Annotated in this window: 86 protein-coding genes and 1 tRNA gene; 57 read left to right on the top strand and 30 right to left on the bottom strand. The window is 58.5% G+C overall.

The window, feature by feature from the left end:
• Positions 1–26: 26 nt before the first annotated feature.
• Positions 27–1,118 carry a redox-regulated ATPase YchF gene (gene ychF, locus Q1M54_RS10515; protein ID WP_300557022.1) on the top strand — a complete coding sequence of 364 codons (1,092 nt, stop codon included), beginning with the start codon at positions 27–29 and terminating at the stop codon, positions 1,116–1,118.
• Positions 1,119–1,190: 72 nt separating this feature from the next.
• Here ychF and Q1M54_RS10510 read toward each other — a convergent pair whose 3' ends face one another.
• Complete coding sequence (locus Q1M54_RS10510) at positions 1,191–1,871, bottom strand: FCD domain-containing protein (RefSeq protein WP_300557015.1); 681 nt, start codon at positions 1,869–1,871, stop codon at positions 1,191–1,193.
• 217 nt (positions 1,872–2,088) lie between these two features.
• On the opposite strand from Q1M54_RS10510, the gene Q1M54_RS10505 reads away from it, so the two are divergent.
• The 8 genes from Q1M54_RS10505 (at position 2,089) to Q1M54_RS10470 (ending at position 10,092) form a co-directional block, all read left to right on the top strand.
• The gene (locus Q1M54_RS10505) at positions 2,089–3,279 is read left to right on the top strand and encodes a CoA transferase (protein WP_300557013.1); all 1,191 of its coding nucleotides are present in this window, start codon (positions 2,089–2,091) and stop codon (positions 3,277–3,279) included.
• Positions 3,280–4,089, top strand: coding sequence for an enoyl-CoA hydratase (locus Q1M54_RS10500; protein WP_300557011.1), 810 nt, complete (start codon positions 3,280–3,282; stop codon positions 4,087–4,089). It abuts the gene before it with no gap.
• 7 nt (positions 4,090–4,096) lie between these two features.
• Complete coding sequence (locus Q1M54_RS10495; RefSeq protein ID WP_300557009.1) at positions 4,097–5,080, top strand: zinc-binding dehydrogenase; 984 nt, start codon at positions 4,097–4,099, stop codon at positions 5,078–5,080.
• A 48-nt stretch (positions 5,081–5,128) separates the two neighbouring features.
• Complete coding sequence (locus Q1M54_RS10490; RefSeq protein WP_300557007.1) at positions 5,129–6,100, top strand: tripartite tricarboxylate transporter substrate binding protein; 972 nt, start codon at positions 5,129–5,131, stop codon at positions 6,098–6,100.
• Positions 6,101–6,116: 16 nt separating this feature from the next.
• Complete coding sequence (locus Q1M54_RS10485) at positions 6,117–6,905, top strand: class II aldolase/adducin family protein (RefSeq protein WP_300557005.1); 789 nt, start codon at positions 6,117–6,119, stop codon at positions 6,903–6,905.
• A gap of 35 nt (positions 6,906–6,940) precedes the next feature.
• Positions 6,941–7,915 (top strand): tripartite tricarboxylate transporter substrate binding protein, encoded by a 975-nt coding sequence (locus tag Q1M54_RS10480; protein ID WP_300557003.1) that lies wholly within the window; start codon positions 6,941–6,943, stop codon positions 7,913–7,915.
• Positions 7,916–7,940: 25 nt separating this feature from the next.
• Complete coding sequence (locus tag Q1M54_RS10475) at positions 7,941–8,966, top strand: D-2-hydroxyacid dehydrogenase (RefSeq protein ID WP_300557001.1); 1,026 nt, start codon at positions 7,941–7,943, stop codon at positions 8,964–8,966.
• A 127-nt stretch (positions 8,967–9,093) separates the two neighbouring features.
• Positions 9,094–10,092 (top strand): tripartite tricarboxylate transporter substrate binding protein, encoded by a 999-nt coding sequence (locus Q1M54_RS10470; RefSeq protein WP_300556999.1) that lies wholly within the window; start codon positions 9,094–9,096, stop codon positions 10,090–10,092.
• Between the two features lie 33 nt (positions 10,093–10,125).
• Here Q1M54_RS10470 and Q1M54_RS10465 read toward each other — a convergent pair whose 3' ends face one another.
• Positions 10,126–10,602 carry a YqaA family protein gene (locus Q1M54_RS10465; protein WP_300556997.1) on the bottom strand — a complete coding sequence of 159 codons (477 nt, stop codon included), beginning with the start codon at positions 10,600–10,602 and terminating at the stop codon, positions 10,126–10,128.
• Positions 10,603–10,788: 186 nt separating this feature from the next.
• Here Q1M54_RS10465 and dusB point away from each other — a divergent pair, with 186 nt between their 5' ends.
• Genes dusB through Q1M54_RS10445 form a run of 4 tightly spaced genes read left to right on the top strand, consistent with a single transcriptional unit; the run spans position 10,789 to position 14,964 of the window.
• Complete coding sequence (gene dusB, locus Q1M54_RS10460) at positions 10,789–11,835, top strand: tRNA dihydrouridine synthase DusB (RefSeq protein ID WP_300556995.1); 1,047 nt, start codon at positions 10,789–10,791, stop codon at positions 11,833–11,835.
• Positions 11,832–12,071 carry a Fis family transcriptional regulator gene (locus tag Q1M54_RS10455; protein WP_300556993.1) on the top strand — a complete coding sequence of 80 codons (240 nt, stop codon included), beginning with the start codon at positions 11,832–11,834 and terminating at the stop codon, positions 12,069–12,071. Before dusB ends, Q1M54_RS10455 begins: the two co-directional genes overlap by 4 nt.
• A 20-nt stretch (positions 12,072–12,091) precedes the next feature.
• Positions 12,092–13,693, top strand: a complete 1,602-nt coding sequence (gene purH, locus Q1M54_RS10450; RefSeq protein ID WP_300556991.1) for a bifunctional phosphoribosylaminoimidazolecarboxamide formyltransferase/IMP cyclohydrolase — start codon at positions 12,092–12,094, stop codon at positions 13,691–13,693.
• 23 nt (positions 13,694–13,716) lie between these two features.
• The gene (locus Q1M54_RS10445) at positions 13,717–14,964 is read left to right on the top strand and encodes a DEAD/DEAH box helicase (RefSeq protein ID WP_300556989.1); all 1,248 of its coding nucleotides are present in this window, start codon (positions 13,717–13,719) and stop codon (positions 14,962–14,964) included.
• A 115-nt stretch (positions 14,965–15,079) separates the two neighbouring features.
• On the opposite strand, the gene Q1M54_RS10440 is transcribed toward Q1M54_RS10445, so the two are convergent.
• The 5 genes from Q1M54_RS10440 to Q1M54_RS10420 all read right to left on the bottom strand — a co-directional run bounded on the left by Q1M54_RS10440 (position 15,080) and on the right by Q1M54_RS10420 (position 21,700).
• Positions 15,080–16,399: a TRAP transporter large permease subunit gene (locus Q1M54_RS10440; protein WP_300556987.1), complete on the bottom strand. Its 1,320-nt coding sequence runs from the start codon at positions 16,397–16,399 to the stop codon at positions 15,080–15,082.
• Between the two features lie 43 nt (positions 16,400–16,442).
• Positions 16,443–16,973, bottom strand: a complete 531-nt coding sequence (locus Q1M54_RS10435) for a TRAP transporter small permease (RefSeq protein ID WP_300556985.1) — start codon at positions 16,971–16,973, stop codon at positions 16,443–16,445.
• Entirely contained in the window at positions 16,970–17,938 is a 969-nt protein-coding gene (gene dctP / locus Q1M54_RS10430) for a TRAP transporter substrate-binding protein DctP (protein WP_300556983.1), read from the bottom strand. Before dctP ends, Q1M54_RS10435 begins: the two co-directional genes overlap by 4 nt.
• 73 nt (positions 17,939–18,011) lie before the next feature.
• Positions 18,012–19,556: an indolepyruvate oxidoreductase subunit beta family protein gene (locus tag Q1M54_RS10425; protein ID WP_300556969.1), complete on the bottom strand. Its 1,545-nt coding sequence runs from the start codon at positions 19,554–19,556 to the stop codon at positions 18,012–18,014.
• Entirely contained in the window at positions 19,553–21,700 is a 2,148-nt protein-coding gene (locus tag Q1M54_RS10420) for an indolepyruvate ferredoxin oxidoreductase subunit alpha (RefSeq protein WP_300556967.1), read from the bottom strand. The genes Q1M54_RS10425 and Q1M54_RS10420 overlap by 4 nt, the downstream gene beginning before the upstream one ends.
• A 162-nt stretch (positions 21,701–21,862) precedes the next feature.
• Between Q1M54_RS10420 and Q1M54_RS10415 the strand changes: the two genes are divergently transcribed.
• The gene (locus Q1M54_RS10415) at positions 21,863–22,819 is read left to right on the top strand and encodes a LysR family transcriptional regulator (protein WP_300556965.1); all 957 of its coding nucleotides are present in this window, start codon (positions 21,863–21,865) and stop codon (positions 22,817–22,819) included.
• Between the two features lie 123 nt (positions 22,820–22,942).
• Here Q1M54_RS10415 and Q1M54_RS10410 read toward each other — a convergent pair whose 3' ends face one another.
• Together Q1M54_RS10410 and Q1M54_RS10405 are read right to left on the bottom strand one after the other, a co-directional pair.
• Complete coding sequence (locus tag Q1M54_RS10410; protein ID WP_300556964.1) at positions 22,943–24,346, bottom strand: type IIL restriction-modification enzyme MmeI; 1,404 nt, start codon at positions 24,344–24,346, stop codon at positions 22,943–22,945.
• A gap of 33 nt (positions 24,347–24,379) precedes the next feature.
• Complete coding sequence (locus Q1M54_RS10405; RefSeq protein ID WP_300556962.1) at positions 24,380–24,709, bottom strand: DUF6172 family protein; 330 nt, start codon at positions 24,707–24,709, stop codon at positions 24,380–24,382.
• A gap of 240 nt (positions 24,710–24,949) precedes the next feature.
• Here Q1M54_RS10405 and Q1M54_RS10400 point away from each other — a divergent pair, with 240 nt between their 5' ends.
• Positions 24,950–26,137, top strand: a complete 1,188-nt coding sequence (locus Q1M54_RS10400) for an FAD-dependent monooxygenase (RefSeq protein ID WP_300556960.1) — start codon at positions 24,950–24,952, stop codon at positions 26,135–26,137.
• A gap of 42 nt (positions 26,138–26,179) precedes the next feature.
• Here the strand turns inward: Q1M54_RS10400 and Q1M54_RS10395 are convergent, their stop codons facing one another.
• The gene (locus Q1M54_RS10395) at positions 26,180–27,112 is read right to left on the bottom strand and encodes a tripartite tricarboxylate transporter substrate binding protein (RefSeq protein ID WP_300557020.1); all 933 of its coding nucleotides are present in this window, start codon (positions 27,110–27,112) and stop codon (positions 26,180–26,182) included.
• 131 nt (positions 27,113–27,243) lie between these two features.
• Here Q1M54_RS10395 and Q1M54_RS10390 point away from each other — a divergent pair, with 131 nt between their 5' ends.
• A complete protein-coding gene (locus tag Q1M54_RS10390) occupies positions 27,244–27,723 on the top strand; it encodes a MarR family transcriptional regulator (protein WP_300556958.1) in 480 nt (159 codons plus the stop codon).
• 34 nt (positions 27,724–27,757) lie between these two features.
• Here Q1M54_RS10390 and Q1M54_RS10385 read toward each other — a convergent pair whose 3' ends face one another.
• From Q1M54_RS10385 to Q1M54_RS10375, 3 genes are read right to left on the bottom strand one after another with little or no spacing between them, the layout of a single operon-like run.
• Entirely contained in the window at positions 27,758–28,219 is a 462-nt protein-coding gene (locus Q1M54_RS10385) for a hypothetical protein (protein WP_300556956.1), read from the bottom strand.
• 19 nt (positions 28,220–28,238) lie between these two features.
• Entirely contained in the window at positions 28,239–29,534 is a 1,296-nt protein-coding gene (hemL, locus tag Q1M54_RS10380) for a glutamate-1-semialdehyde 2,1-aminomutase (RefSeq protein WP_300556954.1), read from the bottom strand.
• Between the two features lie 8 nt (positions 29,535–29,542).
• A complete protein-coding gene (locus tag Q1M54_RS10375; RefSeq protein WP_300556952.1) occupies positions 29,543–30,487 on the bottom strand; it encodes a bifunctional hydroxymethylpyrimidine kinase/phosphomethylpyrimidine kinase in 945 nt (314 codons plus the stop codon).
• Between the two features lie 104 nt (positions 30,488–30,591).
• On the opposite strand from Q1M54_RS10375, the gene Q1M54_RS10370 reads away from it, so the two are divergent.
• Positions 30,592–30,762, top strand: coding sequence for a rubredoxin (locus tag Q1M54_RS10370; protein ID WP_019427587.1), 171 nt, complete (start codon positions 30,592–30,594; stop codon positions 30,760–30,762).
• Here Q1M54_RS10370 and Q1M54_RS10365 read toward each other — a convergent pair whose 3' ends face one another.
• Entirely contained in the window at positions 30,763–32,238 is a 1,476-nt protein-coding gene (locus tag Q1M54_RS10365) for a deoxyribodipyrimidine photo-lyase (protein WP_300556950.1), read from the bottom strand.
• A gap of 74 nt (positions 32,239–32,312) precedes the next feature.
• Between Q1M54_RS10365 and Q1M54_RS10360 the strand changes: the two genes are divergently transcribed.
• From Q1M54_RS10360 to Q1M54_RS10335, 6 genes are read left to right on the top strand one after another with little or no spacing between them, the layout of a single operon-like run.
• The gene (locus Q1M54_RS10360; protein WP_300556948.1) at positions 32,313–32,915 is read left to right on the top strand and encodes a YqgE/AlgH family protein; all 603 of its coding nucleotides are present in this window, start codon (positions 32,313–32,315) and stop codon (positions 32,913–32,915) included.
• Positions 32,912–33,328: a Holliday junction resolvase RuvX gene (ruvX, locus tag Q1M54_RS10355; RefSeq protein ID WP_300556946.1), complete on the top strand. Its 417-nt coding sequence runs from the start codon at positions 32,912–32,914 to the stop codon at positions 33,326–33,328. Before Q1M54_RS10360 ends, ruvX begins: the two co-directional genes overlap by 4 nt.
• A complete protein-coding gene (gene pyrR / locus Q1M54_RS10350) occupies positions 33,325–33,825 on the top strand; it encodes a bifunctional pyr operon transcriptional regulator/uracil phosphoribosyltransferase PyrR (protein WP_300556944.1) in 501 nt (166 codons plus the stop codon). The genes ruvX and pyrR overlap by 4 nt, the downstream gene beginning before the upstream one ends.
• Positions 33,826–33,841: 16 nt before the next feature.
• Entirely contained in the window at positions 33,842–34,807 is a 966-nt protein-coding gene (locus Q1M54_RS10345; protein ID WP_300556942.1) for an aspartate carbamoyltransferase catalytic subunit, read from the top strand.
• A gap of 25 nt (positions 34,808–34,832) precedes the next feature.
• Positions 34,833–36,128: a dihydroorotase gene (locus Q1M54_RS10340; RefSeq protein ID WP_300556940.1), complete on the top strand. Its 1,296-nt coding sequence runs from the start codon at positions 34,833–34,835 to the stop codon at positions 36,126–36,128.
• A gap of 20 nt (positions 36,129–36,148) precedes the next feature.
• Positions 36,149–36,889: a lysophospholipid acyltransferase family protein gene (locus Q1M54_RS10335; protein WP_300556938.1), complete on the top strand. Its 741-nt coding sequence runs from the start codon at positions 36,149–36,151 to the stop codon at positions 36,887–36,889.
• A gap of 38 nt (positions 36,890–36,927) precedes the next feature.
• Here the strand turns inward: Q1M54_RS10335 and Q1M54_RS10330 are convergent, their stop codons facing one another.
• Entirely contained in the window at positions 36,928–38,088 is a 1,161-nt protein-coding gene (locus Q1M54_RS10330) for an ABC transporter ATP-binding protein (protein WP_300556936.1), read from the bottom strand.
• A 47-nt stretch (positions 38,089–38,135) separates the two neighbouring features.
• On the opposite strand from Q1M54_RS10330, the gene Q1M54_RS10325 reads away from it, so the two are divergent.
• Complete coding sequence (locus tag Q1M54_RS10325; protein WP_300556934.1) at positions 38,136–39,770, top strand: iron ABC transporter permease; 1,635 nt, start codon at positions 38,136–38,138, stop codon at positions 39,768–39,770.
• A gap of 38 nt (positions 39,771–39,808) precedes the next feature.
• Here Q1M54_RS10325 and Q1M54_RS10320 read toward each other — a convergent pair whose 3' ends face one another.
• Positions 39,809–40,744 carry an ion transporter gene (locus Q1M54_RS10320; protein WP_300556932.1) on the bottom strand — a complete coding sequence of 312 codons (936 nt, stop codon included), beginning with the start codon at positions 40,742–40,744 and terminating at the stop codon, positions 39,809–39,811.
• Positions 40,745–40,871: 127 nt separating this feature from the next.
• Between Q1M54_RS10320 and Q1M54_RS10315 the strand changes: the two genes are divergently transcribed.
• The 5 genes from Q1M54_RS10315 to Q1M54_RS10295 all read left to right on the top strand — a co-directional run bounded on the left by Q1M54_RS10315 (position 40,872) and on the right by Q1M54_RS10295 (position 44,425).
• Positions 40,872–41,756, top strand: coding sequence for an MBL fold metallo-hydrolase (locus Q1M54_RS10315; protein WP_300556930.1), 885 nt, complete (start codon positions 40,872–40,874; stop codon positions 41,754–41,756).
• 199 nt (positions 41,757–41,955) lie between these two features.
• Positions 41,956–42,285 (top strand): metalloregulator ArsR/SmtB family transcription factor, encoded by a 330-nt coding sequence (locus tag Q1M54_RS10310; RefSeq protein WP_300556928.1) that lies wholly within the window; start codon positions 41,956–41,958, stop codon positions 42,283–42,285.
• An 85-nt stretch (positions 42,286–42,370) separates the two neighbouring features.
• Positions 42,371–42,781 carry a DsrE family protein gene (locus Q1M54_RS10305; RefSeq protein WP_300556926.1) on the top strand — a complete coding sequence of 137 codons (411 nt, stop codon included), beginning with the start codon at positions 42,371–42,373 and terminating at the stop codon, positions 42,779–42,781.
• Positions 42,782–42,830: 49 nt separating this feature from the next.
• A complete protein-coding gene (locus tag Q1M54_RS10300) occupies positions 42,831–43,139 on the top strand; it encodes a c-type cytochrome (protein ID WP_300556924.1) in 309 nt (102 codons plus the stop codon).
• Positions 43,140–43,150: 11 nt separating this feature from the next.
• Positions 43,151–44,425, top strand: coding sequence for an FAD/NAD(P)-binding oxidoreductase (locus tag Q1M54_RS10295; protein WP_300556922.1), 1,275 nt, complete (start codon positions 43,151–43,153; stop codon positions 44,423–44,425).
• Positions 44,426–44,490: 65 nt separating this feature from the next.
• On the opposite strand, the gene Q1M54_RS10290 is transcribed toward Q1M54_RS10295, so the two are convergent.
• Positions 44,491–45,555, bottom strand: coding sequence for a YeeE/YedE family protein (locus Q1M54_RS10290; RefSeq protein WP_300556920.1), 1,065 nt, complete (start codon positions 45,553–45,555; stop codon positions 44,491–44,493).
• A gap of 101 nt (positions 45,556–45,656) precedes the next feature.
• Here Q1M54_RS10290 and Q1M54_RS10285 point away from each other — a divergent pair, with 101 nt between their 5' ends.
• From Q1M54_RS10285 to Q1M54_RS10260, 6 genes are all read left to right on the top strand, one after another.
• Entirely contained in the window at positions 45,657–46,160 is a 504-nt protein-coding gene (locus tag Q1M54_RS10285) for a thioredoxin fold domain-containing protein (protein WP_300556918.1), read from the top strand.
• Positions 46,161–46,170: 10 nt separating this feature from the next.
• On the top strand, positions 46,171–46,695 hold the full coding sequence (locus Q1M54_RS10280) for a Crp/Fnr family transcriptional regulator (protein WP_300557018.1): 525 nt from the start codon (positions 46,171–46,173) through the stop codon (positions 46,693–46,695).
• On the top strand, positions 46,695–47,669 hold the full coding sequence (locus Q1M54_RS10275; protein WP_300556916.1) for a tripartite tricarboxylate transporter substrate binding protein: 975 nt from the start codon (positions 46,695–46,697) through the stop codon (positions 47,667–47,669). The genes Q1M54_RS10280 and Q1M54_RS10275 overlap by 1 nt, the downstream gene beginning before the upstream one ends.
• A gap of 4 nt (positions 47,670–47,673) precedes the next feature.
• The gene (locus tag Q1M54_RS10270; RefSeq protein WP_300556914.1) at positions 47,674–49,383 is read left to right on the top strand and encodes an amidohydrolase family protein; all 1,710 of its coding nucleotides are present in this window, start codon (positions 47,674–47,676) and stop codon (positions 49,381–49,383) included.
• A gap of 421 nt (positions 49,384–49,804) precedes the next feature.
• Positions 49,805–51,148, top strand: coding sequence for an FAD/NAD(P)-binding oxidoreductase (locus Q1M54_RS10265; RefSeq protein ID WP_300556912.1), 1,344 nt, complete (start codon positions 49,805–49,807; stop codon positions 51,146–51,148).
• 28 nt (positions 51,149–51,176) lie between these two features.
• Positions 51,177–51,500, top strand: coding sequence for a hypothetical protein (locus tag Q1M54_RS10260; RefSeq protein WP_300556910.1), 324 nt, complete (start codon positions 51,177–51,179; stop codon positions 51,498–51,500).
• A gap of 50 nt (positions 51,501–51,550) precedes the next feature.
• Here Q1M54_RS10260 and Q1M54_RS10255 read toward each other — a convergent pair whose 3' ends face one another.
• Positions 51,551–52,045: an Rrf2 family transcriptional regulator gene (locus Q1M54_RS10255; protein WP_300556908.1), complete on the bottom strand. Its 495-nt coding sequence runs from the start codon at positions 52,043–52,045 to the stop codon at positions 51,551–51,553.
• Positions 52,046–52,190: 145 nt separating this feature from the next.
• On the opposite strand from Q1M54_RS10255, the gene Q1M54_RS10250 reads away from it, so the two are divergent.
• Positions 52,191–53,147 carry a MerR family transcriptional regulator gene (locus Q1M54_RS10250; RefSeq protein WP_300556906.1) on the top strand — a complete coding sequence of 319 codons (957 nt, stop codon included), beginning with the start codon at positions 52,191–52,193 and terminating at the stop codon, positions 53,145–53,147.
• A gap of 13 nt (positions 53,148–53,160) precedes the next feature.
• Here the strand turns inward: Q1M54_RS10250 and Q1M54_RS10245 are convergent, their stop codons facing one another.
• Positions 53,161–53,496 carry a metalloregulator ArsR/SmtB family transcription factor gene (locus tag Q1M54_RS10245; RefSeq protein ID WP_300556904.1) on the bottom strand — a complete coding sequence of 112 codons (336 nt, stop codon included), beginning with the start codon at positions 53,494–53,496 and terminating at the stop codon, positions 53,161–53,163.
• 134 nt (positions 53,497–53,630) lie between these two features.
• Between Q1M54_RS10245 and Q1M54_RS10240 the strand changes: the two genes are divergently transcribed.
• The 13 genes from Q1M54_RS10240 (at position 53,631) to Q1M54_RS10180 (ending at position 67,072) form a co-directional block, all read left to right on the top strand.
• Positions 53,631–54,722, top strand: coding sequence for an efflux RND transporter periplasmic adaptor subunit (locus Q1M54_RS10240; RefSeq protein WP_300556902.1), 1,092 nt, complete (start codon positions 53,631–53,633; stop codon positions 54,720–54,722).
• Complete coding sequence (locus Q1M54_RS10235) at positions 54,719–57,940, top strand: efflux RND transporter permease subunit (protein ID WP_300556900.1); 3,222 nt, start codon at positions 54,719–54,721, stop codon at positions 57,938–57,940. The genes Q1M54_RS10240 and Q1M54_RS10235 overlap by 4 nt, the downstream gene beginning before the upstream one ends.
• A 35-nt stretch (positions 57,941–57,975) precedes the next feature.
• Positions 57,976–58,185: a DUF2892 domain-containing protein gene (locus Q1M54_RS10230; protein WP_300556898.1), complete on the top strand. Its 210-nt coding sequence runs from the start codon at positions 57,976–57,978 to the stop codon at positions 58,183–58,185.
• A 222-nt stretch (positions 58,186–58,407) separates the two neighbouring features.
• Complete coding sequence (locus Q1M54_RS10225; protein WP_026039669.1) at positions 58,408–58,716, top strand: c-type cytochrome; 309 nt, start codon at positions 58,408–58,410, stop codon at positions 58,714–58,716.
• Positions 58,717–58,831: 115 nt separating this feature from the next.
• On the top strand, positions 58,832–59,155 hold the full coding sequence (locus Q1M54_RS10220; protein ID WP_300556895.1) for a hypothetical protein: 324 nt from the start codon (positions 58,832–58,834) through the stop codon (positions 59,153–59,155).
• A 211-nt stretch (positions 59,156–59,366) separates the two neighbouring features.
• Positions 59,367–60,731, top strand: coding sequence for a sulfite dehydrogenase (gene soxC, locus Q1M54_RS10215; RefSeq protein WP_300556893.1), 1,365 nt, complete (start codon positions 59,367–59,369; stop codon positions 60,729–60,731).
• On the top strand, positions 60,715–61,791 hold the full coding sequence (locus Q1M54_RS10210) for a c-type cytochrome (protein ID WP_300556891.1): 1,077 nt from the start codon (positions 60,715–60,717) through the stop codon (positions 61,789–61,791). The genes soxC and Q1M54_RS10210 overlap by 17 nt, the downstream gene beginning before the upstream one ends.
• Positions 61,792–61,861: 70 nt before the next feature.
• Complete coding sequence (soxY, locus tag Q1M54_RS10205; RefSeq protein WP_300556889.1) at positions 61,862–62,317, top strand: thiosulfate oxidation carrier protein SoxY; 456 nt, start codon at positions 61,862–61,864, stop codon at positions 62,315–62,317.
• 54 nt (positions 62,318–62,371) lie between these two features.
• Positions 62,372–62,683 carry a thiosulfate oxidation carrier complex protein SoxZ gene (soxZ, locus tag Q1M54_RS10200; RefSeq protein WP_026039671.1) on the top strand — a complete coding sequence of 104 codons (312 nt, stop codon included), beginning with the start codon at positions 62,372–62,374 and terminating at the stop codon, positions 62,681–62,683.
• A 75-nt stretch (positions 62,684–62,758) separates the two neighbouring features.
• Positions 62,759–63,562 carry a sulfur oxidation c-type cytochrome SoxA gene (gene soxA / locus Q1M54_RS10195; protein WP_300556887.1) on the top strand — a complete coding sequence of 268 codons (804 nt, stop codon included), beginning with the start codon at positions 62,759–62,761 and terminating at the stop codon, positions 63,560–63,562.
• 18 nt (positions 63,563–63,580) lie between these two features.
• A complete protein-coding gene (soxX, locus tag Q1M54_RS10190; RefSeq protein WP_300556885.1) occupies positions 63,581–64,237 on the top strand; it encodes a sulfur oxidation c-type cytochrome SoxX in 657 nt (218 codons plus the stop codon).
• Between the two features lie 58 nt (positions 64,238–64,295).
• Complete coding sequence (soxB, locus tag Q1M54_RS10185) at positions 64,296–66,029, top strand: thiosulfohydrolase SoxB (RefSeq protein ID WP_300556882.1); 1,734 nt, start codon at positions 64,296–64,298, stop codon at positions 66,027–66,029.
• Positions 66,030–66,073: 44 nt separating this feature from the next.
• Positions 66,074–67,072 carry an MBL fold metallo-hydrolase gene (locus Q1M54_RS10180; RefSeq protein ID WP_300556880.1) on the top strand — a complete coding sequence of 333 codons (999 nt, stop codon included), beginning with the start codon at positions 66,074–66,076 and terminating at the stop codon, positions 67,070–67,072.
• Positions 67,073–67,124: 52 nt separating this feature from the next.
• On the opposite strand, the gene Q1M54_RS10175 is transcribed toward Q1M54_RS10180, so the two are convergent.
• Together Q1M54_RS10175 and Q1M54_RS10170 are read right to left on the bottom strand one after the other, a co-directional pair.
• Positions 67,125–67,199: transfer RNA gene (locus Q1M54_RS10175), tRNA-Arg, on the bottom strand.
• A 90-nt stretch (positions 67,200–67,289) separates the two neighbouring features.
• Positions 67,290–68,234: a RodZ domain-containing protein gene (locus tag Q1M54_RS10170; RefSeq protein WP_300556878.1), complete on the bottom strand. Its 945-nt coding sequence runs from the start codon at positions 68,232–68,234 to the stop codon at positions 67,290–67,292.
• Positions 68,235–68,606: 372 nt separating this feature from the next.
• On the opposite strand from Q1M54_RS10170, the gene Q1M54_RS10165 reads away from it, so the two are divergent.
• Positions 68,607–69,005, top strand: coding sequence for a hypothetical protein (locus Q1M54_RS10165; protein ID WP_300556876.1), 399 nt, complete (start codon positions 68,607–68,609; stop codon positions 69,003–69,005).
• Between the two features lie 29 nt (positions 69,006–69,034).
• On the opposite strand, the gene Q1M54_RS10160 is transcribed toward Q1M54_RS10165, so the two are convergent.
• From Q1M54_RS10160 to Q1M54_RS10140, 5 genes are read right to left on the bottom strand one after another with little or no spacing between them, the layout of a single operon-like run.
• Positions 69,035–72,907: a translocation/assembly module TamB domain-containing protein gene (locus Q1M54_RS10160; RefSeq protein ID WP_300556874.1), complete on the bottom strand. Its 3,873-nt coding sequence runs from the start codon at positions 72,905–72,907 to the stop codon at positions 69,035–69,037.
• 24 nt (positions 72,908–72,931) lie between these two features.
• Positions 72,932–74,761, bottom strand: a complete 1,830-nt coding sequence (locus Q1M54_RS10155) for a BamA/TamA family outer membrane protein (RefSeq protein WP_300556872.1) — start codon at positions 74,759–74,761, stop codon at positions 72,932–72,934.
• On the bottom strand, positions 74,758–75,942 hold the full coding sequence (locus Q1M54_RS10150) for a VWA domain-containing protein (protein ID WP_300556870.1): 1,185 nt from the start codon (positions 75,940–75,942) through the stop codon (positions 74,758–74,760). Before Q1M54_RS10150 ends, Q1M54_RS10155 begins: the two co-directional genes overlap by 4 nt.
• Entirely contained in the window at positions 75,936–76,565 is a 630-nt protein-coding gene (locus Q1M54_RS10145) for a GNAT family protein (RefSeq protein WP_300556868.1), read from the bottom strand. Before Q1M54_RS10145 ends, Q1M54_RS10150 begins: the two co-directional genes overlap by 7 nt.
• 4 nt (positions 76,566–76,569) lie before the next feature.
• On the bottom strand, positions 76,570–77,412 hold the full coding sequence (locus Q1M54_RS10140; protein WP_300556866.1) for a MoxR family ATPase: 843 nt from the start codon (positions 77,410–77,412) through the stop codon (positions 76,570–76,572).
• Between the two features lie 106 nt (positions 77,413–77,518).
• Between Q1M54_RS10140 and Q1M54_RS10135 the strand changes: the two genes are divergently transcribed.
• Positions 77,519–78,178 (top strand): c-type cytochrome, encoded by a 660-nt coding sequence (locus Q1M54_RS10135; protein ID WP_300556864.1) that lies wholly within the window; start codon positions 77,519–77,521, stop codon positions 78,176–78,178.
• An 85-nt stretch (positions 78,179–78,263) separates the two neighbouring features.
• Here the strand turns inward: Q1M54_RS10135 and Q1M54_RS10130 are convergent, their stop codons facing one another.
• On the bottom strand, positions 78,264–78,698 hold the full coding sequence (locus tag Q1M54_RS10130; protein WP_300557016.1) for a DUF1841 family protein: 435 nt from the start codon (positions 78,696–78,698) through the stop codon (positions 78,264–78,266).
• A gap of 269 nt (positions 78,699–78,967) precedes the next feature.
• Between Q1M54_RS10130 and pcaF the strand changes: the two genes are divergently transcribed.
• Positions 78,968–80,170, top strand: a complete 1,203-nt coding sequence (pcaF, locus tag Q1M54_RS10125) for a 3-oxoadipyl-CoA thiolase (RefSeq protein ID WP_300556862.1) — start codon at positions 78,968–78,970, stop codon at positions 80,168–80,170.
• A 29-nt stretch (positions 80,171–80,199) separates the two neighbouring features.
• Here the strand turns inward: pcaF and Q1M54_RS10120 are convergent, their stop codons facing one another.
• Positions 80,200–81,090 carry a LysR substrate-binding domain-containing protein gene (locus Q1M54_RS10120; protein ID WP_300556860.1) on the bottom strand — a complete coding sequence of 297 codons (891 nt, stop codon included), beginning with the start codon at positions 81,088–81,090 and terminating at the stop codon, positions 80,200–80,202.
• Positions 81,091–81,199: 109 nt separating this feature from the next.
• Here Q1M54_RS10120 and Q1M54_RS10115 point away from each other — a divergent pair, with 109 nt between their 5' ends.
• The 4 genes from Q1M54_RS10115 (at position 81,200) to Q1M54_RS10100 (ending at position 84,534) form a co-directional block, all read left to right on the top strand.
• Positions 81,200–81,994 carry an SDR family oxidoreductase gene (locus Q1M54_RS10115; protein WP_300556858.1) on the top strand — a complete coding sequence of 265 codons (795 nt, stop codon included), beginning with the start codon at positions 81,200–81,202 and terminating at the stop codon, positions 81,992–81,994.
• Between the two features lie 31 nt (positions 81,995–82,025).
• On the top strand, positions 82,026–83,015 hold the full coding sequence (locus Q1M54_RS10110) for a tripartite tricarboxylate transporter substrate binding protein (RefSeq protein WP_300556856.1): 990 nt from the start codon (positions 82,026–82,028) through the stop codon (positions 83,013–83,015).
• 101 nt (positions 83,016–83,116) lie between these two features.
• Positions 83,117–83,650, top strand: coding sequence for a hypothetical protein (locus tag Q1M54_RS10105; RefSeq protein ID WP_300556854.1), 534 nt, complete (start codon positions 83,117–83,119; stop codon positions 83,648–83,650).
• Positions 83,647–84,534, top strand: coding sequence for an amidohydrolase family protein (locus Q1M54_RS10100; protein ID WP_300556852.1), 888 nt, complete (start codon positions 83,647–83,649; stop codon positions 84,532–84,534). The genes Q1M54_RS10105 and Q1M54_RS10100 overlap by 4 nt, the downstream gene beginning before the upstream one ends.
• A 24-nt stretch (positions 84,535–84,558) precedes the next feature.
• On the opposite strand, the gene Q1M54_RS10095 is transcribed toward Q1M54_RS10100, so the two are convergent.
• Together Q1M54_RS10095 and Q1M54_RS10090 are read right to left on the bottom strand one after the other, a co-directional pair.
• The gene (locus tag Q1M54_RS10095; RefSeq protein WP_300556850.1) at positions 84,559–84,939 is read right to left on the bottom strand and encodes a hypothetical protein; all 381 of its coding nucleotides are present in this window, start codon (positions 84,937–84,939) and stop codon (positions 84,559–84,561) included.
• Complete coding sequence (locus tag Q1M54_RS10090) at positions 84,936–86,327, bottom strand: acyclic terpene utilization AtuA family protein (RefSeq protein WP_300556848.1); 1,392 nt, start codon at positions 86,325–86,327, stop codon at positions 84,936–84,938. The genes Q1M54_RS10095 and Q1M54_RS10090 overlap by 4 nt, the downstream gene beginning before the upstream one ends.
• 172 nt (positions 86,328–86,499) lie before the next feature.
• On the opposite strand from Q1M54_RS10090, the gene Q1M54_RS10085 reads away from it, so the two are divergent.
• Positions 86,500–86,882 (top strand): branched-chain amino acid ABC transporter permease (locus Q1M54_RS10085; RefSeq protein WP_300556846.1); only part of this gene is annotated, 383 nt, incomplete at its 3' end.

Raw genomic sequence — 86,882 nt, 5'->3', positions numbered from 1 at the left:
TCTCCCCGAATCACCGAAAGCCTTCCATGAGCCTCAAATGCGGCATCGTGGGTCTGCCCAATGTGGGCAAATCCACCCTTTTCAACGCCCTCACCAAAGCTGGCATTGCCGCTGAGAACTACCCCTTTTGTACCATCGAGCCCAACACAGGTGTCGTTGAGGTGCCCGATCCGCGTCTTCAGCAGTTGTCCGCCATCGTCGAGCCCGAGCGCATCGTGCCTGCCATCGTCGAGTTTGTGGACATTGCTGGTTTGGTGGCCGGTGCCAGCACCGGCGAAGGCCTGGGCAACAAGTTTTTGGCCCATATTCGTGAGACCGACGCCATCGTCAATGTGGTGCGTTGCTTCGAAGACGACAACGTGATCCACGTCGCCAACAAGGTCGACCCGATCGCCGACATCGAGGTCATTCAGACCGAGTTGTGCCTGGCCGACTTGGCCGCAGTTGAAAAAGCCATCCACCGCGTGAGCAAAATCGCCCGCTCTGGCGACAAAGAAGCCGTCAAGCAAATGGCGATCTTGGAAAAGTGCCAAGCCGCGCTGAATGACACCCAGCCGGTGCGCACCATTGATTTCAGCAAAGAAGAGCGCGCCGAACTCAAGCAGTTCTTTTTCATCACGGCCAAGCCCGCCATGTTCGTGGCCAACGTGTCCGAAGACGGTTTTGAGAACAACCCCTTCCTAGACCGCCTCAAGGCCTTTGCCGCCAAACAAAACGCACCCGTAGTGGCCATTTGCGCCAAGATCGAAGCCGAGTTGTCCGAGATGGACGACGCGGACCGCCTGGAGTTCTTGAAGGAAATTGGCCAGGACGAGCCGGGCCTGAACCGCTTGATCCGATCGGCTTACGGTTTGCTGGGTCTGCAAACTTATTTCACCGCTGGCGTGAAAGAAGTGCGTGCCTGGACCATCCGCGTGGGCGATACCGGCCCACAAGCCGCAGGCGTGATCCACACCGATTTCGAAAAGGGCTATATCCGCGCCCAGACCATCGCGTTTGACGACTACATCACCTTCAAGGGCGAGCAAGGCGCCAAAGACGCAGGCAAGATGCGCGCCGAAGGCAAGGATTACGTCGTGAAAGACGGTGACGTGATGAATTTCTTGTTCAGCTCTTGAGTCTGGACTGGTCACCATCAAAAAACCGCTCCTCGGAGCGGTTTTTTGATGGTGAAGACCAATGGGTTGACTTCACAACCCCGCCAGCGGGGTGGTTCCGCCGATGTTGCTCAGCAGCCGCTCGCGCCCCTTGAGCACATGCCGCTCAGCGGTGGATTTGGCTTTGGCCTTAGAGCCCTTGACGATGGCTTCGTACAAGGTGCGGTGCTCGGCGTTGGACTGGCGCATATTGCCCGGTGCGTTGAAGTACTCGCGCCTGAACAGGTGCATCTCCTTGATGATGTCGTCGTACGCAGCTTGGGCCCGCTGGTTGTTGGCCAAGAGCAGCACCAGCGCATGGAACTTCAGGTTCAACTCGTAATAGAGGTTGGCGTTTTCGGTCTCGCAAGCCACATCCATGGCCTGCAGCAGTTGTTCAAACTGCGCTTTGTGGCTTTCTGCCACATGGTCGGTGGCGCGCTCTGCGGCAAAGCCAAACACCAAGGCCCGCAGGTCGTACAGCTCCAGCATTTCGCGCACCGACATCTGGCGCACAAACACGCCGCGGTTGAGCACGGCCGTCACCAAGCCCAAACCGGTGAGCATGCGGATCGCTTCGCGCACAGGGCCTCGGCTGGTGCCCATGCGCAGGGCCAGGGCCGCTTCGTTCAGCCGCTCACCGGGCTTGAGCTCGCCGCTGTAAATGAGTTGTTTGAGCTGGTCAGCCACAAAAACGGGCAAACCCTGCTCGGGCTTATCGGGGGCTGCGTTCATGGACAAAGCTTGGGCTGGTCAGGGGTGAGGATTGTTGAAAAAAAAGCAAACCCATGCTTCATCCTAACTGAAGATGGCCAAAATCAGGTCATTGACGTCGCGAATGTGTCAACAATTTGACCAAAGTGTTGACACTTCAGGGTCCGGCGTTCACACTTTGTGACCATCAGCAAGTGCATGCACTTGGCCCCTGTGAGTCTTTCGTTTGGAACTTCCCATGCCGCATCAACCCGCTTCCGCTGCGCTGTCGCGCTTTCGAGTGATCGACTTGACCCAAGTGCGCGCTGGCCCCACAGCCTGCCGCCAATTGGCCGACTGGGGCGCCGATGTGGTGCAGGTGCAAATGCCCGAACACATGCGCGGCGACGACACGTTGGGCGGGCAAGAGGGCTCGGATTACCAGTACACCCACCGCAACAAGCGCTCCATCACCCTCAACCTCAAAGAACCCGAAGGCATTGCCCTGCTCAAGCAGTTGATTGCCAAGGCCGATGTGGTGGTGGAAAACTTCCGTCCGGATGTGAAGTTCCGCTTGGGCATCGATTACGAGAACCTAAAGAAAGACAACCCAGGGCTGGTTTACGCCAGCATTTCGGGTTTTGGCCAGACAGGGCCCTTGGCCGCGCGGCCGGGTTTTGACCAGATCGCCCAGGGCATGGGTGGATTGATGTCGGTCACGGGCATGGCCGAGCAGGGGCCTATGCGCGTGGGCATCCCCATTGCCGACTTGTGCGCCGGCATTTTTGCGGCGCAAGGCATTTTGGTGGCCTTGTTGGAGCGTGAAAAGTCTGGCCAAGGCCAATGGCTGCACACCTCGCTGCTCGAATCCATGGTTTACATGATGGACTTCCAGACCTCGCGCTGGCTGATTGACGAAGAAGTGGCCACGCAGGCGGGCAACTTTCACCCCACCAGCATCCCCACCGGGGTTTACAAGGCGCGCGATGGCTACATGAACATCGCGGTGTTTGGCTCCAAAATCTGGGAGCGTTTTTGTAACATTTTGGAAGCACCGCAATGGGTCACCGACCCGCGTTACCACGACAAACCCAGCCGCTCGGTCAACCGCGATGCGCTGAACGCCGAGATCAACGAGCGCCTGTCGCACCGCGACCGGGCCTATTGGATTGAGCGCCTGAACGACGGCGGGGTGGCCTGTGGCCTGATCAACAGCATGGACGAAGTGTTCAACGAACCGCAAGTGCAGCACCTGAAGATGGTGAAAGACGTGGTGTCGGTGCACCAAGGTCCCCAGCGCTTGGTGGGGCAACCGGTGCAACTGGAGCGCACGCCCAGCACCATTGCCCGCGCCGCACCGCGTCGTGGCGAGCACAGCGAAGAAATTTTGGGAGAGTTGGGGCTCGATGCGCCTGCGCTCCAGCAACTCAAATCCAAAGGAGTGTTTTGAATGTCCGATATCGTCTACACCTCGCCCACCGAGCGGGTCAATACCTGGCTCGACGGCAGCACGCTGTTTATCCAGTTCAACAACGTGGCGCGGCACAACGCGCTGTCGGTCGACATGTGGGAAGCCGTGCCGGTGCTCTTGAACCAGGCCGAACACGATCCGCGTGTGCGCTTGGTGGTGTTCACCGGGGCGGGTGAAAAAGCCTTTGTTTCGGGCGCCGACATTTCGCAGTTTGAAGACATGCGTGCGGCGCGTGAGGCGGTGACACGCTACGAGCACATGGCAGAGACCGCGCTCATGGGCATTTTCAACTTTCCCAAACCCACCCTGGCTTGCATACGTGGCTTTTGCATCGGTGGCGGCATCAATGTGGCGATCAGTTGTGACATGCGCATCGCCGCCAGCGACGCGGTGTTCTCTGTACCAGCGGCCCGCTTGGGCTTGGGCTACCGTTATTCGGCCATGAAAAACTTGGTGGACCTGATCGGCCCTGGTGCGGCCAAGGATCTGTTCTTTACGGCCCGCAAAATCAACGCGCAAGAGGCGCAAAGCCTGGGCTTGGTCACGCGGGTTTGTGCTCCTGAGGCCTTGCCCGAATTGCTGGCCGAATACACCTCTGCACTGGCGGCCAACGCACCCCTGACCATTCAGGCGGCCAAGGCCATCACCCGCGAAATCCTCAAGCCCTCGCCCGAAATGGATCTGGACTTGTGCACCCAACTCATACGAGGTTGCTTTGACAGCGCCGACTACGCCGAAGGCCGCAAGGCCTTCATGGAAAAACGCAAACCCGTCTTCAAAGGCGAATGAGGTCCCCATGAAATCGTATTGGATGAACATCAGCGAAGGCCAAGGCAGCATGGTGCTGCGCGAGGTGGACATGCCTGTGCCCGGCCCAGGCCAAGTGCTGGTCAAGCTGCACGCGGCTGCTCTGAACCGGGGCGAATTGATCATTGGTCACGGCTTGCATGGCAAAGGCGGCAGCAAGCCCGCAGGCATGGAAGGGGCTGGGCAGATCGTTCAACTGGGCACCGAGACCGGTGCCTGGCAGTTGGGCGATCGCGTCATGGGCCGTTGCCCGGGCGCTTTTTCTGAGTACGCCTTGATGGATGTGCGCGAGATCATGCGCGTGCCGGACAACTTGTCGTTGGAGCAAGCCGCCTCCATCCCACTCACATTTTTGGTGACCTATGACCTTTTGGTCTTGCAAGGCCACTTGAAAGCCGATCAATGGCTGCTGATCAATGGCGTGTCTTCGGGCGTGGGCGTGGCCAGTTTGCAAATGGCCAAGGTGTTGGGTGCCCAAGTCATCGGCACTTCGGGTTCACAGGCCAAACTGGACCAATTGAAGCCGCTGGGGCTGGATGTGGGCCTGTGCACCCGCACGGCCGATTTCCACCCGGCCGTGCTGCAAGCCACCGACCAAAAAGGGGCCAACTTGGTGGTGAACACCGTGGGTGGCAGCGTCTTTGCCGAGAGCATGCGCTGCATGGCTTTTCAGGGGCGTTTGGGTTTTGTGGGCTATGTCGACAACACGCTCAATGCCACCATCGACTTGGAAGCCCTGCACGCCAAACGCCTGTGTTTGTATGGCGTGTCGAACAAAAACCGCACGCCGGCCCAACGCGCCGACGGCATCGCGCAATTCGTGGCGCAAATTTTGCCGGCGTTTGCCGATGGGCGCATCCAACCCCTGTTGGACCAGGTGTTTGACTTTGACCAACTGGACCAAGCCAAAACCCACATGGAGAGCAACCAACACACTGGCAAGATTGTGCTGCGCATTGCCAGCGCTGTTTGAGCCGATTTCACATCGCCCGAGACTTTTTAAAACGAAGGAGACACCACCATGAACAAAAGAAACCTGATTTCCGCTTTGGTCCTTTCTTGCTTCGGCCTGGGTGTGCAAGCCCAAGGCGCAGCCTATCCCAACAAACCCATTCGTCTGGTGGTCGGTTTTGCACCCGGCGGTGCAGCCGACTATGTGGCCCGCGCCATCAGCGACGCGATGGGCAAAGCCATTGGGCAGAGCATCATTGTGGAAAACCGTGCGGGTGCCGGCTCCAGCATTGCGGCCGAAAACGTGGCCAAGGCCGCGCCCGATGGCTACAGCATTTTGCTGGCCAGCCCCAGCAGCATCTCGGTCAATCCCGCCCTCAACCCCAAGCTGAATTACACGCCCAAAGACTTGGTGCCCATCACCAAGGTCACCACATCGCCTTTGGTGATTGCGGTCAACCCGAACATTGGCGTCAACTCGGTGCAAGACCTGATCGCGCGTGCCAAGCAGGCACCGGGAAAGATCAACTACGCCACCTCGGGCAACGGTTCTGCGCCCCATTTGGGCGCAGCTTTGTTCACCCAATTGACCGGTGTGGACATGGTGCACATTCCGTTTCGCGGTGGCGCGCCCGCCATCCAGTCGGTGATCGCGGGCGACACCCAAGTGACCTTCGGCACCCCACCTTCGGTCTTGCCCATGATCCAAGCGGGTCGCTTGAAAGGCCTGGCCGTCAGCACGCGCAACAGCTCGGCCTTGGTCCCCGGTTTGCCGGGCATGCAAGAGGCCCGGCTGCCCGAGTACGCGATCGAGTTTTGGTACGGTTTGTTTGTGCCCGTGGGCACACCGCCAGCGGTCATGAAACGCATCTTTGATGCCGCGCAATCGGCCATGGCCCAGCCCTCTGTGAAAGCCGCATTGGCCCGCGAAGGGACTGATGTGTCGGTTTCCACCACGCCCGATCAATTCGCGGCGTTTTTGACCGAAGATGCGAAGTTCTGGGTCAATTTGGTCAAGAGTGCTGACGTGAAACTCGACTGAGTCTCAAGGAGTTGTCATGGTTGAAAATGGATTTTTGAAAATCGAATCGATGCAATCGCGCTGCACCCCTGCAGAGTGGCAAGCTCGGGTGGATTTGGCCGCTTGCTACCGCTTGGTGGCCCTCTACGGCATGTCGGACATGATGGCCAACCACATCTCGGCGCGTGTGCCCGGCGAAGACGGTGCCTTTCTCATCAACGCCTACGGCATGATGTACGAAGAGATCACCGCCTCCAGCCTCATCAAAATTGACCATGACGGCAACATCCTCTCCAAGCCCGATTTTGGTGACCTGAATTACGGCATCAACAAAGCCGGTTACGTGATCCACAGCGCGGTGCATGAAGCGCGCCCCGAGGTGGACTGCGTCATCCACACCCACAGCTGGGCTTCCATGGCGGTGTCTTCGCTCGAATGCGGTTTGTTGCCCATCACCCAGACTTCGATGCGCTTTCTCAAGATCGGTTACCACGACTACCAAGGCGTGGTGCTCGATTTGGCCGAGCAGGCCTCGCTGGTGCAAGACCTGGGGCAGGGCGAGGCACTCATTTTGCGCAACCATGGCGCCCTGACCGTTGGGCGGAGTGTGGGCGAAGCCTTCAATTGGATGCACCGCCTGGAACTGTCGTGCCACGCCCAACTCGCGGCCATGGCCTGCAACACACCGTTTGTCAAAGTCGCGCCCGATGTGCTGGAAGAAACTTGGAACAACTACCAGCCCAGCACCCGCAGGCCTTACGGCTTGATGGAGTGGCCAGCCTTGCTGCGCAAACTCGATCGCACAGACCCCAGCTACAAAACCTGAACCCCTTGCTTGTTGAGCATCACCGAAAGACCCGCATGAAATCACCTTCTCTTTGGCTGGCTGCCAGCCTTTCTGCGCTCACCATGGCCATGCCCTCTTGGGCGCAAGCTCAGGCCTATCCGCAAAAACCGGTCAAAGTGGTGGTGGCCTTCACGGCTGGAGGCACCACCGACATCTTGGCGCGCACGGTGACGCAGCAGCTGTCCGAAAAACTCAAGCAGCCCTTTGTGATCGACAACAAACCCGGCGCGGGTGGCAATTTGGGTACCGAGTTGGTGGTCCGCTCTGCACCAGACGGGTACACCTTGATCGTCAATTCTGTGGGTCCCATTGCGGTCAACCCAACGCTGTACGGCAAGCTGCCCTACAACCCCTTGACCGATCTGGTGCCGATTGTTCAGATCGCAGATGTCCCCAATGTGTTGGTCATCCACCCCTCGGTACCCGCCAACACCATGGAAGAGCTGATCGCCTATGCCAAGGCCAATCCGGGCAAGCTCAATTACGGTTCAACCGGCATTGGGACCTCGTCCCACTTGTCCAGTTTCATGCTGTCCAAGCGGGTGGGTTTTGAGGCGACCCACATTCCCTACAAAGGAGCCGATGCGCTGAAAGACTTGTTGGCCGGTCGGATCCAGTTCATGTTTGTCACCATCCCGTCGGTCATGACGCACATCACGGCGGGCAAGCTCAAACCGATTGCCGTCAGTTCACTCAAGCGCTCGCGCTCCATGCCCGAGGTGCCCACGGTGGTCGAAAAAGGTTTCCCTCAGTTTGAAGCCGGTTCTTGGTTTGGCTTTTTTGCACCCAAGGGCACGCCAGAGGCCGTGATCAGCATGGTCAACAAAGCCGTCAATGAGATCTTGCAAGTGCCCGCCATCGAGCAACAAATGATCGCCCAGGGCGCAGACCCTGCTGGCGGTACGCCGGCCCAGTTTGGTCAATTTGTTCAGCGTGAACACGACAAGTGGCGCGTCATTGTTCGCGACTCGGGCGCCAAAGCCGAGTGACCCAGCGCACAATTGAGCTTCACCCATGAGCAAGCCCTTGCGCATCCTCATGTCCCAGCAGTCCATGGACCGCTTGGGCGCATCGGTTTCGGCAGCGATGGGTGAGCATCCCTATGCACTGATCACACTAGAAACCGCAGTGGGCGCTCAGCGCACCGATGCCGATGTGGCCTTCATCTCGCGCGAGGTCACAGGCACCTCGACCAAGCACGAAATCCATCCGGCTTTGCAACAGGTCTACACCTTGCTGCGCCAGTCGCCTGCTTTGCGATGGGTACACATCCATTCGGCGGGAGCAGACCGCCAGATTTACCTTGACCTGATGGCCAAGGGCATCCAAGTTTGCACCTCATCCGGGGCCAATGCGCAAGTGGTGGCCACCGTGGCTTTGGCGGGCATGTTGGCCTTGGCTCGGCGCTTTCCGCTGTTGTGGGCCGAGCAGCAACAGCGACAATGGATTCCCATGATGGGTGAGCGCATGCCACGCGACTTGCCGGGTCAAACGGCCACGATCGTCGGCTGGGGCCCTATTGGTCAAAAGCTGGGCAGCTTGCTCCAGGCCCTGGGGGTGAACGTGGTGGCCGTGCGTCAGCAAGCGCAGGCCAAGTCCTTAGCCCAGTCCACTGCCCAACCAGATGCCACAAGCCTTCAAATGGTCACGTTCGAGGAATGGCAGCAGGTGTTGCCCCAAACCGATTGGTTGGTCTTGGCCTGCCCCTTGACCTCCAAAACCCGCCAATTGGTCAACGCCCAAGCCTTGGCCTTGATGCCCCCTGGCGCACACTTGGTCAACGTGGCGCGTGGCGAGGTGGTGGACGAACCGGCTTTGGTGGCGGCATTGCAAAGCGGGCAATTGGGCGGTGCCTTTTTGGATGTATTTGCGCACGAACCCTTGCCGAAAGATTCCCCTTTGTGGGCCATGCCCCAAGTCATGGTCACCCCGCATGCTGCTGGCCACTCGGATGGCAATGAAACTCGGGTGGCAAAGATGTTTTTGGACAATTTGAGCCGCTGGGTCAAGGGGCAACCTCTGCGCAACGCGGTGGGCTGAACCCTATTAGACCGCCCGGTTTGGGGGGCAAGGTTTTCCCGGGTGGCGTGGCACTTGATTTCTTCCCATAATCGATTTGTTCGATTATTCAGCCTATTTGTCCATTCATAAACTCGGAGATTTCTGTATGACCCACCGTCACGACCCACGCCGCCGACAGCTTGGCCTTGCCGCCGTGTCGGGTCTTGCCCTTGGCGCCTTTGGCACCGCACAGGCGCAAACCCCTGCCTGGCCCGCTGCCAAACCCATTCGCATGATCGTGAATTTCCCGGCCGGCGGATCGCCCGATTTGGTGGCCCGTGCCGTGTCCAACACCGTGTCCCAAGCCTTGGGTCAACAAATTGTGGTGGACAACCGCGGTGGTGCCGGTGGCATCATTGGCTCCGATTTGGCTGCCAAGAGCGCGCCCGACGGTTACACCTTTTTGTGCAGCTCGGGCAGCGGCGCGGCCATCGTGCCTTATGTCACGCCCAAGATGCCTTTTGACCACGACAAGGACCTGATCCCGGTCGCTTCCGGTGCGCGTTTGCAGTTGTTCTTGGTGGTCCGCAGCGACGCCCCTTACAAGACTTATGCCGAATTCATCGCTTACGCCAAGCGCAACCCCGGTAAGATGAGCTACGGCTCGCCCGGCAACGGCACCAGCCCGCACATCGCGGGTGAAATGCTCAAGTCGCAAGCAGGTATTTTTACCCTGCACATCCCTTACCGCGGATCTGCCGCGGCCTTGCAAGACCTGCTGGGCGGCAATGTGGATTATTTGATGGACCCCGGCATCGCTTTCTCGCATGTGCGCTCAGGTCGTCTGCGTTTGTTGGCGGTCACATCGCCCCAGCGCTTGTCCATGTTCCCCGATGCACCGACCCTCAATGAGCTGGGTCTCAAGAATTTCGACGCTGGCACATCGCATGGTTTCTGGGCGCCTGCGGGCACGCCAGCGGCCATCGTTGAGCGCATGAACCGTGAAATCAACCGTGCCCTCATGGTGCCCAGTGCCGTTGAAGCCATCAAAGGCATTGGTGCCGAACCCACGCCGATGTCAGCTGCCGAGTTTGGCGCGCTCACCAAGGCCGACGCTCGCCGTTTTGCGCAGATCATCAAAGAGCGCAAGATCGTCCAAGACTGAGGGAGACCTGGGCTGCGGGGTTCTGGGCCAAGCTTAAAACTGGCCGGGAAACACCCACAGCAGCAAGGCTGTCATCACCAGGTAACGGAAAAATTTGCCAATGGCCATGTACAGCGTGCATGGCCAAAACGGCAGTTTCAGCCAACCGGCCACAGCGCACAAGGGGTCACCAACGCCAGGCAGCCAGCTCAGCAAGCAGGCTTTGGGCCCCAGTTTTTCCAACCAAACCAGTGCCCGGGCGTGACTGCTTGAGTCGCGCCAGCGGCTGACGGCGTGCCGTGTGCCCCAGCCCATCCACCAGCTGAGCATGCCGCCCAAGGTGTTGCCCACCGTGGCCACCAAAATGGCGGGCCAAAAAAGGTCGAGGTTGAGTTTGACCAAACCAAACACCGCGGGCTCAGAGCCCATGGGCAGCAAAGTGGCCGACACAAAAGCCACCACAAACACGGTGCTCAGACCGTGCTGGGGCAGGGCCAGCCATTGCATGATGTTGTTGAGCCAAATGTCCATGCAACGAGTGTAGCGGTGGCCCTCGCATCGGGCATTGCCCAACATCAATGTGGATTTTGGACGGGCTGAAGGCGGCCATGAACAGGTGCTTTGCTTAGCACATTTGATTGTCAGTTGCTGAAATATTAAGCAACTACAATCGTGCCTTCTTTTTAAGCAAACCCCATTTCACAGCTTTTACCCGTCATGCAGATTGGCCCTTACCTGTTGCCGAACAACGTGTTCGTTGCCCCCATGGCGGGGGTGACGGACCGGCCGTTTCGCCAACTGTGCAGGCAGTTTGGCGCGGGCTATGCCGTGAGCGAGATGGTGACCTCGCGGCCTGATTTGTGGGCCTCGCTCAAAACTTCGCGCCGCGCCAACCACGATGGCGAACCTGGCCCCATTGCAGTGCAAATTGCAGGCACCGAAGCGCAGATGATGGCCGACGCGGCCCGTTACAACATCGACCGGGGCGCGCAGATCATCGACATCAACATGGGTTGCCCAGCCAAAAAGGTCTGCAACAAATGGGCTGGATCGGCCCTGATGCAAGACGAGCCTTTGGCGCTGGAGATCATCAGCGCCGTGGTCGAGGCGGCTTTGCCCCATGGCGTGCCCGTCACGCTGAAAATGCGCACGGGATGGTGCGATGCCGAAAAAAATGCCCTGAATTTGGCCCGCGCCGCCGAAAGCGCTGGAGTGCAAATGGTCACCGTGCACGGCCGCACCCGCGAGCAGGGTTACAAAGGTTTGGCCGAATACGACACTGTGGCCAGCGTCAAAGCCGCTTTGCGCATCCCGGTGGTGGCCAATGGCGATGTGGATTCGCCCGAAAAAGCCCGCGATGTGCTGAAGTTCACCGGGGCTGATGCCGTGATGGTTGGCCGCGCCGCGCAAGGCAGTCCCTGGATCTTCCGCGAAATCAGCTACTTTTTGGCCACGGGCGAGCACCTGGCCTCCCCTTTGGTGGCCGAAGTGCGCCGTGCGCTGCTGGAGCACTTGCAAGACCACTATGGTCTGTATGGCGAATACACCGGCATGCGCTCGGCGCGCAAACACATCGGTTGGTATGTGCGCACGCTGCCCGGTGGCGACGCTTTTCGCGAACACATGAACACCCTGGAGAACGCAGCCGGGCAACTGGCCGCTGTGGCGGCTTATCTGGACGGCCTGGCCGAACAGATGGAGCGCCTGCCTATGCGCCAGACCCAGCGTCCTGAGGCCTGCACTGATTTAGAGACCACGCCATGAGCGAACCCCAATCCATTGAAAACTGCATCCGGGCCAATCTGGAAACCTATTTTCGCGACCTGGACGGCACCGACCCCACAGGCCTGTACGACATGCTGGTGAAGCTGGTTGAAAAGCCGCTGCTCGATGTGGTGATGAGCCAGTCGGGTCAAAACCAGTCCCGCGCGGCTGAATGGCTGGGCCTGAACCGCAATACCTTGCGCAAGAAATTGCTCGAACACGATTTGTTGAAATAAAAGTTGAAGAAAGTTTCCCCATGCGCGCCCTCATCTCTGTCTCTGACAAAACCGGCATCGTCGAACTGGCCAAAGAACTCCACGCCTTGGGCGTGGGCTTGATCTCTACCGGCGGCACCGCCAAACTGCTGGCCGACCAAGGCCTGCCTGTGACCGAAGTGGCCGAGGTCACTGGCTTCCCCGAAATGCTGGATGGCCGGGTCAAAACCCTGCATCCCAAAGTGCACGGCGGCTTGCTGGCGCGACGCGACACCCCCGAGCACATGGCTGCGTTGCAGGCGCATGGCATAGCCACCATCGATCTCTTGATCGTTAACCTCTACCCCTTTGAAGCCACCGTGGCCAAGCCCGGCTGCACATTGGCCGACGCGATCGAGAACATCGACATCGGTGGCCCCGCCATGGTGCGCTCTGCCGCCAAAAACTGGAAAGACGTGGGCATCGTGACCGACGCCAGCCAATACGCCGACGTGATCGCCGAATTGAAGGCCACACATGCTCAAGGTCAATGCAAACTCAGTGACAAGCTGCGCTTTGCCCTGTCGGTGGCCGCTTTCAACCGCATCAGCCAATACGACGGCGCGATCAGCAACTACTTGTCGAGCGTGAACTTTGAAGCCGAGAAGCTGAGCGAAACCTACGTGCCCGAGCGCGCTCAGTTCTCAGGCCAGTTCAACGAGCAATATGTCAAGGTGCAAGACTTGCGTTATGGCGAAAACAGCCACCAGCAAGCCGCTTGGTACCGCGACATCGCACCCGCTGCCGGTTCGTTGGCCACGGGCGTGCAACTGCAAGGCAAAGAGCTGAGCTACAACAACATTGCCGATGCCGATGCGGCGTGGGAGTGCGTCAAGAGCTTCGAGACCTCTGCGTGCGTCATCGTCAAACACGCCAACCCCTGCGGTGTGGCCGTGGGCGCTACGGCACTCGAGGCCTACAGCAAAGCTTTCCAAACCGACCCCACCAGCGCCTTTGGCGGCATCATCGCTTTCAACCGCCCGGTGGACAAAGCCGCGGCCGAAGCGGTGAGCAAACAGTTTGTAGAAGTGCTGATGGCTCCCGACTTCAGCGCCGAAGCCCTCGAAGTGTTCAAGAGCAAAGTCAATGTGCGTTTGATGAAAATCGCCTTGCCCGCTAACTACGGCCAAGTGCGCAACCTTTTAGAGACCAAGCGCGTCGGTTCAGGCCTGCTGCTGCAAAGCGCCGACAACCACGAGTTGGCGTTGGCCGACATGAAGATCGTCACCGTCAAACAACCCACGCCATCTGAGCTTCATGACCTGTTGTTCGCCTGGAAAGTGGCCAAGTTCGTCAAGTCCAATGCCATCGTGTTCTGTAAAGACGGCATGACCATGGGTGTGGGCGCGGGCCAAATGAGCCGCCTCGATTCAGCCCGCATCGCCAGCATCAAGGCCGAAGCCGCTAAGTTGAGCCTGCAAAATACCGTGGTCGCCAGCGACGCCTTCTTCCCCTTCCGCGATGGCCTCGACGTGGTCGTGGAGGCCGGCGCCACTTGCGTGGCCCAGCCCGGCGGCTCTATGCGTGACCAGGAAGTCATCGACGCAGCGAATGAGCACGGCGTGGCGATGGTATTCACGGGTGTGCGGCACTTTCGCCATTGATTCGCGTCATTCATAGGATTGTTTTGAACTTTGACCAACTCGGCCTGGCCCCTTCGCTCTTGCGCGCTGTGGGCGACATGGGCTTGTACGCCCCCACACCCATTCAAGCCGAGGCCATTCCAGCGGTCCTGAAATCTGCCGACGTGTGGGCCACCGCGCCCACCGGTTCGGGCAAAACACTGGCCTTTGCGCTGCCGCTCTTGCAGCATTTGCTGGCCGCACCGCGCCAGACCAATTTTCGTCGCCCGGTGCGAACGCTGGTGTTGGTGCCCACGCGCGAACTGGCGGTGCAAGTCGGTGATGTGCTGGCCCATCTGGTTGACAAGTTGCCGCAGTCGCTCAAAGTGAACACCGTGTTTGGCGGTGTGTCGGTCAACCCGCAAATGATGGCTTTGCGTGGTGGTGCCGACATCGTGGTGGCCACACCCGGACGCTTGCTCGATTTGATCGACCAGAATGCCGTGCGTTTGGCCGATGTTCAGCACCTTGTGCTGGACGAAGCCGACCGCCTGCTGGACTTGGGTTTTTCAGACGAGTTACAGCGCGTGCTGGCGCTGCTGCCTGCCAAGCGCCAAACGCTGCTGTTTTCGGCCACGTTTGCAACCGAGGTGGAAGCGCTGGCGGCCAAGCTGCTTCGCGAGCCGGTTCGCATCACCGTGGCAGCTTTTGAGGGTCACAAGCCCGACATCACCCAGCGGGCGATTGGGGTGGATGAGATAAGCCGTACCGCCTTGCTGCGCCACCTGATCACCGAAAACGGCTGGAAGCAGGTGCTGGTTTTTGTGGCCACGCGCTACGCCTGCGAGCATGTGGCGAACAAGCTCTACAAAGCCGGCGTGTTTGCCACGCCTTTCCATGGCGAGATGAGCCAAGGTGCGCGTCAAGAAGTCTTGAGCGAATTCAAAGCCGGCCGCTGGGACGTGGTGGTCACCACCGACCTGGCCTCACGCGGCATCGACATCGCCATGCTGCCCGTGGTGGTCAACTATGACCTGCCGCGCTCGGCCACCGATTACACACACCGCATCGGCCGCACGGGCAGGGCGGGTGCCCATGGCGACGCGGTGAGCTTTGTCACGGCCGCCGCGCTGGCGCACTGGCGGCTGATTCAGAAGCGAGAAAGCCTTGAACTCGCTTTGGAGCAAATTCCAGGCTTTGAGCAAACCGAAACCCCACCACCGCCTTCGCCCGGCAATGGGGGCATCAAAGGTTCACGCTTGAGCAAGAAAGACAAGTTGCGGGCGGCGGATCTGCTCAAATCGAACGATTGATCAGACAGTATGCTGTTGTCTTTATCTTTGTAGGAGCCCACCCCGTGGGCGATGGGCGTAGCACACTCCCTTGAAACCATCGCCCACGCGGGATGGGACTCCTACAAGAAGTCGATCAACCCATCCAGCCCGGCAACCAAGTGGCGATACCCGGCAACATGAAGACAGCAACCAGTAGCAACACGCTCATCGCCAAATAAGGCGTGACCGCCAAAAAAATGTGCGTCATGGTGACCGACGGTGGTGCCACACCTCGCATGGTCATGAGCAGCAGGCCATGGGGCGGCAAGAGCAGGCCCATTTGCATGCAGATGAGGAACAACACGCCAAACCACACTGGGTCGATTCCCAGGGCATTCACGATAGGCATGAAGATGGGCAGAGTGATCATCATCATGCTGACCTGGTCCACAAAAATGCCCAAAAAAATCAGAAACACCAACATGCCGATCAGGATCTGGTTGGCAGTCAATCCTTGGCCAGTGATCAACTGCACCAAACCTGAGCTGGCACCCGAAAAAGACAAAATTTGAGCGAAGGTGGTGGCCCCCAAAATGATGAACAAAATCATGCCGGAGATGCCTGCCGTGCCCTTGAGGGCTTTGAGCACCGATTCCCAACGCAGGACGCGGTAAAGCGCAGCCAGAAGCATGGTGGCAAATGCACCGAGCGCCGCGCACTCGGTGGGTGTGGCCCAACCCGCTGCCAGCGCGCCCACCACCACACCAAAAATCGACAAGGTGGGCAAAACGTAGGCAAACAGCGGTTGCCAGCGGTCCCAGCCCTGGTGTTCAACGGCATCCGTGTCGGATGGGGCCAGGTGGGGACTCAAGCGTACGCGCACAATGATCCAGGCCACAAACGCCACCGACAACAGAAGCCCGGGAACAACACCGCCGAGCAGCAGCTTGGAAATCGATATCCCCGAGAGCGAGCCCAGCAAGACCGTCAGGGCCGAAGGCGGAATCAGCATGTCGACCGCGCCAATGGCCATGATCGGACCTGTGGCCATGGTGGGGTGGTAGCCGCGTGCCAGCATCACGGGCAGCATCAGGGCCCCCAGCATGGCCGTGGTGGCAATCGTGGAGCCCGAGATGGCTGAAAACACCGTGCCCGCTACCACAGCGACTACCGCCAGCCGTCCGGGCACGCGAACGATCAAACGCTCCACCCCGTCGATCACCTTCACGGCCAAACCGGTGTGGAACAAAATTTCTCCCATCAGCACAAAAAGCGGAATGGGCGTGAGCGCAAAGGCCGTGACCGAACTCACACTGTTGCGCACCAGTTGCACCAGACCCGGCTCGCCACCCATGTAGAGCACGGCCCCGATGATGTTGACACCCAAGAAAGTAAGGGCCACGGGCATGCCCATGAACAGCAGCAAGGTGGAGCCGCCCAACATCAACCAGGCTGCGATTGGCCAACTGCTCATGCGCCGACTCCAGACGAGAAAAATAAAAACATTGGGAACCCGTTCAAGCTGCGCTTACGGCATCTTGGCGCGGACCTCGCTCGGCATGCAGCAGGCGGTGCATGCGAAACACCATCTCTATGGACAGCAGAACAAACACCACCGGCAAGGGCGCCAGTGACCACCACTCAGGCGTGACCAGGGTTTTGATGCTCAAAGACCCCGCCGCATAACTGGCCCAAGTGGCTTTCGCACCGTACCAGGCCAGCACCAAACAGCAGCTCAAGCCCAGCACATCGCCCACCCATTCCAGCGCCCAGGCGGCGCGCGGTGGAATGGCTTGCAAAAAAATGTCCACCCGGATGTGCTGTCCCTGACGCAGCAGCCAGGGGGCCACGCACATGGTGATCAGGTACAGCATGAGTTCGGACACCTCGTTGCTCCAGGACAGCCCCAGCGGCATGCCCGGGATGGCCAGGTTGCGCAGCGCCACATCGGCCACGATGATGAGCATCATGGCCAGTAGCAGCAGGCAGCCGAACAGGGCAAGACCCGACAGACACCGGCCAAACCGCTCAGACAGCGCTTGCATCATTTGGAGAACAGGGCCTTAAACCGTGCAGCCACTTCAGGGCTTTGCTTGGTGGCAGCGGCCCAGCCAATGTCGTAAGCCTTGTCCCGGAAGGCCTTGGTGGTGGCTGCATCGAACGAGATGGTTTGAATGCCCGCTTTGGTCTGGCGAGCGATTTCATCAGCTCCGTAACGTGCCCAGAAGGTGTTTTCTGCTTCCAGTGCCAGCAACTGTCTTTGCAGGAAGTTGCGTTGCGTCTCAGTGAGTTTTCTGTAGGCGGGCAAGTTCATGATCAATGAGACCTCGGCATCGTAAAAGCCAGGATCGACACGGAACTTGGTTTTTTCGTGCCAGTTGAAGTCAAAGATACCGCCAATCGGCCAGCCATAACCGTCCACCACACCGCGCTCCAGGGCGGTGTATACCTCCCCCGGTGGCGTCGTGATCACACTGGCGTTCAGAGCCTGAAAGAAGTCCCGGTAGACCGGCGTGATGCGGATTTTTTGACCTGTCAAATCGGGCTTGTCAATCTTCTTGTTGGTGTAAATGTGGAAGGGCTGGTTTTCCACCATGCGCGCCAGGTACTGCATATTGCCTTTTTCATTCCAGACCTTGTTGATGGCATCAAAAGCGCCGTTCTTGCGCTGCTCGGCCACTGGAATCTGGGTCAACTTCAGGAAGTCGGCCTCGGGCATCACGTTGGTATAAAAAGCGCCGGTGTTGAGCGCCATGTCGACCACGCCGGTTTTGACCGCGTTACCCAGCTCAAACGAAGGAATGGCGCGTGGCCCGCCGATGAAGTTGATCTGCAACACCCCTTTGCCCTCGGCGTTGACCTTGTTGATCCAGGGCTGTAGCCGCTGCACGTAGATGCCGTTTTCTGCAAAACCGCTGATCAGGCGCAGCGTGACTTCTTGCGCCAGCGAGGCTGAACTGGCGCCGAGCGCCAAAACCAATGCTGTGGCTTGTGTGAGTAAACGTCGTTTCATGGTGTTGTCTCCTTTTGTGGTTGCGGGTCGATGGGGAATTTGTAGGGTAGTCGTGTTGACCGATGTGCAGGCGTCACGCAGGTGCCAGTTGGTGCACGGCCTGATCGAGCGCTTGCCCACTGTCGTCGGCCAGGGCGGCTTTGCGCAAGGCGCTCAGACGGTTGGCCGCATCTGGCAATTGTTGAAGGCGTGGCAAAGTGGTCATGAGTTTTTCAAAATGCCGCCAGCCTCTTGCATGGGTATCGCCATAACCTTTGACAAGCTGCTGGCCGCGCAGCACCTCCAGGGCCAGGTCCGCGTGTCCAGGTAACAAGTTCATGGCGTTCGCCCACCAGGCTTCGATGCGTTGTTGCTCTGTTTGGTAACGCAAAGACACCGGCCTGATGCGGCGCAGGCTGGCCACACCGTAAAGCAGCAGAAAACCGCGCAAGGAGCTGGTTTGCACCACGCGGCCTTTTTGTGTGAAACGGCCGACCACGGCGCGGGCTGTCTTGGAGCCCAGCAACCAACGCCCCAGGCCCGCAGGCAGGGTGTCGGCAATTTCTTCCAGGCGCGGGTGCATGAATTCGTGGATGTCGATCAGCTGTTTCTCGTTCAGGCTCACTTCCTGGCTGACGCGTGCAAAGCGTGAGCGGCGGGTTTTCAAATCGGCCACACGCACCGTGTCTTCGTAAGACATCCAAAGGGCCAGGTGCCGAGCGCCCTCGCGCAAGATCTCTTCGGTCAGGCTTGTGGCCGTGTTTGACGAGGCCAGCGCACCAGCCATCTCTTGCAAACGCTGCGCATACAGGGTGGCATAAGCAACATCCTGGTAATCGGCTAGCCGCGTCAAACCCGAGGCGATGACCTCGTGCGCCGCGGGGGCAAACGCGCCTTCCAGACTTTGTGCAAGGCCCTGCAACTTGGGGCCGACTTGGCGGTGCAAAGGCAAAGCCACTGGGGTGGCATCGGCCACGCTGGACGTGCCCGGCTGTAGCGCCTGCATGGTCGCATCAAAGCCTGCGGCAAAAGCCTTGAGGCTGGTCTTGACACCCACGCCGCTGCGCTCAATGGTTGCTTCGAATTGCGCCCTGGAAAACGGCAGGCGCTGGCTGGCCGCCAGCGCACCATACAAAGCGGGCGCAATCAAGCTGCCCGTTTGCTCGGCCAGTTTGGCAAAGTCGGCGCTGATGAACTGCCGTGCGGCGGCCTGCGCTCCCGCCAACAGCTTGGCCTCGTCCACACGCCCGTCGCCCATGGCGGTGCGCTCGGTCATGGAATAGACGCGGTGCGATGACGCGATGAAGGTGGTTTTTTCTGCATCCACCAGCCCGCGTTGCAGCGCGCGACCGGCTTCCATCAATTCGGAGGCCAGCACGACGTCGACTTCACCCGGAAACGGGCTGAGCGCCATCACGGGCATTTGCCCCGAATGCGATGCCGACTGGGGGTACATCTCGATGTAATAGATGGTGGCCCCGGTGCGCTGGGCCACGCCGGGCACCGAGGTGGTCTGGGCCCAATGGCCGTTGTGTTCGGCCAGGTCGACCAGCCAGTCGGCCAGCACGCCGCCGCCTTCACCACCCATGGCCAAAATGGCCAAACTGATGATGCCTTGAGGTCGCTTTGTGTCGTTCATGCGGCGATGCCTTCCAATCGGCGCTCGATGCGGTTTTGCAGCCAGCCGATCACACGCTCACGTAGGCCTTGTTTAAAGCGGTCCCAGGCGCTGGGGTTGTTGATGATTTCGGCCCGGTAAAACGAAGGGCAGAGCACCGCAGCGTGCGCGACTTCGCCGCATAAGCCGCAGCCCACGCAACTGTCGGCCACAGCCGCCACCGGGTCTTGGCGCAGCGGGTCGGGGTTGGGTTTGATGCTGAGCGAGGGGCAGCCCGACAGGCGAATGCACGAGTGGTCGCCGGTGCAGGTGTCGGGGTCAATGCCAAAGCGTTCGCGTACCACGCGCTCGCCTTTTTGGATGCGCTGGCGAATCAGTGGCTTGACGCGACGTTGCCGGTTGAGCATGCACTCGCTTTGCGCCACGATGACCTTGGGGCCTTGCTGCTTCGTGGTCAGGGCGTCACGCAGGGCCTGGCGCATTTGGTCCAGGCTGTAAGTGTTGGTGACCGTCTTGACCCACTCCACACCCACGCCGCGCACGGCCTTTTCAATCGGGTTGTTGGTGTTGCGGATCGGGTTGATGGCCTTAGACGAGAGCACGTCTTGCCCGCCCGTGGCGGCCGAATAACCGTTGTCCACCACCAGCAATAAGTTGTCGGACTGGTTGAACACCGCGTTACCTACGCCGCTGGTCAGGCCGTTGTGCCAAAAGCCCCCGTCGCCCATGATCGAGACGGTGCGCTTGCTCGTCTCACTGGTGTTGAAAGCCGATGCGCCCGCCCAACCCAGGCCATAGCCCATGGTGGTGGCGCCGATGTTGAAGGGCGGCAGGATCGAAAACAGGTGGCAACCAATGTCGCAACTCACATGGTGCTGACCCAGCTCTTTCTCGATCATCTTGATGGCCGTGAAGATGGGCCGTTCGGGGCAACCGGTGCAAAACGAGGGTGGACGAGGGTGCACCTGGGCTACTGCTTCGCTGATTGCCAGTTGGTTGCTCGCCTGCACGGCGGGCACCGTTGCTGGCAGCAGGTGCGCCGCGTATTGCGCGATGAACGCCCGGATGCCTTTCAGCACAACCCCACCGGTGTATTCGCCGCCCATGGGCAGCACGTCTTTTCCGTGGATTTGCGTGTTCAAACCCGCTTTGTGCAAGATGCTGTGGATGTTTTGCTCAATGAAGTCGGGCTGGCCTTCTTCGACCACCAGCAAACCGCGCTTGCCTGTACAAAAGCGTTTGAATTCATCGTCGACCAGTGGGTAGGTGATGTTCAGCACATACAGCGGAATGTCGGTTTGCCCGAAGTCGTCGGCCAGGCCGAGCAGTTGAAGTGAACGCACCACACCGTTGTACAGGCCACCTTGAATGACGATGCCAAAGTCTTGCGCGTCTTCGGAGAAAAACTCGTTGAGCTGGTGTTCCTGAATGAACTTGACCGCAGCGGGCCAGCGCGTATGGGTTTTTTCCTGCTCGTGCAAATAGCTGGCAGGTGGCAGCACGATGCGGTTGACATCGCGCTTGGGGTTTTCAATGGCGTCTTTGAGGGTGAAGCTGGGCCGCACGTTGTCGCGGGTTGGAAAGCGGCCATGCACATGGCAAGCGCGGATGCGCAGCTCCAGCATGACGGGAGTGTTGCTGGCTTCCGATAGCTCAAAACCTTTTTCAACTGCGTGCACGATGCTGGGCAGGTTGGGGCGCGGGTCGATCAACCAGATCTGCGACTTCATGGCAAAGGCGTGCGAGCGCTCTTGCATGATGCTCGAACCTTCGCCATAGTCCTCGCCCACGATCAGCATGGCGCCGCCGGTAACGCCACCCGAAGCCAGATTGGCCAACGCGTCCGACGCCACGTTGGTGCCCACGGTGGATTTGAAGGTGACCGCGCCGCGCAGAGGGTAATTGACCGATGCGGCCAAAGTGGCGGCGGCTGTGGCTTCAGAGGCGCTGTGCTCAAAATGCACGCCCAATTCTTGCAGGATGTCGTTGGCGTCGGTCAGCACATCCATCAGGTGAGAGATGGGTGCGCCTTGGTAGCCCGCCACATACGACACACCCGACTGCAGCAATGCCTTGGTGACGGCCAAAATGCCTTCGCCATGGAATTCATCACCATCGCCCAAGCGCAGCTTTTGCACCTCTTGCACAAATGAGCGTTCAGCCATGCACGCAACCTTTCACGGGGTATTTAACCCCTCAGTGACCCATTGAATGGATTTCAATGTAGGCCAGCTACAGGGGCTGTGCAAATGGATTCTTCCAATGGTGTACATTGATGTTGTGAATAATTGGTAGCAACCCTTATTTGTTTGAGCCATGGGGTCAGCATGAATTTCCGGCAACTCGATCTGAACCTCTTGCGGGTGCTGGTGGCGATCCACCGCAGCCGCTCGGTCACGGCGGCGGGCAAGGCGTTGGCCCTGTCTCAGCCCGCCACAAGTAACGCCTTGTCTCGTTTGCGCGAATTTTTTGGCGACGAGTTGTTTGTGCGCTCGCCCGCTGGTTTGCAGCCCACGCGGCTGTGTGAACAACTGGCACCCGCCATGCAGTCGCAGTTGCTGGCCATGGAAAGCCTGGTGCTCAACCACCAGCCCTTTGACGCATCCAGCAGCCACCGCCATTGGCGTTTGTCTTTGTCCGACTTGGGCGAGATCTTGTTCTTGCCGCGCCTGACTTCGGCTTTGCGCCACGAATCGCCACACGCGAGTTTGTCCAATGTGTCGGTGGACGCATCCCAAGTGGCTGCTTCCTTGGAGTCGCGTGACATCGATATGGCCATCGGCATCCTCAAGCCGCAACACAGGGGCGTACGCAGCCAGTTGCTGTTCAAGGAACGCTACATGGCCATCTCTTTCAAAGACTGGTCACCCACACCCCGTGGGCGTGGGCGCACCCTCAGCCCTGCGCAATTGGCGCAAGCGAATTTTGTGGTGGTCTCGCCCACAGCGACCTTCCATGGGAGCGTGGAAAAAATGCTGACGGGCATGAAACTGCAAGACCGAATTTTGGTGCGTCCCCGCCACTTTGGCGCGATCGCCGAGCTGGCGCAAAACACCGATTTGCTGTGCATCGTGCCTGAGATGTACGCCCGCGAACTGAGCCAGCGCGTGCAGCTGCAGATGTGGACCATCGAAGACGCGCCTGTATACGAGGTCAACCTGGTCTGGCACAGCAGCACCGAGCAGGACTCGGATCAGCAGTGGATGCGGGGGGTGATCGAGCGGCTGTTCACGCGGCATCGTGAACACCCTAGCAAGAAGCTTGATTCAAGTTCAGTCATGTAACAGTGCAAATTGACATCGGACGAGACATAGCCATGAGCGTCTTGAAAATTACTTCCAAAGGCCAAATCACTTTGCGGCGTGAACTGCTGGAGTATTTGGGCATTGGCCCGGCTGTTCGATGTGTCATGACAAACCCATCCACTTTTCATCGCGATAAATTTGAGCGCGCCCAATCGCCACCAGCGTTTCCAAAATCACTGGCAGGCTTTCGCGCCAGCGGCCTTTGCCTTTGAATTGGGCTGCGATGGCTTCCAGGTCGAGTGCTGAGGGGGCGGCGCTGAGGATGTCGGCGACGGCCTTGATTTGCTCGGGTAGGGTGACGGGCCAGGCCAGTTGGTCGGCTTCGGCGTTCAGGGCGTCGTGCTCGCCGATCAGGACGAGGGTGGCGGCTTGTGTGTCGCTCCATTTGGCCCGCAGCGGGTTGATGACGGTGGGAACGACCAGCCGGTCCACATAAGCGCGGGGTGTGAAGTGCGCACCTAGGGCGTGGCGTTCGTCAGGGTCCAGGGCGCGTTCGAGCAGGGTGCCAAAGATGGCGGGCTCCACCTCGGTCCAGTTGGCTTTGGCAGCCGTGAGCAGGCCATCGATTTGGTTGCCGCTCAGCAACAGGGCGTAGCCTTCGGACTGCGAGGCTTTGAGCAGTTTGCCGTTGAACTTGCGCACTTCGCGGGCCAGTGCGGCACTGAAGCCGCCATGGTCCATGTCGGCCCACAGGGCTTGCAGCATGCGCTGCAAAGTGGGTGGGTGGTGGGGGTGGGTTTGCAGCAGTTCAGTGAAGGCGCCTTTGCCTTCGCTCTTGCCTGCGGCCTTTTCGCTGGCCGGCAGCAGGCCTACGTCTTCGGCAAACATGCTGAACAGGCAGCGCGTCAGAAATGCGCCCACTTGGTGGGGCGGGTGGCCATCGGTTTCCAGGCTTTTGGCCACGCTGGCCAGCACACTGGCCACTTCGCGGGTGACTTGGGCGTTGGCGCGGCTGGGGTCCAGCGCCATGGGGTCGGTCCAAATGAGGCGCAGACGCTGGCGGATCTTGTCGTCACGCAGGTCTTGCAGCTTGATCTGGTGGCTGCGCGGATCAGGAAACGGGATGTAGTTGCCGCCGGTACGGCTGAACTCTGCAAACAGCTGGATGACTTGCCCCACGTCGACCACCATGATGATGGGCGGTCGGCCTTCGGCGGCGGGCAAGGCGCGGGCGTAGTTTTGCGCTTGGGCGTGTGCGCCCATCAGGGTGTGGCTGTAGCTTTTGGTGTGGCTGCCGGTGTTGACTTTTTTGGCTTCGAGGATGAAGTGGCCGCGTTTGTAGCAGTCCACGCGGCGGTCACTTTCGCTCCCGTCGCTGTGCCCCTCTTTGAGCGGGCGCTCAAACATGTAGTCTTGATCGGCCGTGGCGTGGGGCCGTTCGACCCCCAACAACTCACACAGTTCGATGACGAAACTTTGCGCGGTAGCCAGTTCGCTGCCAGCCGCTTGATGCCAGCGCTGGATGAATTGCTCGGTGCGCGGGTTTGTTGTATTTGTGAGGTCCATGATTTATTTCATAGACCCTCAAATAACTACTTTTTATTCAATATTTACGTCTTTCTGAGGCTCTTTGTAGTAGTCTTGCGCCTTGAGCACCCGCATGCCGTGCTTGCTCAAAATTTCGACATACACCAAGGATGCGCCGGTTTTGGCGGCGGTATCTACCGCTTCGATCACACCGCTGACGCGCACCACCTGGGCGGTTTCGGCGCTCAGACCCACTTTGCAGTCAAAGTCCCAAAAGTCCACGCCTTTGGGCACGTCCCGATTGCGCTCGCGTTTGAAGTATTTGCGGATGTCGTGCTTGACGGACTCCAGCACGCGGTCGGGGTGCTTGCCTTCGGCTTGCAGGTGGAAGTTCTTTTTCATGGGGGCTCTCGTTGGCGGGGCAATCGCCCGGACCGGACGTGAATGCAGGGGCGAATTATCGCTGTTTTACTGGGTCAGCTCTGTGCAGGTGCATGGTCACTTTCGATCGCGACTTTGAGCGTTTCGGGCTGGCGCGTTGTTTGGTGTTGAGCTAAGAGGCGCCATGGTCTGAAGCCATGAAGTGATCGGGGATGCTGGGCTTCTGGTAGCATGCTAACGATACATATCAGGAGTCAAAACATGGACATTGCAATGGTCGGAGCGGGAATCGGTGGCTTGACCGCCGCGGCTTGTTTGTTGCGCGATGGGCACCGTGTCCGTATCTACGAACAGGCCCGCCATGTGGGTGAAATCGGCGCTGCGGTGCAAATGAGTGCCAATGCCGTGAAAGTGCTTTACCACTTGGGCCTGAAAGATAGGCTTGAGGCCCAAGCGGTTAAACCTTCTGCGTTTGAGTTCCGCCGCTTTGACTCCGGCGAGTTGCTGCACGAAATCAAGCTGGGCGAGGACCACGCCCAGCGCCATGGTCATCCTTATTACCAAATCCATCGGGTTGACCTGCATGCTGCCTTGCTTGAAGTGGTCGAGCAACTCGACCCGCAGGCCTTGCAGCTGGGCTACCGGGCGATCGAGGTGCAAGAAGACGAGCACAGCGCGTCCATCGTTTTCGCAGACGGTCGCCAGGTCCGGGCCAATTTGGTGGTGGGCTCGGACGGCATCAAGTCGGTGGTGCGCAAGCATGTGGTTGATGCTGACCCCCCAGTGTTCACTGGGCAGGTGGCTTGGCGCCTGGCCATCCCCATCGAACGCATTGCACCCGAACTTCGCCCACCTTTGGTCTCGTCGATCTGGTGCGGCCCCAACAACCACGCCGTCATGTATTACATGCGTGCCGGCCAGGTGCTCAACTTTGTGGGCTGCGTTGAGCGGCCTTGGGAAGAAGAGTCATGGACTTCGCGTCAGCCTTGGGAAGAGTTGGACCAAGATTACGCCGGCTGGCATCCGATCGTGCGTGCGGCGATTGACAACGTGGACCGTGACCAGTGTTTCCGCTGGGCGCTGAACAACCGCAAGCCGGTGATGAACTGGTGCACAGACCGCGTCGCTTTGCTGGGCGATGCGGTGCACCCCACCTTGCCTTACATGGCGCAGGGTGCAGCCATGGCGATCGAAGACGCGGCGGTGCTGAGCCGGGCTTTGGCGCTCGACATGCCCATGGCGCAGGCTTTGCAGGTGTTTCAAAACCACCGTGCGCCCCGCGCTGCGCGCGTGGTGCGAGAGTCCACTGAGATGGGCGACCTTTACCACATTGCGGATGCGCAGCAAATGAAGCAAGCCTTCAAAGACCGCAACATTGCCGCGTCACGCAACAATTGGTTGTACCCCTACGACCCCATGAATGTGGACCTGATGAGCCAAGCAGGTTGAACCGGCTGGACCGATGCAGCCCAGCCTAAGTTGCCAGCCGAATCAGTCGGCCTTGATGCCTTGGTCTTTGATCAAGCGCGCCCAACGTTCCGCATCGCGTTCGACCAGTTGCGCAAAGGCTTGAGGTGTGCTGCCGCTCGGGTCCATGCCTTGAGAGACAAAAGCCTTTTTGACATCGTCACTGCTGAGCAGCAGGTTGATTTCGCGGTTGTAGAGGTTGACGATGTCGGCCGGTGTGCCCTTGGGGGCAAACATGCCAAACCACATGTCCACGTTGACGTTGCCCGCTTTGGCTTCGGCCAAGGTGGGCAAATCGGGCAGCAAGGCATGTCGCTTGTCACTGCCAATGGCCAAGGCCGTCAGTCGGCCTGAGCGAATGTGCGGCAAGGCCACATGGATAGGCAAGAACATGGCGTCGACTTGGCCACCGAGCAAGTCGGTCACGGCCGGGCCGGTGCCGCGGTAGGGAATGTGTGTCAAGAAAACCTGGGCCGTGCTTTTGAACAACTCCATTGACAGGTGATGGGGCGTGCCCACGCCAGGCGATGCGTAATTGAGCCGACCCGGTTGTTTGCGCAGTGCGGCGACAAACTCTCCAGCGGTTTTGTAGCCCGATTGCGCGGGGGTCACCAGCAAGAGTTGTCCCCAGCTGGTTTGTGACACAGCAGCAAGGTCCTTGACAGGATCGAAACTCAAACCCGGGTAAAGGGCACGGTTCATCACCAGCGTGTTGACGCTCACCAACAAGGTGGAGCCATCAGGGGCAGAGCGCACCACCGCTTCGGTGCCGATGTTGCCCGAGGCGCCCACGCGGTTTTCGACCACGACAGGGCGGTTCAGGCGCTGCGACAGCTTGGGGCCGAGGGTGCGGGCGATCAGGTCAATGCCCGTGCCCGGGGTGAAGGGCACGATCAGTTTGAGCGGGCCTTGGTTGGCAACGCTTTGGGCTAGGGCGAGCGGAGATGCGGCCCCCATGCAAAGTCCTGCGCCCAACAGGGCAGTGACGTGTCGGCGTGACGGGTTCATTGGCAGGCTCTCCATGCGTTAGTATGCCAACGATTATTGACGAATCGGCCCCAGCACCTCATCCATAGAATCCCTGACCCATGGCCACACACGATCTTTACCAGCGTCCGGGCTTTTTGCTGCGCAGAGCGCACCAGATCTCGGCCTCGATTTTTGAGAGGGCTTGTGCTGATTTGGCTTTGACGCCAGCGCAATACGGCGTACTGCGCGTGATGCAAGACCACCCGGGCATTGACCAATCGAGTTTGGCGCGGGCCTTGGCTTTTGACAAAGTCACCGTGCTCCGTGTCATCAAGGGACTGGAGGACCGGGGGTTTTGCCACCGCGCCGTTTCACCCGACAACCGCAGGCAAATGGCCGTGCGCCTGACACCTGAGGGCGCCAAGCTGCTTCGTCAAGCGCAACAGCCGGTGCGGCAAGCTTATGAAACACTGTTGAGCCCGTTTGACGACGCCCAGCGCGAGCAGTTCTTGGGCCTCTTGTTGTTGCTCAACACCCAACTCAACACCGAAGCGCGGGCCAGCTTTGTACCGATGGCGTCAGGGTCCGATCCGGCCTAACACCGGCCTCATACTAAGGGATGGCTTGCACGTCTCAGTCGGTGCGAAACCTGTACTTGAGCTGAAAGCTCACCGCACCATAAAGGCGGTCTTTAAGAGGTGGAACCAGCGCCACATTCAGGCCCCAGTGGCCACTTTCCAGGGTGGCGGTGGGAATGACCGCTGGAAACCAGCCGCCGTTGTAGGCATTGGGGTAACCATTGAAAACCCCGGCCACAGCGCCCAGTTTGACGCCGGCATATGTCCAAGGCTGGACATAAACACCCAAATAGCTCGTGTCGGCATTGTTGCTGTTGCGAAAGCGCCCGCCGGTGGCTGACCAAGTGGGGTCGAATCGGTACTCCAAACCCACACCGGGGTTGGCGTTGCGCAAGCCTTTTCCAGTGTCAAAGTGCGCCGAGTAAAAGCCGGCATTGACCCAGAGGCGGCTGGCATCGAACTCGGCGTGGGCGGTCAGCGCCATGCTGGCGCAAAACAAGCAGGCCAGGCGTTTCATGACGTGACCAAGGTATGACTCAGAGCGACTTGAACACGTCAGCCGCGATTTGCACTGTCTGGGCAATGTCGGCTTCGGTGTGGGCGGCGCTCACAAAACCGGCTTCGTACAAAGCGGGCGCGATGTACACGCCGCCATCCAGCAAGCCGTGGAACAGCTTGTTGAACTTGGGGCTGTCGCTGGTCATGACTTTGGCGTAGTTTTGGGGCAGCTCGGGCAGCAAGAAAAAGCCAAACATGCCACCTTGGCAATCGCCCGAAAAAGGTACGCCCGCCGCAGCGGCAGCGCCCGTCAGGCCATCGACCAGGCTTTGGGTGCGTGCACCCAAGGCATCAAAAAAGCCGGGCTTGGCGATCTCGCGCAGCGTGGTCAGGCCACAGGCTGTGGCCACCGGATTGCCGCTCAAGGTGCCAGCTTGGTATACCGGCCCAGTGGGCGCCAACTGGCGCATGATCTCGCGCGGGCCGCCAAAGGCGGCCAAGGGCATGCCGCCACCAATCACTTTGCCCAGCACTGTCATGTCGGGCTTGAAGCCGGGGATGGCTTTGGCATAGACGCTTTGCGCGCTGCCCAAGGCCACGCGGAAACCCGACATCACTTCGTCAAACACCAACAAGGCGCCGTATTCGGTGCACAACTCGCGGCAGCGCTTCATGAAGGGCACGCTGGCGCGCACAAAGTTCATGTTGCCCGCAATGGGTTCGATCATCACGCAGGCCAACTCTTTACCGTGCAGGGCAAAAGTCTCCTCTAGGGCTGCGATGTTGTTGTACTCCAGCACCAGGGTGTCGCGCACGACTTCAGGTGGCACGCCAGCGCTGGTGGGGTTGCCAAAGGTGGCCAGGCCCGAGCCGGCCTTGACCAGCAGCGCATCGCAATGCCCGTGGTAGCAGCCTTCAAACTTGATGAACTTGCTGCGGCCCGTGGCGCCGCGTGCCAAGCGCAGGGCGCTCATGCCCGCTTCGGTGCCCGAGCTGACCAGGCGCACCATTTCCATAGAGGGCACGTGTTTCAGGATTTCTTCGGCCAGCTCGATCTCGCGTTCGGTAGGCGCACCGTAAGAGAAGCCGTCAAGTGCCGCTTTTTGTACCGCTTCGAGCACGGCGGGGTGGCCGTGGCCCAGGATCATGGGGCCCCATGATCCAATGTAATCAATGTATTTTTGGCCGTTGGCGTCCCAGAAATAAGCGCCTTGGGCGCGTTGCACAAATCGGGGTGTGCCGCCCACGGCGCGAAAGGCGCGCACAGGCGAGTTGACGCCACCAGGGATCACTTGGGCGGCGCGGTCAAAGAGGGTTTGGTTGAGGTCGGTCATATCGGGTCTCAGTGTTTGGTTTCGTTGAAGGGTACTTCAAAGTAATCGGCGCCGGGATGAACTTGCGGGCCTTCCTCGTCGTCTGTTGCTTCGCCTTCGGGCAGCGCCCAAAAAAGGCGGTCCGGAATGACCTGCCCCATGCCGGGCCGAAAGCCTTCGTCGAGGCAACGGTCCAGATAGTGCAAGGCTTCGCTGGTGGCCTCGGGCAAATCCATGCCGGTGGCCAGCAAGGCGGACAGGGCAGCGGTGAGTGTGTCGCCCGCCCCCGCAAATACCGCTTCGATGCGTTCGAATTTTTCATGGCCCAGCACGGTTTCGGGCGAAGCCAGCACGTTGTCAATGTGCTGGTCAGGCAAGGGCAGGCCCGTGACCAGGGTGTAAGGTACACCCAACTCGGCTGCCGCTTTGGCGATGTCGCGGGGTCCGGGGTTGCGCTCCCCGCTCCAGTCGGGCAGCAGCCAGCGGCGCAGCGTGCTGTGGTGGCCCACCAAGACGCTGGTCTGGGGCAACAACAGTTCGCGAAAAGCGTCCAGATAGGCGTCGATCTTGTCTTCTTCCCACCAAGACAGGTTGGGCATGTAGGCGACCAAAGGCACGCCGTCGTAGTCGTCGGACAGTTCGGCGATCACCGCCAGGGCTTCGGGGGTGCCGACGAAACCGACCTTGATGACCTGAACCGGCACGTCTTCGGCCATGGCGCGGGCTTGGTCGTGCACGGCTTCGTCATCGAGCGCAAAGAAATCGGTGATGCTGGTGGTGTCGCGGACATAGCTGCCGGTGCAAATGGGCATGCAATGGGCGCCAACCGAGGCCATGGCCACCGCGTCGCAGCTCAAACCGCCCGCCCCGCTGGGATCGTTGGCGTTGAAAGAGAGCACACATGCCAAGGAGGCCGATTCTTCTTCGGCCGGTACCTGCTCAATGTCGGGAATTTCAGGGCTGGAGTCGGTCATGCAAAAGTCGCATCTCAGGGGCTTCGGACCGGCTTCTCAGGAGGGCGATGGGCAGGCCGATACAATCAAAACATTCTATTCGACTCTCTGATTGCGACACGGTGATGGAACACAAAACTTGGATGTGCTTGATTTGCGGCTGGATTTACGACGAGGCCGAGGGTGATCCCGAGCACGGCATTGCACCGGGCACCAAATGGGAAGACGTCCCCATGAACTGGACTTGCCCCGAATGTGCGGCCCGCAAAGAAGACTTTGAAATGGTCGCGATCTGATCAGTCTGCGCTTTTCTTGACCACCGCATAGCGGGCCAGCGTTTTCTCGCGGGCTTCGGCGTGGTCCACGATGGGGGCAGGGTAGGTTTTACCGATCTCAACCCCTGCCGCTTGCAAGTCAAGGGGTTTGGCAAGCCATGGGGCATGCAGGTCTTTGGTGGGCAGGCTGGCCAATTCTGGCAAGTAACGGCGAATGAACTTGCCCTCTGGGTCGAACTTTTCGCTTTGGCTGATCGGGTTAAAAATCCGAAAGTAGGGCTGCGCATCACACCCGCTGGAGCTGGCCCACTGCCAGCCGCCGTTGTTCGCTGACAGATCGAAGTCGTTCAGGTGAGTGGCAAAGTACTTTTCGCCCCAGCGCCAGTCGATGCCCAAATCCTTCACTAAAAAGCTGGCCACCACCATCCGCAGGCGGTTGTGCATGTAGCCTGTTTGGTTGATTTGACGCATGGCCGCGTCCACCAGGGGGTATCCGGTGCGCGCTTCGCACCAAGCATCAAACAGTTTGTGGGCATGCGTGCCGTGTTCCCAACGGATGGCGTCGTAATCGGGCTTGAAGCTTTTACCTTCACCCACATGCGGATAGTTGTGCAGCACTTGCACATAAAAGTCGCGCCAAATCAGTTCTGACAACCACACGCTGGCCCCCACGCTGCCCGCCAGCATGCGGGGATGTGCTTCGCGGGCCAGTTGGCGGATGGACACGGTGCCAAAGCGCAAATGCACACTCAGGTAGCTGGGGCCTTTGACAGCCGGGAAGTTGCGGGTGTCCTCGTACTGGTCAATGCGCGTCAAGAAGTCTTGCAGCAAAGCCTGTGCACCCGACTCGCCCGTGGGGATTTTGAGGGCCTTCAAGTTGGTGGGCTCAAAGCCGATGTCTTGCAGGCTGTGCACCGGCTGCGCCAGATCATCGGGGCGGGGAGCTAGGCGCTGGCCCAGTGATGCCACTTCGTAGGCCTGCAGGTCTTCGGGCGTGACTTTCTTCAGCCAGGCATTTTTATAGGGGGTGAACACGCTGAAGGGCTTGTTCATTTGGGTCAGCACTTCGTTGCGTTCCATGACCACATGGTCCTTGTAGGTGTGCAGCACGATGCCGTGGTCAGCCAAGTGGCCGCGCACCTGGATATCGCGGGCCAGCGCATGGGGCTCGTCATCGTGGTTGGCAAACACGGCTTGGGCTTGCAGGTGGTGCGCCAGCTTGACGATTTTGTCTTTGGCCACGCCATGGCGCACGATCAGGCCAGCTTGAGGATGACCCGCCATCTCACGCAATCGGGCATCGACCTCGACCAGCGATTCGCGAATGAATTCGACACGGCGGTCGGCGCGAGGCAGAACGTCCAAAATTTCGGTGTCAAAAACGAACACCACATGCACCCGCTGGCAATGCTTCAGGGCATGAAACAAGGCGGCGTTGTCGGTCACGCGCAAGTCGCGGCGCAGCCAGACCAGGCCACAAGAAAAAGGGGTTTCCATCAGGGTTTGCCGGGTTGGATCAAGGAATGCACTTGTGGCCCAAGCCGCGAGGGCGGGACCGCTAAAATCGGTACATGACCGCTGATTCTGCCTCTATTGACCTCAAGCATCATTTCCTGATCGCCATGCCCGGGTTGGAGGACGAGACATTTGCCCGCAGCGTCATCTACATGTGCGAGCACAGCGAGCGCGGGGCCATGGGCCTGATCATCAACAAACCCGCTGACATCAGCATGCGCCTCTTGTTTGACAAGGTGGATTTGCCTTTGCGCCGCGAAGATTTGGTGCTAAACCCGGTGCTTCAAGGCGGCCCTGTGCAAACAGATCGAGGGTTTGTGCTGCACGACCCGGTCCAAATGTCGCCTGCCGACCAAGAAGGCGGTCCGATTTATGCCTCAACCCTGAGCGTGCCGGGGGGGCTTGAGATGACGACTTCCCGCGATGTCCTGGAGGCCTTGTCCTCTGGTGCTGGGCCCCGCCGGGTCTTGATCACGCTGGGTTATGCGTCCTGGGGGGAGGGCCAGCTGGAGTCCGAGTTGGGCGAAAACACATGGCTCACGGTGCCCGCGTCGGTCGATGTGATTTTTGACGTTCCCATGGCCGAGCGTTATGACCGTGCCCTTGACTTGCTTGGCCTCAAAAGCTGGATGCTTTCCCCTGAAGCGGGGCACGCATGAGCAGCGCCCCCGAAAACAGCGTCCCCGACCATCACCAGAGTTTTCTTGCCTTTGACTATGGCCTCAAGCGAACCGGCGTGGCCGTGGGCAACCGGTTGATGAAATCGGCCACGCCGCAAGGCACGATTGCCGCCGAAGGCGATGCCCGGTTTGAGCACATCGCCAAACGCATCAAGGATTGGCAGCCAGACGCGCTGGTGATTGGCGTGCCCACCCACCCCGATGGTGGCGAGCACGAAAACACCTTGCGCGCCCGCAAGTTTGGTCGCCAACTGCGCGGTCGGTTTGGTTTGGCGGTCTACGAGGTGGACGAGCGTTACACCACCACCGAGGCGCATTCTTATGGCGCCAAAGACGCCGATGCCGCTGCAGCGGCCATCATCCTGGACCAATTTTTGAGGAGCATCCCATGAGCGCACTCGCCCTGAATGCCGAAGCCCTTTATTTAGAGCTGTTGCGCGGTGTGCGCAGCCTGTGCACCACCCACACTCGTTTGGTGGGCATCACCTCGGGTGGTGCTTGGCTGGCCGAGCGATTGCACCGAGATTTGGCCTTGCCCGGTGAGCCGGGTCAGGTGTCGTCGGTCATGCACCGCGACGACTTTGCCCAGCGCGGTTTGTCGGCCGGGGGCCAGACCCACTTGCCTTTTGAGGTGGACGGCGCCGACATTCTGGTGCTCGACGATGTGCTCTACACAGGTCGCACGATTCGCGCTGTGCTCAATGAGCTGTTTGACTACGGTCGCCCCGCCCGCGTGCAGCTGGCGGTCTTGGTGGATCGCGGCGGGCGTCAGCTGCCCGTGCAGGCTGAGTTTGCCGCTGCACGTGTAGCCTTGCCCGAGACCCAATCGCTGGCGCTGGCCCGCGACCCGGCTGGCGCATTCAGTTTTGAAGTCAAAAACAAGGCCTGAACCCGACAAGGACACCATGCTTTACAAACGCAACAACCCCCAACTGAACAAAAATGGCGAGCTGATCCACCTGCTCTCCACAGAAGGCTTGTCCAAAGACATCCTGACCCATATCCTCGATACGGCGCAGGGCTTTGTCAGCGTGAGTGACCGCGAAGTGAAGAAGGTGCCGCTTTTGCGTGGCAAAAGCGTGTTCAACCTGTTTTTTGAAAACAGCACCCGCACCCGCACCACCTTTGACATCGCGGCCACACGTTTGTCAGCCGATGTGTACACGCTCGACATCGCCCGATCGTCGGCCAGCAAGGGCGAGTCACTGCTCGACACCATTGCCAACCTGAGCGCCATGGCGGCCGACATCTTTGTGGTGCGCCACAGCGAATCGGGTGCCCCGTACCTGATCGCTCAGCACGTCGCGCCCCATGTGCATGTGGTCAATGCGGGCGACGGCCGTCATGCCCACCCGACCCAAGCGTTGCTGGACATGTACACCATCCGGCACTATAAAAAAGACTTTTCGAACCTCACTGTGGCCATCGTGGGCGACGTGCTGCACTCGCGCGTTGCGCGCTCAGACATCCATGCGCTCACCACCCTAGGCTGCGCCGAAGTGCGGGTGGTCGGCCCCAAAACTTTGGTGCCAGCCGATATGGCGCAAATGGGCGTGCGTGTTTTTAACAACCTTGAAGAAGGCATCAAGGGCTGCGACGTGGTGATCATGCTTCGCCTGCAAAACGAACGCATGAGCGGTGCGCTTCTGCCCTCCAGCCAAGAGTACTTCGAAAGCTTTGGCCTGACGCCTGAAAAACTGCAACTGGCCAAACCCGACGCCATCGTCATGCACCCCGGTCCGATCAACCGGGGGGTCGAGATCGACTCTGCGGTGGTCGATGGCCAGCAAAGCGTGATCTTGCCGCAGGTGACTTTCGGCATCGCGGTGCGCATGGCGGTCATGAGCATCGTCTCGGGCAACGTCGCGTGAACAAAAGCCGATAAGGAAACAGACGATGAAACTCCTCATTCAAAACGGCCGCGTCATTGACCCTTCCAGCGGCTTCGACCAAATCGGCGATGTGGCGATCGCGGCTGGGCGCATCGTGGCCATGGGCCAGGCGCTTGCTGACTTCACGCCCAACCGCGTGATCGATGCCAGGGGCTGCATCGTGGCCCCCGGCTTGGTGGATTTGGCGGCACGCCTGCGCGAGCCCGGCCAAGAACATGCCGGGATGCTCGAGAGTGAATTGGCCGCAGCCGTGGCCGGTGGCGTGACCAGCTTGGTCTGCCCGCCTGACACCCAGCCCGTGCTCGACGAACCCGGTTTGGTGGAGATGCTGCGTTACCGCGCCGAAAAACTTCACCAGGCCCGTGTGCTGCCGCTGGGCGCACTCACGGTGGGACTGAAGGGCGATGTGCTGACCGAAATGGGTCAACTCACGGCTGCGGGATGTGTGGGCTTTTCTCAGGCAGAGGTGCCGATTCAAAGCACCCAAGTGCTGCAACGTGCCTTGCAATACGCCAGCACCTTTGGTTTCGCGGTGTGGCTGCGACCGCAAGAGCTGTATTTGGGCAAGGGCGTGGCCGCCAGCGGTGCTTTGGCCACGCGCATGGGTTTGTCGGGCGTGTCGGTGGCGGCCGAAACCATCGCTTTGCACACCATCTTTGAGCTGGTGCGCAGCACCCGTGCCCGGGTGCACCTGTGCCGCATCAGCAGTGCCCAAGGGGTGGACCTGGTGCGCCAGGCCAAGTCAGAGGGTTTGCCAGTAACGGCCGATGTGAGCATCAACTCACTGCACCTGACCGATGCCGACATGGGTTACTTTGACAGCCGAGCCCGCCTGACGCCCGTGCTGCGCCAGCAACGTGACCGCGACGCCCTGCGTGCGGGCTTGGCCGACGGCACGCTCGATGTGCTGGTGTCGGATCACACCCCGGTCGATGCCGACGCCAAGGCCTTGCCCTTTGCCGAAGCCGAACCCGGTGCGACCGGTTTGGAATTGTTGTGGAGTCTGGCCCTGAAGTGGGGCCAAGATGCCCAACTGCCCGTGACGCAAGTGCTCTCGCGCATCACGGCCGACCCGGCCCGCGTGCTGGGCACCACTTTGGGCAGCTTGCAAGATTCGGTGGGCCATTTGGCTGTGGGCGGCGTGGCCGATGTGTGCGTGTTGTCCACCGAAGGCCATTGGCTGGTAGCCGATGCCGCCTTGCGCAGCCAAGGCAAGAGCACACCGTTTTCGGGCTATGAATTGCCCGGACGTGTGTTGGCCACGGTGGTGGCTGGACAAGTGGCCTTCGAAGCTGCTTGATTGCAGGGCGCAGCATCAGCATGGGTTCTTTGGGCGCCGTTTGGAAATTTTTGCGCGGTTTGTGGCACGTGCTGAGGGGCATGTGGACGATTTACGTGCGCTTTCCCCAGTTCAGCCCCGAGCAACGTGAGATGCGTGTGCAAGCGTGGGCGCTGCAGTTTTTGGCCTTGTGGGGCGTGCACTTGCGGGTCTTGGGCCAACCTGTAGCAAACGGCCCCACGCTGATGGTGGCCAACCACATTTCGTGGCTGGACATATTGGTCATCCATGCGGCCAGGCACTGCCGTTTTGTCTCTAAATCTGATATCCGGGACTGGCCCTTGGTGGGCATGTTGGCCACGGGTGCTGGCACGCTGTACATCGAGCGCACCAGCCGCAAAGATGCGTTGCGCATGGTCAAGGAAATGGCCGATGCCATGAGGAATGGCGATGTGGTGGCGGTCTTTCCGGAAGGCACCACCAGCGATGGACGGGAGTTGTTGCCTTTTCATGCCAACCTGATTCAGGCGGCCATTCAGGCCGATGCCCCAGTGCAACCCATGTCTATCAAGTTCATCGATGCGCAAACCGGTGAGCTGAGCTTTGCGCCTTGCTACATCGGCGACGACACCCTGATCGGCTCCATGTGGCGAACCCTGAAATCCAGCCGCATCGAGGCGGTGGTGCACTTTGGCGAGCCCCAAGTTGCCAACGGCAGGGACCGCCGCGCTTGGGCGCAGGATTTGCGCCAAGACATCATGCTTTTGCGGGACGCCCCCTAGGCCCTTGACTCACCCGAACGGCCGTTGGGTGGCGTCTTTCAAACGAATTTGACGGGTTGGTACTTGGGGTCGGTGTGCTCACAAGCCTCGGCTTTGGCACAAGGCATTTGGCACAGGTCTCTGTCGGAGACCGGGCAGGCGCGGTTGAAGGTCACCACATGGTCCACTTCGGCGCGGATGCCAATCCATTCGCCGAGTTTGTGGTCGTGGTGGCTGGGCACGTGGGCCATCAACAGGTCACCGCTGGCCAAGCGCAAGGTGTACAAAAATTCAGAACCACGGAAGGCTTTGCGGATGATTTCGGCCTTCACGGGCGCGTCATCGTCGTGCACGATGTCATCAGCCCGCAAAAGCACGTCGCATTGCCCGTCCTCAAAAGCGCAGGGCAGGGGGCATTCGGCCACATCGCGCAGCTCGCCCACCGGGGTGCTCACCAAGATGTGCCCGTCCACTTCACGCAAGGTGGCGGGGGTGAACACGCCGTGGCCAATGAAGTCGGCCACAAAGCGGGTGGCAGGGCGGTGGTAAAGGCTGTAGGCATCGTCCCACTGGTGCAGTTGCCCTTCGCTCATGACGCCGATCACATCGCCAATGGCAAAGGCTTCAAGTTGGTCGTGCGTCACCAGCAAAGCGGTGGCTTGAGCGGCCTTGAGGATGTTGCGCACCTCTTGCGCCAAGCGTTCACGCAGGTCGATGTCCAGGTTGGAAAATGGCTCGTCCAACAGCAGCAGGTCGGGCCGAGGGGCCAAAGCACGGGCCAAGGCCACGCGTTGCTGTTGGCCGCCAGACAACTCGTGCGCAAAACGTTTGTCAGCGCCGTTCAGACCCACCAAATCCAGCACCTCGGCCACGCGGTGTTGGCGTTCGGCCTTGGACAGGTGGGCCAAGCCAAAGCCCACATTGCGGCCCACATCCATGTGAGGGAACAAGGCGTAATCCTGGAAAACCATGCCGATGCGGCGGCTTTCAGCGGGTTCGGTGTGTTGCGCGTCACTGACCACGCGGTCAGACAGCAGCACTTGGCCGCCTGAAAGTGGCTCCAGGCCGGCCACGGCCCGCAGCAAGCTGGTCTTGCCGCAGCCCGAAGGTCCAATCAAAACGCCAATGTCACCTGCCTTGAGGCTCAGGTTCACACCTTGCACCGCAGGTGCGGTGCTGCCGGGGTAGCGGATGTCCAGTTGACGCAGTTCAAGAAACATGACTTGGATTGTAGGCAGGTTGATCTGCGCTCCTACAATCCAAGCCTATGCTGACCACTTTGGCCCGCCGTTTATCGGGCCTCCCTTCCTTGCTGTTTGGTTTGCTGGCGCTGGCTTTGGCCTTGCCGGTTTTGACCGTGCTCGGCTCGTGGCTGCAGTGGAGCAGCGAGAGCGCCAACATCTTGCGCGAGATGGCTGCCACCGTGCTCCCCGATTACGCACTGACCACGCTGGGTCTGTGCCTGATGGTGGCGGTGGGCGTGACGGTGCTGGGCTTGGCCACGGCGGCGCTGGTCACGCTGTTTGATTTTCCAGGACGCGGCGTCTTTGAATGGTTGCTGCTTTTGCCGCTCGCCATGCCGGCCTATGTGGTGGCTTATGCCTACACCGACTTTTTGCAGTTCAGCGGGTCGCTGCAGGTGGCCCTGCGCGAGGCGCTGGGTTTGCAGGGCCGCTTGTGGCCCGATGTGCGCAGCGTCTGGGGTGCGGCGCTGGTGTTCACACTGTCGCTCTACCCGTATGTGTATTTGCTGGCCCGCACGGCTTTGGTGGAGCGGGCCTCGGGCTTGATGGAAGCGGCGCGCCTTTTGGGCGCACCGCTGTCAAGGCGTATCCGCGAAATCGCCTTGCCTTTGGCCCGCCCCGCTGTGGCAGCAGGTGTGGCGCTGGCGCTCATGGAGACCTTGGCCGACTTCGGCGTGTCCAGTTACTTTGGCATTCAGACTTTCACAGCCGGCATTTACAAAGCCTGGCTGTCGATGGACAACCGCATTGCCGCTGCCCAGTTGGCCACGGTGCTGCTGGCCGTGGTGGTGGTGTTGCTGCAGCTGGAGCAACGTGCCCAAAAGCGCATGCGTTTTAACCAGGGGCGTGGTGCGCGCCAGGGCTCTGCCGAGGCGCAGCCGGTGCAGCTGCATGGCATGCGGCGCCTGCTGGCGTGGACCATCTGCAGCTTGCCTGTGTTGCTGGGCTTTGTGTTGCCCGTGCTCATCATGTTGCGGGCCTTTGTGGGTGAGACCAGCGAAATGCCATGGGAGCGTTTTGGTCATTGGGCTTGGACCAGTCTGCGCCTGGGCGCCATCACGGCTGTGCTGGCTGTGGGCGTGGCCCTGGCCCTGGCTTTCAGTGCGCGCACCCGCGCCGACCGCATCAGCCAAGGCGCGATCCAGCTGGTGGGTTTGGGTTATGCCATCCCGGGTGCGGTCGTTGTGGTCGGTTTGCTGTTGCCATTGGGCTGGATTCAGCAAATTTGGCCTGCCTCGTCTGCAGGCGCTTGGATCACGGCCACTTCTTTGGGTCTGGTGTGGGCGTATTTGGTGCGCTTTTGCGCGGTAGCTTTGCAATCTGTGCAAAGCGGCTATGCGCGCATTCCGGCCAGTTTGGACGATTCGGCCCGCATGCTGGGCGTGACCGGTTGGGGATTGATGCGCCGTGTGCATGCGCCGCTGCTTCAGCGCACCACCATTGCCGCTGCCTTGCTGGTGTTTGTGGATGTGATGAAGGAGTTGCCCGCCACCATGGTGTTGCGCCCCTTCAACAGCGACACCCTGGCCGTGGTGGCTTACCAGTTGGCGCGCGATGAGCGCTTGGGTGAAGCGGCTCTGCCCTCATTGGCCTTGGTGTTGGTGGGTTTGATTCCGGTGATTTTGCTCAGCCGGACTTTGCGTCAACCAGCTGCCTGAGCACCCAAAAGGCCTAGCACCTGCTGGGTAAGTGGCCTTCAATCCCTTCGGGCCATCAAAGACTTTTCTTCCAGTATTTGCCGCACGATGGCCCGTGCGTGGTCCTCGGTCAGGCTGTATTCGTGGCGCAAATGTTCAATCGTCCGTTGCTCTTTGGCATCGACATGGCCGTCTTTGAGGAGTTCCTCGACTTCGGTGGTGAATTCCAGTTCGTGGGTGCGTACCCGTGCAGCAAAGGCCGAGGCCACGATGCCTGTCAGCAATGCCGCAGTCAAAATCCCCGACAAAGCGGTGAATGCGCCAATCACTTTGCCCCATGGCGACAGGGGGGTGACATCGCCATAGCCCACGGTGGTGATGGTCACGATGGACCACCACATGGCGTCAGGGATGGTGCCCAGTTTGTCGGGCTGTAAAGCGTGCTCGGCAAAGTACATCAAGCACGAGGTGATGAAGATGGACAACACCAAGAGGTAGAGCGCCGACACAAAAGCGTCTCGTTCGGCATAGATCGAGGCCATCAGGTCCTCGAGTGCGGTGGAGTAATGCGACAACTTCAAGATGCGCATGACACGGATGATGCGCAAAAAGCGCAAGTCAAGGCCCGGCAGCAAGGCTTGCAAAAAGAAAGGCAGGATGGCCAACACATCCACCAAACCATGAAAACTGAAAACGTAGGCCAGGCGCCGGCGGGTTATGGTGGCGTGCTTTAGAGGGTTTCTGTCGGCGGCTGTCCACAGGCGCAGCAAGTATTCAACGCTGAAGAAGGCCACCGATAGCATTTCAAACAGGCGCAGGCTTGGGCCGTACTGCGCCTCAATAGAAGGCACCGATTCCATGATCACAGCCAGCACGTTGCTGAGCACCATCAGGGTCAGCACCCATGAGAAGAAAGCCGCTGCCCTTTTGTCTTGTTGCCCTTGAAGCTCCAAAATCAATAACAGGCGTTGCCGTTGTGGATTGTTAGCGTGCATAGGGGCATCTTAGACAAGATAACGAGCCTGAATGACCGTCTGGATCAAGACATTGGTCATGGCTGATATAAAGAGGCTTGATTTTTGAGCGCCAGCATGGCGCTTTACCACTCCAAGGATTGCTGTTATGTCCCTCGACACACCGTTGCCCGTCTTGCCCCAAGTCAAAGGTTTCTTTGATCCCGGCACTTGGACCGTGAGCTATGTGGTCTATGCATTGGCCGGTTCGGCCTGCGCCATCATTGACTCGGTGTTGGACTATGACCCCAAGTCGGGCCGCACCAGCACGGTTTCGGCCGACCGGGTGATTGACTTTGTGCGCGAGCAGGGCCTGCAGGTGGCTTGGATTTTGGAAACCCACGCCCATGCTGATCACCTGAGCGCCGCACCCTATTTGAAAGCCCAGTTGGGTGGTCAAACCGCTATGGGCGCCCACATCACGGCGGTGCAAAAAGTGTTCAAGGGCATTTTCAATTTGGAGCCCGATTTTGCTGTGGATGGTCGCCAGTTTGACCGTTTGTTGGCCGATGGTGAAACCTTGCCTGTGGGCGATATGCCATTGCAAGCCTTGTCGGTGCCGGGCCACACCCCGGCATGCATGGCCTATCGGGTGGGCGATGCGGTGTTTGTGGGCGACACCTTGTTCATGCCCGATGTGGGTTCGGCCCGCTGCGATTTCCCCGGGGGAGATGCCCAAGCGCTTTACGCGTCGGTGCAAAGAATTTTGAGCCTGCCCGCGCAAACCCGGTTGTTTCTTTGCCACGATTACCCGCCCGAGGGCCGCACAGTGCAGTTTGAGACCACCGTGGCCGAGCAGCGCGCTGCCAACATCCACCTCAAAGACGGCATTGGTGAAGCTGATTTTGTGCGCATGCGCAGTGCCCGTGATGCCACTTTGGCCATGCCGGTGTTGATGTTGCCTGCAGTCCAGATCAATATCCGGGCTGGGGAAATGCCCCCTGCCGAGGCCAATGGGGTGGCTTACCTCAAGATTCCTCTGAACGCTGTTTGACATTGCTGGGTCGGCGGCTTTAGCTGAATTTGTGCATAAGCAAAGAACAAATCAATGGTTGGATGTCTGTTTGAAAATGGCCACAATGCGACATCGCCGTGTGGAGCGTTGCTGTGTGGCTGGTAACAGTTGCCCAAAATAAGAACCGTCGCCTGGATATTGGACAATCGGGCGAGAAGCCTACCAATGGAATTGACCCATGCCCGCCAAAACCCCATTAGAAGACAGCGTTTTGACCGACTCTGAAGAAGTCTTTGAAAAAGCCGCAGAGGTGTTTCGGGTGATGTCTGCGCCCATGCGGCTGCGCATCATCAGTGCGCTGTGCAATGCTGAGAAAAACGTCGGTGAGTTGCTGGCCGAAATCGACACCACGCAGCCCAACATGTCACAGCACCTGAACACGCTGTATCAAGCTGGGGTGGTGGGCAAGCGCCGCGATGGCGTGCAAATTTATTACCGCATCATCAACGAGCGGGTGGTCACGCTCTGCCGGGCGGTGTGCGTCCAGATCGCCAGCGAGTCCGATTGAAAGATCGGCGTCAGTTTAGAGTCGGGTTTTCACGGGCAAAGATTCGCCCTTGACGCGACTAATATCCATACTTAAGGAGAAACGAATGAAAAGAAACCTGTTGCTGCTGATCGGTCTGTTGGTCACAACGCTTTCCTGGGCGGATATCAAGGTCGTGTACCACCTGAGTGAGGGCATTCCTCAGGCTTCACGGGCGATTGGCAATATCCGTAACCACTTGGCAGCCGACCCCAAGGTCAAGATTGTGGTGGTGGCCCATGGTTTGGGCATCGACTTTTTGCTGGATGGTGCTGTCAACCAAATGGACCAAGCCTTTGCGGGTGGCGTCAGCGATTTGGCCAATAAAGGGGTGGAGTTTCGCGTTTGCAACAACACCCTGGTGTCGCGCAAAATTTCGACCGACAAGTTGTTGATGGAAGCCAAAGTGGTGCCTGCAGGCGTGGCCGAAGTGGCCACATTGCAAGCCAAGCAAGGCTTTGTTTATTTGCGTCCCTGAGTTGGCTGGGTGACACCAGCCATGCATTGATTTTTATCGAGGAAAACCCATGAAAATGAAACACCTTTTGGCGGCCGCCAGCTTGCTCGCCGTGACGGGTCTGGCGCAAGCCCAGATCGATCCCCTGCAGGCCCGCAGTTTGGCAGCATCTTGCGCAGCTTGTCACGGCACCGATGGCCGTGCACAGCCCGGCATGATTTCGTTGGCAGGCTCCAACAAGAACGACATGATCAAGAAGATGCAAGATTACAAGGCCGGTCGCGTACCTGCCGCTACCATCATGCACCAGCTCGCCAAGGGCTACACCGACGAGCAAATTGAAGCCATCGCCGGTTATTTTGCAGCCCAAAAACGATAAGGAAAATTGCCATGCAACGTCGTCATTTTTTACAAACCGGCTCCGCTTTGGGTGCCATGGGAATGGTTTCTGGCTGTGCCACCATCGGTGGTGGCAGCGGACCTAAGGTGGTGGTCATTGGTGGCGGTTATTCGGGTGCCACGGCAGCCAAATACTTGCGCATGTGGTCTGACCACAAAATCCAGGTCACCTTGGTTGAGCCCAACAATGCCTTCATCTCTTGCCCCATCTCCAACTTGGTGCTCGGCGGCAGCAAGACGATGGCCGACATCACCACCCCCTATGACAACCTGACCAAGCGCCACGGCGTCAAAGTCATCAAGGACCGCGTCAACACCATCGACGCTGACAAGCGCATCGTCAAACTGGCGGGCGGCACTGAGCTGAGCTATGACCGCCTGATCGTCTCGCCTGGTGTGGATTTCATGTGGGAAACCTTGCCCGGCATGAACCGCGCAGGCGCTAAAGAGCAAGTGATGCACGCCTGGAAGGCCGGCGAGCAAACCCTGACCCTGCGCAAGCAACTCGAAGCCATGCCTGATGGCGGCGTGTTCGCCATGTCCATTCCCTTGGCGCCTTACCGCTGCCCTCCCGGCCCTTACGAGCGCGCTTGCCAGGTGGCCGACTACTTCACTAAATTCAAGCCCAAGAGCAAAGTGCTGATTTTGGACGCCAACGACGACGTCACCTCCAAGCCTGCTTTGTTCAAGAAAGCCTGGACAGACCGCTACAAAGGCATCATCGAGTACCGCGGCAAGCACAACGTGACCGATGTGGATGTGGCCAACAAGACCTTGAAGTTTGAGTTCAACGAAGACATCAAGGCCAGCGTTTTGAACGTGATCCCCAGCATGCGCGCTGGTGACATTGCTGCCAACGCAGGCTTGGCTACAGCCAACAAGCGCTGGTGCGAGGTGGACTTCTTGACCTTTGAATCCAAAGCGGCCAAGAATGTGCACGTGCTGGGCGACTCGATCCAGATTGCGCCGGGCATGCCCAAATCAGGTCACATGGCCAACCAGCATGGCAAGACCTGTGCGGCTGCGGTCATTGCGTTGTTGATGGGCAAAGAGGTCAACAACATGCCGGTCTACAACAACACCTGCTACAGCTTCGTGAGCAGCAAAGATGTGATCCATGTGGCCAGCGTGCACCGTTATGATGCCGAGAGAAAGACCATGGTGGCTGTGGCTGGCGCGGGTGGTGTTTCGAGCGCGGCCAACGAACTGGAAGGCATCTACGCCTTGTCTTGGGCGCAAAACATCTGGGCCGACACACTGGCTTGATGCTTTGATGTCTCACCCCAAAACGCCGCAGTCTTTGGATTTGTGGCGTTTTTTTTGGTGGTTGTTTACATGGCCCAGCCCATGCTGCGATGGATGCGCCAAGAGATGCCCGCGCCCAACCAAATGGCGATCAACGTGAGCCAAGCGGTGACCGAGAAAATGGACCCACCGGTCAAGCCAGCGCCCACGGTGCAGCCGCCCGCCAAGACGGCACCAAAACCCATGAGGACAGCGCCTGTCAGGTAATGACCGAGTTTGTTTTCGGTTTTGAAGCCTTCAAATTTGAACTCGCCGCCCACCAAGGCACCCAACAAAGAGCCGACAAATGTGGCGGGCAATAAACCGGCATCAAAGCCCACGCTGGGTGATGTGGCGCTGGACAACACCCGCATCAACATTTCTGCCGATGCGCTGCTGAAGCTGAGGCTTTGGATTTGAATGGCTTCAAACGACTGTGACGCGATGGCTTGGGTCAAACCCCAACCGAGAGCGATGCTCAATCCCGTGACCAGTGCAAATGCGGCCAAGCTCCAGCGCTGGGGATGTGTTTTGAAAAAAAAGTAAAAACCGGTGGCCAGTGCCAACAAAGCCAGAGCCAGGCCACCCGATGCCCCAAGCCCTGTGATGTGGAGCAAGTCCCGCGACGGACCACCGTCCACAGCCCACCAGCCTGCCAAGGCTTTGCGAGCGGGAGCCAACCAGCCAGCAATGCTGGCTTGAACTGTGACCGCAAAGACCAAACCAGCCAACAAGGCACGCATGTTGCCGTTGGCTGACAAGATCAGCAAACGGCTGGCGCATCCACGAGTCAAGATCATGCCGGCACCAAAAAACAAGCCCCCCAGAACAGCGCCCGATATGCTGCTCGGCATGGCGATGTAGCGGGCGTCTGCAGGTTTCAGACCACCCATGAACACCAATGCCTGAACACCCACCAGGCAAGCCCCGAATGCCAGCCACCAGACGCTGAACCGATCGCGCGCCTGACCTTCGCAGCATTCAATCACGGCCGCACGGGCACAAAAGCGGCTGCGCTGGGCAGCAAAACCGAAAATGAAACCCACCAGGGCACCGGCCATGGCCAATACATGGGTGTCGCCCCAGGTTTCGAGCAAGCTTGCGAGATTCACGAATTTCTCCAATAATTCATTGGTTTCTTATATTTATTGGTGCCGAGTTGTCCAATCCTGTGGACAACGCAAAACCCGCTATTGTCCACTTTCTTAAATCCATGCCGTCAGTACTCTCTTTGCCAAACCAGCCAGCATGGCGCAGGCGTGACTGTTTGTTAATGGCTGGCTTGGCCTTGGGGTTTGGGCCCGCGCTCGCTCAACGCAGCGCCGCCACATTGCCTGCCGCGCAATCTTTGCCAGAAGAATTGGCTCGAGCGATTCAAAACAAACAACCCTTGGTGGTCATGGTGAGTCTGGACGGCTGTGTGTTTTGTCGCCAAGCGCGGCACAGTCACTTGTCGCCCATGCAAAAAGCCGGCACGGTCATCGTGCAGGTGGATATGCGCAGCACCCAGGCGGTGGTTGATTTTGGGGGCAGGCTATCGACCCATGACCAACTGGTCCGAGCATGGAAGGTGCCCATCGCGCCAACGCTTTTGTTTTTTGGGCCCCAAGGCAAAGAAGTGGCCGAGCGCATGGAAGGCGCCTATTTGCCCGACTTTTACGGTCCTTATCTGGAAGAGCGCATGGCACAGGGGCGCAAAGCATTGACGTCTCTTTGACCTTGTCAGCATTTCAGCCCAGTTCACCGAAGGCCAAACGGCAGTTGGCGTGTTCACGCTGCGTAAAGGCATGGTCAAGTTGTTGAGAGCCACTGCCGACGGCCGCGAGCGCATCGTGCGCGTGATGCGCCCGGGCGACGTGATTGGGCTTGAAGCCCTGGCCACCGCCCGCTACGACAGCGAAGCCATTGCCTTGGTCGAAGCCCAAGTCTGCCGCATCCCCTTGTCGGTGCTGCATCACCTGTCGGCCAAATCGCCAAGACTGCACAAACGCCTGATGCAAAAGTGTCAACAAGCCCTGAAAGACGCCGAAGACTGGCTGGCCGATCTGAACTTCGGCTCTGCCCGCCAACGCGTGGCCGCCCTGGCCCTGAAAATGCGCGATCCCGACCAACCCGGCATCACCACATTTTTTGCGCGGGGCCGAGCGGGGCCGCGCTTGTTGGTTGAATTGACAAAAGCAGTAATATGCCTCTCACGGTTAATCACCAAATCGTTTCTTGTCATCCCGTCAAGTCAAAAAGGAAATCATTGATGTCCCTTTCCATTCGATCCGTTCTTGCCGCTACGGCCATGTTGGTTGCCGCTTTGGTTGCCAATGCGCAGTCCGATTGGCCCAATCGACCCTTAAAGTGGGTAGTCCCTTTTGCCCCTGGCGGGCCTACCGATGCGATTTCGCGGGTGCTGTCTGCCCGTATGGCTGAGTCCCTGGGTCAAAGCGTGGTGGTTGAAAACCGTGCCGGGGCTTCCGGTGCCATTGGTTCGGAATTTGTCGCTCGCGCTGCGCCCGACGGTTACACGATTGTTTTTGGTACACAAAGTACTCACGCATCGAACCTGATCTTTTTCCCCAACATGGCCTTCGACCCGATCCGTGACTTTCAACCTTTGACGTTGGTTGGCACCGCCTGCCTAGCGCTGATCGTGCCGCCGAGCGTGCCGGCGACCAATGTCCGCGAGCTTGTCGATTGGTTAGCGCGGCAGGCTGGTGCGGCCAGCTACGCAACAGCTGCAGCGGGCAGCGCCCAGCACGTGGCGGCCGAGTTGCTGCTGCGAAACAGCAATGTCAAAGCGACCCATGTGCCTTACAAAGGCAGCGGTGCTGCCATGCCGGATCTGCTTGCCGGGCGCATCAGTTTCATGTTTGACAACTTGCCCTCTTCTTTGCCTTTGGCCCGCTCTGGCAGGGTGCGGGCACTGGCTCAGACTTGCGCCAAGCGCTCGCCTGCAGCCCCCGATTTGCCAACCATGGTGGAAGCCGGCTTCAAGGACTTTGTGATCGAGGGCTGGTATGGCCTGTTTGCGCCGGCGCGCACGCCACGCCCTATTGCTGAACGATTGTCGGCGGAAATCAACAAGGCTTTGCGTCATCCAGAATCGATGGAGCGTTGGAAGACGCTGGGCTTTGACCCTATTGGAACCAGTCCTGACGCTTTGGCCGAGCGGCAGCGCGGCGATCTTGATTACTGGCGTCGCATGATTGAATTCACTGGTGTGAAGGTTGAGTGAAGCCATGTCGGATTTCGATCTAAAAATCACTGGCGGGGTGCTGATTGACGGCACGGGCAGTCCGCGACGCCAAGCCGATGTGGGTGTGAAGGACGGACATGTCGTGGCGATCGGCGATGGGCTGGGTTCTGCCCGGCAGACGCTCGACGCGCAGGGCTTGGTGGTTGCACCGGGTTTTGTGGACATCCACACCCATTACGATGCCCAAGTCTTGTGGGACTCCGAGCTGACGGTCTCGCCTTGGCACGGGGTGACCACAGCGGTGTTGGGCAACTGCGGATTTGGCGTGGCACCGACACGACCCGAGCACCGTGATTTGATTTTGCGCACGCTTGAGCGTGTTGAGGGTATGAGTTTGTCGGCTCTGGAGGAGGGGCTGGGCAGTCCATGGCCTTTTGAGACCTTCACGCAATACATGGATCTGCTTGAGCGCACGCCTTTGGGTATCAATGTGGCAGTGATGGTGGGCCACACGCCGGTGCGCTTGTGGGTCATGGGTGATGAAGCGACGACGCGTGCGGCCACCGCAACAGAGGTGGCCCAGATGCGAGCATTGGTTCGCGAGGCCATGGACGTGGGCGCCGTCGGCTTTGCCACGTCGGTCTCTAAGGTTCATGTGGGCTATGCGGGCAGACCCGTGCCCAGTCGTCTGGCCGACTTCGCAGAAATGCTGGAGATTGCGCGAGCAGTTGGCGAGTCCGGACACGGCTTGATCCATTACAACGTTGGGCGTGAGCCTCTGTGGCATGCGTATGAGCAACTCCACGAAGTCAGCGGCAGGCCTGTTGTGTGGACTTCGCTTCTGGCTGGCTCGCTTGGGCCTGGATCGCACCGTGCTCAGCTCGAGCAGGCCGCGCAGCAACGCTTGCGGGGTTTGCCCATACATGGTCAAGGTGCCTGTCGTCCCATACAGTTTGAGTTTGACTTTCGCTCACCCGTGGTGTTTGACACTTGGGCCTCCTTCGAAGCGGTTCGTCAGGCGGACGATGAGGCGCAGCGCCGTGCCGTTTACAGCGACCCGGAGTTTCGCGCCCGGCTCAAGCGCCAGGTTGCCGGTCGCTGTCCGGACGATGCTTGGTTCGCCGGTAAAGAAGCGGAAGGTGATACGCGAAGGGCATCATTCCGTGAGATGGTCGTTTCTGGGGCGACGGATACAAGCCTGCTCGAACGCAGGCTGGTTGATTTGGCGCAGGAGCGCCAGGTCGATCCGGTTGACCTGATGTTGGATCTGGCCCTTGCCAGTAATTTACAAATGCGCTGGCGAATTGCGCTGCTCAATTTTGATGAAACTGAAGTCAGCGAGATATTGGCCGACCCCCATGTGGTCTTGGGGCTGGGCGACGGTGGCGCGCACATGAGCCAGTTGTGCGATGCGTGTCATCCGACTTATCTTCTGGGCCATTGGGTTCGTGAACGCGGTGCTTTGAGTTTGGAAGAAGCGGTGCGGCGTCTGACCTCGCACCCGGCTGATGTATTTGGATTGCATGACCGTGGGCGGGTGGCTTTGGGGTTGCCCGCCGATCTGGTTGTTTTTGACCCTGAACGCGTCGATGCGGGTCCGCTTGAGCGAGTCTACGATCTGCCTGCCGGACAAGACCGCTTGATCAGTCAAGCCATTGGCATCGAAGCCGTTTTTGTCAATGGTCAGCGCTTGGGATCACAGCCTCAAGCGGCCGGCAGGCTGCTGCGGCAGCGGTCCAATCCAGCTGTCTGAGTTGGCTCGATCCTCAATCCAGTTGGCAATCACACGGTCGGCCGTTGTTTGAAAGTCAAAAGATTGGATGACCCCGTCCGCTTATTCCACCAAAAATACCCCACAGATGCGCAATGAGCTGTGGGGTTTTCTTTGGGTCTGGCGCAGCGTTAAATGGCGACCACGGTCAGGCGGTTTGCTGCCACGCTGGAAAATTTTCAGTTGAGCCTTAAAGCAGACGATAGACTTTTGATGCCTTGTCAGGAACTGAATTTATCCAGGAGGCCGTCGGACAATTGCCTTGAATCGATTCCGTTGCTGTCCAAACTGGACAGCAGCTGCCTGTGAGCGCGGACATGGGGCTTCTCGTAGAACAATTGATTTGTCTCAAATCGTTCGTATTTCAAGATGCCAAGATGCCTTCTCTGAATGAGGAGACACCATGCCAACCAACCCCACCCCCACCGAAACATGGGCTCCAAACTCAGCGCTGAACCGCAGGCAGTGGTTGCTGGGCTCGGCAGGCGCTGCCGTTGTGGCCAGCGCTGCGCCCGTCGCCCAGGCAGCCAAAACCAAAACGCAGGCGCACATCGTGATTTTGGGCGGTGGCCTGGGCGGCATTGCCGTGGCCAACCGGCTCCATGCCTTGCTCGACGGGGCCAAGATCACCCTGATTGACCGCAAGGAAGAGCACAACTACCAGCCCGGTTACACCCTGGTGGCCACGGGTGTGTGGCCTGTGAGCAAGGTGCGCGACCGCAATGCCGATTTCCACCCGCCGCAGCTCAACTGGATCAAGGACATGGTCAGTGAGCTGGACCCTGCCAGCAATTCGGTGGTCACGGCGTTGGGCCAGCGCGTCAAGTACGACTACCTGGTGGTGGCCATGGGCACGCACCAGGATTGGTCACTGATCGAGGGTATGGATGTGAACGCGATTGGCCAAAAGGGCCTGACCAGCGTGTACCCCAGCCCCGAAGCGGCTCAGGCCACTTGGGCCAGCATGGACGCGTTTCGGCGCAAGGGTGGCAAGGCGGTGCTGACCCTGCCCGCCACACCCCTCAAGTGCGCGGGTGCGCCGCTGAAGATGACTTTCATGCTGCGCGACCGCCTGGCGCAGTCGGGCACGCTGGACCAATCCAAAGTCACGTTTTACTCTGCGCTGGGCACTGTTTTTGGCGTCAAGGTGGTGAACGACAATGTGCTTTCTCGCTGGCGTGATTTGGGCATCGCGGTCGAGACCACGCAAAAGCTGCAGGGCATCGACATCGGTGCGCAGCGGGCGCGTTTTGTCTCGCCCGAAGGTGTGAGCACCGAGGTGCCTTATGACTTCATCCATGTTGTGCCGCCCATGCGTGCGCCCGATGCGGTCAAAAATTCCGATCTGGCCTGGAAAGTGGGCCCCTATGCCGCAGGCGGCTGGCTGGAAGTGGACAAGGACACCCTGCAGCACCGCCGCTACCCCAATGTGTTGGGTGTGGGCGATGTGAATGGCACACCGCGGGGCAAGACGGCAGCCACCATCAAAAAGAGTGCGCCCATCGTGGCAGAGCATTTGGTAGACGTGATCGCGGGCCGTGCACCCGGACAAAAGTTTGATGGCTACACCTCGTGCCCGTTGATCGTGAAAGAGGGCTCGGCCATGCTGATCGAGTTTGACTACGCGGGTAAGCTCACGCCTTCGCTGCCCATGATCGAGCCACTGCAGGCGAGTTATTTTGCTTGGCTGATGAAATACCGCATGCTCAAGCCTGCCTACATGGCGACGCTGAAGGGCCGGGTTTGAAGCACACTCAAGACATCTGGAGACGCACATGTATGAAGTCTGGCTGGCGATGAGCATCGCCTACGAAACGGCCTTAGGCCTGCTGCCCGCGCTGGCACCCTTGGTGTTGATGTGGGCCGTGATGATGGTGATCAACCGCAAGAAGCTCAAGCAGGTCAAGCTCGCAACGCTGGCCTCGGTAGCTGTGCTGGTGGCGTTGGTGGCCGTTGTGGCTTTGCCGTCCATGACCAAATCATCCTTGGTCAACATGACTTACTGGGTTGATTGGGCCGCTCTATTGGGCATGGCCGCAGGTGTTGGCGTGGCGGCAGCGTTGCTGACTTGGCCTGTATTGGCCATGCGGCAACGCTGACATCAGCATATATAGGCCGTTCAATCTGCTCAACGCAGCCATATGAAGTCCTAAACGGTCATGAACAACTGAAACACCGAATTGGGGGCTTTCGGGATCAACGGGGGCGCCAGGGGCTTGAGCTTGAAGCGGTTCTGGATTGGAGCTTCTTCGGGAGTTTCCACGGCGGTCAGGTCAACGAAGTCCGCCAATACGAATTGACTCAAGGTGTCGATCACCACTTGTTCCAAGCCCAACTCAAATTCAGCTGGCGCGGACAAGCCCTCGGTGTCGTGTTCTTGCTGTGTCAAGGTGCTCTCAAAGGCAGAGGCGATGTCCCACATGGATACCAAGGCGATGTCGCCTTGGATGTTGTAGCCGCCACCCGGGCCTTTGTTGGCACTGACGATGTGGTGGTCTTTCAGCGGCTTGAGAATGCTCTCAAGGTTGGACACCGACAACTTGAGTCGGTTGGACAAGGTGGTGGTGGAGACCCGGCCTTTGTGCTGCAGCTCGGCGATGACCACGCACACATCCAAGGCATTGATGGTTCGGTTTGAAATCATGGCGATCAGCTCCTTTGAGTAGGATTCTGAGGTATTTATCTACGCAAATGGTGAAAAACCTAACAAAACTTTGTTTTTCATCATAAAATCTACGCAATACCTGCTCATAGGCGCTGCTTTGACCCCTCGTTCATCTTCAAGTCCCATGTTCCGCATCGGCGCCGTCTCCAAAACCACGGCCATTCCGGTGTCGACACTGCGCATATGGCAAACCCGTTACGGTGCTTTCAGTCCCGTCAAAACCGAGGGCAACCAACGCCTGTTTGGCGAACCCGATGTGTCGAAGGCGCTTTTGCTCAAGCAGTTGATTGGGGCAGGGCACGCCATCGGGGCCATTGCCCACCTAGATCTGGAGCAGTTGCGCCGCCTGTCCAGCCAAGACGTGCGCACACCATCTGCTGCAACCGCGTTGGCTTTGCCGGTTTGCTTGGCGGTGGTGGGTTTGGGATTGGCCAACAGGCTCGAGTCGATCAAATTTGCCTCGGTCTTGAGCCAGCACCGTATTCAGGTCACCGATGTGTTGGAGGATTTGGCCTCGGTCAGCCATGCGCCTTTGTCCGACAAGCCGCAGGTCTTGTTGGTCCGGGTCAGTTCGCTGCAGGACTCGGTTTTTTCTGCCATCCAGACTTTGACCCAGCGCCACGCTTTTGCCCAGACCATCGTGCTGTACAACTTTGCTCCCGATGTGGTGGTGCAAAGCATGAAGCGGGCGGGCATGATCGTGCGGCGAGACCCGATCTCTGACGGTGAGTTGGCCGAGTTGTTGCAATCGATCTTGTTCGTGGACCGCAGTCGGGCCGAGGAGTTCGGTGGCCAAGGTGCGGTGATTGCCAGCCGCAAATACTCAGACCAGACCTTGCGCCGCGTAGCCGGTATTTCGACCAATGTGCTGTGTGAATGTCCGAGGCATGTGGCCGAGCTGATTGCCCAGTTGGCCAGTTTTGAGGAATACAGCCAAGAGTGCTTGAACAAGAACGCCGAGGACTCGCACTTGCATTCCTATCTGCGCTCAATCTCAGGGTCAGCGCGTTCTTTGTTCGAAAACGCGCTGGAAAAAATCGCTGAGCACGAAGGCATTGATTTGAGAGAAATGCCCCGCTGAGCGAGGTCCACCTTCACTGCGGTGTGAAAACGGACCTGTCGTCGGCGTTTTTCTCATACTGCCGGGCAATATTGGCGCAGACCAAGTCGCACATGGCATAGATGGAAGGGTCGGAGACTTTGTAGAACACGCTGGCCCCTCGGCTTTCGCGGTTCACGATACCGTGTTGCGCCAGATAAGACAGGTGGCGTGAGACATTGGCGGCTGAGTAGCCCGATAGCTGCGCCAGTTCGCCCACGTTGTACTCCTTGTCACGCAACAGATTCAGGATTTTCAGGCGCGTCGGTTCCGACAGCGCCTGGAAATAGGCCGCAATCTGTTCGAGTGCTTTGGCGGGTAAGTCTTTCATGGGTGTTCCAAGGCACATTGTAAAGATGCCAATTATTTGAGAATGGTTGAAGAGCTTTTTGTTTTATTGTATTATTGCGAATATACGCAAACAACCAAATAAGCAAACATCGATGTTTTGCTGGAAAACCTCAAATGAACAGACAATGGATATGGGCATCGGCCATGGCAGTTGCTGCTTTGACCAGCATCCCGATTTGGGCCAATCCCGAGAAGACAGCGGTCAAAAGTGTGGCCGCCCAAGCCAGCACGGCGGGGACCCAGGAGGTGAGTCTGGATGCCGTGGTCGAGGCCGTGCGACAGGCCACCTTGTCTGCCCAAGTGCCCGGAGCCATTGTGAGTTTGAACGTCAAGGCCGGTGACCGGGTGCGGGCCGGGCAAGAGCTTCTGCGCATTGACGCCAGCGCTGCTCAGCAAAACGTAGCGGGCAGCACTGCCCAGCTTGAAGCAGCGCAAGTGGGCTTGCGCGTGGCCAGCCAAGATCTGGCGCGACAAAAGCAGTTGTTTGAAAAGCAATACATCAGCCAAGGCGCACTCGACCGCACGCAGGCCCAGTACGAAGCCGCCCAAGCACAGGTGCAAGCCCAGCAAGCCCAAACCCGGGCGGCACAAACCCAGACAGGTTTTTTCAGCGTGCGCGCGCCATTCAATGGGGTGGTGTCTGATGTGCCCGTCACCTTGGGTGACATGGCCATGCCGGGCCGCCCCTTGGTGACCTTGCACGACCCCTCGGCAATGCGCGTGAGCGCGGCAGTGCCGCAGTCCATGATTGAAGGCGTGCGCGGCCAGATGAAATCGGTTCGCTACGAGATCGCGGGCCAAAAGAGTGTGGCAGCGGCCAGCGTGCAACTATTGCCCACCGTGGATCCGGTGACCCACACTGCGCAGTTGCGCATGGCTTTGCCAACGGGTGTTGATGGCTTGGTGCCTGGCATGTTCGCCCGAGTTTGGGTGCCTGGCAGCTCGGCCAGTGCGGTGCCTCAAAACGGGGTCAAAGATGCTGCCCAAGTTGGCCGCGTCTTCTTGCCGCTCACAGCCATCGTGCGCCGTGCCGAAATGACAGGTGTTTACGTGGTGGACGCGCAAGGCCAACCACGTTTGCGCCAGGTACGCTTGGGCCGCACCACTGGCCAGTCCGTCGAGGTGTTGTCTGGGGTGAGCGTGGGTGAGCAGGTGGCGACAGACCCCGTCAGCTTGGTTAAAAAACTGCCGAAAGCAGCCCCATGACTGAGCAAAAAATGGGCATTTCGGGACGCATTGCGGCAATGTTTCAGCGCGCGCAGATCACGCCTTTGTTGGCACTGATGGCGTTTTTGCTGGGCGTATTTGCCGTGATGGTGACGCCCCGCGAAGAAGAGCCGCAGATCAATGTGACCATGGCCAACGTGATTGCGCCTTTCCCGGGCGCGTCGGTGGGCGATGTGGAGCAAATGGTGGCCATCCCGGCCGAGCAGGTGCTCTCCAAGATCGCCGGTGTGGAGCATGTGTACTCGGTCTCGCGCCCGGGCGTGGCGATCCTGACGGTGCAGTTCAAGGTGGGTGTGCCGCGCACCGAGGCGCTGGTTAAATTGCACGACACGATCCGCGAAAATTCTGACTGGTTGCCCCGTAACCTGGGTTTGCCTGAGCCTCTGATCAAACCCAAGGGCATCGACGATGTGCCCATCGTGTCCCTCACTTTGCACGGTAAAAACGCGGATGTCAGCGCTTTTGATCTGGAGCGTGTGGCGCACAGCATCGAAGCCGACATCAAGCGCGTGCCTGGCACACGCGATGTGGTCACCATCGGCGGGCCGCGCCGAGCTGTGTTGGTGCAAATTGACCCACAGCGCATGAACGGCTCGGGTGTGACGGTGCACGACTTGCGCGTGGCCTTGCAGTCCGCCAACCTGGGCTTGCCTGTGGGGGATTTGTTGGGTGCCAATCAGAGTGTGGCCGTCGAGGCAGGTCCACACCTGGCGCAAGCCAGCGATGTGGCCGATCTGGTGGTGCAAGTGGTGCAGGGCAAGCCCATCTTTATGAAAGATGTGGCCAGCGTGAAAGACGGCCCCATGCCCGCCGAGCGTTATGTCTGGCACGGCAACAACGCCAAAAATGGCGGTGAAGAGTTCGTCGCCGTGACGCTGTCCATTACCAAAAAATCGGGCGAAAACGCCATCGATGTGGCCAATGGCGTCAAGCGCCGGGTCGAGTTACTTCAGGGCACCGTAATCCCTGAGGGCGTAGCGGTGGTGGAGACCCGTAATTACGGTGAAACCGCCAACGACAAGGCGCAAAAGCTGATCCAGAAATTGCTGTTTGCCACCGCGTCGGTGGTGGCTCTGGTGTTCATGGCGCTGGGCCGCCGCGAGGCCGCCATCGTGGGTGTGGCGGTCATCTTGACGCTGACCGCAACCTTGTTCGCCTCTTGGGCCTGGGGCTTCACGCTCAACCGCGTGTCGCTGTTTGCGCTGATTTTTTCCATCGGCATTTTGGTGGACGACGCGATCGTGGTGGTGGAGAACATCCACCGCCACCAGCAGCTTTACCCCGGCAAAACCATCCGCGAGATCATCCCTGGCGCGGTGGACGAAGTCGGCGGCCCCACCATCTTGGCCACGTTCACCGTGATCGCCGCTTTGTTGCCCATGGCTTTTGTGAGTGGCCTGATGGGGCCCTACATGAGCCCGATCCCGATCAATGCCAGCTTGGGCATGTTGTTGTCGCTGGCCATCGCCTTTGTTATCACACCCTGGTTGTCGGGCATGTGGATGAAGCCGTCTGGCCACGCGCACGATGAGAGCGCAAAGGGTGGCGGTCACACCGGTCTGAGCGCCAAACTCGAACCCCTGTTCGAAAAAATCTTCAAGCCCTTGCTCGATGCGCGAACCGGTGCACGCAACCGCAAGCTGTTGGGGCTGGGTGTGGCCAGTCTGATTGTCTTGTCTTTGGTTTTGCCCGCCACGGGTTTGGTCATGCTCAAGATGCTGCCCTTTGATGACAAGTCGGAGTTTCAGGTGGTGGTGGACATGCCTGCAGGCACGCCTTTGGAGAAAACCGCTGCTGTGATGCGCGAGCTGGGCGGTCATCTGGCCACCGTGCCCGAGGTCATGCATTACCAGGCCTATGTGGGCACGGCCTCACCCATCAACTTCAACGGTTTGGTGCGCCAATACTACCTGCGTGCGGCTGCCGAGTTGGGCGACATCCAAGTGAACTTGGTGGGCAAGTCCGAGCGTAACGACAAGAGTCATGTGATCGCCACGCGTGTGCGTCCGGCAATGCAAGAGATTGGTCGCCGCCATGGGGCCAACGTCAAGGTGGTAGAAGTCCCGCCTGGCCCGCCCGTGATGTCGCCTATCGTGGCCGAAATTTATGGGCCTGATGCCCAAGGCCGTCGCCAAGTGGCCAAGGCCGTGCGTGCCGTTTTTGAAAAAACCGATGGCGTGGTGGACATCGATGACAGTTCCATTGCCGACTCGCCTCGCAAGCTGCTGCTGGTGGACCGCCGCAAAGCTGCGGTGCTGGGCGTATCGCAACAGGCCATCGTGACCACCTTGCGTGCCGGTTTGGCGGGCGAGTCGGTGACTTATTTGCACGATGGCAGCAAGTACCCGGTACCCGCCTTGGTTCAGCTGCCCGAGCAGTTGCATGGCGATCTGGATGCCTTGCTGCAGCTGGGCGTGAAAAGCGCCACCGGCAAGGTGGTGGCCATGCGAGAGTTGGTCACCGTGAGCGACACGCTGCGAGAGCAACCCATCATCCACAAAGACCTGCTGCCCGTGAATTTTGTCAACGCCGACATGGCCGGCAAAGTGGACAGCCCCTTGTATGGCCTGTTCAAGATGCGCGGCGACATCGCGAAGATCAAAGGCCCGGACGGTGAGCGGATAGAAGAGTACTTTATCCACCAGCCCGAAGACGCGTGGCGCGGCTACAGCATCAAGTGGGATGGCGAGTCGCAAATTACCTACGAAACTTTCCGTGACATGGGCGCAGCCTATGGCGTGGGCCTGATCCTGATCTATTTGTTGGTAGTGGCGCAGTTTGGTTCATACCTGACGCCGCTCATCATCATGGCGCCGATTCCTTTGACCATCATCGGGGTGATGCCGGGCCACGCCTTGCTGAATGCACAGTACACCGCTACCAGCATGATCGGCATGATCGCGCTGGCGGGCATCATCGTGCGCAACTCAATCTTGCTGGTGGACTTCATCCACCTGCAAGTGAACAGCGGCCTGGACTTCAAGCGGGCCATTGTGCAGTCGGCCATCACGCGCGCCCAGCCCATCATGCTCACGGGCCTTGCGGCCATGATCGGCGCGTTTTTCATTGTGGACGACCCGATTTTCAATGGTCTGGCCATCTCGCTGATCTTCGGCATCTTTGTGTCCACGGTATTGACGTTGGTCGTCATCCCGACTTTGTACTACGTGGCGTACCGTAAAAAGTACGGCGCTTGATGTTCCCTTTCTTTCAATCATCGGAGTTACTCATTATGAAATCTTGGCAAATCGTTCGTTTGGTCGCAGGCACTTTCATCTTGCTGTCCTTGGCTTTGGGTGTTCAAGGCAGCCCCATTTTTGTGAGCCAATGGTGGTTGGCCTTTACGGCATTTGTGGGGGCCAACCTGTTGCAAAGCGCCTTGACGCAGTGGTGCCTGATGGAGTCCATCTTGCGCAAACTGGGTGTCCAAGCGGGCAGTTGATGGGCGTCCTGCATGAAAGGCTTAGCCTTTCGTGCGCCACAACTTTGAAGAGAGTCAAGGGCCACTCTGATGGCCGCTTTTCTGTAATGACATGGGCGCTTTCAATCACCGTCACTCAGTAAAATCCCTGACGCCGAAATGGGTCTGGGTTGTGCTGATCCGCATTGATTTCGGTTAAATTAGCGATTAGTTATATTCACCCCCCCTCTTGATGGAGTTTTGATGAAATTGATTTTTGCTGTGGCCGCTGTGGCTGCATTGACGTCTGCCCCAGCCTTTGCCAACTTGGACATGGCGAAGAAAAACAACTGCATGGCTTGCCACGCAGCTGACAAAAAAATGGTTGGCCCCTCCTACAACGATGTGGCTAAAAAATATGCAGGTCAGAAAGATGCAGCAGCCAATTTGGCCAAGAGCATCAAGGCTGGTGGTGCTGGAAAATGGGGCCCTGTGCCCATGCCCGCACAAGCCGCTTTGAGCGATGCGGATGCTCTGACATTGGCCACTTGGATTCTGGCGGGTGCCAAGTAAAACAGCCATTCGCGGTTTGTTTGAATCGACAATGTAAAAGCGCGATGGGTATTCGAGGCTTCTGTTTGCCGCTCGAGGTGCACACTTTGAGCGGTTTTTTTTTGCGGAAAATACTATGAACTTCATCAAGTTTCTGATGGTGGTGAGTCCCGCAGTGGCGTTCACGGGTGCTGCATTGGCCCAACACGCTTTTTTTAAAGAAGCCGACTACAAGCTCGGTGAGAAATTGATCGCGGAAAACAAGTGCGTGGCATGCCATGTGTCCAAAGTGGGGGGCGATGGCAGCGCCATGTACAAACCCCAGGGACGAATCAATACGGCTGGTTTTTTGCGAGGTATGGTTGAGCAATGCAACAGCCAGCTGAACTTGGGTATGTTTCCGGAAGAAGTGACTTCTGTGGCTGCGGTTCTCAACCGAGACCATTACAAATTCAAGTGATCAGGGTTGGTCCTGACTCGAATGTTGTCTCCGTGTAATCCCTGATTCAGATTCATTGCTTATCGTATATATTCGCACATCCGAATATACTGACTTAATGACCATTTGAGCTTGAGCCGTGTGGTTTCTGACTGTTGCCACTCGTCTCACTGTGTCAGCGAATGGCAGTTTGGAAATGGTCGAGATGGCCCACCCAGAACCAGGAGTTTGTGTGAACGAAGACACCATCAATTCAGGAAGAGTGCAAAAAGCACCCGAACACTTTCTGACCCCCAGCGGCGTCAAGGAAGTCTTTGCCGAGGGCAAAAAGGGCCGCCGTGATTTCATCCGCAACGCTTTTGCTGCTGCTGCTGCGGGTGCCGCAGTGCCCATGGCCATGTCGCAGGGCAATCCGGTGCCGATTGAGGGGGGTGATCCCCATATTTTGAATCTCCCTGAGCACACCACAGGCCTGGGACAGGGTGTGGCAACAGAAGGCTACGGCAAGCCTTCTCAGTACGAAGCCAACTTGCAACGCCGCCAAAGCCCTGGGTTGACGCAAACCACGCAAGCTTCGGTGTCGTTCGCGCCACTGCAGTCCTTGTTTGGCATCGTCACGCCGAGTGGTTTGCACTTTGAGCGGCACCACCAAGGCTGGTGGGACATCGACCCTTCCAAGCACCGATTCATGATCAATGGCATGGTCAAAAAAAACATGGTCTTTACCATGGACGAGATCATGCGTTTGCCATCGGTCTCGCGCTTCGCCTTCATCGAGTGCGGTGCCAATACGGCGACCGAATGGGGCAACGTGGCGGTGCCCACGGTTCAGTACACGCACGGCATGATCTCTTGCAGCGAGTTCACGGGCGTGCCGCTGATCACCTTGCTCGAGTTGGCAGGTGCTGATCTGAAAAAACGTAAGTTTGTTTTGGCTGAGGGCGCCGATGGTTCGTCCATGACCCGCACCATTCCGATGAGCCTGATCACCTCGGGTGAAGTCATCGTGGCTTATGGCCAAAACGGCGAAATGTTGCGCCCCGAAAACGGTTATCCCCTGCGTTTGGTGGTGCCGGGTGTGCAAGGCGTGAGCTGGATCAAATACTTGCGACGTGTCGAGGTGGGTGACAAGCCTTACGCCGCCAAAGACGAGGCCATTCACTACATTGATTTGATGCCCAATGGTCTGCAGCGCCAGTACACCAACATTCAAGAAGTCAAAAGCGTGGTCACCACGCCCTCTGGCGGTCAGGTGCTGCTGGACAAAGGCTTTTACAACATCACAGGCTTGGCTTGGTCGGGCAAGGGCAAGATCAAACGGGTGGATGTGTCGACCGATGGCGGACGCAACTGGCGTCAAGCTCGGCTGGAAACTCCGGTGCTGTCCAAGGCCCTGACCCGATTCAACCTCAACTGGGTGTGGGACGGCAAACCGGCCATCATCCAAAGCCGCGCTCAAGATGAGACCGGTCATGTCCAGCCCACGTACCAACAGTTACGTGCTGTGCGCGGAACCCGATCCATCTATCACAACAACGCCATCCAATCTTGGTTGGTGCAGGAAAACGGTGAGGTGAAAAATGTCCAAGTTTCGTGATGCCGTTTTAGCCGTTGTTTGTCTGGTTGCTGCGGGCTTGGCCAGCGCACAGAGCACAAAATTTCCGGGCGTGGGCCGCGAGGCCACGGCCAAAGAAGTGGCCAAGTGGGACATCGATGTGCGTCCCGACTTCAAAGGCTTGCCAGCAGGTTCCGGTTCGGTGGCCAAAGGCCAGGATGTGTGGGAGGCCAAATGCGCCCATTGCCACGGCGTTTTTGGCGAATCCAATGAGGTCTTCAGTCCCATCGTGGGCGGAACGACAGCCCAAGACATCAAAACGGGTCGGGTGGCCAATTTGCAGCGCGCGGACTACCCAGGCCGCACCACCCTCATGAAGTTGCCCACGGTTTCAACCTTGTGGGACTACGTCAACCGTGCCATGCCTTGGACCAACCCCAAGACCTTGACCACGGAAGAGGTGTATGCCGTCACAGCGTTCATGTTGAATCTGGGCAACATCGTGCCGGACAACTTTGTCTTGTCTGACAAAAACATCGCCGAAGTTCAGGCCCGCATGCCCAACCGCAATGGCATGACCACGGCGCATGCCATGTGGCCTGGCAATGAATTTGGGGGCGTCAAAAAGCCCGATACAGACAACAAAATTTGCATGAAAGACTGCACGCCTGAGCCAAAAGTGGCTTCGTTTTTGCCAGAGTTTGCGCGCAACGCACACGGCAACTTGCAAGAGCAAACCCGGATCGTTGGACCACAGCGGGGTGCAGATACAACGCGTCCAGAGTCCAAAGTTGGTACGCCAGGCGCCTCTGCAGCAGCACCAGTGACGGCTGCCAAGCCAGAAAAAAATGAATCCAAGGCCGTCATCGCTTTGCTCAACAAGCACAGTTGCACAGCTTGCCACGGTGTAGACAAGAAAATCGTGGGCCCTGGGTTCAACGAAATTGCCAAAAAACAAGCCGGTAAGACCGACTATATTTTGAGCAAAATCAAGGCCGGCGGTGTGGGTGTTTATGGTCAAATCCCTATGCCCGCACAAACCCTGCCTGATGCAGACGCCAAGCAGATGGCCGAATGGATTTCCAAGGGAGCCGGCAAATAATACGGGTGTTCCCCGTTGTACTGCTGAACCAGTTTCTTTAGCATCACTCAACCATCAAAGGAGATATCAGATGCAAAACCGTCGCGAGACACTCAAGCAAAGCGCTGTTGTGGCTGGCCTCTTGGCCTCCGCTGGCTTTCCACAGTTCGCACAAGCCGCTGTCAACAAAGCCGCATTCGATGCCAAAACAGTGCAAGACGCCGCCCGCGCTGCGGGTGCCAAAAGCATGGCTGAAAGCAAAGACGTGACCATCACCGGTCCTGACATCGCTGAAAACGGTGCCGTGGTGCCCTTGGGTGCCAGCACGTCTTTGGCCGGCGTCAAGCACTTGCTGATCATGGTCGAGAAGAACCCGTCTGCATTGGTCGCCATGTTCAATGTGACCGATGCCGTGGATGCCAATTTTTCGACCCGCGCCAAGATGGGTCAGTCTTCCGATGTCTACGCTGTGGCCATCATGAACGACGGCCGTGCTTTGTGGGCCAAAAAAGAAGTCAAAGTCACTTTGGGTGGTTGCGGCGGTTAAACGCTTGCAGACACCGTCCACACATTGATTCACTGAAAGATTTAGGAGAGAAACATGGCAGATCCAATGCGCATTCGTGCTCAAGTAGCGGGTGACAAAGCAACCGTTCGTGTGCTCATGGCCCACGAAATGGAAGCAGGTCAGCGGCGTGATGCTTCCGGCAACCTCATTCCCGCCTGGTTCATCCAGGAAGTCACTGCCACCCACAACGGCAAAGTCGTTTTGACTGCCGAGTGGGGCCCAGCTGTGTCGAAGAACCCTTTTATGCAGTTCGCCGTCAAGGGCGCCAAAGCAGGCGACAAGATTGCCGTGACCTGGAAAGACAACCGAGGTGCCACACGCACCGACGAAGCCACGGTGTCGTGATCGGACGATGAGATGGCAAAGGGTGAAGCCACAACTTCACCCTTTTTGCTTTTGACAATAACAAAAGAGGTGACCATGAAAAAATTAACGACTCTTTCCTTCGTGGCGGCCTTGGCGGTTTTCTCTGGGCCCGCTTTGGCCCAGAAGACGACAAGCCAAGGCATTGACGAATACCGCGCCATGTTGCAAGACGGCAATCCCGCAGACCTGTATGAAGCCAAAGGTGAAGACCTTTGGAAAAAAGCCCGTGGGCCCAAAAATGCTTCGCTTGAAAAGTGTGATCTGGGCAAGGGTCCGGGGGTGGTGAAGGGCGTTTTTGTCGAGTTGCCCCGCTTCTTTGCTGACACGCAGCGCATGCAAGACTTGGAGTCGCGCCTCGTCACGTGCATGGAAACCTTGCAAGGTTTCAACGCCGCCGAAATTTCTAAGACCGCATTTGGTCGCGGTGAGATGGCCAATGTGACGGCTTTGGCCACTTGGATCGCAGCAGAGTCCAAGGGGCTTAAATTCAATTTGTCGCAATCGCACGCACAAGAAAAAACTTTTTATGAAGTGGGCAAGCGTTTGTTTTTTCAACGCGGCGGCACCCATGATTTTTCATGTGCCTCTTGCCACGGTGAAGAGGGCAAACGTATCCGTTTGCAAGACCTGCCGATTTTGACCAAGAACCCGGGTGATGGTGTGGGCTTTGCGGCCTGGCCTGCCTACCGCGTCTCTAACGGCCAGATGTGGAGCATGCAGCTGCGCTTGAACGATTGCTATCGCCAGCAGCGTTTTCCTTATCCCGGTTTTGGCAGTGATGCCACCGTGGCTTTGTCCACATATCTCGGTGTGAACGCCAAAGGCGCCGCCTCGATTGCCCCGGCCATCAAGCGTTGATCAGAGCAGGAGAAACCTATGAACAAAAAGACCCAACTTGTATTGGCCAGTCTGGCAGCCGCTTTGGTGGCAGCTGGCTGCGCTTCTGGCCCCTCTGTGGCAGAACTCAATGACCTGACCGACAAGATCGTCAAGGCGTCGTTCCGTGACCAAAGCCATGTCAAGGTGGAGCGCATCACCGCCACGGACGAAACCAACCGCGCTTGCAGTGAAGCCGATGTGGCTGGCAAGCCACTGGACGATAAAACCGCCAAGCGCATCGAAGAAGCCAATATGAAGGCCATCAAATGGCCATCGGATGGCAAGTTCATTGGCGACTGGAAGCAGGGCGAAGTCATTGCCCAAAGCGGTCGCGGTCTGACTTGGACCGATTCGGCCACAGCGGTCAACGGTGGCAATTGCTACAACTGCCATCAGATGGACAAGAAAGAAATTTCCTACGGTACGCTGGGTCCAAGCTTATACAACTACGGCAAGATCCGTGGCGTGTCCAATCCGGATGACCCAGCGAGCAAAGCCATCGTGGAATACACCTGGGGCAAGATCTGGAACTCCAAGGCCTACAACGCCTGTTCCAACATGCCTCGCGCAGGTCACATGGGCATCTTGACTGAAACGCAGGTTCGGCACATTGTGGGTCTGTTGCTCGACCCCAAATCGCCCGTCAACCAATAAGCACTGAAACCCGGCTAGTCCGGGTTTTTTGGACCTTTATATATCAGTGGTTACAAATATGAATCTCTCTAAACGCGAATTTATCCAGGTCATGGGCGCTGGCACCATGGCTGGCATGAGCATGGGCTCTTTTGCAGAAGCCAGCGCTGCCACAGCGGCCAATGGCTTGTACGACATTCCCAAATTTGGCAATGTGTCTTTTTTGCACATGACCGATTGCCATGCCCAGCTCAAGCCGATTTATTTCCGCGAGCCCAGCATTAACCTCGGCATTGGTTCGATGCAGAACAACTTGCCGCATTTGGTGGGCGAGCATTTGCTGCAAGTCGCCAAGATCCGACCCGGCACAGCAGAGGCGCATGCGCTGACCTTTTTGGACTTTGAAAAAGCAGCCAAGCGCTTCGGAAAAGTGGGCGGTTTTGCCCACTTGGCCACGCTCGTCAAGCGCATGAAGGCCAGCCGTCCAGGTGCTTTGCTGCTCGACGGTGGTGACACCTGGCAAGGCTCGGGCACCAGCCTTTGGACCAACGGACAAGACATGGTCGATGCCTGCAAATTGCTGGGTGTGGATGTCATGACGGGCCACTGGGAATTCACCCTGGGCATGGAGCGCGTCAAAGAGATCATCGAAAAAGACTTTGCAGGCAAGATCGATTTTGTGGCCCAAAACGTCAAGACCAATGACTTTGGCGACCCGGTGTTCAAGCCTTATGTCATCCGCGAAATCAACGGTGTGCCTTGCGCCATCATCGGTCAAGCGTTTCCGTACACCCCGATTGCCAACCCGCGTTACATGGTGGCCGATTGGGCGTTTGGCATTCAAGACGCAAACATGCAGGCCATGGTGAACGAGGCCCGTGGCAAAGGTGCGCAAGTGGTCGTGGTCATCAGCCACAACGGGATGGACGTGGACCTCAAGATGGCCACGCGCGTGAGCGGTATTGATGCCATCATGGGCGGCCACACGCACGATGGCATGCCTGTGGCTTCGATTGTTTCCAACAAAGGTGGCAAGACCTTGGTGACCAACGCGGGCTCGAATGGCAAGTTTTTGGGTGTGCTCGACTTTGAAGTCAAGGACAAGAAAGTCAGCGACTTCCGTTACAAGCTGCTGCCGGTGTTTTCCAACATGCTGCCCGCCGACAAAGAGATGGAGGCGTTGATCAACAAGATCCGTGCGCCCTACGAGTCCAAACTGGCCGAAAAACTGGCTGTGACCGATGGTCTGCTTTACCGCCGTGGCAACTTCAATGGCACGGGTGACCAGCTGTTGCTGGATGCCCTGATGGCCGTGCAAGGTGCCGACATGGCGTTTTCGCCGGGTTTCCGTTGGGGCACCACGCTTTTGCCTGGGCAAGCCATTTCGCGGGAGTGGTTGCTCGACATGACGGCCACCACCTACTCTTTTGCTACGGTGACTGAGATGACGGGCGAGACCATCAAAACCGTGCTCGAAGACGTGGCCGACAACTTGTTCAACCCCGATCCCTATTACCAGCAAGGCGGTGACATGGTGCGTGTGGGCGGCTTGACATACAGCTGTAACCCCGTGGGCACGGCGGGCAACCGAATCAGCGACATGCGATTGAAGGGACAGTTGATCGAAGCGGGTAAAAAGTACAAGGTGGCCGGTTGGGCGCCTGTGGCCGAAGAGGCGCGCAACCAGGGCAACAAGCAGGTCTGGGAAGTGGTCGAAACTTGGCTCAAAGCCCAAGGCGGTCGCATCAAGCCACGCCAACTCAACACCCCCAAAATCATCGGTGCTTTGCCCAACAAGGGTTACGTGGTTTAAGGCACGCAGCGCATCGGCGCGCTGTTTCCCTTGAAGGAATTCGCATGAAAAGAAGACATTTGTTGTTGGCCAGTGCCGCTGTGGGTGGTGTGGCCCTTTTGCCCGAGGCCCGGTTATTTGCCCAGCAAGCTCAAAGTTTCATTGAGGGGCCAGCGGTGGCCGATATCCCGGCGCAGCAGTTGTCCAAGCATGTGTGGATGATTTACTCACCCGATGGATTTCCGACCCCTCAGAACCGGGGCATGATGGCCAACATCATCTTTGTTGTGACCTCCGTGGGTGTGGTGGTCATTGACTCGGGCGCGTCCTTGCAAATTGGCCAAATGGCCATCCGAATGATCCGCAAAGTGACCGACAAGCCTGTGGTTGCCGTCTTCAACAGCCACTACCATGGTGACCATTGGCTGGGCAACCATGCCTTTGTGAAAACCTACGGAGACAAGCTGCCCATCTACTCGTTGGCCAGCAGCATTGAAAAACTCAAAGGTGCGGAAGGCAATCTCTGGCGCAGCCTGATGGAGCGTTGGACCAATCAGTCGACCATTGGCACGCAAGTGGTCATTCCCAATACCGTCGTTCATCAGGGCCAAGTGATCCAGTTTGGCGATGTGAGTTTGCGCATGCACCACTACGGGACAGCCCACACACCCTCTGATTTGAGTGTCGAAATCGTGCAGGACAAAGTGACGGCCGTGGGCGACATCGCCATGACCAACCGCATTGCCAACATGGACGATGGCTCCTACCCCGGCACATTCAAGTATTACAAAGCTTTGATGGCGGCCACTGGCGAGCAACTCTGGGTGCCAGGGCACGGCCGTGCACGTCAGGATCTGCTGAAGACCTATGGCGACTTCATGGCAGGTATCTGGGAGCCAAGCCTCAAAGCGGTCGAAGACGGCAAGTCCGAGGCCGAAGCGAGGGCGGCAGTGGTGAAAGACCTCCGAGTGGCTTCGCGTGCCAAAACCATGGAAGGCTTTGAGGGCAACATTGGCAAGTACATCAGCTTGGCGTACTTGGAGGCTGAAAAAATCGCGTTTTAAATAAGAATCCGCACCGTGTTGAAGGAGAGCGGATTGTTGGGGGGGAGGTGGCTGGTGCCCCCGACAGGAATCGAACCTGTATCACTCCCTTAGGAGGGGAGAGTTCTATCCATTGAACTACGGTGGCATGCAGACCAAAGATTGTAACGGCCGCAAAGTAACACTGGCTTAGTTGGCGATGTATGCCATGCTGGAATGTGCGTTCAGCGAAGCTGGCTTAAAGCGGCAAGCTCTTGAGTAACAAGTGAGCACTGTCACCATGATCTGGGCGGACAGGACGGCCTTGGAAAAAGACCTGAAGTCCTTGCCAGTTACTGGTGTGCAGCAGAAAAGGGGCCAATCCATTGACCGTTTGGTTCATGCCTGCTTTGAGGCTGATGACGAAGAGTTTGTTTTCGCTGTCCAGAACGCACAACTCGCTGTCTGCTCGGGCTTCGATGTAGATGTAATTTCCGGGTTTCAGCGGGTTGATAGGGGTGTGGGATTTGCTGTTTTTTCGGTGTCTGTCTTCGCATTTGACCGATCCGAGTTGGTTCCGGTCAGCTGCTGGATTTGCGGCTACGCCAGATGGCTCAAAGTTGGATGTTTTTGGCATCGCTTCTGGCACAGAGCTGCTGGTCAAATTGGGTAATGCTTGCGTGTCTTGTGGTGCCGATGTGGACCCATTCGGTTGGATGCGCTCACTTTGAAGCACGGCGGGTCTAGGTGTATCGGTTGGTGACGCATCTAGCTGCTGGAGGGTCAAGAACCCCAATAAGCCAATCGACAGCAGGCTCCCTGTCAAAAGGAATGGATGCGTCACGAATGGGTTTGGAAAAGATTTAGGGTTGACCGCTGAGGAAACAATTGGCTCGACGACCTTATCGACTTCAGGGGCAGGCGCTGCGATCAAGGCATCAGAGGCGGGTTTTGTCACCTGCATGGCGGTGACAGGGTATTCATAACCGAGTTTCTTGAGCAGCTTGATACCGGTATTCCGCTTGATCAGCGGGTTGTAAAAGCTCCGACCCTCTCCACTTTCCAATTCCTGAAGTTGGACCGCAGAGATGGTGTTAGCGCGTGCGAAAACGAGCGCATCGATGCCCGCTTTTTTTCTGAGGTTTTGCAGCAGTTCACCGTCTTCAGTGCCCCAAGGCTGATTGTTCATGGACTGAATCGACATGGATTTGTGAAATTCCCCAAAATGGGGTGAAAAGATTAGAAGCGCAATTTTTAAAAACGGCCATAATGGGCTTGTTGACCTATATGTTACCTTATGTGTTCATATATTTGTTCGGGATTTTTTTAACCGCTACCCATTGTGAAGTTTGATCAGAACGCTCCTAGGAAGATTCCACGTCAACAACGTGGTTTGATGACTGTTCTATCGTTGGAGCAAGCCTTTGTTCGGGTTTTGATGCTCACTGGGGATTTTCAAAAAGTCAGAGTGCGCGACGTAGTGGATATCGCTGGTGTTGGAATTGGAACTTTTTACGATTACTTTCCAAATTTGCAAGTTCTGGCTGCCTCGGCCATGCGAACCCGAAGGGATGCCTTGATCAGAACCTTGCGTCAGACCATGGTTCGGCACGCAGACGCTTCGTTCAGTACCTTGATCGACGCCATGCTGGACGATTGCGTAGAGATGGCTTTGCAGCAACCCAAAGAGTGGGCGGCCTTGATGATGATCGAGCGTCAAGTGGAGGATTTGCAAGGTTTTCGGGCATTTCATATGGGGATTCAACAGACTTGGTCAGATGCCTTCAAGTCTCGTTACCCTGCAGTACCTTTGTCGCAAATCACGTCCATGTCAGCCATGGTTCACGCCATCGCGTACGGCTGGTGTGCGCAAGAAATATTGGTGTTCAGGGGTGATCGGACGCGGCAGGCTTCGCGACAAGAATTGGGGTTGGCGGTGCATGGTTACCTGAACACCGTGCAGAGCGAGTCGTAAACGGCCTGCCCATGCAAAGGGGGGCACCGTCAATCTTTTCGGATGTTGAAGATTAAATCAAGTGCACTTTGCTCGGCTGCCTGCGCGCGCAGAGTGAGTCGGCGCGAGATGTCGTAAAAAATAAACAGACTGCCCATGGTGCCACTCAAGCTGGTCTCGTAGGCCATGTAAAAGTCTTGCGACAAGCGTTTGCCCAGTGTGACGGCGGCGCCAGTGGCGGTGGTCCCTGTGCGTGTGCTGGTGGCCAAACTGATTTCATCCAAACCCAGGTTGCCTGCCAACTCGCCGCTGAATGTTTTGCCGTTCCCACTGAGCAAAGCCATGGCCGCTTGTTGAAGTACGGCCGATTCGGCGCCACCGCTGGCCGCCGAACGCCCCAGAACCAGCCAAGCCAGTTTGTCGGCGTCGGGCATGTCGGGGTCGGCATACAAGCGAATGCGAGGGAGCAACGCGGAACCCGAAACCTGAACGCCCACGCGCTGGGACAGATGGGGGCGCAATGCGATGATTTCTAACCCCGGGTTGTCATAGGCGCCATTGAAACGCAAAACGCCGGTGCTGATGTTGAGTTGCTGCCCATATGCTTTGTAACGACCACCCAAAGTGCGCACCTGGCCTAAGAGTCGAGGCAGTCCTTGGCTGCTGGCGTTGCTGATCAATTCCAGTTGTCCAGTGAGGCGTGTATTCAGGCCTTTGCCTTGGAGCTGAAAGTCAGGCCCCAAATCAAGGGTGACGCGCACATCAGGCACGCCGATCCAGGTCGCTTCGGTTGGCTGAATGACACTTGTTGAGGCGACGTTTCGCGATTCAGATGGGGGCCGCACGACCACCACATCGTCCCCCAATTGGGGGGTGCTTTCATCGGGTAAAAGAAACAAGGCTTGATCGGCCTTGAGAAGTCCTCTGATTTGCATCAGCCCGGTTTGCATTTGGGCCGTGACTTGTCCTGATATCACCAGTCGACGGTCAGCGCGGTTGCTCACACGAAGGGCCTTCGCTTCCATTTGCAAGCTCATCTGAGCTGCGTGCAAAGGGTTGGGCGTCGATGGGGTCATGTTTGATGCGCTGGGTGCAAGCTTGATTCGGCCCCGCGCAGAAATTTCACCGCCTTGGAGCCCGGCCCCGCGCAGGCTCAAACTCTCGAGGATCAGTTCTTGGCCTTGCAATCGTGCTTGCATCTGGCCTTGGTCAAATGCGATGCCTTGAACAGCTGAGCGAACCGCCAATTGATCGGCTTGCAGGCGACCTAGCCATTGCGGCTGGCTGCGTGTCCCTGCCAAATCAAACTGGGCATCCAGTGTGCCCTGAACACGCCAACCCGGCGGTGCCAAAACTGACCAAGCACCGATTTGTGGCAAACGCGCTTTGACCGTACCGCGCAAGGGTGCTTGGGCAGGCCACTGCCATCCTTGTGCTGTGCGGCTCAGCGTGCTCAGGACTTGTGCTTGCGCTTGGCCCATGTATTGGCTGTCCCACTGCAGATCGGCTTGTAGTTTTTCGTTTTGAACGTGCAAAACCAAGGTGGCCTCGCGCAAACCCGCTGCAGTCAGTTGGCCTGGCGAAGGTTCGGTCTGGATGCGCAAGTCGCCCCTGCTGCGCTGAATTTTTGCTGTGAGAACCGTGTCCTCGTTCTGCGTCAGTTGCAGCTGCCCATTCAACAGGACATCGTTTTGGATGCCCATGCGCCATTCTTTGGGCAACCAGTTCAGTGGCAAATCTTCCCAGTGGGCAGCGAACTTGGTGCGTGGTATTTGTCCAGGGCGTGTCCATGTCCAGTGGCCTGGCTCAATCTGCACACGGGTGCTGCCTGTGCTCGGGCCTTGCACTTGCCAGTCGGCGTTGGACCAAGTTAACGCCAAGGGTGAGGCCCCCAGATCGGCTTGCCAAGCCATGGTTTTTGGCAGTTGCAAACGCCACGCGACCTCTGACTTGGAATGGAGGGTTTGCAGGTCGAGCTTGTCTAACGCGCCCCTCCATTGCTGACTTTGTAAGTCTGGACGTGCAGCGCTCAACCGAGCTTGCACGCGCGACCAAGGCTGGCCCTGACCCAAGTCAGCTTGCCATTGCGCTTGCCAAGACAAGGGTGTGCCCACCATTTGTAACTGGCCTTGATCTAGGGTCCATGGCGCTTGTTGAGCAGTTTGCCAAGACAGGCGGGGCCATTGAGCGTTCAGCTTGAGAGGCGTGTCGGCTTGCGCATAGCCGCCTTGCCATTCGGCCTTGAGTTGACCCGGGCCAGAGGCGTTTAGCCCTTCTAGGCGCACGCGCCATCCTGGCAGTTTGCTGAGCCAAGCCAAACTGACTGAGGCATCTTGCACCTCAACGTCGAGTTGGCCCCGGCCATCCATCGGCGCGATGCGTCCCTGCGCTTGGGCACGCAATCCGGGCAATTGCAAAACCCATTGGCCTTCTGCTGATGCTTGTGCGGGCGATAGTTTGAAGTTTGCGTCCAAGCGGACCTGTTGGGCTCTGATTTTCAGGGCGTCGATCTGCCAGATGGGGTCTTGCCACTGGCCTGCCACCTCCAGATGTTCAAACTGAAAACCGTGCGCAGTGTTGCGGGTGGACCGGGCTTTGACGGGCGAGATGGTTGCGGCTGGAGCCTCCAATTGGGCATCAAAGCGGATTGGGCCTGTCCCTGTTTCATGCGCGTGCAATCGGCCCTGAATGGGCGAACCTGCAAGTGAGGTGTGCAGCTGATCAGGATGGATGCCAGAGACCGCCATGCTACCGGTCCAACCCGCCTGGCTTTGAGTCGCTTGAACCTGCACCTGTCCGCCCGCCATCTGGGCCTGGGATGGCAGGACTTGCCACAGGCCTTGCTGGTGGCGTGCGTTCAGTGTCAACTGACTGACGGGTAGCCTTTGCAAGTCCCATGCGCCAGGCAGCAGGTTGCGAAGCTCGGCTTGCAAAGACCAGTCTGGGCCATCGGGCTTGAGTTGTGCCTGGCCATTCAAGTGGGTTTGTGGTGCTTGTGGCCAAAAAGGTGCCAAGTTCAAGGCTTGCCACTGCCCTTGGGCTTGCACGATAGCGGGTTGTTGCCACGGCCGCACATCGGCCTGCAAAGACAATTGAACGGGCGACTTGCCTTGAGGCCAAGAGGGCTGATGGGGCGCTGGCGCAATGGCTGCAGTGACGTTGAGTTGGGCCTCTGGCCCAGACAGCGTGCCATGAGCAGAGGCGTTGAGCTGCAGTGCCAAAGCGGGTGTGCCGCCAATGGGTGGCGTTTTAATCAGCCCTTCAATGTCCAGTGTCAAAGCCATGGGCGCAGTGCCTTGCAGACGGGCTTGCAAGCTGTATTGACCTTGGGCCAAGGTCAGCGCGGTGACTTTCAGGGTGTGGTCGCGGCCGTCATAGGCGTATTGCGCCTGCACACCCGTCAGCGTCACAGGCGTGGCGCCTTGCCATTGGAAATGATCCACTTTCAGGGCCATTTGTACAGGCAGTGGCCAGTTCAAGTCCAGCAAAGGGGTCAAGGGTTTGGTAGGTCGCTGGTCATGAATGTGCAGCGATTTGAGGTGAAGACTTTGCACTGGCCATGGTTGCTTCCAAAGCAGCGACCAGTCGATGACGATGTCGGCATCTTGGGCTTGTACCTGGAGCAAAGGTGCACGCCACGCCAGTTGGCCGATGCGACCACCTTGGCGCAAACTGCCTTGAACATGGCTGCTGGTCAAATGTTGCCCTGCAGGCAGTGCTTTGTCAGCCCATTTCAAAGCCGTGGCCAATGAACCCTCGGTGCCCGTCCAAAACCACAATGACGCAGCCAAGATCACCAAGACCATCGGGCCCAACAAGGCCGACAGGCTGCGCAGCGACCATGTGCCCAGCCAAAGCGAGGCGCGGCGGAGCACCGACGCTGGGAGTCGGGGCTTCAGAGGGGGCGAAGGTGGCGCGTGCATGGCATCAGGTGTTTTTGGGATGCTTCAAAAGGTGAACCCCACACTCAAGTGCAGACGCCATTTTTGTAAGGCCTGGGCATGCGCCAAGTCGATGCGCACTGGGCCAATCGGGCTGCGCCAGCGTGCCCCCATGCCATAACTCCATTGGGTGCGCAGCAGGTGCAACTCGTTGGCGACGGCGCCTGCGTCAGCAAAGACGGCGGTCTCCCAATCGGTCAGTTGGCCTTTCCAACGCAATGGGCGCTGCCATTCCACGCTGCCGGTGCTCAGGTAACGGCCTGCGCCGATTTGTCCGTTGCCTAAGTCCACGCCGATGCTGTTCAAAGCGTATCCCCGAACGCTGTTGTCACCGCCAGTGAGGAACAGTTGGGTGGTCGGTAAATTTCTCGTGTCTTGGCTGACCACACTGCCCATGGAGGCCCGCACGGCCAGGCGGCCGCTGTTTTGACCCAATGGCCATAAGCTGAGGCCTTTGGCCAGCCAGCGCACATACGGCTGGTATGTGGCTCCCAAAATGACCCCAGAGCCCAGTTCGATGCCCAAACCTAAGCCTCGGCTTGGAAAAGGAAGGCTGTCAAAGTCGCGCCATGTCCAGGCGAAGTTGCCACTGACCGATTCCAAGTTGCCCAAGTCATTGCTTTGCTGTGAGGCCACGTCGTATTGCGCGTAATAAGAGCGGTCAATTTTGGGGGCTGTTTGGATGCGGCCTGCACGCCAACGTTGGCTGCTGATCACATCGTTATCGCGCACTTGGCGGTTGATCTGCGCCGAGGTGTTCCAGCGCCACAAAGTGCTGTCGGGCGGGGCCAGCAGGTCGAGCCCCATGGTTTGCAGATCTTTGTCAATCGCCAGACGGCTCACGGCCCGCCAATTCAAGCCCGGGATGCTGTGGTGCGTATGTTCAGCCGTCAGGCGAGGGCCGCTGTCACTGCGCACGCCGGCGCCTAAGAGCCATCTTTGGCGCAGGCTCTCTTTGAGCTCGATGTTGACGGGTGCCCGCGCCAAGTTGCCTTCGGGCTCTAGGCTGACAAAAACCGAGTCGTAAAAGCCGCTGAGCACCAAGCGTTGTTGGGCTTCCAGCAAATCGCTTTGTCGGTAGAGTTGATTGGGGGACAAACGAGCCAGGCGCTCGACTTGCAAGGCGCCGTATTTGCTTGCGCCTGTGATGTTCAAATCGCCCAATCGAACGGCGGGGCCGGAGTCCATCGTCACGCTCAGAACCACTTGGTTGTTCTCGGCGTCCACCCGGGCCTCGCTGGTGGCCAGGCGGCCCCAAGGGTAATGTTCGGAGACGAGTTGCCGCAAGGCATTGTTTTTGGCACGGTTCCAAGCGGCTTGTGTGAAGGTGGCACCAGGTGGCAAGCCCCATTGATTCTGAATGTTGGCCAGTTGATGAGGGCCGGTTGGCGCTTGTGTGAGTTCGCCCAGCCACTGCCAATGCATTTGGCTAACGCGCGCGGCCGGGCCGGTCTTCACCGACAGGGTGACTTGACCCAGTGGATGAGGGCCTTTTGTCTTGTCTTGTTGCCAGACCAGTTGGGGGTTGAAAAATCCTTGGGTGGCCAACAGTTCGCGCGCTTGTTCATCGGCATCTTCCAGCAATCGCGTCAATTCGGTGTCGTCTAAATCGCTCAGGGCTTGGTAGCGCTGAAGTTCCATGTGCTGCAACAGCAAATCGCGGATGTCCTCATCGGAGCTGTTCACCTCCCAGCTAAAAGCCAAGGGCACTGGAGCCGATTTACCGACCAAGCTGGAGACACTCTCGGCACGGGCGCTAGGGCTCCAAGCCGCAAAAAAACCGAACAGGCCCAGCAGCAGGACTGTGAAGATGTGACCGGTCTTAAAGCATCTCATTTGCTCAGCAAGCGCATCGCATCTTCCAAGCCCTTCAGGGTCAAGGGGAACATGCGCTGGCTCATGAGCTGCTGAATGATAGAGATGCTTTGGCGGTATTGCCAGACGCCTTGGGGCTCGGGGTTGATCCAAGCGTACTTGGGAAAGGTGTGGGTCAGGCGCTGCAGCCACTCTGCCCCGGCTTCTTCGTTGTTGTATTCGACACTGCCGCCTTTTTGCAAAATTTCATAGGGGCTCATGGTGGCATCCCCGATGAAGATCAGCTTGTAGTCCTTGTTGTATTTGCGCAGGATGTCCCAAGTCGGAAACTTCTCAGCGTAGCGGCGCTTGTTGTTCTTCCACATGAAGTCATAAACGCAGTTGTGGAAGTAATAAAAATCAAGGTGCTTGAACTCGGCTTTCACAGCTGAGAACATTTCTTCCACGCGGGCAATGTGTTCGTCCATGGTGCCGCCCACGTCCATGAGCAGCAGCACTTTCACATTGTTGTGGCGCTCGGGTCGCATCAAGATGTCGAGATAGCCGGCATTGGCCGCTGTTTTGCGGATGGTGCCGTCCAAGTCCAACTCTTCTTGCGAACCCTCACGCGCAAAGCGGCGCAGTCGGCGCAGGGCCACCTTGATGTTGCGCGTACCCAGCTCTTGGCTGTCGTCGTAGTCCTTGTAGGCCCGCTGGTCCCAGACTTTGACGGCGCTTTTGTTGCCACCTTTGCCGCCGATGCGGATGCCCTGCGGGTTGTAGCCGCCGTTGCCAAAAGGCGAGGTGCCGCCCGTGCCAATCCACTTGTTACCGCCTTCGTGGCGTTCTTTTTGTTCCTCAAGGCGCTTCTTGAGGGTTTCCATCAACTCGTCCCAGCCCATCTTTTCGATGGCGGCTTTTTGCTCGGGCGTGAGTTCTTTCTGGAGGATTTTTTCCAGCCAGTCCAGAGGCACTTCCTTGGTGAAGTCGGTCAGCATCTCCACGCCCTTGAAGTAAGCCCCGAAAGCCTTGTCGAACTTGTCAAAGTGCTTTTCATCCTTGACCATCACGGTGCGGGCCAGGTGATAAAAATCGTCGATGCTGCAAGCCTCAGAGGCTGGGCCGACCACATTGGCCTGCAAGGCTTCAAGCAGCGTGAGGTACTCGCGCACCGAAACAGGGAGCTTGGCGGCACGCAGGGTGTAGAAAAAATCGATCAGCATGACCGGGGTTCCTCAGGTCTGGCGCGCTTCAATTGGAAGTCGAGGTGGGCGCGCACATTGGGCCATTCGCTGGTGATGATGCTGTACACGCAGGTGTCGCGCAGTGCGCCAGCGCCCAAAGGGTGGAAATTGATCTGGTGGTTGCGCAAAATGCCGTCGAGCTTGGCCCCCAGACGCTCGATGGCTCGGCGGCTTTGCTGGTTGAAGAAGTGCGTACGGAACTCTACCGCGATGCAATTCAATTTTTCGAAGGCGTGGGCCAGCAACAAGCGTTTGGCCTCGGTGTTGAGCGGCGTGCGCTGCACGCTTTGGCGGTACCAAGTTGAGCCGATTTCCACCCGGCGGTTGCCAGCGTCGATGTTCATGTAAGTGGTCATGCCCACAGCTTGGCCTGTGGCAGGGTCAACCACCGCAAACGGGCACATGGCGCCTTTGGCTTGCAACTCCAGGCGGCGCTCGATTTCGGCCGCCATGCCTTCAGGCGTGGGGATGGCGGTGTACCAGAGCTGCCACAGCTGGCCGTCTTGCACCGCCTCGACCAGCGCGCCATGGTGATCAGCCCGCAAGGGTTCTAGCCGGACGTGTGCGCCGGCCAGAGTCACGGGCGGGGCAAAGGCGTTCATGGCTTCAGCGGTTTCGCTGGTTCATGAAGACCAGCTTTTCAAACAAGGTCACGTCTTGCTCGTTTTTGAGCAAAGCGCCCACCAGGGGCGGCACCGAGACTTTTTGGTCTGCGCTTTGGAGGGCTTCAAGCGGGATGTCTTCGGCCACCAGCAGTTTCAGCCAGTCCAGCAGTTCGCTGGTCGATGGCTTTTTCTTCAGGCCGGGCAAGCCGCGCACATCGTAGAAGGTCTTGAGGGCCAATGCCAACAGGTCTTTCTTGAGGGTGGGGAAGTGCACGTCCACGATCTGGCGCATCGTGTCCGCTTCTGGAAACTTGATGTAATGGAAAAAGCAGCGGCGCAGAAAGGCGTCAGGCAGCTCTTTCTCGTTGTTGGATGTGATGAACACCAGCGGGCGCGTCTTGGCCTTGATCAGCTGGCGCGTTTCGTAGCAGTAAAACTCCATGCGATCGATTTCGCGCAGCAAGTCGTTTGGGAATTCGATGTCGGCCTTGTCGATCTCGTCGATCAGGATGGCCACAGGCGTCTCTGAGGTGAACGCCTGCCAGAGCACGCCTTTGATGATGTAGTTCTCGATGTCCTTGACCTTTTCCTCACCCAACTGGCTGTCGCGCAGACGGCTCACGGCATCGTATTCGTACAGACCTTGCTGCGCTTTGGTGGTGGATTTGATGTGCCACTGCAGCAAGGGCAGCCCCAAAGACTGGGCGACCTCTTCGGCCAACATGGTTTTCCCAGTGCCGGGTTCGCCTTTGACCAGCAAGGGGCGCTTGAGGGTGATGGCAGCGTTGACCGCCAGCATCAGGTCCTGTGTGGCAACGTAGTTTTCGGTTCCTTGGAATTTCATGGCAGCAAGTTCTCGGAAAAGGTCAAAGGGTTTGTCAGGATTATGAGGGCCAGCCCGATATAATCGGCAGTTGATTTTTATCAATCGTTTGGATTGTGTGAGCAAAATGAATAAGCTGTTGACCTCGATGTTTGCCCTGGCTGTCGCCTCAGTGACCGCCTTTTCTGTCCATGCCCAAGAGATCAAGGGTGATGCCAAAGTCGGCGAGCAAAAAATTGCCATGTGTATCGGTTGCCATGGCATCAAGGGCTATCAAGCCAGCTTCCCCGAGATCTACCGCGTACCCATGATTTCGGGTCAAAACGCAAAATACATCGTTTCTTCGCTCAATGCCTATAAAAAAGGCGAACGCAAACACCCCACCATGCGCGGCATTGCCGACACCCTGACCGAGCAGGATATGGCTGATCTGGGTGCTTACTACGAGCAACATGGCAACACCAAGCCCGTCACCACAGCGCCTAAAGCCCCCGATGCCAAAGTCGCGGCCTTGCTGCAAAAAGGTGCTTGCATTTCATGTCACGGCGATAACTTCAACAAGCCGATCGACCCCAGCTATCCCAAGCTGGCGGGCCAACACAAAGACTTTTTGTTTGTTGCGCTCAAATCCTACAAAGTTGAGAACCAGTCCACTTGGGGCCGCAACAATGGCGTTATGGGCGGTATCGCCAAGCAATTCACCAATGCCGAGCTGAAAGCCATCTCCGCTTACATCGCCTCTTTGGACGGCGAGATGAAAGTGGTTCCCCAGTCGCGTTTCCGCTGATCCGACCGCTTTCAGTTCAGACAACAAAAAACCCGCCTCGGCGGGTTTTTTGTTGTCTGTTCGCCGTGTGCTTGCCCCTTGGGCCTCAGTCTTGGGTGGCGTTGCGTTGAACGCAGGCAATGTAGGACTCGCCATCGGGCATGCGTCCTGAACGTTGGCTCTCAAAAATCATCCGCCCCAAGCATTCCATGGCCTGGTGGTGCGCATCATGCAGCGAGTTGAGGCGGTGCGTCAGCAGTTCCACCGCCTGGCGAATGCCTCGGGGCTGGTCGATGCTGCATTGTTCGCTGATGGACAGGTGCATCGAGAGATGCAAAAAAGGGTTGGTGCGGTTCGGATCGTCATTCAGCATGCTGGCCAGAGCCGCATCGACGTCGGCCAGTTCGGCGTGGTATTCGGGGTGTTCGTTGATCCATTGGCTGACGAGCATTTCCATAGGTTCCATCGGCGCGGCCGTTTGGGCTTTGGCGTAGACACCACAAAAAAAGCGCCGGACATCGGCTTGGGAGGGTTGAATCAGCATGGGGTGGATTGTGTCTCAAGTGAGTTGGGTTGTTGGTGCTTTGGGTAGTGGGAGGGCGGGGTGCGGGGCCGGGGCGATGTGGCAAAGCGAAGCGCCTCTGAGCCCGGCCAGCGCCGCCGTCTCGCCTTGCGGACAAAAACTGACATCAATTTCCTGTGCTGTCGTCAATCGCTCACCCCAGCCCGCAAAGCGCCCCTAGAATGGTGTAAAAAACCCTTTGTTCATGCAATATAATGCATTAATTCCATATTAAAGAGACCAGTCACATGAACCAAGCCTACATTTGCGACGCGATCCGTACCCCTTTTGGCCGTTACGGCGGTGCCCTCTCCAGCGTGCGCACCGACGACCTGGGCGCAGTGCCACTGCGTGCACTGATGGCTCGCAACCCCAACGTGGATTGGGCTGCCGTGACCGATGTGCTTTATGGCTGCGCCAACCAAGCCGGAGAGGACAACCGCAACGTGGCGCACATGGCCAGCTTGTTGGCTGGTTTGCCCATTGACGTGCCTGGCGCCACCATCAACCGCTTGTGCGGCTCTGGCCTGGATGCGATTGGCACCGCCGCGCGCGCCATCAAGGCGGGAGAAGCCGGTTTGATGATTGCGGGTGGCGTGGAAAGCATGAGCCGAGCACCGTTTGTGATGCCCAAGGCCGAAACGGCTTTCAGCCGCGCCAATGCCGTGTACGACACCACCATTGGCTGGCGCTTCATCAACAAGCTGATGAAAGCCCAGTACGGTGTGGACTCCATGCCCGAGACCGCCGAAAACGTGGCCACCGATTACAAGATCGAGCGCGAAGCGCAAGACCTGATGGCCTTCAACAGCCAGTTGCGTGCCGTGGCTGCCATCAAGGCTGGGCATTTGGCCCGTGAAATTGTGGGCGTGAGCATCCCTCAGAAAAAGGGCGACGCCATCCTGGTGGACACCGACGAACACCCCCGCGAAACCAGCCTGGAAGCCCTGGCCAAGCTCCAAGGCGTGGTGCGCCCCGATGGCACGGTGACTGCGGGCAACGCCTCGGGCGTGAACGACGGGGCGTGTGCCTTGTTGTTGGCCGATGAAGCCACCGCTGCTAAAAACGGCTTGACACCCAAAGCCCGCATTGTCGGCATGGCCACTGCCGGTGTGGCGCCACGCGTTATGGGTATCGGCCCTGCGCCTGCCACGCTCAAGGTGCTGGCGCAAACCGGGTTGACCATCGACCACATGGACGTGATTGAGCTGAACGAAGCCTTTGCAGCCCAAGGTTTGGCCGTGATGCGCATGTTGGGCCTGAAAGACGACGACGCCCGCGTGAATGCATGGGGCGGTGCGATTGCTTTGGGGCACCCACTGGGCGCATCCGGTGCCCGCTTGGCCACCACGGCCATCAACCGCCTGCAGCAAACCGCTGGCCGTTATGCGCTGTGCACGATGTGTATCGGTGTGGGCCAAGGCATTGCGCTGATCATTGAACGCGTGTGACATGGCGGGACTGAGGCGCTGAATTCGTGTCAGTTGGGCCCGCGAAAGTCCATCTGACGCAACAGCGCCGCAGTGGCTTGCTGCAGCCGTGAAAGCGGGCGCGCTGCAGGCATGGCCAGCACAAGCCGATTCCAAAGGGCAGGAGGCCCAATCAATGCGGTGGGCAAACGGTCGGCCTGCTGTGCCATCAACAGCGCACTTTGCGGCAAGATGGAGCAGCCCACCCCATGCTCCACCAAAGCGATGGCACTGTGAACAGCGCCCACTTCAGCCACGATCTGCAGGCCGATTCCCCGGGGCAATAAAACCGCATCGACCAAACTGCGGATCGGGTTCGGAGCCGAAGGCAAAATCATCGGAAATTGCGCCAGTTCTGCGAGGGACACACGGGGTTTGAGGCGGGTGCCTTGCGGTGCCACCAGCAACAATCGCTCACGCATGAGGGGTTCGCTGACGATCAAGGGTGTGGGTGCTGGATCGAACAACAAGGCCAAATCGATGCGGCCTTGCAGAAGGTCTTCGCGCAGCGACAGGCTCAGGCCCTCGCTGATGCTGATCATGGCGTTGGGCAGTTGATGCCGAAAACGCTCCACCAGGGGCACACAAAGACCCGTCGCCACGCGGTGCGGCAAGCCGACCACCACCCGTCCGCTGGGTTCTTCGTTCATGTCCATCAGTTGGTGCCTTGCTTGGCGTGCGCCTTCCAGCAAGGTGCGCGCGTGGACCAGCAGAGCCTGGCCCGCAGGGGTCAGCCGCACGCCACGACCATGCCGCTCAAAGAGGCGTTGGCCAAGGTCTGCTTCGAGCAGGCTGAGCTGGCGGCTGATGCTGGGCTGACTCAGGTGCAAGGCGGTGGCTGCGCGACTCACACTGCCGCTGTCGGCCACCGTGGCAAAGGATTCAAGTTGCCGTAAGTCCATAGCGTGATCTGTAAATTTGATAATTCTATAGCTGGTATAGCCATTTCAGCATTTACAGAGGCATGCCGCAACCGCACACTGGGTGACTTCAATACCGAGATTTTCAAGCATGAGATTTGCAAACAAGGTGGCCTTGGTCACGGGGGCCGGTTGTGTGGGGCCGGGATGGGGTAATGGGCGCGCGATGGCTGTGCGCCTGGCACAAGAGGGCGCTCAGGTTTGGGCTGTTGACTTTGACCCCTCTCGTTTGGCGCAGACATTGGCTTTGGCTGGCGAGCATGCGCAGGCCATTCACCCGTTTCAATGCGATGTCACAGACAGCACCAGTGTGAAGCGCATGGTGCAGGCCTGCGTCGAGCGTTTGGGCGGGCTTGATGTCCTCATCAACAACGTGGGTGGCTCGGCACCCGGAGGCCCTGTCGAGATGAGCGAAGAAGTCTGGGATGCACAGATCAACTTCAACCTCAAAAGCGTTTTTTTGTCATGTAAACATGCATTGCCTTGGCTCAAGGCCAGAGGTGGAGGGGCCATTGTCAACATGGCCTCTACGTCGGGCATCCGATGGACAGGCAGCGCCCAAGTGGCCTACGCCGCCGCTAAAGCCGGCGTGATTCAGATGTCAAAGGTCATGGCCGTACAGCACGCGCCAGACCACATCCGGGTCAACACCGTGGTGCCAGGCCAGTTGCACACGCCCATGGTTGAGTCACGCTTGGCGGGCCAACGCTCTGGAGGGGATGTACAGGCGCTATTGAACCAGCGTTTGGCCAGGATTCCCTTGGGTTTCATGGGCGACGGGCGCGACAGTGCCAGCGCTGCCTTGTTTTTGGCCTCAGATGAGGCACGGTTCATCACAGGTACTGAAATTGTGGTTGACGGTGGCATGACCGTGCGCTGCAACTGATCACCCATCCATTCATTCACAGGAGATACGCATGAGCCAACATTTTTCCAGGCGACAGTGGTTGCAGCGCACCAGTGCCGGTGCCTTGGCAACCGGCCTTGGTCGCGTCACATGGGCCCAGAGCAACAGCCGACCCGTGCGCTTGATCGTGGCGTTTGCACCTGGCGGTCCGGTGGATTTTGTGGCGCGAACTTTGGCTGAAACCATGTCGCGCGAGTTGGGGCGTCCAGTCCTGGTGGACAACAAACCGGGTGCCAACGGCGCGATCGGTGCGATGGAGACCCTCAAAGGCGAACCCGATGGCAGCACGGTGTGGATCACCAGCGTGGGCGCTGCGGCCATTAACCCTGCCTTGTATGACAAGCTGCCCTATGACATGGTGCGTGATTTCACGCCGGTGTCTTTGGTCGTCAACAACGTGGAAGTGTTGGTCACCAGTGCCCAAAACCCAGCCACTGATGTCGTCGATTTTGTGCAACGGGCCAGAGCGGCCAATGTGCCAGTTCCCATGGCGTCTTCGGGCATGGGCAGCATTCCACATTTGGCGTTGCTCCAAATGCAGGATGCCACCAAGTTGGACTTGCTGCACGTGCCCTTCAACGGCATGGCACCTGCCTTGACCAATTTGCTGGGCGGGCAGGTGGCCGGTGTGTTCGCGGATGTGCCTGCGGTGATGGGGCAGATCAAGTCTGGCCGGCTCAAGGCTTTGGGCATGGCCTCGCGCGTCAGGCATCTTGGCCTGCCCGAGGTCAGGACCTTTGAGGAGATGGGTTTTCCAGCGGTTGACACCAACAATTGGTATGCCTTTTTTGTCTCTTCAAAGACCCCCCGTCCCATCGTGGACGCACTCAATGCGGCGACGCGGCGCGCATTGGCCGATCCAGGTGTGGCCAACCGTTTGTTGCAGTCAGGCGCTGAGCCGCGAGCCACAACCTCTGAAGAAATGGCCGCATTGCTCAGAGCTGACACGAACAAATGGGCGGCTTTGATCAAGGCACGCAATATCCGCTTGGATTCCTGATTCCATTGCCCCGCCATGCTTTGGTGGGGCTGTGCGTTTTGAAAAAGGCCTGCGCTTTACAACGCCAATGGCCTTCACAGTCCGTGAACAGGAGAGAAGAAGTGAGTTCAATTTGGTTATGCGATCAGAACGGCCCTTGGCATGGGCCTGCTTTGGCAGACTTGCAATCTTGGCGTGCATGGCGTGGTGACCTTCAAGGCTGGCGACACTACTGGACAGGTCCGCTCCAAGAGCGACCTGACCCAGCAGAGGGCGCGTTGTGGGAAGCGCTGGACCCAGGCACTGATCTCATGGGGCCAGGTGTATCCATGCCACGGGCTCAAGCCGCTTTTCATTACGTGGTCGAAACAGATGTGGCCTTGGGGGGGGAAGATGATTTTCAAGCTTGGTACGAACAAGAGCATTTGCTCGGCTTGTCTAAGGTGCCGGGTTGCTTGAGGGCGCGTCGCTTGATGCGCCGAGATGGTCCGGTTGGGCTTCCCCTGCATGTGGCCTGTTACGACCTGGTCAGCGCCCAAGTGACCGAGTCGGACCCTTGGTTGGCTGTTCGTCATACCGATTGGAGCAGTCGCGTGAGGCCCTTGTTCCGCAATACCCGCCGAACCCTGTTTGTTCATCCGAGCAGCCCAATATGACTTCCATGCCAGATCAGCCTGTGCGGACGTATGATGCGCAGCCAAAATCGCCACGTTTGAAGCTTCCTGCAGGTGCCTGTGATGCGCATGTACATGTCTTTGGCCCCCCTGAGCGCTTTGCGTACAACCCTTTGCGTCAAATCACGCCGGTCGCTGCACCGCGCGATACCCTGTATGCGTTGCATCGCACTTTGGGCATTGAACGGTGTGTGATTGTGCAATCCATGGTCCATGGCATGGACAACCGCGTGGTTGAAGATGCGATTGCCCATGGTGAGGGGCGTTACCTCGGAGTGGCGCTGGTGCCTGTCGACGTGCCCGATGCTGAATTGGCCAGACTGGCCCAAGCCGGTATGCGAGGCGTTCGCTTCAATTTCATGAGGCATTTGGGTGGGGGTGCCGATGTGCGCGAAGTCTTGGCCCTGACCCCTCGTTTAGCGGCACATGGTCTGCATTTGCAGGTGCATTTTGAATCGGCATTGGTCCATGAGTTGGGTCCTTGGCTGGTACAAAGCAATGTGCCTGTGGTGATTGACCATATGGGTCGTGTCGACGCACGCTTGGGCGCGCAGCATGCCGACTTTCAAGCCTTGATGCGTCTGCTGGATGTGCCAGATATTTGGGTCAAGCTCAGCGGCATAGACCGCATCGATGCGCATGCTGCACCTGATGAACGCTATACCCATGGTGTGGCGCTGGCGCAGCAGTTGTGGCTTGCGCACGGTGACCGCTGCGTTTGGGGCAGCGACTGGCCCCACCCCAACCACACCCATATTCCGAGCGACGCGGGCTTGGTCAATGCGATCCCCACGATCGTCCCCGATGCAGCGGGTCAACAGGCCTTGTTGGTGGACAACCCGCAGCGCTTGTACCGCTTTGCCTGATGCACCCCGCTTGCGGGTACGGGCTCAGGGGCCTGGGTGTTCGGTGGTTTTTTGGGCCTGAGCCAGCTCTTGTGCACTGACTTCAATTTGCAGCCGCAGCAGCGCCGCGCCCATGGCTTTGCCCAGGTTATCGAGGCGCAGGTTGCGCGCACCGCCCCCTTGCAGTGCGCCGTGCAGCACTAACTTCAGGGCCCAAATATTGGGCAGCGGCCAAGCATCGACCTGGCCTGAGAGCCAGGGTGCGAAATGCGCCTGCACTTTGGCGGCCGTGACTTCGCGTTCAATGATCCGGTAACCCGCCTCGTTCCAGGCAAACAAGCCAAAATCCACCCAATCGGCTTTGTCACCGCTGCGGGCGTGGGCAATCTGGGCCAGTGGAATCTTGATGAGGGGGGTGTTGTTCATGCGCTGGGCTCCAAGATCTGCATTTGGGCAGGTACCCAATGGCGCGGAATCAGGGTGGGCCAGATGCCCAGCAATTCACTCGTGCTGTTCAGGCCCTGAAAGCCGCACGTGAAAGCCGGTCCACTCAGCGCCAGCCAGGGGAACAATCGCCCAAAGCCATCGGCAGCCGCTTTGATGGGTGTGCGCAGCACCATGCGCACCCAAATCTCAGCCCGCTCATTCAGCTCGGCAGCAGGTGGCAATGGAGCCAGTGGGCCATGAGCCGAATTAAGACCGGGGTATTCCACGAACAACTCGTCAAAAGGCATGTGGCGTTCTTGCAGTTGCGTGCGGATCATGGCCTCAGCGGCTTGCACCTTGTCCCAGGCGTCGGGCCAGGAAAAGCCCCAGCTGACTTCGGCTTTGAAGCCATCGCGAAAGCCCGCTACCACCTTCAGCTGATCGGTGGGCGCGCGGCCCAGTGCGCCGGTCACACGCACACGGTGTTCACCTTCATCGTGCAACTCGATCTGGCCCATGTCGAGCACCACATCGGGCGAAAAATACGCATGCGGGTTGTGCACCTCGTACAGCAGTTGCTGCCGCACGGTGTCAAAGCTGACCAAGCCTCCGGTGCCGGGCGCTTTGGTGATGAAGGCTGTGCCGTCTGCCAAGACCTCAGCGATCGGGTAACCGATGTGTGCCAAGTCAGGTATCTGTTGCCAATGGCCTTGGCTGCCAAAATTGCCACCGCTGCCTTGGCCCGAGCATTCGAGCAAATGCCCCACCGTCAGGCCTTGGGCCAGGCGGTTGAAGTCCTCGGGCGTGGCCGCATCGGCCAGCTTCCAGCCCAGGCCATGCACCAGTGGCCCCAGAAACAGCGCCGCATCGGCCACCCGCCCTGTGATCACGATGTCGGCCCCTTGGTCCAGCGCGTCCACGATCGGTTGTGCGCCCAAATAGGCGTTGCCAAACACCAGCCGCTCGCGCACGCTCGTCACCTGTGCGCCGTTCATCAGGTGGTCAAAGCGGGTGTCAGGTGTTTGCAGTTGCGTCAGCACATCGTCGCCACTGACCACCGCGATGCGTGGGTGCCAGCCCTTGGCCGCTAGCGCCGTTTGCACCGCCTGCGCTGCGCCCATGGGGTTGAGCCCGCCCGCGTTGCAAACGAATTTGACCCCGCGCGGCTGCATCAAAGGCCACAGGCGCACCAGCATGGGCACCACATCGCGGGCATAGCCCAGAGCAGGGTCGCGTTGCCGGTCTTTTTGCAAGATGGCCAGTGTCAGCTCGGCCAGATGGTCGCTGGCGATGTATTGCACTTGGCCGCGCTCGATGCTGGCGACCACGGGTTCCCAGTTGTCGCCATAAAAGCCCAGGCCCGAACCGATGCGAATGGATTGCGTCATGGGGCGATATTGAAGCCTTGTGTATGGACCGTAATGGGGGACAACCCCTAGGGAAAGTCTCTTCTAAGACAACCATAATCGCACGATCGTTCGCATATGCTTTGCAGGGTGCTGCAACGGTGCCCAGCCAAGCTCAGCGGACTCGGCTAGACAGAACCAAGAGGAGACAGGCGTGCAATTGCTGCAACTGCTGATCAGCGGTGTGGCCCAGGGCTGTATTTACGGACTCATTGCCCTGGGTTTCGTGCTGATTTACAAGGCCACCGAAACGGTGAGCTTTGCCCAGGGTGACCTGATGATGGTGGGCGCCTTTTCGGGCTTAGCTGCCATGACGATGCTGGGTTTCCCATTCTGGATTGCTGTCCCCTCTGCCATTGTGGCCATGGGCATTTTTGGCGTTTTGCTAGAACGTTTGGTCATCCGCCCCATCCTGGGTCAACCTGCGTTTTCCATCGTGATGCTGACCATTGGCGTGGGCTATGTGCTGCGCGGTTTGATCACCATGATTCCCGATGTGGGCACCGACACCCACACCTTGCCTACGCCCTATGCTGG

The sequence above is a fragment of the Limnohabitans sp. Rim8 genome (assembly GCF_943326455.1).
Classification (GTDB): Bacteria; Pseudomonadota; Gammaproteobacteria; order Burkholderiales; family Burkholderiaceae_C; genus Limnohabitans_A.
Note: the sequence above shows the minus strand (reverse complement) of the source record. Positions and strands in the feature narration are given on the sequence as shown.

Bases quoted from the DNA above. Each gene is read 5' to 3' on its own strand.
- ychF (WP_300557022.1), top strand. From the start codon at position 27: ATGAGCCTCAAATGCGGCATCGTGGGTCTGCCCAATGTGGGCAAATCC.
- Q1M54_RS10510 (WP_300557015.1), bottom strand. From the start codon at position 1,871: ATGAACGCAGCCCCCGATAAGCCCGAGCAGGGTTTGCCCGTTTTTGTG.
- Q1M54_RS10505 (WP_300557013.1), top strand. From the start codon at position 2,089: ATGCCGCATCAACCCGCTTCCGCTGCGCTGTCGCGCTTTCGAGTGATC.
- Q1M54_RS10500 (WP_300557011.1), top strand. From the start codon at position 3,280: ATGTCCGATATCGTCTACACCTCGCCCACCGAGCGGGTCAATACCTGG.
- Q1M54_RS10495 (WP_300557009.1), top strand. From the start codon at position 4,097: ATGAAATCGTATTGGATGAACATCAGCGAAGGCCAAGGCAGCATGGTG.
- Q1M54_RS10490 (WP_300557007.1), top strand. From the start codon at position 5,129: ATGAACAAAAGAAACCTGATTTCCGCTTTGGTCCTTTCTTGCTTCGGC.
- Q1M54_RS10485 (WP_300557005.1), top strand. From the start codon at position 6,117: ATGGTTGAAAATGGATTTTTGAAAATCGAATCGATGCAATCGCGCTGC.
- Q1M54_RS10480 (WP_300557003.1), top strand. From the start codon at position 6,941: ATGAAATCACCTTCTCTTTGGCTGGCTGCCAGCCTTTCTGCGCTCACC.
- Q1M54_RS10475 (WP_300557001.1), top strand. From the start codon at position 7,941: ATGAGCAAGCCCTTGCGCATCCTCATGTCCCAGCAGTCCATGGACCGC.
- Q1M54_RS10470 (WP_300556999.1), top strand. From the start codon at position 9,094: ATGACCCACCGTCACGACCCACGCCGCCGACAGCTTGGCCTTGCCGCC.
- Q1M54_RS10465 (WP_300556997.1), bottom strand. From the start codon at position 10,602: ATGGACATTTGGCTCAACAACATCATGCAATGGCTGGCCCTGCCCCAG.
- dusB (WP_300556995.1), top strand. From the start codon at position 10,789: ATGCAGATTGGCCCTTACCTGTTGCCGAACAACGTGTTCGTTGCCCCC.
- Q1M54_RS10455 (WP_300556993.1), top strand. From the start codon at position 11,832: ATGAGCGAACCCCAATCCATTGAAAACTGCATCCGGGCCAATCTGGAA.
- purH (WP_300556991.1), top strand. From the start codon at position 12,092: ATGCGCGCCCTCATCTCTGTCTCTGACAAAACCGGCATCGTCGAACTG.
- Q1M54_RS10440 (WP_300556987.1), bottom strand. From the start codon at position 16,399: ATGAGCAGTTGGCCAATCGCAGCCTGGTTGATGTTGGGCGGCTCCACC.
- Q1M54_RS10435 (WP_300556985.1), bottom strand. From the start codon at position 16,973: ATGATGCAAGCGCTGTCTGAGCGGTTTGGCCGGTGTCTGTCGGGTCTT.
- dctP (WP_300556983.1), bottom strand. From the start codon at position 17,938: ATGAAACGACGTTTACTCACACAAGCCACAGCATTGGTTTTGGCGCTC.
- Q1M54_RS10425 (WP_300556969.1), bottom strand. From the start codon at position 19,556: ATGAACGACACAAAGCGACCTCAAGGCATCATCAGTTTGGCCATTTTG.
- Q1M54_RS10420 (WP_300556967.1), bottom strand. From the start codon at position 21,700: ATGGCTGAACGCTCATTTGTGCAAGAGGTGCAAAAGCTGCGCTTGGGC.
- Q1M54_RS10415 (WP_300556965.1), top strand. From the start codon at position 21,863: ATGAATTTCCGGCAACTCGATCTGAACCTCTTGCGGGTGCTGGTGGCG.
- Q1M54_RS10410 (WP_300556964.1), bottom strand. From the start codon at position 24,346: ATGGACCTCACAAATACAACAAACCCGCGCACCGAGCAATTCATCCAG.
- Q1M54_RS10405 (WP_300556962.1), bottom strand. From the start codon at position 24,709: ATGAAAAAGAACTTCCACCTGCAAGCCGAAGGCAAGCACCCCGACCGC.
- Q1M54_RS10400 (WP_300556960.1), top strand. From the start codon at position 24,950: ATGGACATTGCAATGGTCGGAGCGGGAATCGGTGGCTTGACCGCCGCG.
- Q1M54_RS10395 (WP_300557020.1), bottom strand. From the start codon at position 27,112: ATGGGGGCCGCATCTCCGCTCGCCCTAGCCCAAAGCGTTGCCAACCAA.
- Q1M54_RS10390 (WP_300556958.1), top strand. From the start codon at position 27,244: ATGGCCACACACGATCTTTACCAGCGTCCGGGCTTTTTGCTGCGCAGA.
- Q1M54_RS10385 (WP_300556956.1), bottom strand. From the start codon at position 28,219: ATGAAACGCCTGGCCTGCTTGTTTTGCGCCAGCATGGCGCTGACCGCC.
- hemL (WP_300556954.1), bottom strand. From the start codon at position 29,534: ATGACCGACCTCAACCAAACCCTCTTTGACCGCGCCGCCCAAGTGATC.
- Q1M54_RS10375 (WP_300556952.1), bottom strand. From the start codon at position 30,487: ATGACCGACTCCAGCCCTGAAATTCCCGACATTGAGCAGGTACCGGCC.
- Q1M54_RS10370 (WP_019427587.1), top strand. From the start codon at position 30,592: ATGGAACACAAAACTTGGATGTGCTTGATTTGCGGCTGGATTTACGAC.
- Q1M54_RS10365 (WP_300556950.1), bottom strand. From the start codon at position 32,238: ATGGAAACCCCTTTTTCTTGTGGCCTGGTCTGGCTGCGCCGCGACTTG.
- Q1M54_RS10360 (WP_300556948.1), top strand. From the start codon at position 32,313: ATGACCGCTGATTCTGCCTCTATTGACCTCAAGCATCATTTCCTGATC.
- ruvX (WP_300556946.1), top strand. From the start codon at position 32,912: ATGAGCAGCGCCCCCGAAAACAGCGTCCCCGACCATCACCAGAGTTTT.
- pyrR (WP_300556944.1), top strand. From the start codon at position 33,325: ATGAGCGCACTCGCCCTGAATGCCGAAGCCCTTTATTTAGAGCTGTTG.
- Q1M54_RS10345 (WP_300556942.1), top strand. From the start codon at position 33,842: ATGCTTTACAAACGCAACAACCCCCAACTGAACAAAAATGGCGAGCTG.
- Q1M54_RS10340 (WP_300556940.1), top strand. From the start codon at position 34,833: ATGAAACTCCTCATTCAAAACGGCCGCGTCATTGACCCTTCCAGCGGC.
- Q1M54_RS10335 (WP_300556938.1), top strand. From the start codon at position 36,149: ATGGGTTCTTTGGGCGCCGTTTGGAAATTTTTGCGCGGTTTGTGGCAC.
- Q1M54_RS10330 (WP_300556936.1), bottom strand. From the start codon at position 38,088: ATGTTTCTTGAACTGCGTCAACTGGACATCCGCTACCCCGGCAGCACC.
- Q1M54_RS10325 (WP_300556934.1), top strand. From the start codon at position 38,136: ATGCTGACCACTTTGGCCCGCCGTTTATCGGGCCTCCCTTCCTTGCTG.
- Q1M54_RS10320 (WP_300556932.1), bottom strand. From the start codon at position 40,744: ATGCACGCTAACAATCCACAACGGCAACGCCTGTTATTGATTTTGGAG.
- Q1M54_RS10315 (WP_300556930.1), top strand. From the start codon at position 40,872: ATGTCCCTCGACACACCGTTGCCCGTCTTGCCCCAAGTCAAAGGTTTC.
- Q1M54_RS10310 (WP_300556928.1), top strand. From the start codon at position 41,956: ATGCCCGCCAAAACCCCATTAGAAGACAGCGTTTTGACCGACTCTGAA.
- Q1M54_RS10305 (WP_300556926.1), top strand. From the start codon at position 42,371: ATGAAAAGAAACCTGTTGCTGCTGATCGGTCTGTTGGTCACAACGCTT.
- Q1M54_RS10300 (WP_300556924.1), top strand. From the start codon at position 42,831: ATGAAAATGAAACACCTTTTGGCGGCCGCCAGCTTGCTCGCCGTGACG.
- Q1M54_RS10295 (WP_300556922.1), top strand. From the start codon at position 43,151: ATGCAACGTCGTCATTTTTTACAAACCGGCTCCGCTTTGGGTGCCATG.
- Q1M54_RS10285 (WP_300556918.1), top strand. From the start codon at position 45,657: ATGCCGTCAGTACTCTCTTTGCCAAACCAGCCAGCATGGCGCAGGCGT.
- Q1M54_RS10275 (WP_300556916.1), top strand. From the start codon at position 46,695: ATGTCCCTTTCCATTCGATCCGTTCTTGCCGCTACGGCCATGTTGGTT.
- Q1M54_RS10270 (WP_300556914.1), top strand. From the start codon at position 47,674: ATGTCGGATTTCGATCTAAAAATCACTGGCGGGGTGCTGATTGACGGC.
- Q1M54_RS10265 (WP_300556912.1), top strand. From the start codon at position 49,805: ATGCCAACCAACCCCACCCCCACCGAAACATGGGCTCCAAACTCAGCG.
- Q1M54_RS10260 (WP_300556910.1), top strand. From the start codon at position 51,177: ATGTATGAAGTCTGGCTGGCGATGAGCATCGCCTACGAAACGGCCTTA.
- Q1M54_RS10255 (WP_300556908.1), bottom strand. From the start codon at position 52,045: ATGATTTCAAACCGAACCATCAATGCCTTGGATGTGTGCGTGGTCATC.
- Q1M54_RS10250 (WP_300556906.1), top strand. From the start codon at position 52,191: ATGTTCCGCATCGGCGCCGTCTCCAAAACCACGGCCATTCCGGTGTCG.
- Q1M54_RS10245 (WP_300556904.1), bottom strand. From the start codon at position 53,496: ATGAAAGACTTACCCGCCAAAGCACTCGAACAGATTGCGGCCTATTTC.
- Q1M54_RS10240 (WP_300556902.1), top strand. From the start codon at position 53,631: ATGAACAGACAATGGATATGGGCATCGGCCATGGCAGTTGCTGCTTTG.
- Q1M54_RS10235 (WP_300556900.1), top strand. From the start codon at position 54,719: ATGACTGAGCAAAAAATGGGCATTTCGGGACGCATTGCGGCAATGTTT.
- Q1M54_RS10230 (WP_300556898.1), top strand. From the start codon at position 57,976: ATGAAATCTTGGCAAATCGTTCGTTTGGTCGCAGGCACTTTCATCTTG.
- Q1M54_RS10225 (WP_026039669.1), top strand. From the start codon at position 58,408: ATGAAATTGATTTTTGCTGTGGCCGCTGTGGCTGCATTGACGTCTGCC.
- Q1M54_RS10220 (WP_300556895.1), top strand. From the start codon at position 58,832: ATGAACTTCATCAAGTTTCTGATGGTGGTGAGTCCCGCAGTGGCGTTC.
- Q1M54_RS10210 (WP_300556891.1), top strand. From the start codon at position 60,715: ATGTCCAAGTTTCGTGATGCCGTTTTAGCCGTTGTTTGTCTGGTTGCT.
- soxY (WP_300556889.1), top strand. From the start codon at position 61,862: ATGCAAAACCGTCGCGAGACACTCAAGCAAAGCGCTGTTGTGGCTGGC.
- soxZ (WP_026039671.1), top strand. From the start codon at position 62,372: ATGGCAGATCCAATGCGCATTCGTGCTCAAGTAGCGGGTGACAAAGCA.
- soxA (WP_300556887.1), top strand. From the start codon at position 62,759: ATGAAAAAATTAACGACTCTTTCCTTCGTGGCGGCCTTGGCGGTTTTC.
- soxX (WP_300556885.1), top strand. From the start codon at position 63,581: ATGAACAAAAAGACCCAACTTGTATTGGCCAGTCTGGCAGCCGCTTTG.
- soxB (WP_300556882.1), top strand. From the start codon at position 64,296: ATGAATCTCTCTAAACGCGAATTTATCCAGGTCATGGGCGCTGGCACC.
- Q1M54_RS10180 (WP_300556880.1), top strand. From the start codon at position 66,074: ATGAAAAGAAGACATTTGTTGTTGGCCAGTGCCGCTGTGGGTGGTGTG.
- Q1M54_RS10170 (WP_300556878.1), bottom strand. From the start codon at position 68,234: ATGTCGATTCAGTCCATGAACAATCAGCCTTGGGGCACTGAAGACGGT.
- Q1M54_RS10160 (WP_300556874.1), bottom strand. From the start codon at position 72,907: ATGCACGCGCCACCTTCGCCCCCTCTGAAGCCCCGACTCCCAGCGTCG.
- Q1M54_RS10155 (WP_300556872.1), bottom strand. From the start codon at position 74,761: ATGAGATGCTTTAAGACCGGTCACATCTTCACAGTCCTGCTGCTGGGC.
- Q1M54_RS10150 (WP_300556870.1), bottom strand. From the start codon at position 75,942: ATGCTGATCGATTTTTTCTACACCCTGCGTGCCGCCAAGCTCCCTGTT.
- Q1M54_RS10145 (WP_300556868.1), bottom strand. From the start codon at position 76,565: ATGAACGCCTTTGCCCCGCCCGTGACTCTGGCCGGCGCACACGTCCGG.
- Q1M54_RS10140 (WP_300556866.1), bottom strand. From the start codon at position 77,412: ATGAAATTCCAAGGAACCGAAAACTACGTTGCCACACAGGACCTGATG.
- Q1M54_RS10135 (WP_300556864.1), top strand. From the start codon at position 77,519: ATGAATAAGCTGTTGACCTCGATGTTTGCCCTGGCTGTCGCCTCAGTG.
- pcaF (WP_300556862.1), top strand. From the start codon at position 78,968: ATGAACCAAGCCTACATTTGCGACGCGATCCGTACCCCTTTTGGCCGT.
- Q1M54_RS10120 (WP_300556860.1), bottom strand. From the start codon at position 81,090: ATGGACTTACGGCAACTTGAATCCTTTGCCACGGTGGCCGACAGCGGC.
- Q1M54_RS10115 (WP_300556858.1), top strand. From the start codon at position 81,200: ATGAGATTTGCAAACAAGGTGGCCTTGGTCACGGGGGCCGGTTGTGTG.
- Q1M54_RS10110 (WP_300556856.1), top strand. From the start codon at position 82,026: ATGAGCCAACATTTTTCCAGGCGACAGTGGTTGCAGCGCACCAGTGCC.
- Q1M54_RS10100 (WP_300556852.1), top strand. From the start codon at position 83,647: ATGACTTCCATGCCAGATCAGCCTGTGCGGACGTATGATGCGCAGCCA.
- Q1M54_RS10095 (WP_300556850.1), bottom strand. From the start codon at position 84,939: ATGAACAACACCCCCCTCATCAAGATTCCACTGGCCCAGATTGCCCAC.
- Q1M54_RS10090 (WP_300556848.1), bottom strand. From the start codon at position 86,327: ATGACGCAATCCATTCGCATCGGTTCGGGCCTGGGCTTTTATGGCGAC.